81 protein-coding genes and 1 tRNA gene (1 of these 82 running past the window's edge) are annotated in these 85,592 nt (G+C 65.3%); 40 read left to right on the top strand and 42 right to left on the bottom strand.

The features are described 5' to 3' along the window. Positions 1–690 (top strand): site-specific integrase (locus EJC47_RS05320; RefSeq protein WP_221885159.1); only part of this gene is annotated, 690 nt, incomplete at its 5' end. A gap of 17 nt (positions 691–707) precedes the next feature. Here EJC47_RS05320 and EJC47_RS05315 read toward each other — a convergent pair. From EJC47_RS05315 to EJC47_RS05290, 6 genes are all read right to left on the bottom strand, one after another. After that, positions 708–783: transfer RNA gene (locus EJC47_RS05315), tRNA-Lys, on the bottom strand. A gap of 108 nt (positions 784–891) precedes the next feature. Continuing rightward, a complete protein-coding gene (gene rodA / locus EJC47_RS05310) occupies positions 892–2,007 on the bottom strand; it encodes a rod shape-determining protein RodA (RefSeq protein ID WP_126845768.1) in 1,116 nt (371 codons plus the stop codon). Next, positions 2,004–4,109 carry a penicillin-binding protein 2 gene (gene mrdA, locus EJC47_RS05305; protein ID WP_126845767.1) on the bottom strand — a complete coding sequence of 702 codons (2,106 nt, stop codon included), beginning with the start codon at positions 4,107–4,109 and terminating at the stop codon, positions 2,004–2,006. Before mrdA ends, rodA begins: the two co-directional genes overlap by 4 nt. Then, complete coding sequence (mreD, locus tag EJC47_RS05300) at positions 4,106–4,615, bottom strand: rod shape-determining protein MreD (RefSeq protein WP_126845766.1); 510 nt, start codon at positions 4,613–4,615, stop codon at positions 4,106–4,108. Before mreD ends, mrdA begins: the two co-directional genes overlap by 4 nt. Then, complete coding sequence (gene mreC / locus EJC47_RS05295; RefSeq protein WP_126845765.1) at positions 4,612–5,517, bottom strand: rod shape-determining protein MreC; 906 nt, start codon at positions 5,515–5,517, stop codon at positions 4,612–4,614. The genes mreD and mreC overlap by 4 nt, the downstream gene beginning before the upstream one ends. 124 nt (positions 5,518–5,641) lie before the next feature. Next, positions 5,642–6,688, bottom strand: coding sequence for a rod shape-determining protein (locus EJC47_RS05290; protein WP_010403353.1), 1,047 nt, complete (start codon positions 6,686–6,688; stop codon positions 5,642–5,644). Between the two features lie 159 nt (positions 6,689–6,847). Between EJC47_RS05290 and mutL the strand changes: the two genes are divergently transcribed. Further along, the gene (mutL, locus tag EJC47_RS05285; protein ID WP_126845764.1) at positions 6,848–8,638 is read left to right on the top strand and encodes a DNA mismatch repair endonuclease MutL; all 1,791 of its coding nucleotides are present in this window, start codon (positions 6,848–6,850) and stop codon (positions 8,636–8,638) included. Positions 8,639–8,970: 332 nt separating this feature from the next. On the opposite strand, the gene rplI is transcribed toward mutL, so the two are convergent. From rplI to EJC47_RS05265, 4 genes are all read right to left on the bottom strand, one after another. Next, complete coding sequence (gene rplI, locus EJC47_RS05280; RefSeq protein WP_010403349.1) at positions 8,971–9,570, bottom strand: 50S ribosomal protein L9; 600 nt, start codon at positions 9,568–9,570, stop codon at positions 8,971–8,973. 12 nt (positions 9,571–9,582) lie between these two features. Continuing rightward, positions 9,583–9,807 carry a 30S ribosomal protein S18 gene (gene rpsR, locus EJC47_RS05275; protein ID WP_010163758.1) on the bottom strand — a complete coding sequence of 75 codons (225 nt, stop codon included), beginning with the start codon at positions 9,805–9,807 and terminating at the stop codon, positions 9,583–9,585. Positions 9,808–9,819: 12 nt separating this feature from the next. Continuing rightward, a complete protein-coding gene (gene rpsF / locus EJC47_RS05270; protein WP_010403344.1) occupies positions 9,820–10,254 on the bottom strand; it encodes a 30S ribosomal protein S6 in 435 nt (144 codons plus the stop codon). A gap of 272 nt (positions 10,255–10,526) precedes the next feature. Beyond that, positions 10,527–10,889, bottom strand: coding sequence for an RcnB family protein (locus EJC47_RS05265; RefSeq protein ID WP_126845763.1), 363 nt, complete (start codon positions 10,887–10,889; stop codon positions 10,527–10,529). A 208-nt stretch (positions 10,890–11,097) separates the two neighbouring features. On the opposite strand from EJC47_RS05265, the gene fabD reads away from it, so the two are divergent. The 8 genes from fabD to EJC47_RS05225 all read left to right on the top strand — a co-directional run bounded on the left by fabD (position 11,098) and on the right by EJC47_RS05225 (position 17,195). After that, on the top strand, positions 11,098–12,057 hold the full coding sequence (gene fabD, locus EJC47_RS05260) for an ACP S-malonyltransferase (protein ID WP_126845762.1): 960 nt from the start codon (positions 11,098–11,100) through the stop codon (positions 12,055–12,057). 41 nt (positions 12,058–12,098) lie between these two features. Beyond that, positions 12,099–12,527 carry a GxxExxY protein gene (locus EJC47_RS05255; RefSeq protein ID WP_126845761.1) on the top strand — a complete coding sequence of 143 codons (429 nt, stop codon included), beginning with the start codon at positions 12,099–12,101 and terminating at the stop codon, positions 12,525–12,527. A 4-nt stretch (positions 12,528–12,531) separates the two neighbouring features. Then, positions 12,532–13,272: a 3-oxoacyl-[acyl-carrier-protein] reductase gene (gene fabG / locus EJC47_RS05250; protein ID WP_126845760.1), complete on the top strand. Its 741-nt coding sequence runs from the start codon at positions 12,532–12,534 to the stop codon at positions 13,270–13,272. 43 nt (positions 13,273–13,315) lie between these two features. Further along, positions 13,316–13,882, top strand: a complete 567-nt coding sequence (locus tag EJC47_RS05245) for a hypothetical protein (protein WP_126845759.1) — start codon at positions 13,316–13,318, stop codon at positions 13,880–13,882. 97 nt (positions 13,883–13,979) lie between these two features. Next, positions 13,980–14,216 carry an acyl carrier protein gene (locus tag EJC47_RS05240; RefSeq protein WP_033965183.1) on the top strand — a complete coding sequence of 79 codons (237 nt, stop codon included), beginning with the start codon at positions 13,980–13,982 and terminating at the stop codon, positions 14,214–14,216. A 120-nt stretch (positions 14,217–14,336) separates the two neighbouring features. After that, positions 14,337–15,596: a beta-ketoacyl-ACP synthase II gene (fabF, locus tag EJC47_RS05235; RefSeq protein ID WP_126845758.1), complete on the top strand. Its 1,260-nt coding sequence runs from the start codon at positions 14,337–14,339 to the stop codon at positions 15,594–15,596. 114 nt (positions 15,597–15,710) lie between these two features. Beyond that, positions 15,711–16,676, top strand: a complete 966-nt coding sequence (mltG, locus tag EJC47_RS05230) for an endolytic transglycosylase MltG (RefSeq protein ID WP_033965184.1) — start codon at positions 15,711–15,713, stop codon at positions 16,674–16,676. A 123-nt stretch (positions 16,677–16,799) separates the two neighbouring features. Beyond that, on the top strand, positions 16,800–17,195 hold the full coding sequence (locus EJC47_RS05225; protein ID WP_126845757.1) for a hypothetical protein: 396 nt from the start codon (positions 16,800–16,802) through the stop codon (positions 17,193–17,195). Positions 17,196–17,339: 144 nt separating this feature from the next. Here the strand turns inward: EJC47_RS05225 and eda are convergent, their stop codons facing one another. The 8 genes from eda to EJC47_RS05185 all read right to left on the bottom strand — a co-directional run bounded on the left by eda (position 17,340) and on the right by EJC47_RS05185 (position 24,862). Next, a complete protein-coding gene (eda, locus tag EJC47_RS05220) occupies positions 17,340–17,960 on the bottom strand; it encodes a bifunctional 4-hydroxy-2-oxoglutarate aldolase/2-dehydro-3-deoxy-phosphogluconate aldolase (RefSeq protein ID WP_033965186.1) in 621 nt (206 codons plus the stop codon). Next, a complete protein-coding gene (gene glk, locus EJC47_RS05215) occupies positions 17,957–18,925 on the bottom strand; it encodes a glucokinase (RefSeq protein ID WP_033965187.1) in 969 nt (322 codons plus the stop codon). Before glk ends, eda begins: the two co-directional genes overlap by 4 nt. A 2-nt stretch (positions 18,926–18,927) precedes the next feature. Continuing rightward, entirely contained in the window at positions 18,928–20,745 is a 1,818-nt protein-coding gene (gene edd, locus EJC47_RS05210; RefSeq protein WP_126845756.1) for a phosphogluconate dehydratase, read from the bottom strand. A gap of 124 nt (positions 20,746–20,869) precedes the next feature. Continuing rightward, on the bottom strand, positions 20,870–21,580 hold the full coding sequence (gene pgl / locus EJC47_RS05205) for a 6-phosphogluconolactonase (RefSeq protein WP_126845755.1): 711 nt from the start codon (positions 21,578–21,580) through the stop codon (positions 20,870–20,872). 154 nt (positions 21,581–21,734) lie between these two features. Next, positions 21,735–23,201: a glucose-6-phosphate dehydrogenase gene (zwf, locus tag EJC47_RS05200; RefSeq protein ID WP_126845754.1), complete on the bottom strand. Its 1,467-nt coding sequence runs from the start codon at positions 23,199–23,201 to the stop codon at positions 21,735–21,737. 86 nt (positions 23,202–23,287) lie between these two features. Next, positions 23,288–24,217: an N-acetyl-gamma-glutamyl-phosphate reductase gene (argC, locus tag EJC47_RS05195; RefSeq protein ID WP_126845753.1), complete on the bottom strand. Its 930-nt coding sequence runs from the start codon at positions 24,215–24,217 to the stop codon at positions 23,288–23,290. Then, complete coding sequence (locus tag EJC47_RS05190; protein WP_126845752.1) at positions 24,214–24,474, bottom strand: SH3 domain-containing protein; 261 nt, start codon at positions 24,472–24,474, stop codon at positions 24,214–24,216. The genes argC and EJC47_RS05190 overlap by 4 nt, the downstream gene beginning before the upstream one ends. A gap of 52 nt (positions 24,475–24,526) precedes the next feature. Further along, positions 24,527–24,862: a MarR family transcriptional regulator gene (locus EJC47_RS05185; protein WP_126845813.1), complete on the bottom strand. Its 336-nt coding sequence runs from the start codon at positions 24,860–24,862 to the stop codon at positions 24,527–24,529. Between the two features lie 235 nt (positions 24,863–25,097). Between EJC47_RS05185 and secG the strand changes: the two genes are divergently transcribed. From secG to EJC47_RS05170, 3 genes are all read left to right on the top strand, one after another. Continuing rightward, positions 25,098–25,505 (top strand): preprotein translocase subunit SecG, encoded by a 408-nt coding sequence (gene secG / locus EJC47_RS05180; RefSeq protein WP_033966389.1) that lies wholly within the window; start codon positions 25,098–25,100, stop codon positions 25,503–25,505. A gap of 98 nt (positions 25,506–25,603) precedes the next feature. Next, positions 25,604–27,238, top strand: coding sequence for a CTP synthase (locus EJC47_RS05175; protein WP_033966388.1), 1,635 nt, complete (start codon positions 25,604–25,606; stop codon positions 27,236–27,238). Between the two features lie 163 nt (positions 27,239–27,401). Next, a complete protein-coding gene (locus EJC47_RS05170; protein WP_312845335.1) occupies positions 27,402–30,215 on the top strand; it encodes a DUF3857 domain-containing protein in 2,814 nt (937 codons plus the stop codon). Positions 30,216–30,275: 60 nt separating this feature from the next. On the opposite strand, the gene EJC47_RS05165 is transcribed toward EJC47_RS05170, so the two are convergent. Further along, a complete protein-coding gene (locus EJC47_RS05165; RefSeq protein WP_033966385.1) occupies positions 30,276–30,746 on the bottom strand; it encodes an Hsp20 family protein in 471 nt (156 codons plus the stop codon). A 259-nt stretch (positions 30,747–31,005) separates the two neighbouring features. On the opposite strand from EJC47_RS05165, the gene EJC47_RS05160 reads away from it, so the two are divergent. From EJC47_RS05160 to EJC47_RS05135, 6 genes are all read left to right on the top strand, one after another. Further along, positions 31,006–33,432 (top strand): TonB-dependent receptor, encoded by a 2,427-nt coding sequence (locus EJC47_RS05160; protein ID WP_126845751.1) that lies wholly within the window; start codon positions 31,006–31,008, stop codon positions 33,430–33,432. A 521-nt stretch (positions 33,433–33,953) separates the two neighbouring features. Further along, complete coding sequence (locus tag EJC47_RS05155) at positions 33,954–35,204, top strand: lipoprotein-releasing ABC transporter permease subunit (protein WP_126845750.1); 1,251 nt, start codon at positions 33,954–33,956, stop codon at positions 35,202–35,204. Then, positions 35,197–35,871: an ABC transporter ATP-binding protein gene (locus EJC47_RS05150; RefSeq protein WP_126845749.1), complete on the top strand. Its 675-nt coding sequence runs from the start codon at positions 35,197–35,199 to the stop codon at positions 35,869–35,871. Before EJC47_RS05155 ends, EJC47_RS05150 begins: the two co-directional genes overlap by 8 nt. Further along, positions 35,868–36,458, top strand: coding sequence for a GNAT family N-acetyltransferase (locus EJC47_RS05145; RefSeq protein WP_126845748.1), 591 nt, complete (start codon positions 35,868–35,870; stop codon positions 36,456–36,458). Before EJC47_RS05150 ends, EJC47_RS05145 begins: the two co-directional genes overlap by 4 nt. An 11-nt stretch (positions 36,459–36,469) precedes the next feature. Beyond that, positions 36,470–36,949, top strand: a complete 480-nt coding sequence (locus EJC47_RS05140; protein ID WP_126845747.1) for a glutathione peroxidase — start codon at positions 36,470–36,472, stop codon at positions 36,947–36,949. Positions 36,950–36,968: 19 nt separating this feature from the next. After that, positions 36,969–37,859: an aspartyl protease family protein gene (locus EJC47_RS05135; RefSeq protein ID WP_260591479.1), complete on the top strand. Its 891-nt coding sequence runs from the start codon at positions 36,969–36,971 to the stop codon at positions 37,857–37,859. On the opposite strand, the gene EJC47_RS05130 is transcribed toward EJC47_RS05135, so the two are convergent. After that, entirely contained in the window at positions 37,860–38,405 is a 546-nt protein-coding gene (locus tag EJC47_RS05130; protein ID WP_126845745.1) for an HdeD family acid-resistance protein, read from the bottom strand. A gap of 161 nt (positions 38,406–38,566) precedes the next feature. Here EJC47_RS05130 and dnaE point away from each other — a divergent pair, with 161 nt between their 5' ends. Both dnaE and EJC47_RS05120 read left to right on the top strand, forming a co-directional pair. Beyond that, positions 38,567–42,163 (top strand): DNA polymerase III subunit alpha, encoded by a 3,597-nt coding sequence (dnaE, locus tag EJC47_RS05125; RefSeq protein WP_126845744.1) that lies wholly within the window; start codon positions 38,567–38,569, stop codon positions 42,161–42,163. Between the two features lie 71 nt (positions 42,164–42,234). After that, positions 42,235–43,818 carry a long-chain fatty acid--CoA ligase gene (locus EJC47_RS05120; RefSeq protein WP_126845743.1) on the top strand — a complete coding sequence of 528 codons (1,584 nt, stop codon included), beginning with the start codon at positions 42,235–42,237 and terminating at the stop codon, positions 43,816–43,818. Positions 43,819–43,951: 133 nt separating this feature from the next. Here EJC47_RS05120 and EJC47_RS05115 read toward each other — a convergent pair whose 3' ends face one another. Genes EJC47_RS05115 through EJC47_RS05105 form a run of 3 tightly spaced genes read right to left on the bottom strand, consistent with a single transcriptional unit; the run spans position 43,952 to position 46,717 of the window. Further along, entirely contained in the window at positions 43,952–44,245 is a 294-nt protein-coding gene (locus tag EJC47_RS05115; RefSeq protein WP_081988809.1) for a DUF167 domain-containing protein, read from the bottom strand. A gap of 10 nt (positions 44,246–44,255) precedes the next feature. Beyond that, complete coding sequence (locus EJC47_RS05110; protein WP_185867564.1) at positions 44,256–45,599, bottom strand: alginate export family protein; 1,344 nt, start codon at positions 45,597–45,599, stop codon at positions 44,256–44,258. A 44-nt stretch (positions 45,600–45,643) separates the two neighbouring features. Continuing rightward, positions 45,644–46,717 carry a PA0069 family radical SAM protein gene (locus EJC47_RS05105; RefSeq protein WP_126845741.1) on the bottom strand — a complete coding sequence of 358 codons (1,074 nt, stop codon included), beginning with the start codon at positions 46,715–46,717 and terminating at the stop codon, positions 45,644–45,646. 59 nt (positions 46,718–46,776) lie between these two features. Between EJC47_RS05105 and EJC47_RS05100 the strand changes: the two genes are divergently transcribed. Then, a complete protein-coding gene (locus EJC47_RS05100; RefSeq protein ID WP_126845740.1) occupies positions 46,777–47,112 on the top strand; it encodes a VOC family protein in 336 nt (111 codons plus the stop codon). 59 nt (positions 47,113–47,171) lie between these two features. Next, the gene (locus EJC47_RS05095; RefSeq protein ID WP_126845739.1) at positions 47,172–47,687 is read left to right on the top strand and encodes a YbjN domain-containing protein; all 516 of its coding nucleotides are present in this window, start codon (positions 47,172–47,174) and stop codon (positions 47,685–47,687) included. Between the two features lie 25 nt (positions 47,688–47,712). Here the strand turns inward: EJC47_RS05095 and moaB are convergent, their stop codons facing one another. The 3 genes from moaB to EJC47_RS05080 are packed head-to-tail and all read right to left on the bottom strand — an operon-like array spanning position 47,713 to position 50,799. Then, positions 47,713–48,240 (bottom strand): molybdenum cofactor biosynthesis protein B, encoded by a 528-nt coding sequence (gene moaB, locus EJC47_RS05090; RefSeq protein ID WP_126845738.1) that lies wholly within the window; start codon positions 48,238–48,240, stop codon positions 47,713–47,715. After that, positions 48,230–50,050: a lytic transglycosylase domain-containing protein gene (locus EJC47_RS05085; protein ID WP_126845737.1), complete on the bottom strand. Its 1,821-nt coding sequence runs from the start codon at positions 50,048–50,050 to the stop codon at positions 48,230–48,232. Before EJC47_RS05085 ends, moaB begins: the two co-directional genes overlap by 11 nt. Next, the gene (locus EJC47_RS05080; RefSeq protein ID WP_126845736.1) at positions 50,047–50,799 is read right to left on the bottom strand and encodes a uracil-DNA glycosylase; all 753 of its coding nucleotides are present in this window, start codon (positions 50,797–50,799) and stop codon (positions 50,047–50,049) included. Before EJC47_RS05080 ends, EJC47_RS05085 begins: the two co-directional genes overlap by 4 nt. Before the next feature lie 160 nt (positions 50,800–50,959). Here EJC47_RS05080 and EJC47_RS05075 point away from each other — a divergent pair, with 160 nt between their 5' ends. The 7 genes from EJC47_RS05075 to EJC47_RS05045 all read left to right on the top strand — a co-directional run bounded on the left by EJC47_RS05075 (position 50,960) and on the right by EJC47_RS05045 (position 59,184). Next, a complete protein-coding gene (locus EJC47_RS05075; RefSeq protein WP_126845809.1) occupies positions 50,960–52,603 on the top strand; it encodes an electron transfer flavoprotein-ubiquinone oxidoreductase in 1,644 nt (547 codons plus the stop codon). A 131-nt stretch (positions 52,604–52,734) separates the two neighbouring features. Then, complete coding sequence (locus tag EJC47_RS05070; protein ID WP_126845735.1) at positions 52,735–53,559, top strand: 4-(cytidine 5'-diphospho)-2-C-methyl-D-erythritol kinase; 825 nt, start codon at positions 52,735–52,737, stop codon at positions 53,557–53,559. 202 nt (positions 53,560–53,761) lie between these two features. Further along, a complete protein-coding gene (locus EJC47_RS05065; RefSeq protein ID WP_126845734.1) occupies positions 53,762–54,496 on the top strand; it encodes an N-formylglutamate amidohydrolase in 735 nt (244 codons plus the stop codon). A 9-nt stretch (positions 54,497–54,505) separates the two neighbouring features. Then, positions 54,506–56,227, top strand: a complete 1,722-nt coding sequence (gene ilvD / locus EJC47_RS05060) for a dihydroxy-acid dehydratase (protein ID WP_126845733.1) — start codon at positions 54,506–54,508, stop codon at positions 56,225–56,227. Next, positions 56,208–56,615, top strand: a complete 408-nt coding sequence (locus EJC47_RS05055) for a hypothetical protein (RefSeq protein ID WP_126845732.1) — start codon at positions 56,208–56,210, stop codon at positions 56,613–56,615. Before ilvD ends, EJC47_RS05055 begins: the two co-directional genes overlap by 20 nt. Next, positions 56,612–58,009 (top strand): NAD(P)H-hydrate dehydratase, encoded by a 1,398-nt coding sequence (locus EJC47_RS05050; protein ID WP_126845731.1) that lies wholly within the window; start codon positions 56,612–56,614, stop codon positions 58,007–58,009. The genes EJC47_RS05055 and EJC47_RS05050 overlap by 4 nt, the downstream gene beginning before the upstream one ends. After that, positions 58,006–59,184: a class I SAM-dependent RNA methyltransferase gene (locus tag EJC47_RS05045; RefSeq protein ID WP_126845730.1), complete on the top strand. Its 1,179-nt coding sequence runs from the start codon at positions 58,006–58,008 to the stop codon at positions 59,182–59,184. The genes EJC47_RS05050 and EJC47_RS05045 overlap by 4 nt, the downstream gene beginning before the upstream one ends. Before the next feature lie 3 nt (positions 59,185–59,187). Here EJC47_RS05045 and truA read toward each other — a convergent pair whose 3' ends face one another. Further along, positions 59,188–59,928, bottom strand: coding sequence for a tRNA pseudouridine(38-40) synthase TruA (gene truA, locus EJC47_RS05040; protein ID WP_126845729.1), 741 nt, complete (start codon positions 59,926–59,928; stop codon positions 59,188–59,190). Next, complete coding sequence (gene fmt / locus EJC47_RS05035) at positions 59,925–60,932, bottom strand: methionyl-tRNA formyltransferase (protein ID WP_126845728.1); 1,008 nt, start codon at positions 60,930–60,932, stop codon at positions 59,925–59,927. The genes truA and fmt overlap by 4 nt, the downstream gene beginning before the upstream one ends. A 160-nt stretch (positions 60,933–61,092) precedes the next feature. On the opposite strand from fmt, the gene recR reads away from it, so the two are divergent. Both recR and def read left to right on the top strand, forming a co-directional pair. Continuing rightward, a complete protein-coding gene (recR, locus tag EJC47_RS05030) occupies positions 61,093–61,689 on the top strand; it encodes a recombination mediator RecR (RefSeq protein ID WP_010403262.1) in 597 nt (198 codons plus the stop codon). A 147-nt stretch (positions 61,690–61,836) separates the two neighbouring features. Next, positions 61,837–62,367 carry a peptide deformylase gene (gene def, locus EJC47_RS05025; RefSeq protein ID WP_126845727.1) on the top strand — a complete coding sequence of 177 codons (531 nt, stop codon included), beginning with the start codon at positions 61,837–61,839 and terminating at the stop codon, positions 62,365–62,367. A gap of 134 nt (positions 62,368–62,501) precedes the next feature. Here def and EJC47_RS05020 read toward each other — a convergent pair whose 3' ends face one another. Then, positions 62,502–64,166: a formate--tetrahydrofolate ligase gene (locus tag EJC47_RS05020; protein ID WP_126845726.1), complete on the bottom strand. Its 1,665-nt coding sequence runs from the start codon at positions 64,164–64,166 to the stop codon at positions 62,502–62,504. A gap of 95 nt (positions 64,167–64,261) precedes the next feature. Between EJC47_RS05020 and rmuC the strand changes: the two genes are divergently transcribed. Further along, positions 64,262–65,749 carry a DNA recombination protein RmuC gene (gene rmuC, locus EJC47_RS05015; RefSeq protein ID WP_126845725.1) on the top strand — a complete coding sequence of 496 codons (1,488 nt, stop codon included), beginning with the start codon at positions 64,262–64,264 and terminating at the stop codon, positions 65,747–65,749. 234 nt (positions 65,750–65,983) lie between these two features. Here rmuC and EJC47_RS05005 read toward each other — a convergent pair whose 3' ends face one another. The 3 genes from EJC47_RS05005 to EJC47_RS04995 all read right to left on the bottom strand — a co-directional run bounded on the left by EJC47_RS05005 (position 65,984) and on the right by EJC47_RS04995 (position 69,289). Then, positions 65,984–66,265, bottom strand: a complete 282-nt coding sequence (locus EJC47_RS05005; RefSeq protein ID WP_010403256.1) for an SWIB/MDM2 domain-containing protein — start codon at positions 66,263–66,265, stop codon at positions 65,984–65,986. 193 nt (positions 66,266–66,458) lie between these two features. After that, on the bottom strand, positions 66,459–69,092 hold the full coding sequence (locus tag EJC47_RS05000; RefSeq protein WP_126845724.1) for a TonB-dependent receptor: 2,634 nt from the start codon (positions 69,090–69,092) through the stop codon (positions 66,459–66,461). Beyond that, complete coding sequence (locus EJC47_RS04995) at positions 69,089–69,289, bottom strand: hypothetical protein (protein ID WP_033965009.1); 201 nt, start codon at positions 69,287–69,289, stop codon at positions 69,089–69,091. Before EJC47_RS04995 ends, EJC47_RS05000 begins: the two co-directional genes overlap by 4 nt. A gap of 42 nt (positions 69,290–69,331) precedes the next feature. Between EJC47_RS04995 and folE the strand changes: the two genes are divergently transcribed. Genes folE through EJC47_RS04980 form a run of 3 tightly spaced genes read left to right on the top strand, consistent with a single transcriptional unit; the run spans position 69,332 to position 71,057 of the window. Then, positions 69,332–69,952 carry a GTP cyclohydrolase I FolE gene (gene folE, locus EJC47_RS04990; RefSeq protein ID WP_033965008.1) on the top strand — a complete coding sequence of 207 codons (621 nt, stop codon included), beginning with the start codon at positions 69,332–69,334 and terminating at the stop codon, positions 69,950–69,952. Between the two features lie 5 nt (positions 69,953–69,957). Next, on the top strand, positions 69,958–70,704 hold the full coding sequence (locus tag EJC47_RS04985) for an SDR family oxidoreductase (RefSeq protein WP_033965011.1): 747 nt from the start codon (positions 69,958–69,960) through the stop codon (positions 70,702–70,704). Then, positions 70,701–71,057 carry a dihydroneopterin aldolase gene (locus EJC47_RS04980; protein ID WP_126845723.1) on the top strand — a complete coding sequence of 119 codons (357 nt, stop codon included), beginning with the start codon at positions 70,701–70,703 and terminating at the stop codon, positions 71,055–71,057. Before EJC47_RS04985 ends, EJC47_RS04980 begins: the two co-directional genes overlap by 4 nt. A gap of 128 nt (positions 71,058–71,185) precedes the next feature. Here EJC47_RS04980 and leuA read toward each other — a convergent pair whose 3' ends face one another. The 7 genes from leuA to miaA form a co-directional block, all read right to left on the bottom strand. Beyond that, positions 71,186–72,844, bottom strand: a complete 1,659-nt coding sequence (gene leuA, locus EJC47_RS04975) for a 2-isopropylmalate synthase (RefSeq protein ID WP_126845722.1) — start codon at positions 72,842–72,844, stop codon at positions 71,186–71,188. Between the two features lie 164 nt (positions 72,845–73,008). Further along, positions 73,009–73,650 carry a TMEM175 family protein gene (locus EJC47_RS04970; RefSeq protein WP_260591478.1) on the bottom strand — a complete coding sequence of 214 codons (642 nt, stop codon included), beginning with the start codon at positions 73,648–73,650 and terminating at the stop codon, positions 73,009–73,011. Further along, complete coding sequence (locus EJC47_RS04965) at positions 73,647–74,276, bottom strand: YceI family protein (protein WP_126845721.1); 630 nt, start codon at positions 74,274–74,276, stop codon at positions 73,647–73,649. Before EJC47_RS04965 ends, EJC47_RS04970 begins: the two co-directional genes overlap by 4 nt. Before the next feature lie 126 nt (positions 74,277–74,402). Beyond that, on the bottom strand, positions 74,403–75,422 hold the full coding sequence (gene ilvC / locus EJC47_RS04960) for a ketol-acid reductoisomerase (protein ID WP_126845720.1): 1,020 nt from the start codon (positions 75,420–75,422) through the stop codon (positions 74,403–74,405). Positions 75,423–75,607: 185 nt separating this feature from the next. Continuing rightward, positions 75,608–76,123 carry an acetolactate synthase small subunit gene (gene ilvN, locus EJC47_RS04955; protein WP_010403246.1) on the bottom strand — a complete coding sequence of 172 codons (516 nt, stop codon included), beginning with the start codon at positions 76,121–76,123 and terminating at the stop codon, positions 75,608–75,610. Continuing rightward, entirely contained in the window at positions 76,123–77,880 is a 1,758-nt protein-coding gene (locus EJC47_RS04950; RefSeq protein WP_126845719.1) for an acetolactate synthase 3 large subunit, read from the bottom strand. The genes ilvN and EJC47_RS04950 overlap by 1 nt, the downstream gene beginning before the upstream one ends. Before the next feature lie 78 nt (positions 77,881–77,958). Next, a complete protein-coding gene (gene miaA / locus EJC47_RS04945; RefSeq protein ID WP_126845718.1) occupies positions 77,959–78,888 on the bottom strand; it encodes a tRNA (adenosine(37)-N6)-dimethylallyltransferase MiaA in 930 nt (309 codons plus the stop codon). On the opposite strand from miaA, the gene serB reads away from it, so the two are divergent. Beyond that, a complete protein-coding gene (gene serB, locus EJC47_RS04940) occupies positions 78,881–79,762 on the top strand; it encodes a phosphoserine phosphatase SerB (RefSeq protein ID WP_126845717.1) in 882 nt (293 codons plus the stop codon). The two genes, miaA and serB, sit on opposite strands and share 8 nt — an antisense overlap. Before the next feature lie 4 nt (positions 79,763–79,766). Here the strand turns inward: serB and EJC47_RS04935 are convergent, their stop codons facing one another. Then, the gene (locus tag EJC47_RS04935; RefSeq protein ID WP_126845716.1) at positions 79,767–80,765 is read right to left on the bottom strand and encodes an SPOR domain-containing protein; all 999 of its coding nucleotides are present in this window, start codon (positions 80,763–80,765) and stop codon (positions 79,767–79,769) included. 172 nt (positions 80,766–80,937) lie between these two features. On the opposite strand from EJC47_RS04935, the gene EJC47_RS04930 reads away from it, so the two are divergent. From EJC47_RS04930 to EJC47_RS04920, 3 genes are read left to right on the top strand one after another with little or no spacing between them, the layout of a single operon-like run. Further along, the gene (locus EJC47_RS04930; RefSeq protein ID WP_010403240.1) at positions 80,938–81,654 is read left to right on the top strand and encodes a ParA family protein; all 717 of its coding nucleotides are present in this window, start codon (positions 80,938–80,940) and stop codon (positions 81,652–81,654) included. Position 81,655: 1 nt separating this feature from the next. Beyond that, positions 81,656–82,207 (top strand): hypothetical protein, encoded by a 552-nt coding sequence (locus EJC47_RS04925; RefSeq protein WP_126845715.1) that lies wholly within the window; start codon positions 81,656–81,658, stop codon positions 82,205–82,207. A gap of 22 nt (positions 82,208–82,229) precedes the next feature. Continuing rightward, the gene (locus EJC47_RS04920; RefSeq protein ID WP_126845714.1) at positions 82,230–83,576 is read left to right on the top strand and encodes an SPOR domain-containing protein; all 1,347 of its coding nucleotides are present in this window, start codon (positions 82,230–82,232) and stop codon (positions 83,574–83,576) included. A 3-nt stretch (positions 83,577–83,579) separates the two neighbouring features. Here the strand turns inward: EJC47_RS04920 and EJC47_RS04915 are convergent, their stop codons facing one another. Beyond that, positions 83,580–84,815: a dihydroorotase gene (locus EJC47_RS04915; protein WP_126845713.1), complete on the bottom strand. Its 1,236-nt coding sequence runs from the start codon at positions 84,813–84,815 to the stop codon at positions 83,580–83,582. Next, positions 84,812–85,592, bottom strand: the 3' portion of a protein-coding gene (locus EJC47_RS04910) for an aspartate carbamoyltransferase catalytic subunit (protein WP_126845712.1). The gene runs 206 nt beyond the window's last position; the window shows 781 of its 987 coding nt (coding positions 207–987); its start codon lies off the right edge, out of view; it ends in the stop codon at positions 84,812–84,814. Before EJC47_RS04910 ends, EJC47_RS04915 begins: the two co-directional genes overlap by 4 nt.

Below are 85,592 nucleotides of genomic sequence, written 5' to 3'. Positions count from 1 at the left end.
GAATGGGTCGAGCACGTCCCGGCGTTCAGGACCTACACGAGGAACGGGAAAGTTCGCGTGCGCTGGCTAACCCGCGCACAGGCCGACCGCCTCCTGCAGGAACTTCCACCTCACCAGCAGGATCTGATGCTGTTCGCGCTCGCCACGGGCTTGCGACAGGGGAACATCAAAAGTCTGACCTGGGACCAGGTCGATTTTTCCCGTCGCATCGTCACGATCGAGCACGGGGATACCAAGAATAACGAGGCGCTAGGCGTTCCGCTCAACGATCTCGCGATCTCGGTCCTCGAGCGGCAGAGGGGCAAGCAGTGCGAGCACGTGTTCACCTATGCCGGGCGACCGATCGGGCAAGTGAACACGAAACATTGGCGAGCTGCGCTCAAGCGAGCGGGGATCACCGATTTTCGCTGGCACGACCTGCGGCATACCTGGGCAAGCTGGCTCCGGCAGAATGACGTGCCCACCTGGGTGCTGCAGGAGCTGGGGGGCTGGAAATCCGAAACGATGGTGCGCCGCTACGCGCACATGTCGGTGAAGCATTTGCAGCCTTACGCAGACCAGCTGATTTTTGAGGGCAAATTAGGTCACACTGCGCCCGAGAGAGAAACGGCCGGCCAAGGTCACAAAAATGGTCACAGTGAAAGCCCATTCCGGCTCAAACTCGTGGCCGGGACTGACCTAAGTACCTAAGTAAAAAGAAGAAGTTATGGTGGACGCACTTGGGCTCGAACCAAGGACCCGCTGATTAAGAGTCAGCTGCTCTACCAACTGAGCTATGCGTCCATTCGCGAGGTCTGGCGAGGCGCTTGGTGGCGCGACCGCTGCGGGAGGTGGCCGGTTAGCAGCGTCGCCGCGGGTTGCAAACCCTTTTTTGCGAAAAGCCCATAAAAATTACCAGCGCGTGGTCTGGCGATTGGTGCGGTCGATCGACATCAGGATGCCCAGACACAGCATGAAGGTCATTTGCGACGACCCGCCATTGCTGATCAAGGGCAGCGGGACGCCAACGACCGGGGCCAGGCCCATCACCATCGCCATGTTGATCGACACATAATAAAAGATCGTCGCGGCGAGCCCGGCAGCGGTCAGCCGGGCGAAGCGCGATTGCGCTTGCAATGCCGCCGCCAGGCCCCATTGCACGATGCCGACAAAGGCGACGATCAGCAGCACGCCGCCGAGCAGGCCCCATTCCTCCATCATCGTCGCCAAAGCGAAATCGGTATGGCCTTCGGGGAGGTAGTCGAGATGGCTCTGGGTGCCGTTGAGGAAGCCCTTGCCGAAAATGCCGCCCGATCCGATCGCGATCTTCGACTGGCTGATGTGATAGCCAATGCCCAGCGGATCGCTTTCGGGATTGAGGAACACGAGAATGCGGTTGCGCTGATAGCCGTGCAGCACGAAATTGACCGCAAGCGGCACCGCCGCCGCCAGTGCCAGCCCCCCGCCGATGAACAGCCGCAGCGGCACGCCCGCCAGGAACATCACCGTCACGCCGCCGATCACGATCATCAGTGCCGTGCCCAGATCGGGCTGCTTCATCACCAAGGCGGCCGGAATCAAAATGAGCAGGGCCGCAGGCCAGATCGCCCCGAACCGCCGCGTCTCGTTGGGGGGAAGCATGTCGTAGAATTTCGCGCAGGCCAGCACGATGCACGGCTTCATCAATTCCGACGGTTGCAACCGGAAGCCGATGCCGAGATCGAGCCAACGCTGCCCGCCGCCGCGGACCGCGCCGATCAGTTCCACCAGCACAAGCAGCACGCACAGCACGCCATAGGCCGGCAAAGCGAGGCTGCTCCACGTGGTCTCGCGTACCCGCGACAGTGCGATCGCCCCCGCCAGAAACACGACGAAGCGAATGCCTTGCGAAAGCGCCCAGGGCCGGATGCTGCCGCCCGCCGCCGAATAGAGCACGAACAGGTCGAAGCCGCCGATCGCGATGACCAGCAGCAGGATCCGCCATGGCAATTGCGCCAAGGGGGCCGGGACGAAGTTGAGGCCACTCATGGGAGGTCCCGCTCGGTCGTACCGTCTTCGGCGACGGTGTTGCCGGGGGCTGCGCTATTGGCGAGCTCTTCCGCTGCAGCGACATCCGCGGCGGAGGCCGCGCGGACGGCGGGGGCGTCGGTCGGCGCAGTGGCGTTCAGCTCGGTCTGCGCGCCGACCGCCAGCGGCGGCGCTCCGGCCGCCGCACGATAAGCGGCGGTCTCTGCGGCCATGCGGGTCTTGATATCGCCGCCCCAGGTCGGCTCCGCCTCGGCCAGCGAGGCGAGCGCGCGGTCGCGGTCGAACAGATAGGTCATGATATCGCGTGCGATCGCGGGTGTGTCGAGATTGCGGACGGTGTGGCCGCCATGTTCGAGCACCACGGCGATCGCATAACGCGGCTTGTCGTGTGGTGCGAAACCCTGGAACAGCGCATGGTCGCGCATCTTGAACGGCAGCGCACCATTTTTGAGCACGCCGCCGGCGCGTTCGGCCATGGTGATGCGGCGGACCTGCGCGGTGCCGGTCTTGCCGGCGAGTTGAACGCCGGGGATCAGCATCCGTGCCGCGCCACCGGTGCCGCCGCCATTGACCACCCCCCACATCGCCTCGTGGACGGTCTGGAGGTGATCGGGCTCGAATGGCAGGAGCGGGGCGTCCCGGCGAACGTCCGCCGCGAGGATGCTCGGCTGCAGCGCGCGGCCCGAAGCCAGCCGCGAGGCCATGACCGCAAGCTGGAGCGGATTGGACAGCACATAGCCCTGGCCGATCGACGCGTTGAGCGAATCGGCCACGGTCCATGGGTGTTTGTAGCGGCGCAGTTTCCAGGCGGGGTCGGGCACGGTGCCGTAACGCTGGCTGTTGAACGGCAAGGCGAACTTCTGCCCGAGCCCGAGCGTGCGCGCGACCGGGGCGACATGCTCATAGCCGAGCCGCCGAACCATCTCGTAAAAATAGATGTCGCAGCTCTGCATGATCGCATTTTTGAGGTCGAGCGCGCCGTGCCCGCTCTTTTTATGGCAGTGGAAGATGCCGTTGCCGACGCGCAACGCGCCCGTGCAGACGACCCGATCGGATGCCGGAACCCCCGCGCCGAGCAGGGCCAGGCCGTTCATCGGCTTGACGGTCGAGCCCGGTGGATACAGCCCTTGGAGCACCTTGTTCATCAAGGGCACATGGTCGTTGTCCGACAGCATCTTCCATTCGAGATGGCTGATCCCGTCGGAGAAAGTGTTAGGATCATAGGCTGGCATCGACACCATCGCCAACATCTCCCCCGTCAGGCAGTCGATCACCACGACCGAGCCCGATTGGGTCCCGAGACGGCGCGCGGCATATTCCTGCAGGCCCGCATCGATCGTCAGACGGGCGTTGGTGCCCGGCTGATCGGGTTTGGTGGCCAGTTCGGCGACGAGCTTGCCGCGCGCCGTCACCTCGACCCGCTTTTGGCCGGCCACCCCGCGCAGCGTCGATTCCAGCGTCTTCTCCAGGCCGTCCTTGCCCAGCTTGAAGCCTGGTGTGACCATCAACGGGTCACGCGTCTGCTTATACTGTTCGGCGGAGGCGGCACCGACATAGCCGGTGAGGTGGGCGACCGCCGCCCCCGCCGGATAGCTCCGCGAAAAGCCGCGCGTAGGGGCGACGCCGGGAAGCTCGGGCAGGCGCACGCTGACGGCGGCGAAGCGTTCCCAATCGAGGTTCTCCGCCACCTGAACCGGCTGGAACCCGGCGGCGTGCTCCAGATCGGCGACGAGCCGGTCCATTTCCTCGGGCGGCAGTTTCAGAATGTCGCGCAGCAACCCCAGCACATGGCCTTTGTTTTCGAGCCGGTCGGGGATGATGTCGACCCGAAAGTCGGTGCGGTTGTTGGCGATCGGCGCGCCGTGGCGATCGACGATCCAGCCACGCCGGGGCGGGACCAGCGTCATGTTGACGCGGTTGCTTTCGCTGAGCGAGCTATACCGTGCGTTTTCAGCGATGGCGAGCCAGGCCATGCGTCCGGCGAGCGCGACGCCAACCGCGCCTTGCACGCCGCCCAGCAGGATGGCACGGCGCGAAAAGCTATAGCTTTGCGAAGCCTCGGTCACCATGCGCGGGGATTGCGCAAAGGTGGGGCGCTTCATTCCTGCTCCTCATCGCCCGCCAGCATCGCGCAGATGCGCGCGGCGAGCGGGAACAGCAGGGTTGCGATCACGATCTGCAACAGCAGGACGGTATCGACATGCGCGCCAAGCGGCGCGGCGACAAGGCGCCCCATGATGAGGCAGAAGGCGACCGACCCCGCGGCGACCAGCCAGTCCTGCCAGAAATCGCGATAGACGATGCGCTGGTCGATCAGGTCGATCATGAAGAAGCACAGTGTCCAGAACAGCATAGCGGTGCCGAGTGGTTGACCGCTGATCAGATCATCGAACAACCCCAGCGGAAGCGGGGCCCAGATGCGGAGCGAATCGGGTTTGGTCAGCCGCCAGCCGAGCAGCATCAACAGCCCGAAGGGCGGCAGGATCGGAAAGGTCGCGATGAACGGCCACAGCGTCACCGCCGAGCCGACCACGACCGACAGCGCCGGCACGAAGCGCTGAAAACCGGTTACCGGTGCCTCGTCGAACGGGCCGCGAACCTGGCTCATTTCTTCTTCTTGGGCTTGGCGGGTTTGGGCGTTGGGATCGGCACGGGAATGGGCGGCGGCTCGGGCATGAAAGCGCGCTGCACCAGCGCGTAATCCAGCGTGTCGGCCTGGGCGAAACTGCGCGCGATCGAGGCGTCACGGCCACGCCGGAGCACGCGCGCGACAGGAATGTTGGGCGGGTATATGCCGCCGGTGCCCGAGGTCACGAACACGTCGCCCGGCCCGAAATCAGTGGTGGAAAGCGCAACCGATTTTACGTCGATCAACCCGTCCCCGCGCCCGGCGGCGAGCGCTGGCATGCCGTCGCGCGTGCGGCGCACCGGCACCACGCTTTCCGGATCGATCAGCAGCAGTACGCGCGCGCTGTTCGGGCCGGTCTCGAGGACGCGACCGATCAGGCCTTCGGGCCCGCGCACCGGTTGGCCGGTGGCGACGCCCTGCCAGGATCCCGCGTTGAGCACGGCAAAGCGCCGCGTGCTGGAGCCTGTGGAACTGACGAGACGCGCCGCCACCACCGGCTCGGCAATGCGCTCGCGCACCTGGAGCAGTGCGAGCAAGCGGCGGTTGTCATAGGAGAGCGAGCGCGCGCGCATGAACAGCGCGTGCTGGTCGGCCAGTTGTTTGCGCAAGGCGGCATTCTGGCCGCGCACGGCGATATAGTCGCCAATCCCGCCCGGGATCGAGCCCAGCCAGTTGCCGACCCCGGAAATCCCCGAAGACACCGGTGTGGTGACCTCCGCCAGGCTGGCGCGGAGCGAGGCGAAGGCGGGCGGATCGAGCGAGGACAAGGCAAGCAGCACCGCGCTGACGATCGCACCCGCCAACGCGACGACATATGCCAGGAAGAAACCGTATTGCGCCCGCCGCGAAAAACCCGGGCGCCGATTGTGTGGCGGCGCCATGCTAACCCCATCCAAAAGCCCGAAGGCCGCCTATAGAAACCGGTCTTCGCCTTACGCGATGTCGCTGTGCCTGAGTAGGGGCTACCCTAGCTGCTCAGGCACAAGGACGTGTCATTTCAGTGCGTCACGCCGAGTGGAGGACGCCCCGGAACACCGGATCCTCCAGCGCGCGACCGGTGCCGAGCGCGACGCAGGTCAGCGGATCGTCGGCGATGGTGACGGGCAGGCCGGTCTCATCGCGCAGCACCTCATCGATGCCCTTGAGCAATGCGCCACCGCCGGTAAGCACGATGCCCTGATCGACAATGTCGGCCGCCAGTTCGGGGGCGGTGTTTTCAAGCGCGATGCGCACGCCCTCGACGATCTGGCCGACGGGCTCGCTCAGCGCCTCGGCGATCTGGCCCTGGTTGATCTGGATTTCCTTCGGCACGCCGTTGACCAGATCGCGACCCTTGACGTGGATCGTCAGCCCGATGCCGTCGAGCGGCGGCTTGGCGACGCCGACTTCCTGCTTGATCCGCTCGGCGGTGGCATCGCCGATCAGCAGATTGTGGTTGCGGCGAACGTAGGAGACGATCGCTTCGTCCATCTTGTCGCCGCCGACGCGTACCGAGGTGGTGTAGGCGAGGCCGCGCAGCGAGAGCACGGCGACTTCGGTGGTGCCGCCGCCGATATCGACGACCATCGAACCGATCGGCTCGGTAACCGGCATGTCGGCGCCGATCGCGGCGGCCATCGGCTCCTCGATCAGCCAGACCTGGCTGGCCCCGGCATTCGAAGCGGCATCGCGGATCGCGCGGCGTTCCACCGAGGTCGAGCCCGACGGCACGCAGATCACGATTTGCGGCCAGCGCATGAAGCGGCGTTGTCCGCCATGCACTTTGTGGATGAAGTGCTTGATCATCTGCTCGGCAACGTCGATGTCGGCGATGACGCCATCGCGTAACGGGCGGATCGCCTGAATGCTGTCAGGCGTCTTGCCCATCATCAGCTTGGCGTCGTCACCCACTGCCTTGACGCGTTTGACGCCATTGAGCGTCTCGACCGCAACGACCGACGGCTCGTTGAGCACGATGCCCTTGCCGCGCAGATAGACGACCGTGTTGGCGGTGCCGAGATCGATGGCCATGTCATGAGAAGAAAAGCGGAAGAGATTCGAGAAAAAGCCCATGGATCGTTCCGTTTCACGCCGGACTTAATGAACTGCCGACAGGTCGCACAAAGGTCGCGCGTCGCTTGCAACCGGGGCGTTCAGAGCGTTGCCTCCACGCTCTGATGCTCGGTTGAATGCGGGTCGCGGGATGCCGTCGATTGGGCTAGAGGCTAGGCCATGTCAATACGCCGCCTGCCAGAACATCTCGTCAATCGCATCGCTGCCGGTGAAGTGGTGGAACGGCCCGCCAGCGCGTTGAAGGAACTGGTCGAGAATGCGATCGACGCCGGGGCCACCCGCATCGCTGTGCGCCTTGGGGGTGGGGGGACCGATCTGGTCGAAGTGACCGACGACGGATGCGGCATGACCCCGCCCGATATGGCACTGGCGCTGGAGCGCCATGCCACCTCCAAGCTTCCCGATGAGGCGATCGAAGCGGTCAGTACGCTCGGCTTTCGCGGCGAGGCGTTGCCCTCTATCGCGAGCGTCGCGCGCCTCACGCTGGAAAGCCGCCCGCGCGGGGCGGAAGGGTGGGCGCGCGTGGTCGACAATGGCGTGCTGCTGTCCGAGGGCCCCGCTGCGATTCCACCGGGCACGCGCGTGCGCGTCGAGGCGCTGTTCGAGCGCGTGCCCGCGCGGCGCAAGTTCCTGCGCTCGGCGCGTAGCGAGTTCGCCGCCTGCATCGACGTGGTCAAGCGGCTCGCCATGGCACGGCCCGACATCGGGTTTTCGGTCGAGCATGACGGGCGGCGCTCGTTCGGGGTGAGTGCGGGCGAGACCTTGCCCGACCGCGTCGCCGCGCTGACCGATCGCGGGTTGATCGACAATGGCGTTGGCGTCGATTTCGTGCGCGAAGGGATCGGGCTTGGCGGCATCGCCGGGTTGCCCACCTTCAATCGCGGCATTGCCGACCACCAATATCTGTTCGTCAACGGGCGCCCGGTGAAGGACCGCCTGCTGATCGGGGCGATTCGCGGCGCCTATGCCGAGATGATGCCGCGCGACCGCCATGCGGTGGTGGCCTTGTTCCTCGACGTGCCGCCCGACGCGGTCGACGTGAACGTGCATCCGGCGAAGACCGAAGTGCGCTTCCGCGATCCGGCGCTGGTGCGCGGGCTGATCGTCAGCGGCCTGCGCCGCGCGCTGGATGAAGCCGGGCACCGCAGCCAGCGGGCACCGGAAACGGCGATGGCGGCTTGGCAAAGCGAGCCGGTCGAGGCGATCGCGCCGCCATCTCCCTCTCCCCACTTGTGGGGAGAGGGTCGGGGAGAGGGGCAGTGGGAAGCGCCACGGCCCGCTTACACCCTCAACGACCGCCGCCCCAGCTTCACCCCACCCCCGCAAGCTCGCGCCGAACCGGCTTATGCGCCGCCGCCCGAAACCGCCGACTATCCGCTCGGCGTCGCGCGCGGGCAGGTGGCCAAGACCTATATCGTCGCCGAAAGCCGCGACGGGCTGATCCTGGTCGACCAGCACGCCGCGCACGAACGGCTCGTGCTCGAACGCATGCGCAAGGCAATGGCGAGCGGCGGGGTGGCGAGCCAGGCGCTGCTGCTGCCCGAAGTGATCGAACTCGACGAGAGCGCCTGCGACCGGCTCGAGGCGCGCGCGGCGGAACTGAGTGAATTCGGGCTGGACCTCGACCGCTTCGGCCCGCGCGCGATGCTGGTGCGCGGCGTGCCGGCGATGCTCGGTCAGGGGGATGTGACGGGCCTCGTCACCGATCTTGCCGATGAACTGGCGGCATTCGATGAAGCGCTGTCTTTGCGCGAGCGGCTCGACCATGTCGCCGCGACGATGGCATGCCACGGCTCGGTCCGCGCCGGGCGGGTGCTGTCGGTCGCCGAGATGAACGCGCTGCTGCGCGAAATGGAGGTCACCCCGCACTCGGGCCAATGCAATCACGGTCGTCCGACCTGGGTGAAGCTGGCGCATGGCGACATCGAGAAGTTGTTCGGGCGGAAATAGCGTGCGGCTTGCGCAGGAATGAACGACGGAGCGTTGATTCGCTCATTTTGTCTACAATAAAGAACGCTTCGCCGTATTGAATTGGGCGGCGCGCATACGCATCTCATGCGCAACGTTGTCCAGGCAACATCCCATCACCGCAAAGCGATCTTTCCCATGAACAAGATTCTTCCCGTTTTTCTAGCGCTTATCCCCTTTGCTGCGCTGGTCGGCGCGTGCGCGGTCACGGGGTAACTGCATCCTCCCCGTGCCGGGGAGGACAGGCACACATAAGAAAAGGGCCGCCCGGATTGCTCCGGACGGCCCTTTTTCTGTGCGCTTGAGCGAACGGCTCAGGCTGCGGCCGGTGCCTCGGCATCGTCCGCGCCGACTTCCGCCGTCGCGCCGGGTTCGGCATTGGGATCGTACGCTTCGACGAAACCAGCCTCGTCCTTTTCGAACATGGCTTCCATGACGTTGACGCCCTTGGCCTGCATCTCGGCCTCTTCGGGCGAGCGTGCAATGTTGACCTTGATCGTCACCGACACTTCCGGGTGCAGCGAAACCTTGACCTCATAGAGGCCAATCGCCTTGATCGGCTTGTTAAGCACGATCGCCGACTTCGAGACCTTGTGGCCAGCGGCGTCGAGCGCTTCGATCAGATCGCGCACCGCGACCGAACCGTAAAGCTGGCCGGTGTTCGACGACTGGCGGATCAGCGTCAGCGTGATGCCGTCGATCGTCTTGGCTTCGACCTCGGCTTCCGAACGCTTGGCAGCGTTGTCGGCCACGATCTTTTCGCGGTTCTTTTCGAAGACCTTGCGGTTGGCTTCGTTGGAACGGAGCGCCTTCTTGTTCGGCAGCAGGTAGTTACGGGCAAAGCCGTCCTTGACCTTGACGACGTCGCCGATGTTGCCGAGCTTTTCGACGCGTTCCAGCAGGATGATGTCCATCTGTTGGGCCCCTTACTTAACGATGTAGGGCAGCAGGCCCAGATGGCGCGAACGCTTGATCGCCTGGGCGAGCTCGCGCTGCTTCTTGGCGCTCACCGAGGTGATGCGCGACGGGACGATCTTGCCACGCTCGGACACGAAGCCCTGCAGCAGACGGACGTCCTTATAATCGATCCGGGGGGCGTCCTTCGCGGAGAAGGGGCAGCTCTTGCGGCGGCGGAAAAATGGGCGTGCCATATCTATAGCTCCTTATTCGCCGTCAAAGCTGCGGCGGGGGCGATCCTCGCGGTCGCCGCGGTCGGGACGATCGCCACGGCCTTCGCGGCCGCCTTCACGATCGCTGCGACGCTCACGGTCACGATCGGACTTGCGCATCATCACGCTCGGGCCCTCTTCGGACGCGTCGATCTTGACGGTCATGTAGCGAATAATGTCTTCGTTGATCTGAACCTGGCGCTCCAGCTCGACGATCACGCTGCCCGGGGCATCGATTTCGAGCATGACGTAATGCGCCTTGCGGTTCTTCGCGATCTTGTAGGCGAGGCTGCGCAGGCCCCAATTCTCGGTCTTGACGACCCGGCCTTCATTATCGTTCACGATCTTGGTGGCGATTTCCGCCAGAGCGTCCACTTGCGCCTGTGCCAGATCCTGGCGCGCAAGGAACACGTGCTCGTATAGAGCCATGTGTCTCGTCTCTCTTCTTGGCCGATCGCTGACGCCCGCACCATGCGAAACGCCCCTCCGGCTATCGTCTTGCATAACAACCGGGGCGGAAAGCGTGCGCTCTCCACCCCGATCGGCGTCCCATAGCGAAATTCGCGAGGAAGGCAAGCCCGGTACGGACCTCCGTCACCCCGGCCTTGTGCCGGGGTCCACCGTCTTCCGCGCGGATCGATTGCAGGGTGTGCGGCCCGGTGGATGCCGGGACAAGCCCGGCATGACGAAGACGACGCGCCTTAGTTGAACGCGCCGGCCAGCACCGCGCCGATCAGGCCGCCGCTGAGCGCGACGAGGACGGCGTCATTGCCCGAGCGCACCCAGTGATAGCCGCGCGGCGGCGCGTACAGGCGGCGGCCGCGATACTGACGCCAATCGCTGATTTCGCGATAGTTGGAGGCATAGCGGCGGTCGAAGCGCTGCCCGCGGGCCCAACGACGGCCGGGTTCGGGCCGGACGACCGTGCGCTTGGTGACGACGGTGCGGCCATTTGGCTGATGGCGGACCTCCGTCGTGCGGCGCTCGTCGCGCTGCTGCGCGCTCGCGGCGAGCGGGCTGAGGACGGTGGTGGCGGCCAGAACGGCGAGGATGAGTTTCTTCATGATGGGCTCCTTGTTTGTACACGGCGCCTTACTCCCGGCGTCGAACACATATGTGGGACGTGGTTGTCGCACGCCCGTGGCGGATAGAACCCGAAATGGTCGCAAAGTGTCCCGCCCGCTTCGGCCCTGTTCAGGTTCAGCGCAGGGTGCCCCGTTCTTGACGCGGCTTTGGCGGAGCGCCTAACCGCCGCACCAAAGGAGTATCACGATGCGCGCTTTCATTTTTCCGGGGCAGGGCAGCCAGAGCGTTGGCATGGGCAAGGCGCTGGCCGAGGGGAGCGCGGAGGCGCGGGCGGTGTTTCAGGAAGTCGACGAGGTGCTGGGCCAGCATCTGTTCCGGCTGATGAGCGAAGGGCCGGAGGATCAGCTGCAACTGACCGAAAATGCCCAGCCCGCGATCATGGCCAATGCCATCGCGACATTGCGGGTGCTGGAGAAAGAGGGCGGTATCCGGCTGGCGGACAAGGCCGATTATGTCGCGGGGCATTCGCTGGGCGAATATACCGCTTTGTGCGCTGCGGGCGCGATCGACCTGGCGACGACGGCGTTGCTGCTGAAGCATCGCGGGCTGGCGATGCAGGCCGCAGTGCCAGTCGGCGTGGGTGCGATGGCGGCCCTGCTCGGGGCCGATATCGACAAGGCGCGCACAATCGCCGAGGCGGCGGCCGAGGGGCCCGCGCCGGAAGGCGGAGACAAATGGGTGTGCACCGTCGCCAATGACAATGATCCGTCGCAAGTGGTGATCTCGGGCCATCGCGGCGCAATCGAACGCGCGGTGGCACTCGCCAAGGAGATGGGGGCGAAGCGTGCGGTCTTGCTACCGGTATCGGCACCGTTCCACTGCCCGCTGATGCAGCCCGCCGCCGACGCGATGGCAAAGGCGCTGGCCGATGCGCGGATCGATGCGCCGCTGGTTCCGGTTGTCGCCAATGTCACCGCCTCGCCGGTCGGCGATGTCGACACGATCCGGCGGCTATTGGTCGAGCAAGTGACCGGCATGGTGCGCTGGCGCGAATCGGTGCTGGCGATGGCGGAAACGGGCGTGGAGCGCTTCGTCGAATTCGGCGGCAAGGTGCTGACCCCGATGGTCAAACGCATCGCGGCGGACGTCGATGCCGTCAGCGTGGTGACGATGGCGGAGATCGAGGCTTTGGCGAAGGCGCTTTAGAAGGTTTGTTCGCGCAGAGGCGCGGAGGACGCGGAGAAGAAGTGAGAGATATCGACCAGGTCAGCGGGGACGTGCTGGATGTCGCGTTGCGTTTGCATCGTGATCTCGGGCCGGGGCTCATGGAAAGCGTCTACGAAGCCTTGCTGGCAGGCCGGTTGATGAAAATGGGCTACGCTGTCGAGCGGCAGCGGCCGGTTTCCATCGATTTCGATGGGATGCACTTCGAAGGCGCTTTCAAGATCGACCTGCTGGTGGACCAGCGGCTTGTCGTCGAAATCAAATCGATCGAGCGGCTCCTGCCCGTCCATGCAAAGCAATTACTGACCTATCTGAGATTAACGAGGCAGCCCGTCGGGCTGCTGATCAACTTTGGTGGCGACACGCTGAAAGAGGGCGTCCGCAGGCTGGTTAATAACCACGTCTTTGAGTCCTCTGCGCCTCTGCGCGAACCAATCAACCCTGGAGATTAAGACAATGTTCGACCTTACAGGCATGACCGCGCTGGTGACCGGAGCATCCGGCGGAATCGGATCGGCGATCGCCCAGGCCTTGGCCGGGCAGGGGGCGCGGTTGGCGGTTTCCGGGTCCAATGTCGCAAAATTGGAGGCGTTTCGGGATAGCCTCGGCGGCGACCATGTCGCTTTGCCGTGCGACCTTTCGGATGGTGCCGCAGTCGATGCACTGGTGCCCGCAGCGGTCGAGGCGTTGGGGGGAAAGCTCGACATCCTCGTCAACAATGGCGGCATCACGCGCGACAACCTCGTCATGCGGATGAAGGACGAGGAATGGGATCAGGTGATCCGCGTCAATTTGGAGGCGGCGTTCCGGCTGGCCCGCGCGGCGGCGCGGCCGATGATGAAGGCGCGCTTCGGGCGAATCGTGTCGATCACCTCGGTCGTCGGCACCACCGGCAACCCGGGCCAGGCCAATTATGCCGCATCCAAGGGCGCGCTGACCGCGATGTCCAAGGCGCTGGCGCAGGAACTTGCCAGCCGCGGCATTACTGTCAATTGCGTCGCACCGGGCTTCATCGCCTCGCCGATGACCGACAGCCTGCCCGATGCGCAAAAGGAAGCGCTCAACGCGCGGATCCCGATCGGCAAAATGGGCGAGGGCGCGGATATCGGCGCGGCCGTGGTGTATCTGGCCAGCCGTGAGGCGGGTTACGTCACCGGGCAGACCTTGCACGTCAACGGCGGTATGGCGATGATCTGATCGGCGAATCTGAGTCGGCACTGCCAAATATTGGGGATACAGGATGCGCATCGTCTTTATTGGAAGCTTTATCGCGCTTGCCTGCGCGCCTTTGCCTGCGATCGCGTCCAATGCGGATTTGCCGCCGGTCGGCTGTATTGTGACGCATACCGATCGTCTGCCCAATGCCGATTTGGTCGATCTGGTCGGCGCGCATTTCCAGCCGACCAGCAAGGGCGGCAAGGTTGCCATGACGGTGGTGAGCAAGGTCGTCCAGAATTGCCGACGGACGTATGGATGGGGCAAGCCGCGCGAGAATGCCGCCGTGCAATTCTTTTCGATGCGCGTGCTGCGCGAGGATGCGATTGAGCGCGGCCGCCGCTTCGGCCTGACCGACGGAATCGTGACCCGTTATGTCGAGGGCCTAACGCCGGACGGGCGCGCCATCTATGCGAAAGGCGGCGTGACTCCCGAGCTCAATCGGGCGGCGTTCGCGTATTTGCAGAATGTGGGCGTGAAGATTGAAGGGCTGACCCCTGCCGACGTGCAGGCGCTGGGCCAAGCCTTCAATATGGCGATCTATTCGGAGATTGGCGAACACGATGCCGAAAAGGCCTATGCAGGCAAATAGCCTGCGCTGGCGTCACCGCCCTCTTGCGCCGTTCCGATGCGCGTTCTACGTGCGTTCAGGAAACACCTAAACCCCCACCGACTAGAGGGAAGATACAATGAGCGAGATCGCAGAGCGCGTTAAGAAGATCGTCGTCGAGCACCTCGGCGTCGAAGCCGACAAGGTGACGGAAGACGCGAGCTTCATCGACGATCTGGGCGCGGACAGCCTCGACATCGTGGAACTCGTGATGGCGTTCGAAGAAGAATTCGAAGTCGAAATTCCCGACGATGCTGCCGAGAAGATCACGACCGTCAAGGATGCGATCACCTTTATCGACGAGCACAAGGGCTGAGCGCCACGCCTCTGGCGCGGCCGCACGGCTGAACACAGGAACGGCTCCCCGTCCCAGGGCACTGACCGGGGGCGAGGGGCCGTTTCCCATTTACGAGCATTTGAATAAACGGAGATGGCCATGCGCCGTGTTGTCGTAACCGGACTCGGGCTGGTGACGCCTTTGGGGGCCGATGTCGAAACCGCCTGGGCGAACATCCTGGCGTCGAAATCGGGCGCGGGCACGATCACGCGCTTCGACGCGACCGATTATGCCTGCACGATCGCGTGCGAGGTAAAGCCCGCCGATCACGCCTATGGCTTCGACCCGGGCAAGCGCGTCGACCACAAGGTGCAGCGCCAGGTCGATCCGTTCATTATCTATGGCATCGATGCCGCCGGGCAGGCGCTGGAAGACGCCGGTCTGCTCGACATGACCGAGGAACAGAAGTTCCGCGCGGGTTGCTCGATCGGATCGGGCATTGGCGGCCTTCCGGGCATCGCCAGCGAATCGATCGTGTTGCATGAAAAGGGGCCGCGCCGCGTCTCCCCGCATTTCGTGCATGGCCGCCTGATCAACCTCATCACTGGCCAGGTGCAGATCAAATACGGCCTGATGGGGCCTAACCACGCGGTCGTCACCGCCTGTTCGACCGGCGCGCATTCGATCGGCGATGCCGCGCGGATGATCGCGATGGACGATGCCGACGTGATGCTGGCAGGCGGTGCCGAGGGCGCGATCTGCCCGCTCGGCATTGCCGGTTTCGCGCAGGCGCGCGCGCTGTCGACCAATTTCAACGCGACCCCCGAACGCGGCAGCCGCCCGTATGACAAGGATCGCGACGGCTTCGTCATGGGCGAGGGCGCGGGCGTCGTCTGCCTTGAGGAATATGAGCACGCCAAGGCGCGCGGCGCGAAAATCTATGCCGAGGTGATCGGCTATGGCCTGTCGGGCGATGCCTATCACGTCACCGCGCCGCACCCGGAAGGCTCGGGCGCGTTCCGCTCGATGCAGATGGCGATGAAGAAGTCGGGCCTCGCTTTGTCCGACATCGATTACATCAACGCGCACGGCACCTCGACTCCGCTTGGCGACGAGCTGGAACTGAACGCGGTGCGTCGCCTGTTCGGCAACAATATCGACACGCTGTCGATGAGCTCGACCAAGTCGGCGATTGGGCATCTGCTCGGCGGCGCGGGTGCGGTGGAGAGCATCTTCTGCATCCTCGCTTTGCGCGACCAGATCGTGCCGCCGACGCTCAACCTCGACAATCCGAGCGAGAATTGCGCGGGCGTCGATCTGGTGCCGCATGTCGCCAAGAAGCGCTCGGTCAAGGCGGTGCTCAACAACTCGTTCGGCTTTGGCGGGACGAATGCGAGCCTGGTGATGCGGGCGATCTGATGCCGACCGCTTCCGTTCGCCCTGAGCCTGTCGAAGGGCAGCCCGCCGCGGACGGAACCTCCGCTTTTGGGGAGCTGGGCTTCGACACGCTCAGCCCGAACGGGAAGTAGCGCCATGCGCAAGCTCGGTTGCCTTGGATTGCTGCTCGGGCTTGTCGCGATTGCCGCGTTGTTCGGCGTTGCGCAGATGTGGGGCGGGCGCGGGCCGCTCGCCCACCCGATCACAGTGCAAATCGCGCCGGGCAGCAGCCTGGCAACCGCTTCGGTGCAACTGGAGAAGGCCGGGGCGATTGCGTCGGCGTCGCGCTTCCGCCTGTTTGCCAAGGTGTTCGGGGCGGATGCACCGATCAAGGCCGGCGAATATCGTATTCCGGCGCATCTGAGCCAGGCCGACATCCTCAAGGTGTTGCAGGGCACCAAGACGATCCAGCGCTTCGTGACGATCCCCGAGGGCTGGCCCTCGGTGCTGGTCAAGGACGCGCTCGACAAGACGCCGGGGCTGACCGGAACGGTTCCGGTGCCCGAGGAAGGGAGCATCCTGCCTGACAGCTACGCGTTCCAGCGTGGCGACAGTCGCGCCTTTCTCGTCAAACGCATGCAGAGCGTGATGCGCCGCTACCTCGCCAATGCCTGGGCGAATCGCAAGCCTGGGCTGGCCGTGACCACGCCCGAACAGGCCCTTATCCTCGCCTCGATCGTGGAAAAGGAAACCGGCAAGCCGAGCGAGCGCGCGATGGTGGCGGCGGTCTATTCCAACCGGCTGAAGCGCGGCATGATGCTGCAGGCCGACCCGACGATCATCTACCCGATCACCAAGGGGCGTCCACTCGGGCGGCGGATCTTGCTGTCCGAGGTTCACGCGGTGAACGCCTACAACACCTATGCGATGGTCGGGCTGCCCGCCGGGCCGATCTGCAACCCAGGCCGCGCATCGATCGATGCGGTGCTGAACCCGGCCCCCTCAAATGCGCTGTACTTTGTGGCGGACGGGTCGGGCGGGCACGTCTTCGCCGACACGCTGGAACAACATAACGCCAATGTCGCCAAGTGGCGCGCGTACCGCGCGGCGCACGGGATTTAGCCCCTAGCCGTCATGCCGGGCTTGTCCCGGCATCCACCGGGCCGCGCGGCATACGGGTGGTTGCCTTGGCAGTGTTCCCAATCTGCTGTACCTCCGGCGGAACAGGCGGTTGGGGAAGCATGGATGTCCTTGTGGCTGAGCATCGCCCTTCAGGCAGCAGAGGCTGCCCCGGTCGCGAAGCCCTTCGATTTGGCCGGGACCACCAAGCCCATCGGGCTAAATGCGCTTCCCAAGTGCGACGATACACTCTCTGCTGACGAAATTGTCGTGTGCGGGCGAAGGCGGGATCAATACCGGCTGCCGCTGCGCGAGGAGCCCGCGCCAGATGCGGATGCTGCGCGCGGGGCGGAGGCGAGTGGCCTGAGCGCCATCACCCCATCGGGTCGCTGCGGAATCTTTGCCGGGGAGCGGCGGTGCAGCAAACGCGAAGCGGCTGCCTACGGCTATGGCAATGGCCGCGATCCGATCACGCTGCTGACGCGCCTGGCCAAGAAGGCGCTTGATCCTGACGGGGAGTGAGGGTGGTGCGCCGCAGATTGTTCTGGTCGCCCCACGCCCGTCATGCCGGGCTTGTCCCGGCATCCACCGCGCCGCGTGTTCTGCGGGCGGTTGTCTTGGCGGGCCGGTGGACCCCGGCACGAGGCCGGGGTGACGGGTGTGCGCTTAGCCCCGCAGCCTGCTCGCCGCGCGCGCAAGCGCTTCCACCTCGGCCATCGAGGCGCCCTTGGGCGTCACCCAGCTACCGCCGACGCACAGCACCGGCGCGAAGCCGAGCCATTCGGGCGCGCTCGTCTCGGTGATGCCGCCGGTCGGGCAGAATTTGCACTGGTAGAACGGCGCGGCGAGCGCCTTCAGCGCCTTCAGCCCACCATTCGCCTCGGCCGGGAAGAACTTGAAGTGGGTGAGGCCAAGGTCAAGCCCGGTCATGATGTCGGCGGCATTGGCGATGCCCGGCAGGAACGGCACGCCTGCGTCGATGATCGGGCGCGCGAGGTGCTGGGTCAGGCCGGGCGAGACGATGAATTCCGCCCCGGCGTCCACGGCTTGGGCAAACTGGTCGGGGTTCACGACGGTCCCGGCCCCGACGATCGCGCCGGGCACCTTCTTCATCTCGCGAATCGCGTCGAGCGCGGCCGGGGTGCGCAGCGTGACTTCGAGCACCTTCAGGCCACCTGCGACCAGCGCCTCGGCGAGCGGACGCGCGGTGGCGGCGTCGTCGATCACCAGCACCGGGATGACGGCGCTGGTCTGCATTACGTCGGCAATGGAGGGCGAAGCGGTCATAAGGTGTACTCCTGGGCATAAGCCGCCGCCGCGCCGAACAGGCCGGGCTGCGGATGGGTGATGAGTTTGACCGGAATCGCGGCCATGCGGTTCTGGAAACGGCCCTTGGCGGCGAAGCGCTCGGCAAAGCCCGAATTGCGGATATGGTCCTTGAGGCGCAGGCCAAGCCCGCCCGCGATGACCACGCCGTTCGCGCCATGCGCCAGCGCGAGATCGCCCGCGACCGCGCCGAGGCTCAAGCAGAAACGGTCCATCGCCGCGACCGCCAGGCTATCCTCACCATCGAGCGCCGCAGCCCAGATCGCCTTGTCGTCAATACGCGGGATGACACGATGTTCGATGTCGGCCAGCGTTTCATAAATGGCGACGATGCCGGGGCCGGAGACGACGCGTTCGGCCGAGACGCGGGTATAGGCCTTGCGCAGGCGCTTGACCAACTGGTCCTCCAGCCCGTCGAGCGGCGCGAAATCGACATGGCCACCCTCGGTCTCGATCACATGATAGCGATCCGGCCCGCGCAGCACCTGCGCCACGCCCAGGCCCGTGCCGGGGCCGCAGACGGTGAGGACACCGTGATCGGGGAAGGGCACGTCCGGCCCGCACAGGTGCAGGAAATCGCCCTGATCGACTTGGGCCACCGCCTGGCCGACTGCGCCGAAATCGTTGATCAGCACGAAGCTGTCGACGTGGAGCCGCTCCTTGATCAGCGGCGGGCGGATCACCCAGGGATTGTTGGTCAGCTTGATCACGTCGCCGCTGATCGGCGAGGCGACCGCGATGGCGGCGGCACGCGGCAGCGCGCGCCCCAATTGCGTGCCGAACGCCTCCCACGCGGTCTGGAAACCGGCATATTCGGCGGTCTTGAGCGTCACCGGCTCGCCCAGCGAGACGACCCGGCCCTCGGCCACTTCGGCCAGCGCAAAGCGCGCGTGCGTGCCGCCAATATCGACCGAAACGATTTCCATGCTTACCATCCCATGCCGGTCAGCAGCGGCGATGCGCCGCGCTCGGCTTCATTGGCGTTCTGGCGGAACAGGCCGAACAGTTCGCGGCCCATGCCGTCGATTTCGCTCGGCATCGAGACGGGCGTGCGCGCCGCCCATTCCGCCGGATCGACCCGCGCGAACAGTTCGCCGGTCACCGCATCGAGCCGGATCACGTCGCCATCGCGGACGCGCGAGAGCGGACCGTCGCCCAATGCCTCGGGCGAGCAATGGATCGCGCACGGCACCTTGCCGCTCGCACCCGACATGCGGCCATCGGTGACGAGCGCGACGCGGAAGCCGCGATTCTGCAGCACGCCGAGCGGGGGCGTGAGCTTGTGGAGTTCGGGCATGCCATTGGCGCGTGGGCCCTGAAAGCGCACGACGACGACGACGTCGCGGTCAAGCTCGCCCGCCTGGAACGCGGCCTGAACCGACGCCTGATCGTGGAACACGCGCGCGGGGGCCTCGATCGTCCAGCGATCCTGCTCGACCGCCGACACCTTGATGCAGGCGCGGCCGAGATTGCCGGTGAGAATGCGGAAGCCGCCCTCGGGCGCGAATGGCGCGGACGCGGCGCGCAGGATGCTCTCGTCGCCGCTCGGGCCGGGATCGACCCACGCAAGCGCGTCGCCTTCGATTACCGGCTTGCGCCCATAATCGGCAAGGCTGTCGCCCGCGACCGTCAGCAGATCGCCGTGGAGCAACCCGGCCGACACCAGTTCGCGAATGACGAAGGGCATGCCGCCCGCCGCCTCGAACCCGTTCACATCGGCCGACCCGTTGGGATAGACGCGGGTGATGAGCGGCACCGCCTTGGACAGGCGATCGAAATCCTCCCAGTCGAGCACGATCCCGGCGCACGCCGCAATTGCGGGCAAATGCAGCAGGTGATTGGTCGAGCCGCCGGTCGCGAGCAGGCCGATTGCGGCATTGACGATCGCTTTCTCATCGACGCACAGGCCGAGCGGGCGATAATCGTCGCCATGCCAGCCATTGGCGGCAAGGCGGTGGACGGCGGCGCGGGTCAGTTCCTGGCGCAGTTTGGTGCCGGGGTTGACGAAGGCGGCACCCGGCATGTGCAGGCCCATCACTTCCATCATCATCTGGTTGGAATTGGCGGTGCCGTAAAAGGTGCAGGTGCCCTTGGAATGATAGGCACCGATCTCGGCTTCGAGCAGCGCCTCGCGGCCGACCTTGCCCTCGGCAAAGGCTTCGCGCACGGCGGCCTTTTCCTTATTGGGCAGGCCAGAGGGCATCGGGCCTGAGGGGATCAGCACCATCGGCAAATGGCCGAAGCGCAAGGCCCCCATCAGCAGGCCCGGCACGATCTTGTCGCAAATGCCGAGCAGCGCCGCGCCCTCGAACACGCCGTGGCTCAGCGCAATCGCGGTGGAGAGAGCGATGGTATCGCGGCTGAACAGCGACAGCTCCATGCCGGGATAGCCCTGCGTCACGCCGTCGCACATAGCGGGCACGCCGCCTGCGACTTGCGCGGTGGCACCCGCCTCGCGCGCCCACACCTTCATCTGCTCGGGGTAGCGATAGTAAGGCGCATGTGCCGAGAGCATGTCGTTATAGGCGGAGACGATGCCGATGTTCATCGCCTTGCCCGAGGTGAGGGCAGGGCGGTCCTCCTCGGTGCCGGCATAAGCGTGCGCGGCATTGGCGCAGCCCATGGCGGGGCGCTCGATATGCGAATCGCGCGCGCGGCCGATCAGGCCGAGATAGGCGGCGCGGGTGGCCTTGGAACGCTCGATCACGCGGTCGGTGACGGCGGCGATTTCCGGGTGCAGGGTCATGAAACTTCTCCGTCATGCCGGGCCTGTCCCGGCATCCACCCCGCAGCGCGTCCCGCGATCGCTGGCCAGGCGGCGCGGTGGACCCCGGGACGAGCCCGGGGTGACGGTGCGGGGCGCGTTGCTGTCACGCAGCCGCCCAGTGAATGTCGACCGGCAATTCGGCATCGGCCAGCACGCGGCCGATCGGGTAAGCCGAGGACGGCCCTTGCTTGATCGCTTGCTCGATCACTTTCTTCTTGGTGTCGCCGGTGACCGCGATGATCAGCGCGCGCGCCGAGACGATTGCCGCGCGGCTCAAGGTGACGCGCGCGACCGGCGCTTCCTTGGGCAGCGGCTCGGGCATCACGCCCAGCGCGCGGCGCTCGTTCGGTCCCGCCAGCGCTTCGTCAAAATCGGGGCCGGGGAAGATCGAGGCGGTGTGGCCGTCGGCGCCGACGCCGAGCAGGCACAAATCGAGCGGCCAGTGCAGATCCTGCATCAGCGCATCGGCCGAGCGCCCGGCGGCCTTGTAATCGGCGGTCGCGGCGGGGACGATCGGCATCACGCGCGCGCCCTTGGGTAGGAAGGTCTTGGCGATCATCGTGACGTTGGACAGCGGATCGCCCAGCGGCACGATGCGCTCGTCGGTCGGCACGATGGTGACGCGCTTCCAGTCGATCTTGGCTTTGGCCAGGCGTTCGTAGATCGGGATCGGCGTCTTGCCGCCCGACAAAGCGATGACGGCGGCACCGCGCGCATCGATCGCCGATTCGATGATGAAGGCAATGTCCCCGGAAACAGCATCCGCCATCTCCTCGGCATCGTCATAATCCCACCATTCGATTTCTTCGCTCATGATCTTTGTCCTTCATCTCCCTCTCTCCGCTTGCGGGTAGAGGGTGGGGGGGAGGGGGAGTGGCGCAGTGCGTCAGACGAATGTCCGCGTCACTGCCCCTCTCCCGCGCTTCGCTTCGCTCGCTTTCCCACTCCCCGGCGGGGAGAGGGGGATTTCAATCGTCCTGCCAGGTCACGCCGTCGCGCTCGGTCAGCGCGATGGCAGCACTCGGGCCCCAACTGCCCGAAGCATAACTCTTGGGTTTCATGTCATTGGCGACCCAACCGGCGCGGATCGCGTCGATCCAGGTCCATTGCGCCTCGACCTCGTCACGGCGGACGAACAGGGTCTGGTCGCCCTCGATCAGATCGAGCAGCAATCGCTCATAGGCGATACGACGGCGCGTGCCGGCAAATTCCGAATCGAGGCTGAGGTTCAGCGGCACTTCGCGCAGGCGGATGCCGTCGCGGTCGAGGCCGGGTTCCTTGGCCATCACCAGCAACTGCACATATTCCTCGGGCTGCAGGCGGATGATCAGCGCATTGGGCTGCAGCAGGCCGCCGCGGTTCGAGAACATCGAATGCGGCACGGGCTTGAACTGGATCGCGATTTCGGAACGGCGCGTGGTCATGCGCTTGCCGGTGCGCAAATAGAAGGGCACGCCCTGCCAGCGCCAATTGTCGACATGCGCCTTGATCGCGACGAAGGTCTCGGTGGTCGAAGGCTTGCCGAGTTCGTCGATATAGCCGCGCACGATCTGGCCGCCGCTGGCACCCGCCGCATATTGGCCGGTGACCGACATCAACGGCGCATCCGCCGGGGCGATCTGGCGCAGCGAGCGGAACACCTTGGCCTTTTCATCGCGGATCGCCGATCCGTCGAAGCGGGCCGGGGGCTCCATCGCGATCAGCGCGAGCAACTGCAGCATGTGGTTGGCAACCATGTCGCGCAAGGCACCAGCGCCGTCATAATAGGCCGCGCGCTCTTCCAGGCCGACGGTTTCGGAGACGGTGATCTGGACATTGTCGATGCCGCGCGCATTCCACACCGGCTCGAAAAAGCTGTTGCCGAAGCGCAGGGCGAGAATGTTCTGGACGGTTTCCTTGCCCAGATAATGATCGATGCGGAAGGTCCGCTCCTCGGGGAAGGCGCTGGCGACCGTATCGTTGATCTCGCGGCTGGAGGCGAGATCGTAGCCGAGCGGCTTTTCCAACCCGATTCGCACGGTTTCCCCGGCGAGGCCCGCCGATTCGAGCCCGCGAATGACCGGTTCGAACAGCGAGGGTGCCGTCGACAGGAAGATGGCAAGGCCACCCGACACATCGCCGACCTTTTCGGCGAGCTGCTTGTAATGATTGAGATCGGTCGCATCGAGCGCCTGATATTGCAGGCGGTCGAGGAAGGTTTTCGCGGCTTTCTCGTCCTTGCGGTCCTCGGGCAGGAACTGGTCGAGTGCCTGCTTGGCGAATTTACGAAAGCTCGCATCGGTATGCTCGGAGCGGGCGGTGCCGGTGATCGTCAGCCCCTCGGGCAGCAGGCCATCGGCGTGCAGGCCATAAAGCGAGGGGAGCAGCATCCGCTGCGCGAGATCTCCGGTCGCGCCGAACAACATCAATTTGGCGACGGGCGTGCGGGTGGGCATGCGAAATCAGCCTCCTGGGGAAGGGGTCACCTAAAGAGGCGAACGCGCGCCGCCAAGGTGAATACGTATCGTAAAGCGGCAAAAAATTACAGCGTCAGCCCCGCCACCGGATCGAGACCCGCCATGATGTTGAGACTTTGCACCGCAGCCCCCGCAGCGCCCTTGCCGAGATTGTCGAGCGTCGCGATCAGACGGGCCTGACCGGTGGCGGCGTTGCCGCACACCCGGACGGTCAGCCGATCCGTACCGGCATCGTCCTCGATACACACAGCGGCGGCATCGGCATCGGCAACGCGGATCAGCGCGCTGTCGGCATAGGCTTCGCGCAGCGTCGATTCGCACACCGCCAAAGTCGGGCGGCGGGTGAACATGTGGAGCGCCAGCGGAACCTCGACAATCATCCCGCGATAGGTGTTCACGACCGACGGCATGAAGATCGGCGGATGTTCGAGCCGGGCGTGCTTCTGCATCTCGGGCACATGCTTGTGCGCGAGGCCAAGGGCATAGGCGCGCGCCGCAGGCGGTGGATTGACGCCCTCATAGTCGGCGATCATCGCCTTGCCGCCGCCCGAATAGCCCGACAGGGCATTGACGCTGATCGCCCAATCGACCGGCACCAGCCCGGCGCGGACCAGTGGACGGACGAGCGCGAGGAAGCCAGTCGGATAACAGCCGGGATTGCTGACACGCTTGGCCTCGGCGATCGCGGCGGCCTGACCGGGTTCGAGTTCGGGAAAGCCATACGTCCAGCCATCGGAGGTGCGGAACGCGGTCGAAGCGTCGATCACGCGTGTGCGATCATTGTCGATCAGCGAAACGGCCTCGCGTGCGGCATCGTCGGGCAGGCACAAAATCACGAAGTCACTGTCGTTCAGCGCTTCGCCGCGCGCCACGGGATCCTTGCGCCGCGCTTCGTCGAGCGAGATTAACGATATTTCGCTGCGTCCGGCAAGCCGCTCGCGGATTTCCAGGCCAGTGGTGCCGTGCGCACCATCGATGAAGACCGAAATGCTCATGCCGCGGGCCATGACAAGGCATCGGCGTCGATATAGCCGACCAGATCCTTGCCCGGCGCGCGGCCCCAGGCACGGCCGCGCACAAATTCCAGTACCTCGAACACGTCGCCAATCTCCAATTCGGCCAACACCGCCGAATCGGGGCCGGGTGCCTCGCGCAAGTCTGCCGCAGCGATCAGCACGCGGGGGACGGCGCAGGCATAATGCGGCGCGAAAACGCGGTCGGCCAGGCGAATATCGGCGAGATCGCGGCGCACCGCATGCCGCCGCGGATCGAGCGCGACCGACGCGCCCTGGAGCGCGAAGCTCCTACGTACTGGCGCGTCGAAGGGCTCGCTGGGGAGCGGGTTGTGGCGTGCTGTCGCCGATGAACTGCCCGAAATCGTCAAGAAACTCTGCCCCCTCGGAGGTACGTGCGACGAAGATATTACGCTTGTCGTTATCGTCGCGTTGACGGCGCAGATAGCCCAGGGTGCCGAGCCTGTTCAAGGCGCGCGTTATAACCGGCTTCGAAACGTTCAGCATCGTAGCCAGTCCGCGCACGGTGTGCGGCCCCGGCTGGAGATATACCAGCAGCAACAGGGCCATTTGCCGATTGGTCAAATCGGGTTCGCCCGACCGAACATAATCGACCAGGGTCTCCATCCATTCGGTGAGGGCATGATTGGTGTGTGAAGCCACGGCAAGTGTCCGCAAATGACGCGATAAAGCCCCACAATTGGGGATATTCCTGCGAACCTAACGCGCCGCGTCGCATCAGGTTTCAGTTCGATTGCGGAATGTTTACAACCAGTCCGACGCGGCGTGCGGTTGATCGCGTGGCGCACCTCGCCTATGTGCCCGGCTTCGCCATTGGCGCTCCAAGGATTCAACCCGCTTCATGTTGCTCTTCCAGTTTCTCCTCGTCGTCCATTTCGTCATTGCGCTGGCGCTGGTGACGGTCGTTCTCATGCAGCGTTCCGAGGGCGGTGGGCTGGGCATGGGCGGTAGCCCGGGCGGCCTGATGTCGGCGCGCGGCGCAGCCGATTTCCTGACGCGGGCGACCTCGATTCTGGGCGGTCTGTTCATCGCGCTCAGCATCCTGCTCGCCGTGCTCGCAGCGCAAGGGCGCGTGGCCAAGGTGGTGGCACCAACCACGCCGCCGCCCGCCGCCGCAACCGCGCCGATCCAGGCACCGGCGCAGACCGACCCGAGCGTTCCCTTCGCCAGCGGCGCACGCAGCGCGCTCGCGCCGACCGGCAACACCGCCGCGCGGGCCGATAACGGCGCAGTTCCGCTCGCTCAATAAGTCGCGCGCGGGCCGTCTTCCGGTCCGCGCACTTTCCCAAAAATATCGGAGTCGCGCGCTTGTCGTGCCACCCCTCTTCACGCTAGGTCTTTTCTCCCATGGCGCGGTTCATTTTCATTACCGGCGGCGTGGTCTCCTCGCTTGGCAAGGGTCTTATGGCGGCATCGCTCGCCGCCCTGTTGCAGGCGCGCGGCTATCGCGTCCGGATTCGCAAGTTCGATCCGTATCTTAATGTCGATCCGGGGACGATGTCGCCCTATCAGCATGGCGAAGTCTATGTGACCGACGACGGGGCGGAGACCGATCTCGACCTTGGCCATTATGAGCGCTTTACCGGCGTCGCCTCGCGCCAGTCGGACAATATCACCTCGGGCCGGATCTATCAGCAGATCATCACGCGCGAGCGGCGCGGGGATTATCTGGGTGCAACCGTCCAGGTCATCCCGCACGTCACCGATGCGATCAAGGAATTCGCGCAAGCAGAGACCGACGATCTCGATTTCGTATTGTGCGAAATCGGCGGGACGGTCGGCGACATTGAATCGCTCCCCTTCATCGAGGCGATCCGCCAGCTGCGCAACGATCTCGGGCGCGGCAATTCGATCAGCATCCACGTCACGCTGGTGCCGTATATCGCGGCGGCGGGCGAGCTGAAGACCAAGCCGACGCAGCATTCGGTGCGCGAACTGGCCGCTTTGGGCGTGCAGCCTGACGTGCTCGTGTGCCGCTGCGAACAGCCCTTGCCCGAAAGCGACCGCGCCAAGATCGCCTTGTTCTGCAACGTGCCCAAGGAGGCGGTGATTCCGGCGCTGGATGCGAAGAGCATCTACGCGGTGCCCGTGCAATATCACCAGGAGGGGCTGGACGACGCGGTGCTCAACGCCTTCGGCATCCTGCCCGGCGGCGCGCCCGATCTGTCGCGCTGGACCGACATCATGGACCGGCTGACCAACCCCGAGGGCGAAGTTACGATCGGCGTCGTCGGCAAATATGTCGGTTTGCAGGATGCGTACAAGTCGCTCAACGAAGCGCTGGTCCATGGCGGGATCGCCAACAAGGTGAAGGTCAATGTCGAATGGATCGACGCCGAGCTGTTCGAAGGGCCCGATAGCGACATTGCCGCGCGGCTCGAGCCGATGCACGCGATCCTGGTGCCGGGTGCCTTTGGTGAACGCGGTGCCGAGGGCAAGATCGCCAGCGTGCGGTTCGCGCGCGAGCGCGAAATTCCCTATTTCGGCATTTGCTTCGGCATGCAGATGGCCTGTGTCGAGGGTGCGCGCGACCTAGCGGGCATTGCCAATGCCAGCTCGACCGAATTCGGCCCGACCGACGAGCCGGTGGTCGGCATGATCACCGAATGGATGACAGCCGAGGGCGTGCAGACGCGCGAGGCAGGCGGCGATCTGGGCGGCACCATGCGACTTGGGGCCTATGACGCCAAGCTCGACGGCAACAGCGTGGTTTCGACCATTTACGGCGGCACCGACATTTCCGAGCGCCATCGCCATCGGTACGAGGTCAACACCGCCTATCGCGAGGCGCTGGAGAAAGGTGGCCTGGTGTTCAGCGGCATGTCGCCCGATGGCATGCTGCCCGAAATCGTCGAGCGGCCCGACCATCCGTGGTTCGTCGGCGTGCAATTCCACCCGGAATTGAAGAGCAAGCCGTTCGATCCGCATCCCTTGTTCGCAAGCTTCGTAGCGGCGGCAGTCAAACAGTCGCGATTGGTCTGATCGCGCCGGTCCGGTGTGGTGGGAGGATTGCTGCAAACTGACAAAGGGGGTGGAGGTGCCTGAAATTGTCAGTCCGCGCCAAAAATCCTTAAAGATTGCACTGGCTTCGTGCCGCCTCCGCCCATAGTCTTGTCTACGGACTTGAAGACGTAAGGGGGATCATTTGCGACTTTTTCACTCGGTGAGCCTGGCGGTTATTGCTGCCGGGATGCCTTCCGTCGCTTTTGCAAGTGAAGCCCCACTCTATCAGCCCGCGCCGGGCTGGATCGTCATGGCCGCGATGCCCGACCTTGCCAAGCTGGACGCAGGCGCGCCGCCGAATTTGATCTTCGACGTCCAGCAACGCATCGAGAATGGGCGCTTATGGGCCTATGTCGATAGCGCGACGCGGATCACGTCGCCCGAGCTGCTGGCGCAGGCAACGTCGCTCGCCTTGCCGTGGGTGCCCGACAAGGGCGATCTGATCATCCACGAACTCTCGATCCTGCGTGGGACCGAGCGTATCGACCTGCTCGCGAAGGGCGAGAAATTCACGGTGCTACGGCGCGAGCAGACGCTGGAGCAGCGCGAACTGACCGGCATTCTGACTGCGACGATGGCGGTGGAGGGGTTGCAGGTCGGCGACGTGCTGCGACTGCGGATGTCGACCACGACGACCGACGCGGCGCTGGGCGGACGGGTACAGACGGTGATGCCGGTGTTCGCCGCACCGACGCGGCTTGGTTATGCCAAAATGCGCTTCTCCTGGCCGACCGCGACGCCGCCCAAATGGAAGCTGCTCGCCGAGGGCGTTACGCTCACCCCGGTGCGCAACGGTGCCTATAGCGAAGTCACCATCCCCCTGCCGGCCCCGAAGCAACCCGAAATGCCTGCGGATGCGCCGGTCCGCTTTCGCCATCCGCCCTTGATCGAACTGGCGACATTCAAGGATTGGGCCGACGTCTCGCGCGTGATGGCCCCGCTATATGCGACGCCCGAATCGACCAATCTGAACGACCCGATCCTGGCCGAGGCCGCCGCGATCATGAAGGCCGACCCGACGCCGATCGGCCGCGCGGAGCGGGCGCTCGAACTGGTTCAGCAGAAGATCCGGTATCTGGCGGTGGGCATGAACGGCGGCAATTATGTCCCGCAAAAGCCGGAACGGACCTGGGCGGTGCGGTATGGCGACTGCAAGGCCAAGACGCTGCTGTTGCTGACCTTGTTGCGGGCGATGAAGATCGAGGCTGAGCCTGTGCTCGCCAATATCGGGCTGGGCGATATCGTGCCCGACCGTCTGCCCAGCCCGATGGCGTTCAACCACGTGCTGGTGCGCGCGACGATCGATGGACAAACGCTGTGGTTGGACGGCACCGGCAGTGGAGCGCGCCTGATCGATATCCACGACACACCGCCGTTCGGCTATGGCTTGCCGGTGCGCGCGGCGGGTGCCGATTTGCTGAAGATCGCGACCCACGCCAACGCCCGGCCGATGGTGGATCTGACGGTCGATGTCGATGAGAGCGCCAGCGTCGATTTGCCGAGTGCCGTGGATGCGGTGGCGGTGGTCCATGGCGGTTATGCGGCGGCGCTGACCCTGGCCAAGACGCAGATGGGGGAGAAAGAAGAACGCGACGCGGTTGGCGGGTTTTTCACCACTTACCTTGGTGAAGGGCAGTTTTCCGATACTGCGATGGTCCCCGATCCCGTTACCGGCGATGTCACGCTGAAGGCGCATGGCGTCGTCAATTCGGCCTGGACGACCGATGACCGCCGGCGCAAGCGCGCGCTGGCGCGGGCGCTCGACAACGTCACCTTCGCGCCGGATCGCAGCAAGGTCGCGTGGGCGACGATTCCGGTGGCGACGGGCGATCCTTACGGGATGCGGTATCGGTTGCGGTTGCGTCTGCCCGACCGGGGGCGCGGCTTCGCGATCGAGGGCGAGCCCGACATGAAAGAGCAAGTCGCCGGTTACGAGATTTCGCGCACGACCAAGCTCGATGGCGGGCTTGTCACGGTTGATGAGCGGATCGACACCATGGGCCGCGAAGTGCCGGTCGCGCGGATCCCGATCGAGCGCGATGCCGTGGCGACGGCAAAGGCGCGGGCACCGCGCCTCGTCGCTCCGGTGGCGACCGCGCGCAAATGGGAGATTGGCACAAGCGATCCTGCCGGAGCCACGCAAGTCGCGGCAATCAACGCGGTCTTGGCCAAGGCGATTGTTGCAACCACCGCCGATGACAGCAGTGCCTATGCAACGCGCGGTTCCTTCCGCGCCAATATCGGGGATCGCGCGGGCGCAATTGCCGATTGGACGAAGGCGATCGCGATCGAACCCTCGATCGACCTGTATTTGAAGCGTGCGGCGACGCTGTACGAACTGGGCGATGTCAAAGCCGCGCTGGCGGACGCCGAGGCGGCGCGGGCGCTCGATCCGTCATCGGAAGCCGCGATCGGTCGTGTGACGATGCTGAAGGCGGAAAGCGGCGATCTGGCGGGCGGGCTTGCGTTGCTCGACCAGCGGATCGCGCTTGGCGGGGAGATGCGACGGACCTTCCGCACCGCCAAGGCCAGCCTGATCGGGGAATATGGCGATCCGGCAGAGGCCATCACGCAGTTCGACGCCTTGATTGCCGACAAGCCGGGCTCGCCCAGTCTGATGAATGCTCGGTGCTGGACCAAGGGTACGCGCAGCGTGATGCTAGATACAGCGGTGAAAGATTGCACCCGGGCAATCGAACTGAGCGAGGACAGCAGTGCCGCGCTGGATAGCCGCGCGATGGTGTGGTTCCGACTGGGCCGGTTCGATGACGCGCTGGCCGATCTCGATGCGGTTCTTGCCGCTGAGCCCGGCCAGGCCGCCAGCCGCTTCATGAGGGCAATCGTGCTGCAAAGGCTCCACCGCGACGCCGAGGCGGCAAGCGAGTTGAAGATCGCCCGCCGGATCGCGCCCAGCATCGATCGGCATTATGCGCGGTACGGAATCAAGGCACGGTAAAACAAACAAAGAGGGGAGATGGCCGAGCCAAAGTCCGGCCACCTCCCTTATTCTTCAGCGTTACGCCGCCTGCGCCGCGCCTTTGTCCTCGACCGCGACCAGCGGTGTGCCGGTCTTGATCGCGATCGTCTTGGGCTTCATCGCCTCGGGCACTTCGCGGACAAGGTCGATGGTGAGCAGGCCATCGTTCAGCCGGGCGTCCTCGACCCGCACGAAATCGGCGAGTTCGAAACGGCGCTCAAAGCTGCGATTGGCGATGCCGATGTGGAGGAACGAGGAGGTCGCGGCCTCTTTCTCGTCCTTGCGGCCCTTCACCTGCAGCAGATTCTGTTGCGCGGTGATCTCGATCTCGTCGCGGCCAAAGCCTGCCACCGCCAGCGTGATGCGATAGCGGTCGCCGTCGAGGCGTTCGAGGTTGAAGGGCGGATAATTGTCGGCGCTCTGCTGCCGGGCATTGGCTTCGAGCATGTCGAACAGCCGGTCGAAGCCGACGGTCGAGCGGCGATAGGGGGTCAAATCGAACTGACGCATGGTGAACTCCTTTACAAGCGAGTGTCGGTACGTCGAGCCGGGCCCGCCACCTGCGCGACCCTGCCCGGTGCGGCCCCAAGGGCACCACACGCGCAGAATCTGGTTCGCTTTGGCCTGAGTTCAAGACCCACCGGTACAGAATTTCATGGTGCTAAAGACCAGCTTTGGCGCGGCAAAGAAGGAGAGGGCGTGAATATCCCCGTGAATGATGGGCATTGTACGCCGACTCGGGGCAACGCCCGGGAACAAGGGGACGTTCATGCTCGCGCACTTGCCGCTCATTCTGCTTGCCCATGCGACGCTCGCGCCACCTTCGACGCCGCCGGAACCCGCTGCGCCGGAGGTGACGGATAGCGATGCACAGGGCAATGCGGGGGATATCGTGGTCACCGCACGCCGCCGCGCGGAAACCGAGCAGACCGTGCCGATCGCGCTCTCTGTGCTGAGCGGGCGCACGCTGGCCGATAGTGGCGCGTTCAACGTCAACCGGTTGCAGCAGCAAGTTCCCACGCTGCAATTCTATTCGAGCAACCCGCGCAACTCGGCGATCAACATTCGCGGGCTGGGCGCACCGTTCGGGCTCACCAATGACGGGATCGAGCAGGGCGTCGGTTTCTATATCGACGGCGTCTATATCGGGCGCGTCGGGGCATCGACCTTCGATTTCGTCGATGTCGACCGGGTCGAGGTGCTGCGCGGGCCGCAGGGCACGCTCTATGGCAAGAACACGACCGCAGGCGCGCTCAACATCACCACGCGCGCGCCGAGCTTTACGCCCGAGGCGCGCGCCGAACTGAGCGTCGGCAATTATGATTTCGTACAGGGCAAGACTTCGATCTCGGGGCCGATTACCGACACTTTGGCGATCCGCCTGTCGACCTCCGCGACGACGCGGCACGGCACGATTTACGATGTGGCCAGCAACACCGATCTCCACCGCCAACGCAATATCGGGTTTCGCGGGCAAGTGCTGTACAAGCCGACCGCCACGCTCAGCCTGACGCTGGCAGGCGATCTCAACGTGCAGAACCCATTGTGCTGCGCGCAAATCTATGCGCGGGTCGGCACCACGCAGCGCGCGGCGAACCGGCAATATCCGGCACTGGCGGCGGCGTTCGGCTATGCCCCGCCCAGCACCAACCCGTTCGATCGCGTCACCGATCTCGATGCCAAGATCAATTCGCGCCAGGAAGTGGGCGGGGCGTCGCTCGTCACCAATTGGGATTTGGGGCCGGCCACGCTCACCTCGGTGTCGGCATGGCGCTATTGGGACTGGAAACCCGCCAACGACCGCGATTTCATCGGCCTGCCGATTACCACAGTGTCGCAGAATCCGTCGCAGCAGGAACAGGAATCGCAGGAAATCCGGCTCGCGTCGAACGGGACCAACAAGCTCGATTACACGGTTGGCGCGTTCCTGTTCCATCAGACGATCAATACACAGGGGTCGCAAGTGCAGGGATCGGCGGCGAGCCGTTTCCTGCTCAACCCCGGCAACGTTCCGGTGGGGTCGCGCGGGTGCGCGTCCCCGACCGCCAATGCCTGCAATCCGGCGGTGCTGAACGGGTTGACCTCGACCAATACGATCAATTTCAAGAACACCAGCTTTGCGGTGTTCGGCAAGCTCAACTGGGAAGCGTTCAACCATTTCCACGTCCAGCCGGGCCTGCGCGTCAATTATGACAAGAAGAGCGGCTCCTATGTCTCGGTCGTCACCACCGGCAGCGGCAGCACCACGCTGAATGCTGACCAGTCCGCCACGCTTGCCCCGCAAAGCTATGCGCCGCGTTTCAGCGCGTGGAACGTGTCGGGGGACGTGACGCTGTCCTATGATTTTTCCGCCGATGTGCATGGCTATGCAACCTATGCGAAGAGCTTCAAATCGGGCGGCATCAATTTGTCGGGCCTGCCGCTCAATGCGGCGGGGACGGCGGTGGACCTCACCACGCAGACGGTGAAGCCCGAAAAGGTCGATGCGTTCGAACTGGGCCTGAAGACGCAATTTCTCGATCGCAGCGTCACGCTGAACGTCGCCGGGTTCTGGACCGAGATCGCCGATTATCAGGCAACGGTGAACAACGGCCAGTTGACCGTGATCCGCGGCTATCTCGCCAATGCCGGCAAGGTGCGGTCGCGCGGGGTGGAGTTCGACGCCAGCTTCCGCCCGAGCAAGCGTTTCAACCTGTATCTCAACGGTGCCTATACCGATGCGATCTACCAAAAATTCACCAACGCACCATGCCCGCCCGAGCTGTCCGGCGGCACCGTGACGACGGGTACGCCTGGTCCGGCCGGGGTGCCGGGATCATTGAGCCCGGTGGTGTGCGATATTTCGGGGCAGCGTCTGCCCGGCATTTCGAAATGGTCCTTCTCTTACGGCGGCGAATATAATGTGCCGGTCGGCGGTGGGGACGGACAGGTCTATTTGGGCTATGACGGCAGCGCGCGCTCGCGCTTCTCGTCCAATCCATCGCCTTCGGCTTACACCTGGATCGAGGGGTATTCGCTGTCCAACTTCCGGCTTGGCTATCGCAAGAAGGACTTCAACGTCTTTGCCTGGGTGCATAACGCGTTCGACCAGGATTATTTCGAATTGCTGTCGACGCAGTCGGGCAGCACCGGACTGATCGTCGGGCAGCCGGGCGACCCGCGGACCTTTGGCGCGACGATTTCGGCATCGTTTTGAGGCGTAGCCGTCACCCCGGCCTTGTGCCGGGGTCCACTCCGCCGCTTGGAGAACGTGCGGAGTCGAGCGACGCGGCTGCTGCACGGTGGACCCCGGCACGGGGCCGGGGTGACGGGGGCGGGGAGGTGTGACGGGAGGAGCGCCGACGGCAAAGCCGCCGTCGGCCGGGTTCGCCCAAGGCGACCCGCCGTCCGATTTGGGCGATCCGCTGTGCGGACCGGTGGCCAGCATGGCCACCTTCGCCCAAACGCAAACGTCCGGGCCGTTTCCGACCCGGACGCCTGCGTGACGATCGCTCGTCAGCCCCCATCTCGCTCTCGCTGCACACCTTGCGGCGGCGCTGAAAGCATTCCCCGAACCACGGCCGTTGCCTGTGTGTCAGTGACAGAAGCGTTAAGTGTGAGTGAGCGGCTTGTCATGGGGAATATGGCCGATCCGTAGCGATTGCGGCGCTGCTGTGGCGGTTGCGCAACAGGGGGCAACAGTTGCCAGCGCGGCATGTGCGCCGTAGAGCGGGCTCCATGATCCTCTCCCGCTATGAACGCATGATCGCCCGGCGCTATCTGCTGCCCGGCAAAGGCGAGGGGTTCATTTTCCTCGTCGCTGGAATCAGTTTGGTCGCGGTGATGCTCGGCGTCGCCGCGCTCGTCATCGTGATGAGCGTTATGAACGGCTTCCGCGCCGAACTGTTCGACAAGATCGTCGGGCTCAACGGCCATGCCGTGGTGCAGGGCTATGCCGGGCAGTTGCGCGACTGGCGCGATATCGTCGCGCTGGCCGACAAGACGCCGGGCGTGACCAGCGCCACGCCGATGATCGAGCAGCCGCTGATGACCACCTATAACGGCCGCGTCGAAGGCATCCTGCTGCGCGGGATGCAGGTGTCCGATATTCGCCGCAACAAGACGATCGGCAGCAAGGTGGTGATGGGTTCGCTCGCGTCGTTGAAGCCGGGCAGCGGCGTGGTTGCGATCGGATCGGGCCTGGCCGACCAATTGGGGGCGGTGGTCGGCAGCCAGATTTCGCTGATCAGCCCGCAGGGGCAGACCACGCCGTTCGGCACGGTGCCGCGCATCGTCAGCTATACCGTCGGCGCGATCTTCACGATCGGCGTGTACGATTATGACAAGGCCTATGTCATCATGCCGATGGAGGACGCCCAGACGCTGCTGATGATGGGCGATTCGGTCGGCATGATCGAAGTGCAGACCAACAATGCCGATCGGGTCGGCCAGATCCTCGCCCCGCTCGCCAAACAAGTCGGTCAGCGCGCGGTGATCCAGGACTGGCGGCAAATGAACGCGCAATTGTTCGAGGCGCTCTCGGTCGAGCGCGTGGCGATGTTCACCGTGCTGTCGATCATCATCCTGGTTGCGGTGTTCAACATCCTGTCCTCGCTGATCATGCTGGTGCGCGCCAAGACGCGCGATATCGCGATCCTGCGCACGATGGGGGCGAGCCGGGGGGCGATGATCCGTATCTTCATGACGGTCGGCACCACCATCGGCGCGCTGGGCGTCGTCGCGGGGTTGATTCTTGGCTTCATCTTCCTGCACTTCCGGCAAAATATCGTCGATTTCGTGCAATTGGTGACAGGGCAGAACCTCTGGGATCCCTCGATCCGCTTCCTCACCGAATTGCCGTCCAAGACCGATCCGCTCGAAGTGACCGTCATTTCGCTGATGGCGCTGCTGTTCAGCTTCCTCGCCACGCTCTACCCCGCGCTCAAAGCGGCGAGCACCGATCCTGTGCAGGTATTGCGCTATGAGTGAACCCGTCCTCAGCGTTGCCGGCCTGACGCGCGCGTTCAGCCAGGGCGGCGAAACCATCGAGGTGCTGCGCGGGGTCGATCTCCATGTCGGCGCGGGCGAGATCGTCGCGTTGCTGGGTCCGTCCGGCTCGGGCAAATCCACGCTGTTGCAGGCGGTCGGGCTGCTCGAAGGCGGCTTCGGCGGGTCGATCCGCATCGCGGGCGAGCAAGTCGCCAAGCTCGATTCGGACGGGCGAACCCGCGTGCGGCGCGATTCGCTCGGTTTCGTCTATCAATTCCATCACTTGCTGCCCGATTTCAACGCGACCGAAAATGTCGTGCTGCCGCAGTTGATCCGCGATCGCACCCACGCCCAGGCGAACGAACGCGCGACGGCTTTGCTCACCGCGCTTGGCCTCGGCCACCGCCTGACCCACCGCCCCAGCCAATTGTCGGGCGGCGAGCAGCAGCGCGTCGCGGTCGCCCGCGCGCTCGCCAACCAGCCCGCTCTGGTGCTGGCCGACGAGCCGACCGGCAACCTCGACGAGGCGACCGCGGACGTGGTGCTGGCCGAATTCCTGCGGCTGGTGCGCGGCGAAGGCTCGGCGGCGTTGGTCGCGACGCATAATGAGCGCATGGCGCTCAAGATGGACCGCGTGGTGCGCCTGCACGAGGGGCGGCTCGCGTGAGCGCCTGGACCACGCCCCCAACACTCACCGGCGATCACGTCACGCTGCGCCCGACCGTGGTCGACGATCGCGACGCCATCGTCGCGGCGGGGGCGGATGGGAAGATCAGCGACTTGTTCTTCACCAACGCCTCGACGCTGACCGACCCCGACGCCTTCATGGCGGCGCTGTTCAAGGAGCGGGATTTCGGGCGGGCAATGCCGTTTACCGTCTGCACCCCCGATGGCCGCGTGGTTGGCCTCACGCGCTATATGCGGATGAATGCTGCCCATAAGCGGCTGGAGATTGGCGGCACCTTCTACGCCAAGTCGGTGCAGCGCACCGGTGTCAACACCGAGGCGAAGTTGCTGCTGCTCGCCCATGCCTTTGAGGTGATGGGCTGCAATGCGGTGCAGATCCGCACCGACTGGTTCAACAAGCGTTCGCAAGCGGCGATCGAGCGGCTGGGGGCCAAGCGCGACGGCGTGCTGCGCAATCATCAAGTGATGGATGGTCGCGTGCGCGATCTTGTGGTCTATTCGATCATCGCCAGCGAATGGGCCGGGGTGCGGCAGAATCTGCGCTTCCTGCTCGCGCGGCACGCCTGAGGAGCTCGATCATGCCCGCCATCACCGATCTCACGGTTAAAGCCGCCGACGGCACGGCGGTCGACCTGTCGGCTTATGCGGGCAAGGTGCTCCTGATCGTCAACACCGCCTCCAAATGCGGCTTCACCCCGCAATATGAAGGGCTGGAGGCGCTGCACCGCCAATTCGGCGATCGTGGGTTTGAGGTGCTTGGCTTCCCCTGCAACCAGTTCGGCGCGCAGGAGCCGGGGGACGCTGCGGAAATCGCCAATTTCTGCTCGCTCACTTATGACGTAACCTTCCCGGTCTTCGCCAAGGTCGACGTCAATGGCACCAATGCCGATCCGCTGTTCGTCGCGCTCAAGAAGCAGGCACCGGGGATCCTTGGCACCGAGGGCATCAAGTGGAACTTCACCAAATTCCTCGTCGGCAAGGACGGGCAAGTGTTTGAACGCTATGCGCCGACGACCAAGCCCGAGGCGATTGCGGCGGATATCGAAAAGCTGCTCTGAGAGGTACGTCGTGGGCGGTATGGTTTTGACGCGCTACTCGGTGGCGTTGGGGTCAGCGATAGCGATGGTGGTGGCGTCGCCCGTCATGGCGGAAGCTATCCCTGAGCGCTCCATCGCGATCGAGCGACCGCAGCAGCTCGATGGGCATCCGGTGGGTGCGCAGTTGCCGATCGTGACGCTGCGGATCGGCGGCACTTCGCTTCGCTTTCTGTTCGACACGGGTGCCTCCGAAATCGTGCTGAGCGAGCGTACTGCGACCCAGCTCGGGCTGAGCGGGGCGACGACGCAGACCGGCACCGATAGCGGCGGCGTCGCCGTCGCCGGGCGCTATGTGACGGGTGTCGATATCGCGACGGCGGAGGGCGCGCCGCTTCGCCATGTGGACCGTGTGCTGGCGATGCCGCTGGGGCCGCTCGAGGCGCTAGGACTGGCGGGCGTTATCGCTCCGCAGGCACTGGCCGCCACGGGGTGTGTGCGCGTCGATTTTCGCGGTGGCGTGGCGACCGTGGCGGACGCGGGTGCGGTGGCCTGCCGTCCTCTGGCCAAGGGCGCTCGGGTTGCGGCACCAGGCTGGCGCGGCGATGGGCGTCCGCATGTTCCGGTCGGCGTGGGGGAGGGGGCCGATACGCCGTTTTTTCTGGTCGATAGCGGTGCCTGGCGCAGTGCGATCCCGGCCACTGCCGCCACCCGTCTTCCCCGGCTGCGGACCGCGCAGAGCCGCGGGGTTGGGGGGAAGACGGTGACCATGGATATCGTCGGCCCCGTTACCCTGAAGGTGGGCGACGCCCCGCAACCGTTGCCGGAGGCGGCGGTGGTCGAGGGGCGTACCACCGGAGTTTTGGGGTTCGATCTGCTATCGGGCATGACGCTGGTGCTGCATGCCGATGGGGCCTTTTCGATCGGCGAGTGATCAGCGCCCGCGCGTGCCGATCGCCTGCAGCGTGGCGGTGATGCCGCTGAACAGGAAGCTGATCCCGAGCACATAACCCGGCAGCGTCAGCGCGGTGAAGGGGATGCCCCAGATGATCCACACCGCCAGCACGATGTTAAGAATACCGAGCAGGATCAGGCTGATCCCGAAGCGCCGGAAGCGCGTGCCGATCGCGATTTCGATCACGCCGCGCGCGGTCAGCCAGATCGCGATCAGCAACGTCAGCGAGACCGCGCCGCTTGCGGGTTCGACGATGATCCACGCGCCGATCGCCAGCGAAAGGATGCCGCTCAGCAAGGTGTAAGCGGAGAAATGATGGCCGCGCAGGCCGAAGCTCGCGACTACCGCGATCGCACCGGTCGCGATCAGGAAGGACCCGGCGAGCAGCGTGGCGGTCAGCGTCGCGCTGACCGGCCAGAGAAATGCGGTGATGCCGACCGCGATGCTGAGGAGGCCGTAAGCCAGTAGCCAACCGGTCCCGACGCGAGCGGATGTGGTGGACGAACCGAAAGTCGTGTCGCTCATGTCTGTCTCCAGGGTGAAGTGCACGGGGGGGCGTTGAACAAGCTGATTTTTATATCAGAACGCCGATCGTGTCAGGCGCACTATACGTAAGTTTACGGGCAACGCGGCCGCTGCCGAGTTCGCAGCTTTACGAATCGGCGCGTTGGGCGCTACCAACCGGAATGGCCCATTCCGCGTTCGTACCCCTTCGGATCTTCTCTTCCTACACCATGCTCGATGGCGCGATCGAGCCAAAGGCGATTGCCAAACGCGCGCAGGAACTGGGCTTTCCCGCCGCCGCCTTGACCGACCGTAACGGCCTGTACGCGGCGATGGCGTTTGGCGATGCCGCGCGCGCGGCGGGGGTGCAGCCGGTGATCGGCACGATGCTGGGCGTCGCTCGCCCCGATATGCCCGAGAATGCACCGCCCGTGCTCGACTGGATCGCGCTCTACGCACAGGATGAGGATGGCTATCGCAATCTGTGCGTGCTGGTATCGCAAGCGCATCTCGATCGCCCGCTCGAACTCGCGCCGCACGTCCCCTTCGCCGCGCTGGAGGGCCGCACCGACGGCCTGCTCGCGCTCACCGCCGGTCGTGAAGGTGCCCTGGCGCGGCTGTTCGCCGAGGATCAGCCCGATCGCGCGCTGGCTTATGCCGATCGCCTGCAGGCCTTGTTCCCCGACCGGCTCTATATCGAGCTGACCCGGCGGCTCGATGAGATCGAAGGCAAGGCCGAACCGGCGCTGCTCGATCTCGCTTATGACCGCAATCTGCCGCTGGTCGCGACCAACCCGTGCTGCTTCGCCACGCAGGATTTCAGCGAAGCGCACGATGCGTTGCTGTGCATCGCCAATTCGACCTATGTTGCCAGCGAAGACCGGCCGCGCACCTCGCCGGACGCGTGGATGAAGCCAGCCAAGGACATGCGCGAGCTGTTCGCGGACTTGCCCGAGGCGATCGCCAACACGCTGGTGGTGGCGCAGCGCTGCGGCGTCGGCGCGCCCAAGCGCAAGCCGATCCTGCCGAGCCTCGCCGGCGATCCCACCGCCGAGGCCGCCAAGCTGCGCGAGGATGCCCATGCCGGGCTCGAGCGGCGGCTCGACCGGATCGAACAACTCGCGGTTTCTGCTCCCCTCCCGCTTGCGGGTGTGACTGGGGGAGGGGAGTCTTCTGCGGCTGGTTCAGGCCCTCCCCCAACCCCTCCCGCAAGCGGGAGGGGAGATTCGGACTGGCGCGAGCCGTACCGCAAGCGGCTCGATTTCGAGCTCGACGTCATCATCCAGATGGGGTTCCCCGGCTACTTCCTGATCGTCGGGGACTTCATCAAATGGGCGAAGGATCATGACATCCCGGTGGGGCCGGGGCGTGGTTCGGGCGCGGGCTCGGTCGTCGCCTGGGCGCTGACCATCACCGATCTCGATCCGATGAAACTCGGCCTGCTGTTCGAACGCTTCCTCAACCCGGAACGCGTGTCGATGCCCGACTTCGACATCGACTTTTGCGAAACGCGGCGTGGCGAGGTGATCCGCTACGTCCAGGAAAAATATGGCCGCGACCAGGTCGCGCAGATCATCACCTTCGGAAAGCTGAAGGCGCGCGCGGTGCTCAAGGACACCGGGCGCGTGCTGCAAATGGGCTATGGCCAGATCGACCGGCTCGCCAAGCTCATCCCCAACCTCCCCGCCGACCCATGGGACCTCAAACGCGCGATCGACGGCGTGTCGGAGCTGCACAGCGAATATAAGAACGATCGCAGCGTGCGGCATTTGCTCGATCTGGCGATGAAGCTCGAAGGTCTGCCGCGCCACAGCTCGACCCACGCGGCGGGCGTGGTGATTGGCGACCGTCCGCTCGCCGATCTCGTGCCGCTCTACCGCGATCCGCGCTCGGACATGCCCGTCACCCAGTTCGACATGAAATATGTCGAAGGGGCGGGCCTCGTGAAGTTCGACTTTCTCGGGCTCAAGACGCTGTCGGTGCTCAAGAAGGCGATCGACCTGTTGGCTGCGCGCGGCGTGGTGGTCGATCTTGATGCGCTCGAATGGGATGATGAGGGCGTCTATAAATTGCTGCAAAAGGGCGACACGGTCGGCGTGTTCCAGTTGGAATCGGAAGGGATGCGCCGAACGCTCTCCGCCGTCCGCCCGTCCAATTTCGGCGACATCATCGCGCTCGTCTCGCTCTACCGTCCGGGGCCGATGGACAACATCCCGATGTTCGGTCGCCGCAAGAACGGGCAGGAAGAGATCGCCTATCCGCACCCGCTGCTCGAAGGCATCTTGTCCGAAACCTACGGCATTTTCGTCTATCAGGAACAGGTGATGCAGGCCGCGCAGATCCTGGCCGGCTATTCGCTGGGGCAGGCCGACATGCTGCGCCGCGCCATGGGCAAGAAGAACCAGGCCGAGATGGACGCCCAGCGCGCGCACTTCGCCGAGGGCTGCAAGACCATCAACGGCATCGATGCCGCCAAGGCCAACGAGCTGTTCGACTTGATCGACAAATTCGCGGGCTACGGCTTCAACAAGTCGCACGCCGCCGCCTACGCGCTGCTCTCCTATCAGACAGCATGGCTGAAGGCGCACCACCCGCACGAATTCTTCGCCGCCTCGATGTGCTTCGATCAGGCGCAGACCGACAAATTGAGCGTGTTCATCGACGATATGCGCCGCCTCGGCGTCGCCATCCTGCCGCCCGACATCAACCGCAGCGAGGCCGAATTTTCGGTCGAGGACACTGGTGTTGCCGAGAGCGGCGGCCTCGCGGTGCGCTATGCGCTCGCCGCGCTCAAATCGGTCGGCGAAGGCGCGATGGAAAAGCTCGTCGCCGAACGCGAAGCGGGCGGGCCGTTCGACTCGATCGACGATCTCGCGCGCCGCATCGATCCGCGCATCCTCAACAAGCGGCAGCTGGAAACGCTGGCGGCGGCGGGCGCGTTCGATGCGTTGAACGACAATCGTGCGGGCATCGTGGCAAGCGCCGAAACCATCCTCGCCACCGCCGCGCGCATCCACGATCAGAAGGTCAGCGGGCAGGGCGGGCTGTTCGGCACCGCCGAAGCCTCCGAGCCGCCGATCAAGCTCCCGCTCTCCGCCCGCTGGACCATGGCCGAGCGGATGGACCAGGAGCGCGAGGCGTTCGGCTTCTATTTCTCGGCGCATCCGGTCGACCGGCACAGCCACTTGGCCAAGCTGCACGGCGCGCGCAGCTTCGTCACGCTGGGCGAGCTCAACATTCCCGATGACGGCACCCGCGCCGGTGCGACGATGGCGGTGCTGGTCGAGGATGCGCGCTGGCGCACCTCGGCGCGCGGCAAGCGCTATATGATGGCGACGCTGTCGGACCCGTCGGGCCAGTTCATGGCGACCTGCTTCGATGATGCGGTGGCAGCCGAGCTGGAGGAATGCGCGCGCACCGGTGGCTGCGGCCTGGCGACGGTCGAGCTCGACCGCCGCCCAGGCGAGGAAACCCCGCGTGTCTCGGTCAAGCGGCTGCAATCGTTCGAATCGCTCGCTTCCAACGCGCGCTTCTGCCTGGAACTGTCGGTCGATGCGCCGGGCGCGATGGCGGCGCTCGCCAGCATGCTGTCCGAAGCGCGCGGCGCACGCGGCGAGATATGGGCGACGGTGACGGTTTCGCCGGGCGAGACGACCCGGGTGCTGCTCGGGCGCGACTTCCTGCTCGACGGGGAGCTTGCGGCGCGGATCGAAGCCTTGCAGGATGTCTCGAACGTAGTGCTGAGAACCGCAGAGGCGCGGCTGGCACTGGTCGGATAGTAGCGGGAGCGGCGGCGGGGTGAAGGAAGCATTCCCTCCCCCAGCCCCTCCCGCAAGCGGGAGGGGAGTTTATGCTCGGTGGAATGCAGGATTTCGAATTGCGGGTGCCGCGGCTGCTCGATCACGCCGCGCGCGAACATGGCGCGCGCGAGATCGTCAGCTATTGGGCCGATGGCCGCGAAACCCGCAGCGATTGGGCAGGGGTCGCCCGCGATGCCCGCAAGCTGGCGCAGGCGCTGGAGCGGATCGGGCTTAAGCCCGGCGACCGCGTCGCCACGCTGGCGATGAACCACAGCCACCATCTGGTCGCCTGGTATGGCACGATCGGGATGGGCGGGGTGATCCACACCATCAACCCGCGCCTGTTCGACGAACAACTTATCTATATCGCCAACCATGCCGAAGACCGCGTGCTGCTCTATGACAAGCAGTTCCAGCCTTTGGTCGACCGGCTCAAACCGCTGTGGACCAGCATCGAACGCTATGTCTGTTTCGACGATGGCGGCTTCGATGCGCTGATCGCGCCTGAGGACGGGGCCTATAGCTGGCACGAAGGGCCAGAGCGCGATCCGTGTATGCTCTGCTACACCAGCGGCACTACCGGTAACCCCAAGGGCGTGCTGTACGAACATCGCTCGACCGTGATCCACGCCATGGCCGAAGTCGCACCCTGGGTGTTCAACCTCTCGCCTTCCGCCGTCGTGCTGCCGGTCGTGCCGATGTTCCACGCCGCCTCCTGGGGATTGCCGTTCGCGGGCGCGCTGGCCGGCGCGAAATTCGTCTATGCTGCGGTCAACGATCCGGCGGTGCTGTGCCGCTTGATGAATCAGGAAAAGGTAACGCATTCGGCGGGCGTGCCGACGGTGTGGCTGGCGATGTTCGGCCATATCGATGCGACCGGCGAGGTGCCACGCTTCCTTAGCCAAGTGACGATCGGCGGCTCGGCCGCGCCGCGCGCGATGATCGAGCGGATCATGGGCATGGGCGTCGAGGTCAAGCATCTGTGGGGGATGACCGAGACCTCGCCGGTCGGCACCGCCGGTTTTCCGCCGCCGCATTGGGACGAGATGAGCGCGGAGGCCCAACTCGACCATGTCGGCAAGCAGGGGCAGATTCCCTTCGGCATCGAATTGCGTATCGTCGATGATGCGGGGGCTGTGCTGCCGCGCGACGGCACCAGTTCGGGTCGGTTGCAAGTGCGCGGGCCGTGGGTGGTGAAACGCTACTTCAAGGCCACGGAGGACGCGGTCGATGCCGACAATTGGTTCGACACCGGCGATGTCGCGGTGCTCCACGGCGACGGCACGATGCAGATCACCGATCGCGCCAAGGACGTCATCAAATCGGGTGGCGAGTGGATTTCCTCGGTCGATCTCGAAAATGCCGCGATCGGCTGCCCCGGCGTTGCCGAGGCGGCGGCAATCGGCGTGTATCACCCGAAATGGGACGAACGCCCGCTGCTGGTCGTCGTGCGCAAGCCCGGCAGTGCGGTGACCCCGCACGAGATTCTGGTCCACCTTGGCCGTCATGTGGCCAAATGGTGGTTGCCCGATGAAATCGTGTTCGTCGAGGCGCTGCCGCACACTGCGACCGGCAAGCTGCTCAAAACTGCCTTGCGCGAACAGTTCAAGGACCATGTGCTGGCGGCGGCCTGAAGCTGAGGCTTCCGCTTCTTTCCGTTCGGGCTGAGCTTGTCGAAGCCCCGCTCGCCCCACGCGCGTCCTGCACTTTGAGAGGTGCCCTTCGACAAGCTCAGGGCGAACGGGGATTCGCGGCAATACTCCCGCGCTAGCGCGTCACCAGCACCACCTTGTCGCGCGCGGTCGCGCCGCGCACCAGCGTTAGCGCCGATCGCGGTCGACCCAGCGCCTTGGCGAGCAAGGCGAGGATCGCGTCATTGGCCTTGCCATCCTCGGGCGTCACGGTGGTCCGCACGTTGAGCACAGCGGGCGCTCCATCGGCGGGCAGGCGGATGTCGTTCGCGCCCGCATTGGGGGTTGCGCGGATCGTCAAATGCCCGTGCGCATCGATCAATCGTTCGAGTTCCTCGCGCGGGGGGAAGCTGTTCTTGATGCGGCTCATGCCCGCCTTCTTAAAAGAATACCGACGCGTTGAGCGACAGGTATAGCGTGTCGTGGTCACTGGCACGGTTGGGCGCGCTGGCGAGGAAGCGGCCCTTTGCCAGCCACACTCCGTCGGCCTCAAGCTGGAGGCGCTTGGGCACCGCCCAGAACCGCACGCGGGCATCACTCTGCCACCCGGCATCGCGGCCCGATTGCCCGGTCGGGTCGACCACGCTGGTGGTGGCAAAGGCATCGCGTGCCGAGGCGAGCCACAGTTTCTTGACCGACAGCATCGCGTCCACGCGGCGCGACGGCGTCACCTCCAGCCGGGGTCCGAGCGAAATCAGGTTGCTGCGCGTCACCGCATTATACAGTCCCGCTGGGGAAAAATCGGCGCGGCGCATGCCGTACAGCGTGTCGAACCGACCATAGCCGCCGTTGCGGCGGTCGCCCGAAGCATAATCGCCCTCGACGGCGAGACGCGGCGTCCATGCCCTGGTCCATTGATAGCCGATCCGCGCGTGCGCGAACCACGTCTCCACCGGCACGCGTGCGGCGGTGGGGGCAAGGCTGACGGCAATCGTGCCGGTCTGGCGCATGATCTCGACTTCGCCATCGGTTTTGCCCGGGCTGGCGGGGGCGACCAGCCGTGCGGTCAGCGTCGTCAGGTGACGATCGCGCGTCGCATGGTCCGGGCGGTCGCGTTCCTCGAAGCGGTACGCGCCGATATCGCCCGCAACGCGACCGAACAGGCGCGGCAGCCCGGCCGTCGCCCCCCAGATGCGCGTATCGAACCCCTCCCGATCCAGCACTACGCGCCCGGTCCGCAATCCGGCGGCATCGTCGGGCAAGCGTTGTTGCGGCAGCAGATAGAAAGCAGTCACATTCCAGCGATCGCCGTCGGCCAGATCGAGCCGGGCTCCGGTAAAGGCGTTGGTGGTGTTGCGGTAATCGTCATTGGCGATCAACCGGCGCGAGCGCAGGTCGGCGGTCTGCCGCCCAAGCGTCACATGCCCGTAGAGCCGCTTGCGCGCGGCATCGCCCAGATCGAGCCCGAGAAACGCCTCCACCGGCTCGAAGCCATTGACCTCGTTCGTCGACAGCGCGCTTGGGCGCGGAGCATCGAGCGCGCGGCTGTCGAACAGCGTCCCGCCCAGCGTCAGCGGGCCTCTGCGATATGTCGCACGCACGATCGTGCGCAACTGGGTCGAGGCTTCATCGACGGGTACGCCCGCGCGCGCCTGATCGCGGATCGTTTCGTAGCGCAGGCGGATGTTCGCCGAGACATCGCCGCCCACGGGCGCGCGCGGCAGCACCTGGCCGTAAGCCGGAACGGCGGCGACCAGCACCGTAAATGTCAGAAGCCCCCGCATCCGGCGCGGGCATAGCAAAGATCGCGGACGACGCCCACCCGGCTTCAGCCAAACAAATCGCCCTGGGGCCCTGCGGGCGGGCGGAACAGGTCGGTGCGCAACACCATCCGCTCCTGGTTCATCCCATGCTTGCGGCATGCGATGAGGAAGCGCGTGCGCAGCAAGTCCGCCCAGGGGCCACTGCCGCGCATCCGCGAGAAGAAGCCCGGATCATTCTCGCGGCCCTGCCGGATCGACGCGATCGTCGCCATCACCTTGCCCGCGCGATCCGGGAAGTGCGTGTCGAGCCAGGCCTTGAACAAGGGGGCCACTTCCCACGGCAGCCGCACCGGAATGAACGAGGTCGAGCGCGCGCCCGCTTCTGCGGCGCGTTCGACGAGATGCTCGATCTCGTGATCGGTGATCGCGGGGATGACCGGCGCGATCGAGACATGCGTCGGCACGCCCGCCGCGACCAGCGCGCGCACCGCCGCCAGCCGCCGCGTTGGGGTCGGCGCGCGCGGTTCGACCGTCGTCGCGATCTTGGGGTCGAGCGAGGTGATCGAAATCGCCACTGCCACCAGTCCTTTGGCCGCCATCGGCGCGATCAGGTCGAGATCGTGCACCACCCGGTCCGATTTGGTGGTGATGGTCAGCGGGTGGTTGGTCTCGGCCAGCACCGCGATGCAACCCCGCGTGATCCGCCACTCGCGCTCGATCGGCTGATACGGATCGGTATTGGTGCCGAACGCGATCGGCTGGGCGACATAGCCGCGCTTCGACAATTCCGTGCGCAGCAGCGCCGGGGCATCGGGCTTGGCAAACAGCTTGCTCTCGAAATCGAGCCCCGGCGAAAGGTCGTGAAAGGCGTGGGTCGGCCGCGCGAAGCAATAGATGCAGCCATGCTCGCACCCGCGATACGGGTTGATCGAGCGATCGAAGGGCACGTCGGGTGAGCTGTTGCGGCTGATGATCGTGCGCGGCCGCTCGACCGTCACGGTGGTGCGCAGGCGCGGTGGGGTGCCGTCGAGCATGTCGCGGTCGTCAAGCCAGTCGCCATCCGCCTCGCGCTCGGGCAAGTTGAAGCGGCTGCTTTCACCATTGAGCGTTGCGCCGCGCTGGGGGCGGTTTTGGGCCATTGACAGATCGTAGCAGGTGCTAGAGAACGTAACAAGAACATTCAGGGGGAGACTCAGCGATGGCGCGTCTGAACTATCTCGAATTGCCGGTCGGCGACCTTGCTGCGGCCAAGGCTTTTTACGCGGCTGCTTTTGGATGGGATTTCACCGATTTCGGGCCAAGCTATGCCTCCACGATGAGCGGGGACACGGATATCGGCCTGCAGGGCGATATCGCGGAACAGACCGCGGCCCCGCTGCCGGTGATCGAGGTGGCGGATCTGGAGATGGCGGAAGCGGCGGTGCAGGCGGCGGGGGGCGAGATCACGCTGGCGATTTTTGCGTTTCCCGGCGGGCGGCGGTTTCATTTTCGCGATGTGGCGGGGCATGAATTGGCGGTGATGCAGCCAAGGTGAAGTGCTTGTCCGCCAAGATCTGGGTGATAGACATCACGAAGATTTCCGGGGGATTTTCCATGATTCGTTCGTATCTTCGCGGTTTGACGGCGGTGTTGTTCGCGGCCTCGGCATTGCTGCCGCTGGCGGCGCGGGCCGAGGAAAACAAGGAGCGCTTGCTCGACCTGCGCCAGCCGCCGGTGGTGGTGCAGGCGTTGCACGACGCAGGCTACAAGGCCGAACTCAAGACCAACAAGGCGGGCGAGCCCTATGTGCTCAGCGGTGCCAACGGATCGTCCTTCACGATTGAGTTTTACGGCTGCACCGGGGTAAAGGACTGCAACTCTTACCAATTCTCCAGCTGGTACAAGGCCGAGCCGCTGTTCACGCCCGAACTCGCCAATGAGTGGAATCGCGACAAGCGCTTTTTGAAGATCGTGGTCACCAAGGAGGGCACGCTCGACGAGTGGATGGATTTCTCCGCGATCGGCAAAACCACCTTCGCCAATTTTGCCGATATCGTCGACTGGTATCAGACGATGGACGCCGATCTCGCCAAGTTCCTCGACGAAAAGCGCGCGGCGGCGACGAAGTAGCGGACAGTCGCGTGCCTGTGAGGGCTTAGCGTTCCCGCAAACGCGGCATGAGCTCGACGAAGTTACACGGCCGGTGGCGGCTGTCGAGCTGGCTCGCCAGGATGCCGTCCCACCCGTCCTTCACCGCGCCGGTCGAGCCCGGCAGCGCGAAGATATAGGTGCCGCGGGTGACGCAGGCGCAGGCGCGCGATTGCACGGTCGAGGTGCCGATCGACTGGAAACTGAGCCAGCGGAACAGTTCGCCAAAGCCCGGGATCATCTTGTCGGCGACGCGCTCGATCGCCTCGGGCGTCACGTCGCGCCCGGTCACGCCGGTGCCGCCAGTGGTGATGACGCAATCGATCTGTTCGTCGTCGATCCAGCGATGCAGCGTGCCGACGATCAGATCGACATCGTCGCGCACGATCTCGCGCGCGGCCAGCACATGCCCTGCACCCTCCAGCCGCGCGACCAGCGTGTCACCCGAACGGTCCTCGGCGAGGCCGCGTGTGTCGGAAACGGTAAGGACGGCGATGCGGACGGGCTGGAAGGTCAGGCTTTCGTCAATCGGCACGGGCGATCGCTCGTCCTGCGGGGCTGGTCGCGGTGGTGCTCGCCATCGTGCGCCCCGAGGACGCGCTCGATGTCAGTCGCACCGCCGCAGCCCCCGGCAGACCGGGGAAGCGCGGCCACAGCCCTTGTGACAGCGCCGCACGGCTGACCGAGGCGGTCTTGCCGGTCTGCGTTTCATAGATCCAGTAATTGCGCAGCACCGTGGTGACGTAACCGCGCGTCTCCCAATAGGGGATCGATTCGATGTACAGCAGCGGATCGCCGCCATCGCGCGCTTGCGCATTCCACGCCTCGACCGGGCCCGGCCCGGCATTATACGCCGCAATCACCTTGGGCAGCAGGCCGTCGGTGCAATGCTGGTCGCGCAATTGCTCGAGATAGCTTTGCCCGACTTCGAAATTGGTGCCGGGGCGGGAAAGCGCGCTGCGGTCGAAGGTGCGGCCCTGCTTGCGCGCAATGTCGGTCGCGGCACCGGGGCGGACTTGCATCAGGCCGTAAGCCCCCGCCGGGCTGACCACATCGGTGCGGAAGCGCGATTCCTGCAGCGTGTGCGCAAACACCAGCGCCTTGTCGACGCGCCAGCCGCCATCGGGTGCCCAATTGGGCGCGGGGAAGCGCGCTTCGAGCGGTGGCGTCGCCCCAACCGGGCCATTGTGCGACAGCCAGATCTGCGTCGCCGGCAAATCGAGCGCGGCGGTCAGGCGCACCAGCGCCGGATATTCGGACGGATCGCCGATCCGCGCCTGCTGGCGGATCACGCTGTCGGCAAGGCCGTTCTCGCCGATTTCGACCAGTGCCGCTGCAACGCGCACGTTCGGGCGGCGGCCCAGAATCTGCCAGTCATTGGCGACGGCCACGGTGGCCGGGTGCGGCGTGGTTTCGCGAATGCCGAGCGCCTGGCGCGCGAGCAGCCCGTAAAAGGTCTCGCGATATTGCGCGGCGCTCTTCAGCCGGTTCTCGACGCGGTCGGGGCGCGCACATTGCATGTCCGCGCGCGCCGCCCAATAAAGCGCAGCGGCGCGCAAATCGACGTCATTGGCCCGCGCCGCGACGCCCTCGAACAGCGTACCCGCGGCGGCGCAATCATGCTGCCGCCACGCCGCCAGCGCACCGACCCATTGCCCCTCGACCGCGAAATCGCCGTACCCCGACGCCGCTTTCTGCGCCATCAGCCGCGCATTCGTATCGTCCCCCGCCAGGAAATACATCCAGGCGATCTTGCGCTGCCATTCGGTCTGCAGGTCGGAGGAAAGACCCGGCGTGCTTTCCAGCAGCGCCTGCGCCTCGGCCCCGCGATCGTCCTTGATGAACGGCTGCATCTTGAGCGCCAGCTCGACGGCGAGCAGGTCACCCTTGCCAAAGCTCTTGGCGCGCTTGCGGGCGGGCGCGCCGTCGATCCAGGTGAGCGCGCGCGCCTCGGGCAGCGGCGGCAAGCCGACCCCGCCGCGCGAGGCGGCCATGGTCAGGATCTGCTTGGCTTGCGGCAATTCCGGCGCATCGGCCAGCAGCTTCATCAGCGGGTCAAGATCGGCCTTGGGCGATCCCTTGGCGGTCAGCAATTCGGCCTGGGCGATAGCGTGGAGCGGGCCGGGCTTGAGGGCTGCGAGCTGCAATTGCGCATCCTGCCAGCGCTGGCTGCGGATGCTGGCGAACACCGCGCGATAGCCTTCGCGCTGTTCGGCATCGAGCTGCGGCGGGATCGTTGCGCGCACTGGCGCGTTCTGGATGGCAGGCGGTTCGATCGCGGCGTTGGCGGCCGCTGGAGTCAAGAACGCGGCGACGGCGGCGGAAAGGGCCAATTTCGCGCTCATGCGTCCAATCCTGCGATCAGCATCTGCAAATCCTTCCACGCGCGCGCCTTTTCGGCGGGCCGTTCCAGTAAGAGTCGCGGATGGAAACTGGCCACCACATCAACCGTGCTGTCCCCCATGCCACTTTCGAGGTTAATCGTGTGCAAAGTACCGCGCGCTCGCGCAACGTCTACCCCGGTCATCGCACGACTGGGCGCATTACCTAAGAGAAACACCCGCTTGGGCGAAACCAAAGCGATGTGGTGGCGCGCGATTTCGACCAGCCGCACCTCGATTTCCGGGGCGATTCGCCCCGCCATCGGGCGGACGGTGCACATTGGTGCCAGATACACCGAATCGCGGCTCTGCCCGATCGCGGCGAGCATCCGGTCGAACAGACGCCCGCTTGCCCCGCTCAGCAGCATGCCCGCTTCGGCATCGTCGCGGTCGGGCACGTCGACCAAAATCATGATGGGGGCGTGCGGATTGCCCGCTGCTGCGAGCGGCGTTCCGCGCCAGCCTGCCTCGGGGGCGTCGGGGCCGGTGCGCCAGGCGGTGAAGGCGTCAAGCGTGGCGGGCAGCGGCACGATGACCGGTGCCGCTACGGCACGCGGGGTCGGGCGTTGCGGCTGCTGTGCGGGCGGGGCGGGCGGTGCCGCGGTCCAGTCGCGCGGGTCTTCGTCGACCAGCGCGTCGATGCCGACGTCGCGCCACCATTCCAGCGCGCTCGCCGCCGCCAAACGCCAATCGATATTCTGGTCAGCCCCCATGCGTTCCTTTAGACTCCTATGTTGACGTGAAGGTCAATTCGCTGGCACGCGGAGATGGACAGGACGTGCCGCGCGCGCGACGAGAATGCGCAGGTGGCGTCCGCGATGGAGACGAGATGTGAGCAGCCAAGAAACTGGGGCCGAAAACCACCGCGAATCCATGCCCTATGACGTCGTGATCGTCGGGGCTGGCCCTGCCGGCCTGTCGGCGGCGATCCGGCTGAAACAGGTTGCGGCCGAAAAGGGCGCAGAGCTTTCGGTCTGCATCCTTGAAAAAGGCTCCGAAGTCGGCGCGCATATCCTGTCCGGCGCGGTGATCGATCCGCGCTCGCTCGACGAGTTGATCCCCGATTGGCGCGAAAAGGGCTGCCCGCTCGCAGACGTGCCCGTCACCGATAACCAACATTGGATGTTGTCCAAGACCGGCAAGGTTTCGGTCCCGCATTTCCTCACGCCGCCCTTCATGCACAATAAGGGCACCTATACCGGCAGCCTTGGCAATCTGTGCCGCTGGCTGGCGACTCAGGCCGAGGAACTGGGCGTCGAGATCTTCCCGGGCTTTGCTGCAGCCGAGATTCTCTACAATGACGATGGCTCGGTAAAGGGCGTCGCCACTGGCGACATGGGCGTGGCGCGCGATGGCACGCACAAGCCTGATTATACGCCGGGCCTCGAAATCCACGCCAAATACACCTTTTTCGGGGAAGGCGTGCGCGGGCATTTGTCCAAGCAGATCATCCGCACCTTCGATCTGGCGAAGGACAGCCAGCCGCAGGTTTACGGCATCGGCATCAAGGAATTGTGGGACATCGCGCCCGAAAACCATGTGCCCGGCCGCGTCATCCACACCCAGGGCTGGCCGCTCAACGAGACCGAGGGCTCGAATGGCGGCGGCTTCCTCTATCACCAGGCCAATGGGCAGGTCGCGCTCGGTTTCGTCACCTGGCTCAGCTATTCCAACCCCTATCTCTCGCCCTTCCAGGAAATGCAGCGCTGGAAGACCCACCCGGAGATCGCCAAGATCCTGAGAGGCGCCAAGCGCGTGTCCTACGGTGCGCGCGCGATCAGCGATGGCGGCTTGCAGTCGATCCCCAAGCTGGTGTTTCCGGGCGGCGCGCTGATCGGCTGTTCGGCCGGTTTCCTCAACGTGCCGCGCATCAAGGGCACGCACACCGCGATGAAGAGCGGCATGATGGCGGCAGAGGCTGCGGTCGATGCGATTCTGTCGCAGCGCCAGCATGATGAGCTTGCGGCATATCCGGAGGCGTTCGAGGCGAGCTGGGTCAAGAAGGAATTGTCGATCGTCCGCAACGTCGTGCCGCTGGTCGAAAAGTTCGGCGAGCTGATCGGCTCGGCGCTGGCGAACGTGACGATGTGGGCCGAATATATCGGCCTCAAGATGCCCTTCACGATGAAGCACCACCCCAACCACAAGAGCCTGTGGCGCAAGGATCAGGTCAAGCCGATCGCCTATCCCAAGCCCGATGGCGTGCTGACCTTCGATCGCTTGTCCTCGGTGTTCATCTCGAACACCAATCATGAGGAGGACCAGCCCGTCCATCTGACGCTGAAGGACCCGAACATCCCGGTCGAATATGACCTGCCGATGTATGACGAGCCGGCGCAGCGTTATTGCCCGGCGGGCGTGTATGAAATCGTCGGGCAGGAAGAGGGCAACCCGAAGTTCGTGATCAACGCGCAGAATTGCGTCCACTGCAAGACCTGCGACATCAAGGACCCGACGCAGAACATCAACTGGGTGGTGCCGGAGGGCGGCGGCGGGCCGAATTATCCGAACATGTGACATGTCCTTCCCCGGCGAAGGGCGGGGCCCAGTCGGGAAGGGCGTTGTTATTGAGCGCGACGCTCGCCATAGACCCGCCACGACTGGGCCCCGGCCTTATGCCGGGGACGTGGGAACCGTTTGACAGCCCGATGATCACCGAAAACGCCCCCGCCAAGATCAACCTCGCACTGCACGTCCGCGCGCGCCGCGCCGATGGCTATCATGAGCTGGAAACGCTGTTCGCCTTTGTCGCGGATGGCGACACCGTTACGCTGGAGCCGGGGCCGCTCTCGCTGACCATCACCGGCCCGTTCGCGCATGGCCTGTCGGGCGAGGGCGACAATCTCGTCACCCGCGCCGCGCGCGCCTTTGCCGATCGCTTCGGCGTGGCCGTGGGCGGGGCCTTTACGCTCGACAAGCTTTTGCCGGTCGCCTCGGGCATTGGCGGCGGCTCCGCCGATGCAGCGGCGGCGCTGCGCGCGCTGGCGCGGTTGCACCAGATCGCGATCGACGATCCGCGCTTGTTTGAAATCGCCGCAGCGCTCGGCTCGGATGTCCCCGCTTGCCTGCTCGGCCGCACCGCCATGGGGCAGGGGCGCGGCGAGCGGCTGGAAGCCCTGGACGGTCTGGCGGACATGCCTGCATTACTGGTCAACCCCGGCGTTGCCGTGTCGACCGCAGCGGTGTTCAAGGCGTGGGATGGCGTCGATCGCGGCGCGCTGACGAGCGGCGACGTGCTGGCGATGGCGCTTGAAGGGCGCAATGATCTGGAAGCCCCGGCGCGCGCGCTCGCGCCCGAAATCGATGCCGTGCTGGCGGCGCTTGGCGAGGATAATCCCGTGCTGGCGCGCATGTCGGGATCGGGTGCGACCTGCTTTGCGCTCTATGCGGACGAGGCCAGCCGAGCCGCCGCCGCGACGCGGATTCGCGCCGCGTGGCCAGCGTGGTGGTGTCTCGAAACGCGACTCCTGTGACAGTTTTGCGTGCCATTATGGGGCGATCTGCCTGGCCTGATAAGGTGCAACGTCGGAAATGCGCGCTTGGCACTGGCCTTGCTGTGATCGAATCGAACGGGTCCGCCGCCCCCAGCGGAGCGCCCGTTGATGGTCCACGGTCCCCCCGCGCGCCATCTTTGCAGCGGGACGGCGGGGGCAACCTCGCCGTCCCCTCGTACGCATGACCGCCCCCCGCTTCATCCCCGGTACGCCGGGCGCGATCCTGCTGATTTGCGATCACGCGTCCAATGCGGTGCCGCCCGATATCGACCTCGGCATCGCACCCGACATGCTCGACAAGCATATCGCGATTGATCTTGGCAGCGCCGCGTTGACCGAGGCGTTGGCCGAAGCGCTGGACGCCCCCGCCATTCTTGCCAGCGCGTCGCGACTGGTGATCGATCTCAACCGACCGGTCGATTCACCCGGACTCATTCCACTTGTCAGCGATGGCCATCCCATCCCCGGCAATGCGGATGCCGACCGGGCGGACCGCATTGCGCGGTTGTATGTGCCGTATCACGAGGCCATCGCCTCGGCGATTGCGGTGCAGAGGCCGGTGTTGCTGGCAGCGATCCACAGCTTCACGCCGCAGCTCGAAAGCGTCGGCGGGCCGCTGCGCCCCTGGGAAATCGGCATCTTGTCGAACAACGACCGCCGCGCAGCGGAGATCGCGCTGTCACTGCTGACGGCACAGGGCCTGGTCACCGGCGACAATGAACCCTATTCGGGCCGCCTGCTCAACGCGACGCTCGACCGGCACGGCGAAGCCAACGGAATCGCCAGCCTTTCGATCGAAATCCGCAACGATCTGATCGCCGACGCGGGAGGGGTAGCCCGCTGGACCACGATCCTCGCGCCAATTTTGATCGAAATACGTAACAGACTTGCGTCGAACGGGGGTTTGGCGACATAGGCTTTCGCCATGACTCGCACCTTCGACAAAGCCAAGCTCCCCAGCCGTCACGTTTCGGTTGGTCCCGAACGCTCACCCCATCGCAGCTATTATTATGCGATGGGCATCGCCGAGGCGGACATCGCCAAGCCGTTCGTCGCGCTCGCCTCGGCTGGAAACAACTCCGCGCCGTGCAACACCAAGCTGGACGAACAGGCCGATGCCGCGCAGGCGGGCGTCATCACCGGCGGCGGAATGCCGCGCCGTTTCAACACCATAACCGTTACCGATGGCATCGCCATGGGGCATCAGGGGATGAAATCCTCGCTCGTCAGCCGCGAAGTGATTGCGGATTCGGTCGAACTCAGCGTGCGCGGCCATTGCTATGATGCGCTGGTCGGCTTTGCTGGCTGCGACAAGTCGCTGCCCGGCATGATGATGGCGATGCTGCGGCTGAACGTGCCGAGCATCTTCGTCTATGGCGGATCCATCTTGCCGGGCCGCTTCCATGATCGCGACGTTACCGTCGTCGATGTGTTCGAGGCGGTCGGCCAATATGCGGCGGGCGGGTGCCCGCTGCAGGAACTGATCGAGCTGGAAAAGGTCGCGTGCCCCGGCCACGGCGCGTGCGGCGGCCAATTCACTGCCAACACAATGGCTTGTGTGGGGGAGGCAATCGGCCTGTCTCTGCCCAATTCCAACATGATGCCCGCCCCCTATCGCGGCCGCGACGAGATCGCGATCGCAGCGGGCGAACAGGTGATGGAGTTGATCGCGCGCAACATCCGCCCGCGCGACATCTGCACGCGCGAGGCCTTCATCAACGCAGCGCGCGTCGTTGCCGCGACCGGAGGATCGACCAACGCCGCCTTGCATTTGCCCGCGATGGCCAATGAAGCGGGTATCGAGTTCGATCTGTTCGATGTGGCTGAGGCTTTCAAATCAACACCTTATATCGCTGATCTCAAGCCCGGCGGGAAGTATGTCGCCAAGGATATGTATGAGGCCGGTGGCGTCTACATGTTGATGAAGACGATGCTGGAAGGCGGCTTCCTCGACGGCAATTGCCTGACGGTGACGGGCAAGACGCTGGGCGAGAATATCGATCAGGTCACCTGGAACCCCGACCAGAAGGTTATTTACGACGTGAAGACGCCGCTGTCAGCGACCGGCGGCGTGGTCGGCTTGCGTGGCACGCTCGCCCCCGATGGCGCGATCGTGAAGGTCGCGGGGATGCATCGCTTGCAATTCACCGGCCCGGCGCGCGTGTTCGATTGCGAGGAAGAGTGTTTCGCGGCAGTCGAAGCGCGCCAGATCAACGAGGGCGAAGTCATCGTCATCCGCTATGAAGGCCCCAAGGGCGGCCCCGGTATGCGCGAGATGCTGTCGACCACGGCGGCGCTCTACGGCCTTGGGCTCGGCGAAAAGGTCGCGTTGATCACCGACGGGCGCTTCTCGGGCGGCACGCGCGGCTTCTGCATCGGCCATGTCGGGCCGGAAGCCGCCGAGGGCGGGCCGATCGGGCTGGTCGAAGACGGCGACATCATCCGCATCGATGCTGAAGCGGGCACGATCGACCTTAATGTCTCCCCGGAAACGCTGGCCGCCCGCAAGGCGGCATGGGTGCCGCGCGTCAACGATTACCAGGCGGGCGCGCTGTGGCGCTATTCCCAGACGGTCGGGCCTGCCTATAAGGGCGCGGTCACGCACCCGGGAGCCAGCGCCGAAACTCATGTCTACGCGGATATCTAGTCTCATAGTGCTGGCCTTCTCGCTCGCCGCGTGCGGCGAGCAACGCACCGACCACGCCACGCTCGCCAAGATCGAGGCGGAGCAGCGCCAGGCGCGCGACGATAGCGGGAACATCGTCTGCGCGGAGCGCGGTTCCGCCGATTTCGCGCGGACCTGTACGGTCGATCGGAGCGAAACCGATGCCGGGCTGGTGCTCACCGTGCGTCACCCGGACGGCGCGTTCCACCGTCTGTTGGTGACCAAGGACGGGCGTGGCGTCATCGCGGCGGATGGCGCGGAAACCGCGGTAGTGACCATCATTGCCAATGGCGAGATCGAGGTTGCCTTGGGCGGTGACCGCTATCGTCTCCCCGCCACCGTCAAAAGCAAGGCCGCGGCCGCCTCATGACCCCCATTGCAGGGCAGCCGATCCTGACCGCCGCCGAAATGCGCGCGGCGGAACAGCGCGCGATCGATGCGGGAGCCAGCGTTGCCGCGCTGATGGAGCGCGCCGGGGCGGGCGTGGCTGAGGCGGTGCGGCGGCTGGCGGGGGATGCACCGGTGCTGGTGCTGTGCGGCCCCGGCAATAATGGCGGCGACGGCTATGTCGCGGCGCGGATTTTGCGCGCGAACGGCGTCGCGGTGCGCGTGGCGGCGACGGGCGCTCCAACGAGCGACGCCGCAATTCAAGCGCGCAGCGCGTGGGACGGGCCGGTCGAAACGCTAGCCGATGCCGCGCCTGCGCCGGTTGTGCTGGATGCCATTTTCGGAACGGGGCTGTCGCGGCGAGTAGACGATGCAATTGCCACGCCGCTCGCCGCGTTGGTGCAGGCGGCGCGGCTTTCGATCACGGTCGATGTGCCGACCGGCCTTGCCACCGATACGGGCGACGCGCTGATCGATACTGTCAGCCGCTTCGATATCACGCTCGCACTGGGTGCGTTGAAACCCGTGCATGTGCTTGCTGCGTCTGCCGAACTTTGCGGAACCGTGCGGTTGGTGGAGATCGGCCTGGATACACGCAGCGCTGCGCGCGCGACGGTGATCGATCGCCCCACGCTGCAAGCGCCCGGCATCGACAGCACCAAATATACGCGCGGCATGGTGGCGGTGGTCGGCGGGATCATGCCCGGAGCCGCTGCGCTCGCGTCCGAGTCAGCGATGCGCGCGGGCGCGGGCTATGTGCTGTTGCTGTCGGACACGCTGCCGTCGAACACGCCGCACGCGCTGGTGCGTCGAGCGTGGGCACCGGACGCGCTTGTGGACGCGCGGATCGGGGCGATCCTGATCGGCCCGGGGCTCGGACGCGACGATGCGGCGCGATCCAAGCTCGCGGTGGCGCTGGCGAGCGATCGTCCGCTGGTGATCGATGGCGATGCGTTGCATTTGCTGGACGGCCGGACCTTCCATGACCGGAATGCCCCGACGATCCTGACCCCGCATGGCGGCGAGTTCGTGGCGATGTTCGGCGCGTGGCGCGGCAGCAAGATCGAGGCGGCACGGTCCGCCGCAGCGACATCGGGGGCGGTGGTGGTGTTCAAGGGCGCGAACACGGTCATCGCTGATCCCGGCGGCACCGTCGTGGTAGCTCCGCACGGCTCGTCCTGGCTTTCGACCGCAGGCACGGGTGACGTGCTGGCGGGGGCGGTCGCCGCGCTGGCGGCAAGCGATTCGCCGCTGGGGACGCTAGCGCGTGCGGCGGCAGCGGTGTGGATGCACGGCGCGGCCGCGCGGCGGTTGGGCGGGGCGTTTCTGGCGGATGATCTGGCGCAGGAAATTTCGGCAGTAAGGGCGGCGTTGTGAGCGAGCTGATCGTTCGGGTGGCCGCGCGCGGCGACGGTGTCACCGCCGATGGTCGCCATGCTGCCTTTGCCGCGCCGGGCGATACGCTGACGCCCGACAATCTCGTGATTCCGGGGCCGCACCACCAGACGCCGCCATGCCGCCACTTTCCGTTGTGCGGTGGGTGCCAGCTCCAGCATCTCGATGACGCAAGCTACGCCGATTTCCTCACCGATCGCATTTCGGGCGCGCTCGCCGCGCAGGGGCTGACGGCACCGCTTCGACCGCCTTCACTGTCCCCCGAGCGCACGCGGCGACGCGCGGCGCTCCATGCCGAGGTCAAGGGTGGCGCGGTGCGGTTGGGGTTCAGCGAACCCGCCAGCCATGCGATCGTCGATGTGCAGGAATGCTGGATTCTGACCCCGGCGCTCTTCGCGGTGCTGGCCCCCTTGCGCAAATTGCTCGCGCGGGCGCTGAAGGGGCGGGCGCGGCTGCATTTGACCGAGGTCGATCAGGGCATCGACCTGCTGATCGAGGGCAAGCTGGCCGAGGGGCTGGCGATTGCCGAAGGGATCACGGCGTTTTGCGGGGCGCACGGTATTGCGCGCTTGGCGGTCGATGACGGGATCGGCCCCGAAACGCGCTGGGAGCCTGAGGCGGTGACGATCACGCTCGGTGGCGTGGCGGTGCCCTTTCCCTCGGGCAGCTTCCTGCAAGCGACGCGCGAGGGCGAGGCGAGCCTGGTTGCGGCGGTGCGTGAGGCGGTTGGCGCAGTGCGGGTGAGCGCGGATCTGTTCGCTGGGCTGGGCACGCTGGCGCTGTCGCTGCCGGGCAAGGTCTATGCTGCCGAGGCGGGGCGCGATGCGATCTTCGCGTTGAAGGCGGGCGCGGCGCAGGCGGGCCGGGCGGTGTTTGCCGAGCATCGCGACCTGTTCCGGCGTCCGCTGACCAGCGCGGAATGCGACCGGTTCGAGGCGATCGTGCTCGACCCGCCGCGGGCTGGCGCGCGCGAGCAGGTGACGCAACTGGCGGCGTCGAAGGTGCCGGTGATCGCCTATGTTTCGTGCAATCCCAGCAGCTTTGCGCGCGATGCGGAGATATTGTGCAAGGGTGGTTGCACGCTCGATTGGGTGCAACCGGTCGGTCAATTTCGCTGGTCGACCCATGCCGAATTGGCGGCGCGTTTCAGCCGATAGACGTCAGGGATAGTCGGCCCGCAGGAAGTACAGGCCGTCGGGCGGGGCGTTGAAGCCGAGTGCGGTGCGGTCGCGGGCTTCGAGCGCGGTGGTCATGTCGTCGGGGCTCCATTTGCCCTCGCCGACCAGCGCGAGGCAGCCGACCATGGAGCGCACCTGATGATGCAGGAAGGAGCGCGCAGAAGCGAACACGCTAATCCGCTCTCCTTCCGCCACGACATCGAGCCGGTCGAGCGTGCGCAGCGGGCTGTCGGCCTGGCAATGCGCTGAGCGGAAGGTGGTGAAGTCATGCCGCCCGACCAGCCGCGCGGCACCGTCCGCCATTGCCGCGACATCGAGCGGGGCGGGGATGCGCCACGCCAAACCACGCTCGACCGTCAGCGGCGCGCGGCGGGTGACGATGCGGAACTCATAATGCCGTCCGATGCACGAGAAGCGCGCGTGCCAGTCGTCGGGGACGATCTCGCAAGCGAGGATCGCAATCGGATCGGGCCGCAACTTGGCGTTGAGCGCCTCCATCAGCCGGAAGGGAGTGAAGATGCGGGTCAGGTCGAGATGCGCGCGCATACCGAGGCCGTGGACGCCAGCATCGGTGCGCCCGGCGGCGTGGACGGTTATCTCCTCCCCGGTGATGGCGTGCGCGGCGCGTTCGATGGCGGCCTGGACGCTCGCCCCGTGGCGCTGGCGTTGCCAGCCCATATAGGGGCGTCCGTCGAACTCGACCGTCAGCGCGAACCGCGTCAAAGCTGCGTGCCCACGGGGATGGGAAAGCCGCGCAGGAGCTCCGTGGTGGTCATGACGCCACGCCCGGCGCGTTGCAGCAACGTCGGGCGGATCGCGCCTGTGGCGCAGGCAATGGTCAGAAGCGTGTCGAGCACCACTCCCTCTCCCCGCTGGGGGGGAGAGGGCCGGGGAGAGGGGCTGTGCGCATCGTCGGCGTTCTGCTGGACTTCCCCTCTCCCGACCTCGCTACGCTCGGCCACCCTCTCCCCGCTTGCGGGGAGAGGGAGAGGCTCTGCCGCCAGCAGCTTGATGCGTTCGCCCTGAACTTCGAAGAACGCCCCCGGCACCGGGTTGAAAGCGCGAATTTGCCGCTCGACCGCGTCGGCCGATTGCGTCCAGTCGATCCGCGCCTCGGCCTTGTCGATCTTGGCGGCATAGGTGACGCCGTCTTCGGGCTGCGCCTCGGGCGAATGGGCCTCGAAATCGCCCAGCACCTGCACCATCAGCCGTGCGCCCATAGCGCTCAATTCGTCGGTCAGTATGCCCGCCGTTTTGCCGTCGATCGCGGTCGTGTCGCGCAGCAGCACCGGGCCGGTGTCGAGCCCGGCCTCCATCTGCATGATGCACACGCCAGTTTCTCCGTCGCCCGCGAGGATCGCGCGCTGGATCGGTGCCGCGCCGCGCCAACGCGGCAGCAGCGAGGCGTGGACGTTGAGGCAGCCGCGCGCAGGCGCGTCGAGCACCGCGCGCGGCAGGATCAATCCATAAGCGGCGACCACCGCCACATCCGCCCCGAACGCCGCAAACTCGGCCTGTGCTTCGGCATCGCGCAGCGTGACGGGGGTACGCACGGCAATGCCGAGCGCTTCGGCGCGCGCCTGCACCGGGGAGGGCGTGAGCGCCTTGCCCCGCCCGGCGCGGCGCGGCGGTTGGCTGTACGACGCCACGACATCATGCCCGGCATCGACCAAGGCTTGCAGCACCGGCACCGAGAAGTCCGGGGTTCCCATGAAAATGATCCGCATGGCGGCGCTTTGCGATCGAGGGCCCGCAAACACAAGCCCCGTCACCCCGGCGCAGGCCGGGGCCGCTGGGTCGGGTGCGCGGCGATCGTTTTCAGCGCCACGGGACGGCCCCGGCCTGCGCCGGGGTGACGAACGCGGCGCAACCCCCTATCTGTTCTCCATGGCCTCTCCCGAAATCGAAGCGCTGACACAGGCTCTCGCCAAATTGCCAGGGCTGGGGCCGCGCTCCGCCCGACGTGCGGTGCTGCACTTGCTGAAGAAGCGCGAGGCGGCGCTGGGGCCGTTGCTGAGTGCGTTGATGGCGGTTGAGGAACGGCTCTCAACCTGTTCGATTTGCGGCAATATCGATACCACCAATCCCTGTGGCGTATGCGCCGATCCGCGCCGTGATGCGCGCGCGCTGTGCGTGGTGGAGGAGGTGGCCGATCTATGGGCGCTGGATCGGTCGCGGCTGTTTCCGGGGCGGTTCCATGTGCTGGGCGGGCGGCTGTCGGCGCTGGAGGGCGTACGGCCCGAGGATCTCGCGATCGATTCGCTGGTGCGCCGCATCGCCGAGGGCGGGATCGACGAAGTCGTGCTGGCGATGAACGCGACGCTGGAGGGGCAAACCACGGCGCATTACATCATCGAGCGGATCGAACGCTTTCCGGTGCGCATCACCCAATTGGCGCACGGCCTGCCAGTGGGCGGCGAACTCGATTATCTCGACGAAGGCACGCTGGCCCAGGCCTTGCGCGCGCGCCGACCGGTGGGGTAATTTACACAGCGGGACGTGTTCTTCGGGTCTTCGCGCCTTCGCGCCTTCGCGTGAAAATTGAATCACGCGAAGGCGCGAAGACGCAAAGCTATCAAGAGTGGAGGCTCCGAACTTGACGGACGGCTGTTGCTTTCCTAGCTCGCAGGAATGGCTGTCCTAGAAATTCTTGAAGTCCCGCATCCCGGTCTCCGCGTCGTCGCCAAGCCCGTTGAAACGGTCGATGACTCCGTGCGGAAAATCGTGTCCGACATGTTCGACACGATGTACGCCGCGCGCGGGATCGGTCTCGCCGCGACGCAGGTTGCGATCGAGCAGCGCATTGTCGTGATCGACCTGCAGGAGCCCGAAAGCGACGCGGAAGATGCCAAGCCGGTGCGCAAGCCGCTCGTCTATATCAACCCGGAATTGTTGTCGCTGAGCGAGGAAACCTCCTTCTATAACGAAGGCTGCCTGTCGATCCCCGAGCAATATGCCGAAGTGGAGCGCCCGACCCGGTGCCGCGCGAGCTGGCTCGACGAGCAGGGCGAGCGCCACGAGGCCGATTTTGACGGTTTGCTGGCGACGGCGTTGCAGCATGAGATCGACCATCTGAACGGCGTGCTGTTCATCGACCACATTTCCAAGCTGAAGCGCGACATGCTGCTCAAGAAGCTGGCGAAGCAACGCAAGGCGGCTTGACCGATTCTCCCTCTCCCCTGCAGGGGAGAGGGTCGGGGAGAGGGGCAGTAACAACCGTTGCGGTCAACACTGCCGCTCTCCCGCGCTTCGGCTTCGCCTCGCTTGCCCTCTCCCCTGAAGGGGAAAGGGAGCGGTTAGAACAACCCCTCTATCTCGCCCTCAGCCCCGAACCGGATCCCCTCCGCCGCCGGAACGCGCGGCAGGCCGGGCATCGTCATGATCTCCCCGCAGATCGCCACGACGAAGCCGGCACCCGCGCTCAATCGCACCTCGCGCACCGGCACGACATGGCCGGTCGGCGCGCCGAGCTTGGCCGGGTCGGTCGAGAAGCTGTACTGCGTCTTCGCCATGCACACCGGCAAATGCCCGAAACCCGCGGCTTCCCACCGCGCGAGTTGCGCGTGGACCGAGGCATCGGCAATCGCTTCTTCCGCGCGGTAGATGCGGGTGGCGACGGTGTTGATCTTGTCGAACAGCGACAGATCGTCCGAATAGAGCGGCGCGAATTGACCGGCATTGTGGTCGCACAGCGCCACCACTGCTTCGGCCAGCGCCTCTGCCCCGGCACCGCCCTCGGCCCAATGCGTACATAGCACGGCTTCGCAGCCCTGCTCGGCGGCGATCTGCTCGATCATCGCGAATTCATCGGGGGTATCGCCATTGAAGCGGTTGACCGCGACCACCACCGGCACCCCGAACGCACGGATATTCTCGATATGGCGGGCGAGATTGACGCCACCGCGCCGCACCGCTTCCGCATCGGGTACGCCAAGATCGGCCTTGGCGACGCCGCCATGCATTTTCAGCGCCCGCACCGTCGCCACGATCACGGCGGCGGCGGGCTTCAAACCGGCCTGGCGGCATTTGATGTCGAAGAATTTCTCCGCGCCGAGATCGGCACCGAAGCCCGCCTCGGTCACCACATAATCGGCGAGACCTAGTGCGGTGCGCGTGGCGATCACCGAATTGCAGCCATGCGCGATATTGGCGAACGGGCCGCCGTGGATGAGGGCAGGGGTGCCTTCCAGCGTCTGGACGAGGTTGGGCTTGATCGCTTGCGCGAGCAACACCGCCATCGCGCCATCGGCCTTGAGGTCGCGCGCGGTGACGGGCCGCCGGTCGCGGGTGTAGGCGACGACGATTCGCCCGAGCCGCGCCTCCAGATCGTGCAAGTCACTCGCCAGGCACAGGATCGCCATCACTTCGGAGGCAACGGTAATGTCGAACCCGCTTTCGCGGGGGTAGCCGTTGGCGGGGCCGCCGAGCGACTGGGCGATGTCGCGCAACGCGCGGTCGTTCATGTCGAGCACGCGCCGCCACACGATCCGCCGCACGTCGATGTCGAGCGCATTGCCCCAATGGACATGGTTGTCGATCATCGCCGCCAGCAAATTGTGCGCGCTGGTGATGGCGTGAAAATCGCCGGTGAAATGGAGGTTGATGTCCTCCATCGGCACCACTTGCGCATAGCCGCCGCCGGTCGCGCCGCCCTTGGTGCCGAAACAGGGGCCGAGCGACGGTTCGCGCAGCGCCAGCATCGTCTTGCGCCCGGTGCGGTTCAGCGCATCGGCAAGGCCGACCGACGTTGTCGACTTGCCTTCACCCGCCGGGGTCGGGCTAATCGCGGTGACCAGGATCAGGCGGCCTTGCGCGGTTGAGGCGGGGAGGCGCGGAAGGTCGATCTTGGCCTTGAAATGCCCATAGGGCTCAACCGCTTCGGGTGGAATGCCGCCACGCTGGGCGATCTGCCCGATGGGTTGCAGGGTAGCGGCGCGCGAGATCGCAATGTCAGACAGCATAAGGCTGCCCTAACAAATCCATTCCCAAAGGGGGAGGATTTACGACACGGGGCCCCCAAGCTACAGGTTCGCAGAATGTTCCAGAGAGATTTCGTATGACCGGTGTGACGATGGCCTTGTTTGGAGTGGCGGCCTTGCTGGTTGGCCTGGCGATCGGTTTCCTGCTCGGGATTCGCGGCACGGCGCAGGCGCGCGCCGAGCGCGATGCGCGCAATGAGGATTTCAAGCGCGCGATCGTCGATTTGGCGAGCGCCGAGGAACGCGCGCGCGAAACCGCCCAATTGCGCACCGAGCTTGCCGCGATCCGGGATGAACGCGATGTCGCACGGCTGGAAAATACTGCGCTCAAGACGCATAGCGCGGCGTTCGAAAGCCGCCTCGCCGAAATGCGCGAGGCCGATGAAGCGCGGCTCCAGATGGTGCGCGAAACGCATGAGGCGCGCATTGCCGAATTGCTCCACGCCAAGGACTTGCTCGCAACACAGTTTGCCGAAGTGTCGAACAAATTGCTCAACGAAGCGCAGGAGGTTTTCCTCAAGCGCGCCGACGAACGCTTCCGCCAGTCCGAGGAAACCGCCGGGCAGAACCTCAAGTCGATGCTCCAGCCAGTCAGCGACCGCTTGCTGAAATATGAGGAAGCGGTGACCAAGGTCGAAAGCGAACGGTTGAGCGCGTTCGATCAGCTCAAGGGGCAGTTGGAGGGGCTTCGCGTCGGGCAGGAAAAGGTCTCGTCGGAGGCGGCCAAACTGGTCAATTCGCTGCGCAACGCGCCCAAATCGCGTGGGCGCTGGGGCGAGCAGCAGTTGAAGAACGTGCTCGAAAGCTGCGGCCTGTCCGAACATACCGATTTTCAGACCGAAGTGTCGGTTTCGGGCGGTGACGAGGGCGGACGGTTGCGGCCCGATGCGATCGTCACCGTGCCGGGCGGGCGCAGCCTGGTGATTGACGCCAAGGTTTCGCTCAATGCCTATCAGGATGCGTTCGGCGCGGTCGACGAGGCTGAGCGCGCGCGCGGGCTGGCGCTGCATGCGGCATCAATGAGGGCTCACATCAACGCGCTCGGAAATAAAGCTTACTGGAGCCAATTTCCCGACGCTCCCGACTACGTCATCATGTTCATTCCCGGAGAGCATTTTCTTTCGGCTGCGCTTGAGCAAGATGACAAGCTGTGGGACTTCGCGTTCGACAAGCGTGTGCTGCTGGCGACCCCGACCAATCTTATCGCGATCGCGCGCACGGTGGCGGCGGTGTGGCGGCAGGAGCGGCTGGCCAAGGAAGCGGCCGAGATTGGGCGGCTGGGCAAGGAAATGCACGACCGTTTGGCGAAGGTGGCCGACGACTTGCGCAAGGTTGGTGCGGGGCTCAACAGCGCGGTCAACAATTTCAACAGCTTCTCCAACTCGTTCAACGGCCGCCTGATGGTGACGGGGCGCAAGTTCCGCGATCTCAACATCGAAACCGGCGCGCGCGAGCTGGAGGATGTCGCCCCGGTCGAAGCGCTGGCGCGCTATAGTGACAGCGAACCGCTGCAACTGGCGGAGCCGAGTGTGGTGTCGGTGGGGGAGGCCGAGGCCAACACATAGGGGGTGTACGCCCGCGCTGCGCGCTCTTCCTCCCCTCCCTGGAAGGGAGGGGATTGAGGGGTGGGTTGGCCCGTTATCGAGCGTGACACTCGCCATCAGCCTACCCGCCCCCAACCCCTCCCTTCCAGGGAGGGGAGGAAGAAGGGGAAGAGCAAGCCCCCCACACACGCAAAACGCCGACACCCCTGCGGAGGTGCCGGCGTCCGACGTCTTTTAAAAGCGATCCAGGAGGGATCAGGCCTTCATGTGGCCTGCCAGGTGCTTGTTCATTTCGAACATCGTCACCTTGTCCTTGCCGAAAACCTTCTTCAGCTTTTCGTCCGCGACGATCTCGCGCTTGTTCTCCGGGTTCTGGAGATTGTGCGCCTTGATATAGGCCCACACCTTGCTGATGACTTCGCTACGCGGCAGCTTGTCGGTGCCGACGATCGCGCCGAGCTCGGCCGAGGGGGTGATGGGCGCGAAGATGCCGCCGGTCTTGGGCGCATCGCTCTTCGCGGTTGGGGTCTTGGCCATTATGTGTCCTTCCTGAGTGTCGTTACAACCGACATCGGTTTCACGCCTTGAATAGCGCTGCGCTCCTTGTGCGCTGCCTTTTTGCCCTTGTCACGCCTTACAATGCCCTGAAATGCGTCGGTTTCGGGGTTGTAACGCAAAAAGGCCCGCTCTCCGGTTCGGAAAGCGGGCCGTTACGCCACAAAAGCGTCGCTCAGAATTTGAAGCGGATCGTCCCGCCATAGGTAACGGGCTGGTTGGGATAGGCCGAAACGCTGCCTGATTGCGCCACCGACGAGAAGATCGTCGTGATATAGTGGTTGTTGGTGACGTTGCGGCCCCAGGCCGAAACTTCGAGCCCGTTCTCGAACTGCAGCGTCGCGGCAAGGTTGAGTTCCTTGACCTCGCGTTCGAGGGTGATGACGCCTTCGGCGATCTGCACCGGCGTTTGGTAATCAAAGTCGCCGCGCAGCAACAGCTTCATCCCGTGCGACAGCGGTTGGGTATAAGTGGCCCCCATCGATGCCGAGAATTCAGGGATGCCGGCCGGGCGTGTTCCGGACAGGTTGACCGGCCCGACCGTATAGGTGCCCGCGACGATCGCGCCGCCATTGGGGAAGGAGTCGTACTTCGGGTCGAGATAGGTCACCGCGCCGTTGAGCGTCAGCCGCGGCACCGGGGTCACGCTGCCATCGAACTCGACCCCGAAGGTCGATTGCTTCGGCGCATTGAGCAGCGAGAAGCCGGTCCCGGTGAAGACGTTGCTCTGGAAACCGGTAATCTGCTGCTGGAACACCGCCATGTTGAAGGCGAAGTTGCGATATTGTCCCTTGATGCCGCCTTCGATCACGCGCGACTTTTCAGGGCCTGCAAAACGCGAGCCCGAGCTGAGATTGACGACGGCAAGCCCGGCAGTACGCAGCGCGACGAGATCCGCCGCAGTCGGGCGGCTGTCGCGCGAGAGGTTGACCGAGCTCGCCTTGAAACCCGTCGCATAGGTGACATAGGCGTTCAGGTGGTTGTCGAGCTTGTACGCCGCGCGCAACGTGTAGGAGAAGTTGCTGTCGCTGGTCTTGCCGGGTTCGACCGCGTTGGGCACGTTCTGGAACGGCGGCAGGAATTGCAGCGGGCGCAGCGCCGCGAGCGGGTTGGCCGCAGGGTTGTTCTGGTTGGCGTTGGCGTTGGCCTGCGCACCTGCGTTGATCGCACTGAAGGCCGCCGGATTGGCACCTGCGAACGCCCCGATCTCGGCTGCGGTGGCCGAGCGACCAAGACCCAATTGCGTACCGATCAATTGGGCGAGGCCGCCCTGGTAGAGCAACTGGTTGCGGAACGGCGCATATTGCGGCGCATCGAAGTTGATGCCGGAAAATACGTCGGTGCTGACAACGTTGGTCGAGAAGTGCTTGCGGTCGTCGGTATAGTTGAACCCGGCGGTGAGCGTCAGCCGGTCGACCGGCTTGAAATCGGCGGTGCCGAAGATCGAGAAGGATTCGTCCTTCAGCGCATAGGATTCGTTCAGGCCGTCGCCGGTGCGGAAGAAGGTGCCGGTATATTTCGCCGGATTCCCTTCAAGCGCGCCAAAGGTCGTTTCCAGCGTGGCGACGCTCAATGCACCACCGGTCGCGCCCTGGATCAGCGCATTGCCATAGGGGCGGAATTGCGAACCGAACGTGATCTGGTTCTTCTGGTTGATCTTTTCGTTGAAATAGAAGCCGCCGAGCAGGAAGTTGAGCGGTCCCTCGAAATCGGTGGCGAGACGCAGTTCCTGCGTGAACGTATCGATCCCGACATTGGCCGAATTCCGCCCGATCAGATCGGCACCGGTGAAATCCGAATCCTGGTTGGTGGCACTCTTCACTTCGCGATAGGCGGTGATCGAGGTCAGTGCGACCTTTCCGAGGTTGTAATCGGCCTGAACCGATCCGCCGTAATTCTCGATTTTGTTGCTCGACAGGAAGTTGTTGTACACCTTGTACGAGAACACGTTCTGCGGATCGAGCCCGTTACCACCGGCCAGCGCCTGCACGATCGCGCCGGTCGCGCCATTGATGAGATTGCCGGCCACGCAGCAATTTTCGTCAATCTTGTCGTAATCGCCGATCACGCGGATCTTGAAGTCGGCATTGGGCTGGAACAGCAATTGCCCGCGAACGCCCCAGCGGTTGCGATCGTTGACGTTGGTCTTCTGCAAGGCGTCATAGGCGTACCCGTCGCGACGGTTGTAATTGCCGCCGATGCTGAAGGCGAGCGTATCGCTGATGGGACCGGTGACGGCCGCCTTCAGGACGACGGCGTTGTAATTGCCATAGGTCGCCTCGGCATTGCCCGCGAATTTGAAGGCGGGCTCGGCGGTGACGATGCTGATGATGCCCGCCGAGGCATTCTTGCCGAACAGCGTCGATTGCGGGCCGCGGAGCACTTCGATGCGCTTCAGGTTGGGCAAATCGGAAATCTGCGCGGCCGATCGCGAGCGGTACACGCCGTCGATGAATACGCCGACCGAAGGCTCGATCCCGGCATTGTTGGCACCGTTGCCAAAGCCGCGGATGATGAAGTTGGTGTTCGCCGAGCTCTGGAGCTGATTGACGCGCAGCGACGGCACGACGCTTTGCAAATCCTTCAGATCGCGAATTTGCGCTTGCTCGATCGTTGCGCCACTGGTTACCGACACTGCAACAGGCGTATCGAGCAACGTCTGCTCGCGCTTGGTTGCGGTGACGACGATGTCATCGCCATCGGGCGTGGTTTGGGGCGCAGGAGCCGGGGGAGGAGTGGTTTGCGACAGGGCGGGCGTGGCAGAAAGCATCGCCAAAGCCGACGCTGCAAGCAATTCGAACTTCTTCATGATGGCATCCCCTTGATGGTCAGCCCCAATCTCATGTCGGGTGCTGGTTTTCGAATGTACGGTTTGTGAAATAGCGTGTCGTTGAATCGCCCGTCAATGACATAATAATAGGGAAACTGCGGCATACGCCCGCTGTGTTCAAAATAGAACAGTTTCCAGGGCGACTGGAATTCATGTTGCAGTACGGCGAAACGCATTTGCCGTAACGTCAATCGCACGGATCGGGGTAAGGGAAGATAATGAACGATAGTTCCGATGCAGGCGGCGACGGCGATCTGGTGGCCGGACCGGCGAAGATTCCGGTGCCGGAGGAGGTCGCGGCAGCTGTTCGCACGCTGATCCGCTGGGCCGGGGACGACCCCGCGCGCGAGGGTTTGCGGGAGACGCCGCAACGAGTCGCGCGGGCGTGGAAGGAATATTGTTCGGGCTATGCCGACGATCCGGCAGTCCATCTGGCGCGGATCTTCGAGGAAGTGGGCGGCTATGACGAGATCGTGCTGCTGAAGGACATTCCGTTCCAGTCGCATTGCGAACATCACATGGCCCCGATCATCGGCAAGGCGCACATCGCCTATCTTCCGGGCAATTACGTCGTCGGCATCTCGAAGCTGGCGCGCGTACTCCACGCCTTTGCCCGCCGCCTGCAAGTGCAGGAGCGGCTGACGGCGGAGGTCGCGGATTGCATCTGGGACAATCTCAAGCCGCTGGGTGTGGCGGTGGTGATCGAGGCGAGCCATGCCTGCATGACTGCGCGCGGGGTGCGGACGCCAGGCGTTGCGATGGTCACCAGCCGGATGATGGGCGTGTTCCGCGACGACGAACGCAGCCGCAAGGAAATCCTCGCCTTGATGGGATGCTGATCGCAATGCCGCGCACCGTGCTGGTGACTGGGGCGGCGCGTCGCCTTGGGGCGGTGATTGCGCGGCATCTGGCGGGCGAGGGCTGGCGCGTCGCAATCCATCATCTGCATTCGGCGGAAGATGCGGACCGGCTGTCGGCGGCCTTGCCCGGCTCAACGGTGCTGACCGGCGATCTGTCCGACGCGGAAGTGCCGGGGGCGTTGGTCGAGGCCGCGCGGGCGGCGTTTGGCGGGCCGCTCGCGGCGGTGGTGAACAGCGCGTCGCTCTTCGACTATGACACGCCGCCGCGCATCGGCCGGGCGTTGCTGCGCGACCATTATGCCGTCAATCTCGAGGCCCCGGTGCTGCTGGCCAACGCCCTGGCGGAGCAGCAGGATCTGACGGAGGGAGCGGTGGTCAATTTGCTCGACCAGAAGATCGCCAATCTCAACCCCGATTTCTTCTCTTATACCTGCGCCAAGCTCGCCCTTGCGGGCGCGACGACGATGCTGGCGCAGGCATTGGGGCCGCGCATCCGCGTCAATGCGGTGTCGCCCGGCCTGTCCTTGCCCAGCGCCGACCAGAGCGACGCCGAATTTGCCGCAGCGGCGCGCAAGAACCCGTTGCAGCGTCCGGTCGATCCCGTCGATATCGCCCGCGCGGTCGCCTTCCTGCTGGAGGCGCGGGGCGTGCAGGGGCAGACTGTGTACGTCGATTGCGGCCAGCGCTTCCTGCCGCGCGCGCGCGACGTGATGTTCGAGGGGCGGGTATGACGGTTCGGTTCACCACCATCCTCGAGGGTCTCGAAGTGACGATGGGGCTCGGCATCCATCCGCACGAACTGGCGGCGCGGCAGCGCGTGATCGTGTCGGTGCGGATGGAGGTGGTCTATCCCGCGCCCCCCGCCGAAGACCGCATCGATGCGGTGCTCGATTATGATTTCGTGCGCGCAGGCGTGCAGGCGCTGGTCGCCGACCGCCATTTCCATTTGCAGGAAACGCTGTGCGAGGCGATCGCGGCGCTGTGTCTTGCAGACCCGCGCGTCGAGCGCGTGACGGTGCGTACGTCGAAGCCGGACGTGTATCCCGATGCGGCGGTCGGGTGCGAGATTGTGCGCGGGCGGTAGCGCACATCCGGTCTTGTCCGATTGCCCCCGTTCGGGCTGAGCCTGTCGAAGCCCCCCTCGCCTGAAGCGAGGATCTGGGGCCTGCGAAGACGGGCCCTTCGACAGGCTCAGGGCGAACGGGAAGGGCGCTACGCCCTATTCGCGGCGCTGAGCACCGCGCGCACCGAGGCGGTGGCGATATCGGCATCGATGCCGACGCCGAACACGGTGCGTCCGTCGCCGGTGCGGCATTCGACATAGGCCGCGGCCTGCGCATCGGCACCATGGCCGATGGCATGTTCGCTATAATCGACCACGTCGAGCTGCGGGCCGGTGGTTTCGCCGAGCGCCGCGATGACGCCCGAGATCAAGCCATTGCCGCGCCCGGAGATCGAGCGTTCCTCGCCATCGACCGCGACATGGCCGACGAACAGGCGGTCGCCGACGCTGCCGCTCTCATTATAATCGAGCAGACGGAAGCGATCCTCGCCGCGCGCCAGATAGGTCGCCTCGAACAGGCCCCAAATATCGCTCGCGTTCATTTCGCGGCTGGTCTCGTCGGCGAGGCGTTGGACGTGGCGGCTGAAGTCGGCCTGCAGGCGCTTGGGCAGTTTCAGGCCCTTATCCTGTTCGATCACCCAGGCGACGCCGCCCTTGCCGGACTGCGAATTGACGCGGATCACCGCTTCATAGCTGCGGCCGAGATCGGCCGGGTCGATCGGCAGATAGGGAACTTCCCACAGCGTATCGTTCTTGGCTTCCTGCGCAGCAAAGCCCTTCTTGATCGCGTCCTGATGGCTGCCCGAGAAGGCGGTGAACACCAGATCGCCCGCATAAGGCGTGCGCGGATGCACGGGGAGCTGTGTGCAATAGGTAACGGTGTTGACGATCGCGTCGATGTCCGAAAAGTCCAGTTTCGGATCAAGCCCTTGCGTGTACATATTGAGCGCGACGGTGACGAGGTCGCAATTGCCGGTGCGCTCGCCATTGCCGAGCAGGCAACCCTCGACGCGGTCGGCCCCCGCCATCAGCCCGAGTTCTGCGGCGGCGACGCCGGTGCCGCGATCGTTATGCGGATGCAGACTGAGCGCGACGCAATCGCGGTTGCGGATGTTGCGGCCGAACCATTCGATCTGGTCGGCATAGACATTGGGCGTCGCGCATTCGACCGTGGCGGGCAGGTTGAGGATGAGCTTGTGGTCGGGCGTCGGGCGCAGCACGTCCATCACGGCTTCGCAAACCTCCAGGCTGAAATCGAGCTCGGCAGTCGAGAAGGTTTCCGGGCTATATTCGAAAAACCAGTCGGTGTCGGGCTGGGCGGCGGCCTGGTCGCGCAGGATCATCGCGCCGTCGATGGCGATCTGCTTCACCTCGGCGCGAGTCATGCCGAACACGATCTTGCGCCAGGCCGGGCTCACCGCATTGTAGAGATGGACGATCGCCGCGCGCGCGCCGCGCAGCGACTGGAAGCTGGTTTCGATCAAATCGCGGCGCGACTGGGTCAGCACCTGGATCATGGTGTCGTCGGGGATGCGGCCGCTTTTGACCAGCCCCGAGATGAAATCGAATTCGGTCGCGCCGGCGGCGGGGAAGCCGACTTCGATTTCCTTGATGCCGACCTTGACGATCAGGTCGAACATCCGGGTCTTTTTCTCGGCGTCCATCGGGTCGATCAGCGCCTGGTTGCCGTCGCGCAGATCGGTCGAGAGCCAGCGCGGGGCGGTGGCGATCGTCTGCGACGGCCAGCGCCGATCGGGCAAGTCGATGGTGGGGAAGGGGCGGTATTTGGTCGAAGGGTCACGCAGCATGGTTGGTCTCGCTCGGTATCGCGGATCGACGTTTGGGGCGGTCTGTCCCTTAGGCGGGTCGCGGCGCAGCCCGTGGGCGCGCAGCGAGGGGCGCGCCTAAGGGCGCGTAAGTCGAAGCAGCGAAAGAAGCAGAGCCTGCGTCATGGTCGCGGCGCGTTAGCAAGTCACGGGGTAGGCTGTCCAGTCCGGGATTCAAACAGGCGGTCGAAAGGACTGTTGGGCAGAAACCACAGCACCGCCACCAGCATCGCGCAGGCAATGCCGAGCCAGGGCGAGACGAAGCTGAGCGGCATGCCCGCCACATAGAGGAGGATCGCGACGATACCCTTGCGCAGCGTCGCCACGTGATAGCGAGTGGCGCGTACGCCTTGCACGCCGGTTGCGCGGATCACGCGCTGTAGCCAGGCATAAGCGATGGACGGAACGAACATGGTGACGAGATAGACGAGCGTCGCATCGCGGCTGAAATGCTGCTCGCCGAGATAGGCGGTCGAGAACGGCACCAGCGACAGCGCGAACAGCAGCGCCATGTTCGACCAGATCAGACCGTTGCTGACCACGCTCGCATGGCTAAACAGCCGGTGATGGTTGGACCAGTATAGCGCGACGTAAAGATAGCTGAGCGCGTAAGCGAAGAAGATTGGCCATAGCGACCATAAATGCCCGAGCCCCGCCGCCACCGGCGGGTGCAGCTCGAGCACCATGATGGTGACGATAATCGCGATCACCCCGTCCGAAAACGCCTCGACGCGGCCCACGCCGGGGCGGCCTTCGGTGTCCTCGGACGGGGGGATCGTTGGGCTCACTGAAGCTCGAACGCTGCGTTGATGGCCAGCACGGTTTCATCCGACACGACCGGCACATATTTGCTGACACCGAAGTCCGAACGATGGATCACCATCCGGCCAAGGAATCCGATCGAGGCCTTCTTGCTCATCGGGTTGGTCGCCGCGCCGAACAGCTTGGCGCGGAAGGTGACGGGCTTGGTCACGCCGTGCAGCGTGAGCGTGCCGTCAACCGCCACCGCGTCGCCGCTGATCTGGGTGACCTTGGTCGAATGGAAGGTTGCAGTCGGGAATTTGGCGGCGTCGAACCAGTCGGCGCTTTTCAGTTCGCCGGTCAGCACGCTGCTGGTGGTCTGCACGCCGGCGATGGGCAGGGTGACGTCAAGCTGGGTCTCGGCGGGCTTGGCCGGATCGAGCTTGAGCGTGCCGCTGGCATCCGAAAAGGTGCCGGCATACGGCGAAATACCGAAATGGCTGACGCTGAAGGTCACCTGGGTGTGGTGTGGCTCAACCGCATAAGTGCCCGCCTTGACGTCGGTAACGGTGCCGGCACCGTGGAACATTTCGGGCGGTGCCATCTGCGCGACGACGGGGGCACCAAAGAGCAATACGGCGGCGGTGGCGGTGTAGAGATGGGTAAGGCGCATTGCGGTCTCCTGTTACGTGGGGCGCAAATGCGGTGCAACAGGCGGAAGCGTCAAACGCCGTTTCGGCAACGATCCGTTTCGTAGAGGGCGCGTGACGCGCCCTCCACCGGAGCCTAGGGATGCGGCTCAGTTCTTGGTCTGGTCCACCAGCTTGTTGGCGCCGATCCACGGCATCATCGCGCGCAGTTCGGCGCCGACCTTCTCGATCGGATGCGCGGCGGCCTGCTTGCGGGCGGCCTTCAGCTCGGGTTGGCCGGCGCGGTTGTCGAGCACGAAATTCTTGACGAAGCGGCCCGACTGAATGTCGGCGAGGACGCGCTTCATCTCGGCCTTGGTCTCGTCGGTGATGATGCGCGGGCCGGTGACGATGTCGCCATATTCGGCGGTGTTGCTGATCGAATAGCGCATGTTGGCGATGCCGCCTTCATAGAGCAGATCGACGATCAGCTTGGTCTCGTGCAGGCACTCGAAATAGGCCATTTCCGGGGCGTAACCGGCCTCGACCAGCGTCTCAAACCCGGCCTGGATGAGGTGGGTGATGCCGCCGCACAGCACGGCCTGCTCACCGAACAGGTCGGTTTCGCACTCTTCCTTGAAATTGGTCTCGATGATGCCCGAGCGACCGCCGCCGACGCCCGATGCGTAAGCGAGGCCGATGTCATGTGCGTTGCCGCTCTTGTCCTGATGGATCGCGATCAGGCAGGGGACGCCGCCGCCACGCACATATTCGCTGCGCACGGTGTGGCCGGGGCCCTTGGGCGCGATCATGATGACGTCGAGATCGGCGCGCGGTTCGATCAGGCCGAAATGCACGTTGAGGCCATGCGCGAAAGCGATCGTCGCGCCCCGCTTCAGGTTCGCGTGGAGATCGTCGGCATAAATGGCGGCCTGATGCTCGTCGGGCGCGAGGATCATGGTGATGTCGGCCCAGGCAGCGGCTTCGGCATTGGTCATCACCTTGAAGCCCGCGTCGGTCGCCTTCTTGGCGGTGGCAGACCCGGCGCGCAATGCGATGGCGATCTCCTTGACGCCCGAATCGCGCAGGTTCTGGGCATGGGCATGGCCCTGGCTACCATAGCCGACGATGGCGATCTTCTTGGTCGAGATCAGGTTCAGATCGGCATCGGCATCATAATAAACGCGCATTCTTTGGTTCCCTATCAAAGCCCTCTCCCCGTGGGAGAGGATACGAAGACTTGGCGGCTTTGCCGCCTAGTCGGAGTTGGTGAGGGTGATGGGTTGGGGCACCGTCGCCCTCACCCTCCCACCGCTTCGCGGCGGGCCCCTCCCTCTCCCGGCGGGAGAGGAGTATTCATTTCAAATCGCCCGCTTCAAATCGCCTTGTCGCCGCGGGCGATGGCGACGATGCCGGTGCGCGCGACTTCGCACAGTCCGACCTGTCGCATCAGCGCGATGAAGCCATCGATCTTCTCGCGCCCGCCGGTGAGTTCGAACACGAAGCTGTTGATGGTGGTGTCGACCACGCGCGCGCGGAACACATCGGCGAGGCGCAGCGCCTCGATCCGGTGTTCGCCGTGCCCGGAGACCTTGAGCAGCGCGAGTTCGCGCTCGACATGCGGCCCGAGCGCGGTGAGATCGGTCACCGAATGCACCGGCACCAGCCGGTCGAGCTGCGCCATGATCTGTTCCATGACATGCGCGCTGGCCGAGGTGACGATGGTGATGCGGCTGACGGCCTGGTCGGCGGTGACGTCCGACACGGTCAGGCTCTCGATATTGTAACCGCGCGCGGTGAACAGGCCGGCGATGCGGGCGAGAATGCCCGGCTCGTTATCGACCATCACGGCCAGCGTGTGCCGCTGCGTTTTTTCTTCGGTGATATGCATTAGACCAGCGCCTTCGCTTCGTCGTCCATTTCGCCCGACACTTCGCTCGATGCGAGCATCATGTCGGTATGGGCTGCGCCTGAGGGGATCATCGGGAAGCAGTTGGTGAGCTTCGCCACGCGGCAATCCACCAGCACCGGCCCATCATGATCGAGCATCGCGGCGATGCCGGCATCGAGCTGATCATTGCCCTCGATGCGGATGCCCTTCCAGCCATAGGCTTCGGCCAGCTTCACGAAATCGGGCAGCGTGTCCGAATAGCTTTCGGCATAGCGGCTCGAATAGGTCAGTTCCTGCCACTGGCGGACCATGCCCATATATTCGTTGTTGAGGATGAAGATCTTGACCGGCAGGCGATATTGCATCGCCGTCGCTAGTTCCTGAATGTTCATCTGGATCGAGGCTTCCCCGGCGATGTCGATCACCAGCGCCTTGGGGTTGCCGAGCTGCGCGCCGATCGCGGCGGGCAGGCCATAGCCCATCGTGCCGAGGCCACCTGAGGTCAGCCATTTGTTGGGCGCTTCGAAGCCGAAATGCTGGGCGGCCCACATCTGATGCTGGCCGACTTCGGTGGTGATGATCGGGCTGCGCTTGTGCGTCGCCTCCCACAACGCGCGGATCGCGCGTTGCGGCATGATTTCGGGGCCGGTCTCGGCGAAATCGAGGCTCTTCACCGCGCGCCAGCCTGCGATCATCCGCCACCATTCGGCGAGATCGGGCTTGGGATGGCGGCGTGCCTTGAACACGCGCACCATGTCTTCCAGTGCATGGCCGACATCCGCCACGATCGGCAAATCGACGCGGACGTTCTTGTTGATCGACGAGCGGTCGATATCGACGTGGATCTTCCGCGAATAGGGGCTGAACGCGTCGAGCCGCCCAGTCACGCGATCGTCGAAACGCGCGCCGAGACACAGGATCAAGTCAGCCTTGTTCATCGCCAGATTGGCTTCGTACGTGCCGTGCATCCCGAGCATCCCGAGCCATTGCGGCCCGCTTGCCGGATAAGCACCCAGGCCCATCAGCGTCGAGGTGACGGGTGCACCCGTGATCCGCGCCAGTTCGCACAGCAATTGGCTGGCCGCGGGCCCGGCGTTGATGATGCCGCCGCCGGTGTAGAGGATCGGGCGCTCGGCCGCGGCGAGCATATCCATCGCTTGCTCGATCGCGCCCTGGTCGGCCTTTACCTGCGGGCGATAGGTCTTGTGGCGGATCGGGCCGGGCTTGGTGTAACGCGCGGTGGCGACCTGCACATCCTTGGGGATATCGATCACGACCGGGCCGGGGCGACCCGAGGTGGCGATGTAAAACGCCTCGTGGATCGTCGCGCCCAGCGTGGCCGGGTCCTTCACCAGATAATTGTGCTTGGTGCAGTGGCGCGTGATGCCGACGGTATCGGCCTCCTGAAAGGCATCGGTGCCGATCAGTGCTGTCGGCACCTGGCCGGTGATGACCACCATCGGGATCGAATCCATCAGCGCATCGGTGATGCCGGTGACGGCATTGGTCGCGCCGGGGCCCGAGGTAACGAGAACGACACCGGGCTTGCCGGTTGAACGGGCATAGCCCTCGGCGGCATGCGTGGCGGCTTGTTCGTGGCGCACCAGAATATGCTTGATCCGACCGCCCGCAGCATTGTGCCGGAACAGCGCGTCGTAAATCGGCAGGACCGCACCACCGGGATAGCCGAAGATGACCTCCACGCCGAGATCGCCCAGCGCCTCGATCAGGATGTCTGCTCCGCTTTTCTCGGTCACGTTTCGTCTCCTTTCGCGCTGCGGCCTTAGCAGCGTTGGAGCGGCGCTGCTAGTTGCACGAAATGTACGTGTCAATCGCTAACTGCGTAATAAAATATCCATTTCATGCATTAGATCGATTGTTTCTAACGCATGACTGCGCCGCCAGCACGCCGGAGGCTGGTTGCGGAACCAGGTATATTGCCGTTTGGCATATTGCCGGGTAGCGACGCACGTTAGATCAAGCGCTTGATCTTCGGTCATTTCTCCGGCCAGCACCGCCGTCAGTTCCGGTACGCCGATGGCACGGCGGATCGGTGCGGCGGGGGCAATGTCGGGGCGATCGCGCAACGCCGCGACTTCCGCGCGGGCACCGTCGGCAAACATCGCCGCCGCGCGGGCATCGCAACGCGCCATCAGCCAGTCGCGATCGGGCAGCAGGACCAGCGCGGCGAGTGCGACGCGGTCGCCGATTCCGCCGCTGCGCGCCGCTTGCCAGTCGGCGAGGGGCTTGCCGGTCGAGCGCACCACTTCCAGCGCTCGCGCCACCCGCGTGGTGTCGGCGGGGGCGAGCCGGGCGGCGGCGGGCGGATCAAGCACGGCAAGTGCGGCATGGGCCTCGGCCACTGGCAGCGCGCGGACCTCCTCGCGGATCTGCGGATCGATCTCCGGCACGGGCGCGATGCCGTCGAGCAGGGTGCGCAGGTAGAGCCCGGTGCCGCCCACCAGCACCGGCAGCTTGCCCGCAGCGTGCGCAGCATCGATCTCGCGCGCGGCCGCGTTTGCCCAGCGGGCGGCAGAATAGCTGTCCGCGCCATCGACATGGCCGAACAGACGATGCGGCACGCGCGCTTCGTCCTCAGCGGTGGGGCGTGCGGTGAGGACGCGCAAATCCCGATAGACCTGCGCCGAATCGGCATTGATGACCACGCCGTCGTGTCGCTCCGCGACGGCAATCGCGAGAGCGGACTTGCCGCTGGCGGTCGGCCCTGCGATGAGCGCGAGCCTTGGGAGGTGACGTGTGTTCATTGCGACGCTGATAGCATCGGATCATCTGGCTGCAGGGGAAATTTCGACGGCGATGGACCGGCTCGAAGCGGCTGGCTGTGCGCCGGTCGCGCAGGGCTGGATCGAGCCGGGCAAGGCGGCCGACATTGCGTTCGGCCTGGCCTCGGATGCCGCGCGCACGGCGCTGGAGGGCGCGTTTCCCGGTATCGACGTGGTCGTGCAGCAGGCTGAGGGCCGTGAGAAGAAGCTGCTCGTCGCCGATATGGATTCGACGATGATTACCGTCGAGTGCATCGACGAACTCGCCGATTATGCCGGGATCAAGCCACAGATCGCGGCGATTACCGAAGCGGCAATGCGCGGCGAACTCGATTTCGAAGGTGCCCTCGATGCGCGCGTCGCGTTGCTCGCCGGGCTTAACGAGGCGGTGATCGAGCGTTGCCTGGCCGAACGCGTGACGATCATGCCCGGTGCCGTTGCGTTGATCGGCACGATGCGCGCGCGCGGGGCGACCGCCATCCTTGTCTCAGGCGGTTTCACCCGCTTTGCCGAGCCGGTGGCGGCGCAGATCGGGTTTCACCGCGCCATCGCCAATCGGCTCGAGATTGCGGGCGGGGCGCTGACCGGCACCGTGACCAAGCCGATCGTCGGCTCCGACACCAAATTGCAGACGCTGTTGGCGGCGATGGCCGAGCTGAACTTGCCGCCCGAGGCTACGCTGGCGGTGGGCGATGGTGCCAATGACCTGGCGATGATCCGCGCCGCTGGCCTGGGCGTCGCGTACCACGCCAAGCCGGTCGTCGCTGGAGCGGCGGATGCGCGAATCGACCAGGGTGATCTGTCCGCCTTGCTGTACGCGCAGGGCATTCCCCGCGCGGAATGGGTCGGCGCGTAACGCGCTATGGGTTGACCGGCACGCAGGGGCGCACTGCGCCGCAAGCCGCCGCCGCCGCCGCGCGCGAAGGGTAGGGCCCGACCAGCACGCGCGTCAGCGCGCCGCTCTTGACGTAGCTGACGCTCGCCCCGGCAAACCGCCCGCTGACTTGGCCCCATAGTTTGCGGGCATTGCCGGGATCGCCGAATGCGCCAAGCTGAAGGTGCCAGCCGCCACGCCCGGCCGCCGGGGCGGGAGCCGCTTCAGCCACTGCGGCGGCACGGGGCGGTACGCGCGGCTTTGTCGGCTTGGCGGCGGGCGGCGGGGCGAGCGCGACGATCTGGGGCCGGTTGCCGACGTTCGGATCATATTGCGACGGCGGCAAGTCGGTGGCGCGCATCGCGGTGCTGGTGCCGCGCCCGGAAATTTCGGGCGGAAGCTGCGGGCGTTGCGCCTCGGCTTCATATTGGCGGGCGAGCAGTAGCCCCTGCTGGCGCTGCTCGGTCGGGATCAGCGTATCCATTTGCGCCTGCACTTCGGACGCGCCGGGCGTGCTGGCAGCCGCCGAGCGCACCAATAGCGCATAAGCGCGCGGCCAGTCCTTCGTGACGCTGTCGCCATTGAACAGCATCGTCCCCAAAACCAGCTGGGCACGCGGCTCACCGCGTTTCGCCGCCTTTTCGAGCCAGGGCAGCGCCTCGGCGCGCTTTTTCTGGTCGAACAGCACTAGGCCATATTTCGCTTCCGCCTCGGCATGGCCCTGCAGCGCGGCCTTGCGGAACCAGCTTTCGGCCATCGGAATGTCGACCGGAACGCCGCGCCCGAGCGAATAGGCTTGACCCAGGTTGAATTGCGCATCGGCATCGCCCGCAATGGCCGCGGGACGCCATTGGTCGACGGCTTTCTTATACTCGCCGCGGCTCCAGGCATCGACGCCCTCGCGCACATCCGCAACGGCGGGTGCCGCCACAGCACCGCCTGCGAGCAAGAGCCCGGCCATGCCGAGGATTAGCGCGTTGCGCATAACAATGGTCCCGTCCCGTTTCTTCAACCGATCATGCCCTGTAGCCGCATCATGGCAAAGATTTTGTTACCCACGCTCATCCTAAAGGGGGAGCAGGCCCCCCACCGTTAACCGTTCCTTGAGGGATGGCATGGCAGGCATGGCTCTCGAATAGCGGGAGTGAAAGGGGCTCATGCGCGTCCTCGCGATGGCATCTCAAAAAGGCGGATCGGGCAAGACGACCTTGTCCGGGCATCTGGCCGTTCAGGCGCAGCTCTCCGGGGCTGGCCCCGTCGTCCTGATCGACATCGATCCGCAAGGGTCGCTGTCGGATTGGTGGAACGAGCGGCAAAGCGAATTTCCCGCCTTCGCCCAGACCACGGTCGCGCGGCTGGCGGCCGATCTGGAGGTGCTGCGTCAGCAGGGCTTCCGCCTGGCCATGATCGACACGCCGCCCGCCATCACCATGGCGATCCAGAGCGTGATTGCGGTGGCCGAGCTGATCGTCATCCCCACACGCCCGAGCCCGCACGATCTGCGCGCGGTCGGGGCCACGGTCGATCTGTGCGAACGCGCAGGCAAGCCGCTGCTGTTCGTCGTCAATGGCGCGACGCCCAAGGCGCGGATCACCTCCGAAGCCGCAGTCGCGCTGTCACAGCATGGTACGGTCGCGCCGATCACGGTCCACCATCGCACCGATTTCGCGGCCTCGATGATCGACGGGCGCACGGTCATGGAGGTCGATGGCAACGGCAAATCGGCGCAGGAAATCCGCGATCTGTGGACCTATATTTCCGACCGCCTCGAAAAGAATTTCCGGCGCACCGTGTTCGCCGCCCCCAATGTCGCCAATGGTTTCGGGGCGCAGCGCCCTGCAGCGGGTGGTTTCGGCCGCCGGGTGGTGAGCTGACATGAACATGTTCGGCCAACAAAAACCGCTCGCTTCGCTGTCCTCGACGCTGCTCGCGCGCAAGGGCCAGGCCAAGCCCGCGATGCGCCCGCAGGGCTTTGGCGGGTTCGGCACGATGCCGGGCGCGCAGGATGATCTCGGCTGGAACGACATGGGCGGCGATCATCCGCCGGTGGTGGAGCCCGCGCCGGTCGTGGCGGCGGTCCCGCCGGCCCCGGTCCCTTCGGTTTTGATCCAGCGCGAGGTGCTGCGCGAAGAATTTGCCGCGCCCGAGCCGGTCGAACCCGCACGCCCGATCGCGATGAAGCCGGTATCGGTCGCCACCGCCAGCCGGATCGAACGCGAAACCAAGAAGAAGCACGGCAAGAGCCGCCCGAAATCGGCCTTCACGCTGCGGCTCGACCAGGATCGCCACCTGCGGCTGCGGCTGGCCAGCGCGCTGCATAATGCGTCGGCGCAAACGCTGGTGACCGAAGCGCTCGACCACTTCCTGCAATCCCTGCCCGAAGTCGAGGATCTGGTGCGCCAGCTCCCGACCCGGGCAAAGCGCTGACAACCCTGAAGGGGGAGATACGATGAAGACTCGGTCCGCCATCACTTTCGGTCCCCTGACATTGGGGGTCGCGCTCTGTCTCGCTGGCGGCACGCTTGCCGCCGTCACCACCGCGACGATCGCCGCAGCCAGCGCGCGCGAGCAATCGCGTGCGGAAAAGCAAGGGCGTGTGGAATTTGCGGCTGCGCAAGCCGCGCTCTCACATGGTAAATTCGACGTTGCGATTCGGCACGCCGAGGCGGCGGTTGGCGATCAGCCGCAGGTCGCGGCCTATCGCCTGTTGCTTGGCCAAAGCTACCTGAAGGGCGGCCGCTTTGCCTCGGCGCGCGATGTCTTCGCCGATGTGCTGTCGCTCGACGATAGCAACGGCAAGGTCGCGCTGAACCTGGCGCTCGCACAGATCGCGACGGGCGATTGGGCTGGCGCGCGCAAGACGCTCGACACCCATGCAGCGACGATCCCGGTTGCCGATCGCGGCCTCGCAATCGCGCTGGCAGGCGATCCGGCGACGGCGGTCGAAGTGCTGGAGCCCGCCGCCCGCGCGCCCGAGGCCGATGCCAAGATCCGCCAGAACTTCGCGCTGAGCCTGGCCCTTGCCGGGCGCTGGCGCGAGGCGCAGACGGTGGTGGCGATGGACGTCGCCCCCGCCGATGTCGCCAGACGCATCCTCGATTGGTCGAGCTTCTCGCGCCCGACTTCGGCGTCGGATCAGGTCGCGACCTTGCTTGGGGTGCGGCCCGCGGTCGATCCCGGCCTGCCGGTCGCGCTCGCTTTGAACGGCGGTCGTCCCGCAGCGACCGCAATGGCCGCAGCCGAGGCACCGGTCGATGCCTTCATGCCCGGCAAGGTTGAGGCCGCGTCCGCGCCAGCACCCACGCCCGCACCGGTCGCCGTCGCCGCAGCCGAGCCGGACGCGAAGCCCGTCATTGGGCCGAGCATCGCCGGTGTGGTGTTCGCCGAACGCAAGGAAGTCGTGCAGGCGCTGCCCGTGTCGGTCGCCGAGGCCCGCGCAAAGCGTGGCGCGATTGCGCCGCGCGCGGCGGTTGCCGTCGCTTCGGCACCGCGTGCTGTCGCCAAGGGCAGCTTCTATGTCCAGCTTGGCGCCTATGAGACCGCAGGCGTGGCGCATGATGCCTGGGGCCGCGTCTCGCGCCGCTTTGCCGGTTTCGCCGGGCGCACGCCGCAGGGCATGAGCGTCACGACCAAGGGCAAGAGCTTCTATCGTCTGTCGGTCGGCGGCTTCGCGCGCGGCGATGCGGTGGCGCTGTGCCTGGGCTATCGCGCGACGGGCGGAAGCTGCTTCGTGCGCGCAGGCGCTGGCGACCAAGTTGCGATGTGGGCCAAGGGTCGCGAACTGGCGTCGCGCTAAGCCTTATGCGGGCAGGGGGAGCGCGGTGCCGCCCTTGAACACCCGCACCACCTTGCCCTGAACCGGCAACCCGTCGAACGGCGTGTTCCCGGCCTTGGCGTGCAGGCGATTGCCATCGATTTGCCACGGGGCATGCGGATCGAGCACGAGCAGGTCGGCGGGTGCCCCGATGGCGAGCGTGCCGGTGGCCACGCCCAGGACGCGCGCGGGATTGGCGGCGAGCAAGGCGAACAGCCGCTCCATCGTAATGGTCCCGTCGCGCACCAGCCCCAATCCCAAGGCGAGCAGGGTCTCGGCACCCGCCATTCCCGATGCGGAATCCGCGAAGGGCAGGCGTTTTTCCTCGGGGCCATGCGGATCGTGGCCGGAACACAGCACATCGATCGTGCCATCGGCCAGCGCCGTCAGCGCCGCTTGCCGGTCGCTTTCCGACCGCAAGGGCGGCGACAGATGCGCGAAGGTACGGAAATCGGTCATCGCGATGTCGGACAGCATGAAATGGGCAGGCGTAATGCCGCAGGTGACGCGCACGCCGCGGCGCTTGGCCGCGCGGACCAAATCGAACCCGGCGGCGGTCGTGACTTGGCGGATGTGCAGCGCAGCGCCGGTTTCCTCGGCCAGCATCACGTCGCGGGCGATGGCCAGCGGCTCGGCAATGGCCGGGGCGGCGGGCAGGCCCATGCGCGTCGCGGTTTCGCCTGCGGTCGCCACCGTGCCCGCCGTCACGCCGCCATCTTCGGCATGGGTGATGACGGTCAGCCCGAGATCGCCAGCATAAGCCAGCACTTTGCGCATCACGCCCGAATCGGCGATCCAGCCTGCACCGGTGCCGACCGCGCGCGCGCCCGCATCGCGGTTGATCGCCATTTCGGCGAGGTCGGTGCCCGCCAGCCCGCGCGTTGCCGCGGCGATCGGGTGAATCCACAGGCCGGGGCGCCCGATCAGCGCGGCGCGCTGTACGATGCCGGGGTCGTCGAGCACGGGCGACTGATCGGGCATCAGACCGACGCGGACGATGCCACCGGCATGAAAGGCGGGAAGATCGATCGCGAACACGCCCAGATCTACGATCGCCGGGGCCAGCACCAGGCCGCCGCAATCGATCGTCTCGATCCCTTCGGGCACTTCGATCAGGCCGGTCGCGACGATCGTATCGCCCTCGATCAGCACGCCGCCCGCCGATACGCCTGCAACCGGGCAGACCAGCGTCGCGTTGAGCAGGGCCAGCATCCGGCTCATGCCCAGCGCGCCACGCCGCGCGAGCGCCGCGTCAAGACGTCCAGACAGGCCATACGCACCGCCACCCCCATTTCGACCTGTTCGGTGATGGCCGAGCGGGCATGATCGGCCACGACCGAATCGATTTCGACGCCGCGGTTCATCGGCCCCGGATGCATCACCAGCGCATCGGGCTTGGCGCGCGCGAGTCGCTTTTCGGTGAGGCCATAGCGCAAATGATATTCGCGGTTGGACGGCACGAAGCCGCCATTCATCCGCTCATTCTGCAAGCGCAGCATCATCACGACATCGGCACCGTCCAGCGCTTCGTCGAAATCGGTGAAGGGGGTGACGCCCATCCGCTCGATCGCGGCGGGCATCAGCGTGGTCGGCGCGCACACGCGCACTTCGGCGGCAAGTGCGGTCAGCGCGAGGATGTTTGAGCGCGCCACGCGGCTGTGCAGCACGTCGCCGCAAATCACCACGCGCTGCCCCGCGATCGACCCGCGCCGTCGGCGGATCGTCAGCGCATCAAGCAATGCTTGCGTCGGATGTTCATGCTGTCCGTCACCGGCATTCAGCACCGGGCAATCGACCTTGCCCGCGATCAGCCGCACCGCGCCCGAGGACATGTGGCGGATGACGATCACGTCGGCACGCATGGCGTTGAGCGTCATCGCGGTGTCGATCAGCGTCTCGCCCTTTTTTACCGAACTTTGCGCCGCGTGCATGTTGACGACATCGGCACCCAGCCGCTTGCCGGCGATTTCGAACGACAGCAGCGTGCGGGTCGAATTC

The organism is Sphingomonas sp. TF3 (assembly GCF_003985085.1).
GTDB lineage: Bacteria > Pseudomonadota > Alphaproteobacteria > Sphingomonadales > Sphingomonadaceae > Sphingomonas.
The sequence above is the reverse complement of the archived record's forward strand: the minus strand, read 5'-3'. Positions and strand labels throughout refer to the sequence as shown.

Coding starts and splice junctions, on each gene's coding strand:
- EJC47_RS05020 (WP_126845726.1), bottom strand. CDS start 64,166: ATGCTGTCTGACATTGCGATCTCGCGCGCCGCTACCCTGCAACCCATC.
- fmt (WP_126845728.1), bottom strand. CDS start 60,932: ATGCGGATCATTTTCATGGGAACCCCGGACTTCTCGGTGCCGGTGCTG.
- EJC47_RS05135 (WP_260591479.1), top strand. CDS start 36,969: ATGGTTTTGACGCGCTACTCGGTGGCGTTGGGGTCAGCGATAGCGATG.
- EJC47_RS05000 (WP_126845724.1), bottom strand. CDS start 69,092: ATGAAGAAGTTCGAATTGCTTGCAGCGTCGGCTTTGGCGATGCTTTCT.
- EJC47_RS05005 (WP_010403256.1), bottom strand. CDS start 66,265: ATGGCCAAGACCCCAACCGCGAAGAGCGATGCGCCCAAGACCGGCGGC.
- edd (WP_126845756.1), bottom strand. CDS start 20,745: ATGACCCTGCACCCGGAAATCGCCGCCGTCACCGACCGCGTGATCGAG.
- EJC47_RS05265 (WP_126845763.1), bottom strand. CDS start 10,889: ATGAAGAAACTCATCCTCGCCGTTCTGGCCGCCACCACCGTCCTCAGC.
- eda (WP_033965186.1), bottom strand. CDS start 17,960: ATGACCGCTTCGCCCTCCATTGCCGACGTAATGCAGACCAGCGCCGTC.
- fabF (WP_126845758.1), top strand. CDS start 14,337: ATGCGCCGTGTTGTCGTAACCGGACTCGGGCTGGTGACGCCTTTGGGG.
- EJC47_RS05185 (WP_126845813.1), bottom strand. CDS start 24,862: ATGGAGACCCTGGTCGATTATGTTCGGTCGGGCGAACCCGATTTGACC.
- mltG (WP_033965184.1), top strand. CDS start 15,711: ATGCGCAAGCTCGGTTGCCTTGGATTGCTGCTCGGGCTTGTCGCGATT.
- EJC47_RS05130 (WP_126845745.1), bottom strand. CDS start 38,405: ATGAGCGACACGACTTTCGGTTCGTCCACCACATCCGCTCGCGTCGGG.
- EJC47_RS05165 (WP_033966385.1), bottom strand. CDS start 30,746: ATGCGTCAGTTCGATTTGACCCCCTATCGCCGCTCGACCGTCGGCTTC.
- EJC47_RS05055 (WP_126845732.1), top strand. CDS start 56,208: ATGTCTACGCGGATATCTAGTCTCATAGTGCTGGCCTTCTCGCTCGCC.
- rmuC (WP_126845725.1), top strand. CDS start 64,262: ATGACCGGTGTGACGATGGCCTTGTTTGGAGTGGCGGCCTTGCTGGTT.
- fabD (WP_126845762.1), top strand. CDS start 11,098: ATGCGCGCTTTCATTTTTCCGGGGCAGGGCAGCCAGAGCGTTGGCATG.
- miaA (WP_126845718.1), bottom strand. CDS start 78,888: ATGAACACACGTCACCTCCCAAGGCTCGCGCTCATCGCAGGGCCGACC.
- rpsF (WP_010403344.1), bottom strand. CDS start 10,254: ATGGCTCTATACGAGCACGTGTTCCTTGCGCGCCAGGATCTGGCACAG.
- fabG (WP_126845760.1), top strand. CDS start 12,532: ATGTTCGACCTTACAGGCATGACCGCGCTGGTGACCGGAGCATCCGGC.
- EJC47_RS05140 (WP_126845747.1), top strand. CDS start 36,470: ATGCCCGCCATCACCGATCTCACGGTTAAAGCCGCCGACGGCACGGCG.
- EJC47_RS05120 (WP_126845743.1), top strand. CDS start 42,235: ATGCTCGGTGGAATGCAGGATTTCGAATTGCGGGTGCCGCGGCTGCTC.
- EJC47_RS05175 (WP_033966388.1), top strand. CDS start 25,604: ATGGCGCGGTTCATTTTCATTACCGGCGGCGTGGTCTCCTCGCTTGGC.
- EJC47_RS05240 (WP_033965183.1), top strand. CDS start 13,980: ATGAGCGAGATCGCAGAGCGCGTTAAGAAGATCGTCGTCGAGCACCTC.
- glk (WP_033965187.1), bottom strand. CDS start 18,925: ATGGAAATCGTTTCGGTCGATATTGGCGGCACGCACGCGCGCTTTGCG.
- EJC47_RS05050 (WP_126845731.1), top strand. CDS start 56,612: ATGACCCCCATTGCAGGGCAGCCGATCCTGACCGCCGCCGAAATGCGC.
- EJC47_RS04920 (WP_126845714.1), top strand. CDS start 82,230: ATGAAGACTCGGTCCGCCATCACTTTCGGTCCCCTGACATTGGGGGTC.
- EJC47_RS05245 (WP_126845759.1), top strand. CDS start 13,316: ATGCGCATCGTCTTTATTGGAAGCTTTATCGCGCTTGCCTGCGCGCCT.
- rplI (WP_010403349.1), bottom strand. CDS start 9,570: ATGGACATCATCCTGCTGGAACGCGTCGAAAAGCTCGGCAACATCGGC.
- EJC47_RS05225 (WP_126845757.1), top strand. CDS start 16,800: ATGTCCTTGTGGCTGAGCATCGCCCTTCAGGCAGCAGAGGCTGCCCCG.
- leuA (WP_126845722.1), bottom strand. CDS start 72,844: ATGCTGCGTGACCCTTCGACCAAATACCGCCCCTTCCCCACCATCGAC.
- EJC47_RS04985 (WP_033965011.1), top strand. CDS start 69,958: ATGCCGCGCACCGTGCTGGTGACTGGGGCGGCGCGTCGCCTTGGGGCG.
- rpsR (WP_010163758.1), bottom strand. CDS start 9,807: ATGGCACGCCCATTTTTCCGCCGCCGCAAGAGCTGCCCCTTCTCCGCG.
- EJC47_RS05115 (WP_081988809.1), bottom strand. CDS start 44,245: ATGAGCCGCATCAAGAACAGCTTCCCCCCGCGCGAGGAACTCGAACGA.
- EJC47_RS04995 (WP_033965009.1), bottom strand. CDS start 69,289: ATGCGTTTCGCCGTACTGCAACATGAATTCCAGTCGCCCTGGAAACTG.
- ilvN (WP_010403246.1), bottom strand. CDS start 76,123: ATGCATATCACCGAAGAAAAAACGCAGCGGCACACGCTGGCCGTGATG.
- EJC47_RS05075 (WP_126845809.1), top strand. CDS start 50,960: ATGCCCTATGACGTCGTGATCGTCGGGGCTGGCCCTGCCGGCCTGTCG.
- rodA (WP_126845768.1), bottom strand. CDS start 2,007: ATGAGTGGCCTCAACTTCGTCCCGGCCCCCTTGGCGCAATTGCCATGG.
- EJC47_RS05095 (WP_126845739.1), top strand. CDS start 47,172: ATGATTCGTTCGTATCTTCGCGGTTTGACGGCGGTGTTGTTCGCGGCC.
- argC (WP_126845753.1), bottom strand. CDS start 24,217: ATGAGCATTTCGGTCTTCATCGATGGTGCGCACGGCACCACTGGCCTG.
- EJC47_RS04930 (WP_010403240.1), top strand. CDS start 80,938: ATGCGCGTCCTCGCGATGGCATCTCAAAAAGGCGGATCGGGCAAGACG.
- def (WP_126845727.1), top strand. CDS start 61,837: ATGGCTGTCCTAGAAATTCTTGAAGTCCCGCATCCCGGTCTCCGCGTC.
- folE (WP_033965008.1), top strand. CDS start 69,332: ATGAACGATAGTTCCGATGCAGGCGGCGACGGCGATCTGGTGGCCGGA.
- EJC47_RS04925 (WP_126845715.1), top strand. CDS start 81,656: ATGAACATGTTCGGCCAACAAAAACCGCTCGCTTCGCTGTCCTCGACG.
- EJC47_RS05105 (WP_126845741.1), bottom strand. CDS start 46,717: ATGGCCCAAAACCGCCCCCAGCGCGGCGCAACGCTCAATGGTGAAAGC.
- EJC47_RS05080 (WP_126845736.1), bottom strand. CDS start 50,799: ATGGGGGCTGACCAGAATATCGATTGGCGTTTGGCGGCGGCGAGCGCG.
- mutL (WP_126845764.1), top strand. CDS start 6,848: ATGTCAATACGCCGCCTGCCAGAACATCTCGTCAATCGCATCGCTGCC.
- mreC (WP_126845765.1), bottom strand. CDS start 5,517: ATGGCGCCGCCACACAATCGGCGCCCGGGTTTTTCGCGGCGGGCGCAA.
- mrdA (WP_126845767.1), bottom strand. CDS start 4,109: ATGAAGCGCCCCACCTTTGCGCAATCCCCGCGCATGGTGACCGAGGCT.
- EJC47_RS05085 (WP_126845737.1), bottom strand. CDS start 50,050: ATGAGCGCGAAATTGGCCCTTTCCGCCGCCGTCGCCGCGTTCTTGACT.
- recR (WP_010403262.1), top strand. CDS start 61,093: ATGGCCTCTCCCGAAATCGAAGCGCTGACACAGGCTCTCGCCAAATTG.
- ilvC (WP_126845720.1), bottom strand. CDS start 75,422: ATGCGCGTTTATTATGATGCCGATGCCGATCTGAACCTGATCTCGACC.
- EJC47_RS05070 (WP_126845735.1), top strand. CDS start 52,735: ATGATCACCGAAAACGCCCCCGCCAAGATCAACCTCGCACTGCACGTC.
- EJC47_RS05290 (WP_010403353.1), bottom strand. CDS start 6,688: ATGGGCTTTTTCTCGAATCTCTTCCGCTTTTCTTCTCATGACATGGCC.
- secG (WP_033966389.1), top strand. CDS start 25,098: ATGTTGCTCTTCCAGTTTCTCCTCGTCGTCCATTTCGTCATTGCGCTG.
- mreD (WP_126845766.1), bottom strand. CDS start 4,615: ATGAGCCAGGTTCGCGGCCCGTTCGACGAGGCACCGGTAACCGGTTTT.
- zwf (WP_126845754.1), bottom strand. CDS start 23,201: ATGCCCACCCGCACGCCCGTCGCCAAATTGATGTTGTTCGGCGCGACC.
- EJC47_RS05100 (WP_126845740.1), top strand. CDS start 46,777: ATGGCGCGTCTGAACTATCTCGAATTGCCGGTCGGCGACCTTGCTGCG.
- EJC47_RS05065 (WP_126845734.1), top strand. CDS start 53,762: ATGACCGCCCCCCGCTTCATCCCCGGTACGCCGGGCGCGATCCTGCTG.
- dnaE (WP_126845744.1), top strand. CDS start 38,567: ATGGCCCATTCCGCGTTCGTACCCCTTCGGATCTTCTCTTCCTACACC.
- EJC47_RS05155 (WP_126845750.1), top strand. CDS start 33,954: ATGATCCTCTCCCGCTATGAACGCATGATCGCCCGGCGCTATCTGCTG.
- ilvD (WP_126845733.1), top strand. CDS start 54,506: ATGACTCGCACCTTCGACAAAGCCAAGCTCCCCAGCCGTCACGTTTCG.
- EJC47_RS05160 (WP_126845751.1), top strand. CDS start 31,006: ATGCTCGCGCACTTGCCGCTCATTCTGCTTGCCCATGCGACGCTCGCG.
- EJC47_RS04915 (WP_126845713.1), bottom strand. CDS start 84,815: ATGAGCCGGATGCTGGCCCTGCTCAACGCGACGCTGGTCTGCCCGGTT.
- pgl (WP_126845755.1), bottom strand. CDS start 21,580: ATGAGCGAAGAAATCGAATGGTGGGATTATGACGATGCCGAGGAGATG.
- EJC47_RS05150 (WP_126845749.1), top strand. CDS start 35,197: ATGAGTGAACCCGTCCTCAGCGTTGCCGGCCTGACGCGCGCGTTCAGC.
- EJC47_RS04965 (WP_126845721.1), bottom strand. CDS start 74,276: ATGCGCCTTACCCATCTCTACACCGCCACCGCCGCCGTATTGCTCTTT.
- EJC47_RS04935 (WP_126845716.1), bottom strand. CDS start 80,765: ATGCGCAACGCGCTAATCCTCGGCATGGCCGGGCTCTTGCTCGCAGGC.
- EJC47_RS04980 (WP_126845723.1), top strand. CDS start 70,701: ATGACGGTTCGGTTCACCACCATCCTCGAGGGTCTCGAAGTGACGATG.
- EJC47_RS05110 (WP_185867564.1), bottom strand. CDS start 45,599: ATGCGGGGGCTTCTGACATTTACGGTGCTGGTCGCCGCCGTTCCGGCT.